The organism is Enterovibrio calviensis DSM 14347, assembly GCF_000621165.1.
GTDB classification, from domain to species: Bacteria; Pseudomonadota; Gammaproteobacteria; order Enterobacterales; family Vibrionaceae; genus Enterovibrio; species Enterovibrio calviensis.
In genome coordinates this window covers 1-115343 of record NZ_JHZA01000007.1, presented here as the reverse complement: position 1 = coordinate 115343, position 115343 = coordinate 1, and the positions used below count along the sequence as shown (strand labels likewise).

The 115343-nt window shown below is 46.8% G+C and carries 87 protein-coding genes and 2 pseudogenes (1 of these 89 running past the window's edge); 40 read left to right on the top strand and 49 right to left on the bottom strand.

Annotation, left to right across the window (positions count from 1 at the left end; translation table 11 throughout):
• The 8 genes from Q365_RS0105285 to Q365_RS0105250 all read right to left on the bottom strand — a co-directional run.
• Positions 1–695, bottom strand: the 5' portion of a protein-coding gene (locus Q365_RS0105285; protein ID WP_028022354.1) for a sugar ABC transporter substrate-binding protein. Its footprint begins 346 nt before the window's first position; only the first 695 of its 1041 coding nucleotides appear in the window; the start codon lies at positions 693–695; its stop codon lies beyond the left edge, outside the window.
• A gap of 15 nt (positions 696–710) precedes the next feature.
• Positions 711–1583 carry an SMP-30/gluconolactonase/LRE family protein gene (locus Q365_RS0105280; RefSeq protein ID WP_028022353.1) on the bottom strand — a complete coding sequence of 291 codons (873 nt, stop codon included), beginning with the start codon at positions 1581–1583 and terminating at the stop codon, positions 711–713.
• Between the two features lie 14 nt (positions 1584–1597).
• A complete protein-coding gene (locus Q365_RS0105275) occupies positions 1598–2413 on the bottom strand; it encodes an NAD-dependent epimerase/dehydratase family protein (RefSeq protein ID WP_028022352.1) in 816 nt (271 codons plus the stop codon).
• A gap of 25 nt (positions 2414–2438) precedes the next feature.
• On the bottom strand, positions 2439–3353 hold the full coding sequence (locus Q365_RS25480; protein WP_051563750.1) for a hypothetical protein: 915 nt from the start codon (positions 3351–3353) through the stop codon (positions 2439–2441).
• A 63-nt stretch (positions 3354–3416) separates the two neighbouring features.
• Positions 3417–4409: a substrate-binding domain-containing protein gene (locus Q365_RS0105265; protein ID WP_028022351.1), complete on the bottom strand. Its 993-nt coding sequence runs from the start codon at positions 4407–4409 to the stop codon at positions 3417–3419.
• Between the two features lie 38 nt (positions 4410–4447).
• Positions 4448–5446: an ABC transporter permease gene (locus tag Q365_RS0105260; protein WP_035024539.1), complete on the bottom strand. Its 999-nt coding sequence runs from the start codon at positions 5444–5446 to the stop codon at positions 4448–4450.
• Between the two features lie 26 nt (positions 5447–5472).
• Entirely contained in the window at positions 5473–6978 is a 1506-nt protein-coding gene (locus Q365_RS0105255; RefSeq protein ID WP_028022349.1) for a sugar ABC transporter ATP-binding protein, read from the bottom strand.
• Between the two features lie 357 nt (positions 6979–7335).
• On the bottom strand, positions 7336–8001 hold the full coding sequence (locus tag Q365_RS0105250; RefSeq protein ID WP_028022348.1) for a GntR family transcriptional regulator: 666 nt from the start codon (positions 7999–8001) through the stop codon (positions 7336–7338).
• Positions 8002–8357: 356 nt separating this feature from the next.
• On the opposite strand from Q365_RS0105250, the gene Q365_RS0105240 reads away from it, so the two are divergent.
• Genes Q365_RS0105240 through Q365_RS0105225 form a run of 4 tightly spaced genes read left to right on the top strand, consistent with a single transcriptional unit; the run spans position 8358 to position 11748 of the window.
• Positions 8358–9377, top strand: a complete 1020-nt coding sequence (locus Q365_RS0105240) for a C-terminal binding protein (RefSeq protein WP_028022347.1) — start codon at positions 8358–8360, stop codon at positions 9375–9377.
• Positions 9374–10027 (top strand): bifunctional 4-hydroxy-2-oxoglutarate aldolase/2-dehydro-3-deoxy-phosphogluconate aldolase, encoded by a 654-nt coding sequence (locus Q365_RS0105235; RefSeq protein WP_051563749.1) that lies wholly within the window; start codon positions 9374–9376, stop codon positions 10025–10027. The genes Q365_RS0105240 and Q365_RS0105235 overlap by 4 nt, the downstream gene beginning before the upstream one ends.
• Before the next feature lie 17 nt (positions 10028–10044).
• On the top strand, positions 10045–10731 hold the full coding sequence (locus Q365_RS0105230; protein ID WP_035024537.1) for an RraA family protein: 687 nt from the start codon (positions 10045–10047) through the stop codon (positions 10729–10731).
• Positions 10732–10755: 24 nt separating this feature from the next.
• Entirely contained in the window at positions 10756–11748 is a 993-nt protein-coding gene (locus Q365_RS0105225; RefSeq protein ID WP_028022344.1) for a 2-dehydro-3-deoxygalactonokinase, read from the top strand.
• A 68-nt stretch (positions 11749–11816) separates the two neighbouring features.
• Here Q365_RS0105225 and Q365_RS0105220 read toward each other — a convergent pair whose 3' ends face one another.
• On the bottom strand, positions 11817–13031 hold the full coding sequence (locus Q365_RS0105220; RefSeq protein WP_028022343.1) for a multidrug effflux MFS transporter: 1215 nt from the start codon (positions 13029–13031) through the stop codon (positions 11817–11819).
• 620 nt (positions 13032–13651) lie between these two features.
• Here Q365_RS0105220 and Q365_RS0105215 point away from each other — a divergent pair.
• The 8 genes from Q365_RS0105215 to Q365_RS0105175 all read left to right on the top strand — a co-directional run bounded on the left by Q365_RS0105215 (position 13652) and on the right by Q365_RS0105175 (position 24674).
• Complete coding sequence (locus Q365_RS0105215; RefSeq protein ID WP_028022342.1) at positions 13652–15106, top strand: TolC family protein; 1455 nt, start codon at positions 13652–13654, stop codon at positions 15104–15106.
• Between the two features lie 6 nt (positions 15107–15112).
• Positions 15113–16105: an HlyD family secretion protein gene (locus Q365_RS0105210; protein WP_028022341.1), complete on the top strand. Its 993-nt coding sequence runs from the start codon at positions 15113–15115 to the stop codon at positions 16103–16105.
• 23 nt (positions 16106–16128) lie between these two features.
• Complete coding sequence (locus Q365_RS0105205) at positions 16129–17319, top strand: ABC transporter permease (protein ID WP_028022340.1); 1191 nt, start codon at positions 16129–16131, stop codon at positions 17317–17319.
• Complete coding sequence (locus Q365_RS0105200; protein WP_028022339.1) at positions 17316–18479, top strand: ABC transporter permease; 1164 nt, start codon at positions 17316–17318, stop codon at positions 18477–18479. Before Q365_RS0105205 ends, Q365_RS0105200 begins: the two co-directional genes overlap by 4 nt.
• A gap of 592 nt (positions 18480–19071) precedes the next feature.
• The gene (locus Q365_RS27315; protein WP_281173690.1) at positions 19072–19197 is read left to right on the top strand and encodes a hypothetical protein; all 126 of its coding nucleotides are present in this window, start codon (positions 19072–19074) and stop codon (positions 19195–19197) included.
• 803 nt (positions 19198–20000) lie between these two features.
• Positions 20001–20930, top strand: coding sequence for a hypothetical protein (locus tag Q365_RS0105185; protein WP_028022338.1), 930 nt, complete (start codon positions 20001–20003; stop codon positions 20928–20930).
• A gap of 1211 nt (positions 20931–22141) precedes the next feature.
• A complete protein-coding gene (locus Q365_RS0105180; protein WP_028022337.1) occupies positions 22142–23284 on the top strand; it encodes an ABC transporter substrate-binding protein in 1143 nt (380 codons plus the stop codon).
• Between the two features lie 4 nt (positions 23285–23288).
• On the top strand, positions 23289–24674 hold the full coding sequence (locus tag Q365_RS0105175; protein ID WP_028022336.1) for a methyl-accepting chemotaxis protein: 1386 nt from the start codon (positions 23289–23291) through the stop codon (positions 24672–24674).
• 706 nt (positions 24675–25380) lie between these two features.
• Here the strand turns inward: Q365_RS0105175 and Q365_RS0105170 are convergent.
• Positions 25381–26250 (bottom strand): DUF4231 domain-containing protein, encoded by an 870-nt coding sequence (locus tag Q365_RS0105170; protein WP_035024534.1) that lies wholly within the window; start codon positions 26248–26250, stop codon positions 25381–25383.
• A 662-nt stretch (positions 26251–26912) separates the two neighbouring features.
• Here Q365_RS0105170 and Q365_RS27115 point away from each other — a divergent pair.
• Positions 26913–27516, top strand: a pseudogene (locus Q365_RS27115) (alpha-amylase family glycosyl hydrolase); the annotation flags it as partial.
• Between the two features lie 104 nt (positions 27517–27620).
• On the opposite strand, the gene Q365_RS25470 reads toward Q365_RS27115, so the two are convergent.
• Positions 27621–28823: a M24 family metallopeptidase gene (locus tag Q365_RS25470; RefSeq protein ID WP_035024532.1), complete on the bottom strand. Its 1203-nt coding sequence runs from the start codon at positions 28821–28823 to the stop codon at positions 27621–27623.
• A 126-nt stretch (positions 28824–28949) separates the two neighbouring features.
• Here Q365_RS25470 and Q365_RS26950 point away from each other — a divergent pair, with 126 nt between their 5' ends.
• The gene (locus Q365_RS26950; protein ID WP_245621499.1) at positions 28950–29093 is read left to right on the top strand and encodes a hypothetical protein; all 144 of its coding nucleotides are present in this window, start codon (positions 28950–28952) and stop codon (positions 29091–29093) included.
• A gap of 266 nt (positions 29094–29359) precedes the next feature.
• Here Q365_RS26950 and Q365_RS0105150 read toward each other — a convergent pair whose 3' ends face one another.
• The 12 genes from Q365_RS0105150 to Q365_RS0105095 all read right to left on the bottom strand — a co-directional run bounded on the left by Q365_RS0105150 (position 29360) and on the right by Q365_RS0105095 (position 42584).
• Positions 29360–29878, bottom strand: coding sequence for a GNAT family N-acetyltransferase (locus tag Q365_RS0105150; protein WP_028022334.1), 519 nt, complete (start codon positions 29876–29878; stop codon positions 29360–29362).
• Between the two features lie 190 nt (positions 29879–30068).
• Positions 30069–30536: an ASCH domain-containing protein gene (locus Q365_RS25465; protein WP_051563747.1), complete on the bottom strand. Its 468-nt coding sequence runs from the start codon at positions 30534–30536 to the stop codon at positions 30069–30071.
• Between the two features lie 117 nt (positions 30537–30653).
• Positions 30654–31505 carry an ImmA/IrrE family metallo-endopeptidase gene (locus Q365_RS0105140; protein WP_028022333.1) on the bottom strand — a complete coding sequence of 284 codons (852 nt, stop codon included), beginning with the start codon at positions 31503–31505 and terminating at the stop codon, positions 30654–30656.
• A gap of 366 nt (positions 31506–31871) precedes the next feature.
• Positions 31872–32828: an AEC family transporter gene (locus Q365_RS0105135; RefSeq protein WP_028022332.1), complete on the bottom strand. Its 957-nt coding sequence runs from the start codon at positions 32826–32828 to the stop codon at positions 31872–31874.
• Between the two features lie 302 nt (positions 32829–33130).
• A complete protein-coding gene (locus tag Q365_RS0105130; RefSeq protein WP_028022331.1) occupies positions 33131–33505 on the bottom strand; it encodes a VOC family protein in 375 nt (124 codons plus the stop codon).
• Positions 33506–33865: 360 nt separating this feature from the next.
• Complete coding sequence (locus Q365_RS0105125) at positions 33866–34819, bottom strand: Hpt domain-containing protein (RefSeq protein ID WP_028022330.1); 954 nt, start codon at positions 34817–34819, stop codon at positions 33866–33868.
• A gap of 68 nt (positions 34820–34887) precedes the next feature.
• On the bottom strand, positions 34888–36675 hold the full coding sequence (locus Q365_RS0105120; protein ID WP_028022329.1) for a chemotaxis protein CheA: 1788 nt from the start codon (positions 36673–36675) through the stop codon (positions 34888–34890).
• A complete protein-coding gene (locus tag Q365_RS0105115) occupies positions 36675–38285 on the bottom strand; it encodes a chemotaxis protein CheB (protein WP_028022328.1) in 1611 nt (536 codons plus the stop codon). Before Q365_RS0105115 ends, Q365_RS0105120 begins: the two co-directional genes overlap by 1 nt.
• On the bottom strand, positions 38278–39171 hold the full coding sequence (locus Q365_RS0105110; protein ID WP_028022327.1) for a CheR family methyltransferase: 894 nt from the start codon (positions 39169–39171) through the stop codon (positions 38278–38280). The genes Q365_RS0105115 and Q365_RS0105110 overlap by 8 nt, the downstream gene beginning before the upstream one ends.
• A gap of 23 nt (positions 39172–39194) precedes the next feature.
• Positions 39195–41357 carry a CHASE3 domain-containing protein gene (locus Q365_RS0105105; RefSeq protein WP_028022326.1) on the bottom strand — a complete coding sequence of 721 codons (2163 nt, stop codon included), beginning with the start codon at positions 41355–41357 and terminating at the stop codon, positions 39195–39197.
• A 4-nt stretch (positions 41358–41361) separates the two neighbouring features.
• Positions 41362–41931: a chemotaxis protein CheW gene (locus Q365_RS0105100; RefSeq protein WP_028022325.1), complete on the bottom strand. Its 570-nt coding sequence runs from the start codon at positions 41929–41931 to the stop codon at positions 41362–41364.
• 98 nt (positions 41932–42029) lie between these two features.
• Positions 42030–42584: a response regulator transcription factor gene (locus Q365_RS0105095; RefSeq protein WP_028022324.1), complete on the bottom strand. Its 555-nt coding sequence runs from the start codon at positions 42582–42584 to the stop codon at positions 42030–42032.
• A 512-nt stretch (positions 42585–43096) separates the two neighbouring features.
• Between Q365_RS0105095 and Q365_RS0105085 the strand changes: the two genes are divergently transcribed.
• From Q365_RS0105085 to Q365_RS0105070, 4 genes are all read left to right on the top strand, one after another.
• The gene (locus Q365_RS0105085) at positions 43097–45235 is read left to right on the top strand and encodes an LruC domain-containing protein (RefSeq protein ID WP_028022323.1); all 2139 of its coding nucleotides are present in this window, start codon (positions 43097–43099) and stop codon (positions 45233–45235) included.
• Positions 45236–45240: 5 nt separating this feature from the next.
• Positions 45241–45840 carry a hypothetical protein gene (locus tag Q365_RS0105080; protein ID WP_028022322.1) on the top strand — a complete coding sequence of 200 codons (600 nt, stop codon included), beginning with the start codon at positions 45241–45243 and terminating at the stop codon, positions 45838–45840.
• A gap of 263 nt (positions 45841–46103) precedes the next feature.
• Complete coding sequence (locus Q365_RS0105075; protein WP_028022321.1) at positions 46104–48251, top strand: LruC domain-containing protein; 2148 nt, start codon at positions 46104–46106, stop codon at positions 48249–48251.
• A 2-nt stretch (positions 48252–48253) separates the two neighbouring features.
• Positions 48254–48823, top strand: coding sequence for a hypothetical protein (locus tag Q365_RS0105070; RefSeq protein ID WP_028022320.1), 570 nt, complete (start codon positions 48254–48256; stop codon positions 48821–48823).
• A gap of 90 nt (positions 48824–48913) precedes the next feature.
• Here the strand turns inward: Q365_RS0105070 and Q365_RS0105065 are convergent, their stop codons facing one another.
• The gene (locus Q365_RS0105065; protein ID WP_028022319.1) at positions 48914–49969 is read right to left on the bottom strand and encodes a LacI family DNA-binding transcriptional regulator; all 1056 of its coding nucleotides are present in this window, start codon (positions 49967–49969) and stop codon (positions 48914–48916) included.
• Positions 49970–50192: 223 nt separating this feature from the next.
• Here Q365_RS0105065 and Q365_RS0105060 point away from each other — a divergent pair, with 223 nt between their 5' ends.
• From Q365_RS0105060 to Q365_RS0105000, 12 genes are all read left to right on the top strand, one after another.
• The gene (locus Q365_RS0105060; RefSeq protein WP_028022318.1) at positions 50193–50411 is read left to right on the top strand and encodes a hypothetical protein; all 219 of its coding nucleotides are present in this window, start codon (positions 50193–50195) and stop codon (positions 50409–50411) included.
• 69 nt (positions 50412–50480) lie between these two features.
• A complete protein-coding gene (locus tag Q365_RS0105055; RefSeq protein WP_028022317.1) occupies positions 50481–51635 on the top strand; it encodes a TRAP transporter substrate-binding protein in 1155 nt (384 codons plus the stop codon).
• Positions 51636–51714: 79 nt separating this feature from the next.
• Positions 51715–52230, top strand: coding sequence for a TRAP transporter small permease (locus tag Q365_RS0105050; protein ID WP_028022316.1), 516 nt, complete (start codon positions 51715–51717; stop codon positions 52228–52230).
• A 9-nt stretch (positions 52231–52239) separates the two neighbouring features.
• Entirely contained in the window at positions 52240–53550 is a 1311-nt protein-coding gene (locus Q365_RS0105045) for a TRAP transporter large permease (protein WP_028022315.1), read from the top strand.
• Between the two features lie 120 nt (positions 53551–53670).
• A complete protein-coding gene (gene hisD, locus Q365_RS0105040) occupies positions 53671–54975 on the top strand; it encodes a histidinol dehydrogenase (RefSeq protein WP_028022314.1) in 1305 nt (434 codons plus the stop codon).
• Between the two features lie 107 nt (positions 54976–55082).
• On the top strand, positions 55083–55859 hold the full coding sequence (locus tag Q365_RS0105035; protein ID WP_028022313.1) for an SDR family NAD(P)-dependent oxidoreductase: 777 nt from the start codon (positions 55083–55085) through the stop codon (positions 55857–55859).
• 79 nt (positions 55860–55938) lie between these two features.
• Complete coding sequence (locus Q365_RS0105030) at positions 55939–56961, top strand: alcohol dehydrogenase catalytic domain-containing protein (protein ID WP_028022312.1); 1023 nt, start codon at positions 55939–55941, stop codon at positions 56959–56961.
• Positions 56962–57002: 41 nt separating this feature from the next.
• Positions 57003–57290, top strand: coding sequence for a UxaA family hydrolase (locus tag Q365_RS0105025; protein ID WP_028022311.1), 288 nt, complete (start codon positions 57003–57005; stop codon positions 57288–57290).
• A 3-nt stretch (positions 57291–57293) separates the two neighbouring features.
• On the top strand, positions 57294–58463 hold the full coding sequence (locus Q365_RS0105020) for a UxaA family hydrolase (RefSeq protein ID WP_028022310.1): 1170 nt from the start codon (positions 57294–57296) through the stop codon (positions 58461–58463).
• A 146-nt stretch (positions 58464–58609) separates the two neighbouring features.
• Entirely contained in the window at positions 58610–59635 is a 1026-nt protein-coding gene (locus Q365_RS0105015; protein WP_028022309.1) for an Ldh family oxidoreductase, read from the top strand.
• A gap of 34 nt (positions 59636–59669) precedes the next feature.
• The gene (locus tag Q365_RS0105010; RefSeq protein WP_028022308.1) at positions 59670–60701 is read left to right on the top strand and encodes a YeiH family protein; all 1032 of its coding nucleotides are present in this window, start codon (positions 59670–59672) and stop codon (positions 60699–60701) included.
• Positions 60702–60995: 294 nt separating this feature from the next.
• The gene (locus Q365_RS0105000) at positions 60996–61481 is read left to right on the top strand and encodes a VOC family protein (RefSeq protein WP_028022307.1); all 486 of its coding nucleotides are present in this window, start codon (positions 60996–60998) and stop codon (positions 61479–61481) included.
• A gap of 85 nt (positions 61482–61566) precedes the next feature.
• On the opposite strand, the gene Q365_RS0104995 is transcribed toward Q365_RS0105000, so the two are convergent.
• The 6 genes from Q365_RS0104995 to Q365_RS0104970 all read right to left on the bottom strand — a co-directional run bounded on the left by Q365_RS0104995 (position 61567) and on the right by Q365_RS0104970 (position 72008).
• Positions 61567–62448: a transglutaminase family protein gene (locus Q365_RS0104995; RefSeq protein WP_028022306.1), complete on the bottom strand. Its 882-nt coding sequence runs from the start codon at positions 62446–62448 to the stop codon at positions 61567–61569.
• Positions 62445–65021, bottom strand: coding sequence for a circularly permuted type 2 ATP-grasp protein (locus Q365_RS0104990; protein WP_245621498.1), 2577 nt, complete (start codon positions 65019–65021; stop codon positions 62445–62447). The genes Q365_RS0104995 and Q365_RS0104990 overlap by 4 nt, the downstream gene beginning before the upstream one ends.
• Before the next feature lie 83 nt (positions 65022–65104).
• Positions 65105–68467 (bottom strand): transglutaminase family protein, encoded by a 3363-nt coding sequence (locus Q365_RS0104985; RefSeq protein ID WP_028022304.1) that lies wholly within the window; start codon positions 68465–68467, stop codon positions 65105–65107.
• Entirely contained in the window at positions 68464–69408 is a 945-nt protein-coding gene (locus Q365_RS0104980; protein ID WP_028022303.1) for an alpha-E domain-containing protein, read from the bottom strand. Before Q365_RS0104980 ends, Q365_RS0104985 begins: the two co-directional genes overlap by 4 nt.
• The gene (locus Q365_RS0104975; RefSeq protein WP_028022302.1) at positions 69408–70865 is read right to left on the bottom strand and encodes a circularly permuted type 2 ATP-grasp protein; all 1458 of its coding nucleotides are present in this window, start codon (positions 70863–70865) and stop codon (positions 69408–69410) included. The genes Q365_RS0104980 and Q365_RS0104975 overlap by 1 nt, the downstream gene beginning before the upstream one ends.
• A 723-nt stretch (positions 70866–71588) precedes the next feature.
• Complete coding sequence (locus Q365_RS0104970) at positions 71589–72008, bottom strand: hypothetical protein (RefSeq protein ID WP_211254241.1); 420 nt, start codon at positions 72006–72008, stop codon at positions 71589–71591.
• A gap of 298 nt (positions 72009–72306) precedes the next feature.
• Here Q365_RS0104970 and Q365_RS0104960 point away from each other — a divergent pair, with 298 nt between their 5' ends.
• Positions 72307–75318, top strand: coding sequence for a methyl-accepting chemotaxis protein (locus Q365_RS0104960; protein WP_245621497.1), 3012 nt, complete (start codon positions 72307–72309; stop codon positions 75316–75318).
• A 24-nt stretch (positions 75319–75342) separates the two neighbouring features.
• Here the strand turns inward: Q365_RS0104960 and Q365_RS0104955 are convergent, their stop codons facing one another.
• The 5 genes from Q365_RS0104955 to Q365_RS0104930 all read right to left on the bottom strand — a co-directional run bounded on the left by Q365_RS0104955 (position 75343) and on the right by Q365_RS0104930 (position 80804).
• Positions 75343–76671: a sensor histidine kinase gene (locus Q365_RS0104955; protein ID WP_028022298.1), complete on the bottom strand. Its 1329-nt coding sequence runs from the start codon at positions 76669–76671 to the stop codon at positions 75343–75345.
• Between the two features lie 47 nt (positions 76672–76718).
• A complete protein-coding gene (locus tag Q365_RS0104950) occupies positions 76719–77390 on the bottom strand; it encodes a response regulator transcription factor (protein ID WP_028022297.1) in 672 nt (223 codons plus the stop codon).
• Between the two features lie 151 nt (positions 77391–77541).
• On the bottom strand, positions 77542–78909 hold the full coding sequence (gene nagE, locus Q365_RS0104945) for an N-acetylglucosamine-specific PTS transporter subunit IIBC (protein ID WP_028022296.1): 1368 nt from the start codon (positions 78907–78909) through the stop codon (positions 77542–77544).
• A gap of 323 nt (positions 78910–79232) precedes the next feature.
• A complete protein-coding gene (locus tag Q365_RS0104935; RefSeq protein WP_028022295.1) occupies positions 79233–80048 on the bottom strand; it encodes an alpha/beta fold hydrolase in 816 nt (271 codons plus the stop codon).
• A 300-nt stretch (positions 80049–80348) separates the two neighbouring features.
• Positions 80349–80804, bottom strand: a complete 456-nt coding sequence (locus Q365_RS0104930; protein WP_028022294.1) for an Lrp/AsnC family transcriptional regulator — start codon at positions 80802–80804, stop codon at positions 80349–80351.
• Between the two features lie 200 nt (positions 80805–81004).
• Here Q365_RS0104930 and Q365_RS0104925 point away from each other — a divergent pair, with 200 nt between their 5' ends.
• Positions 81005–81982 (top strand): DMT family transporter, encoded by a 978-nt coding sequence (locus Q365_RS0104925; protein ID WP_051563764.1) that lies wholly within the window; start codon positions 81005–81007, stop codon positions 81980–81982.
• Positions 81983–82010: 28 nt separating this feature from the next.
• On the opposite strand, the gene Q365_RS0104920 is transcribed toward Q365_RS0104925, so the two are convergent.
• On the bottom strand, positions 82011–82667 hold the full coding sequence (locus Q365_RS0104920; RefSeq protein WP_028022292.1) for a glutathione S-transferase: 657 nt from the start codon (positions 82665–82667) through the stop codon (positions 82011–82013).
• 179 nt (positions 82668–82846) lie between these two features.
• Between Q365_RS0104920 and Q365_RS0104915 the strand changes: the two genes are divergently transcribed.
• Both Q365_RS0104915 and Q365_RS0104910 read left to right on the top strand, forming a co-directional pair.
• The gene (locus Q365_RS0104915; protein ID WP_028022291.1) at positions 82847–85099 is read left to right on the top strand and encodes a peptidase U32 family protein; all 2253 of its coding nucleotides are present in this window, start codon (positions 82847–82849) and stop codon (positions 85097–85099) included.
• Positions 85100–85872: 773 nt separating this feature from the next.
• Positions 85873–87447: a calcium-binding protein gene (locus tag Q365_RS0104910; RefSeq protein ID WP_028022290.1), complete on the top strand. Its 1575-nt coding sequence runs from the start codon at positions 85873–85875 to the stop codon at positions 87445–87447.
• A gap of 462 nt (positions 87448–87909) precedes the next feature.
• On the opposite strand, the gene Q365_RS0104905 is transcribed toward Q365_RS0104910, so the two are convergent.
• From Q365_RS0104905 to Q365_RS0104895, 3 genes are all read right to left on the bottom strand, one after another.
• A complete protein-coding gene (locus tag Q365_RS0104905) occupies positions 87910–88545 on the bottom strand; it encodes a YdcF family protein (RefSeq protein ID WP_028022289.1) in 636 nt (211 codons plus the stop codon).
• A gap of 144 nt (positions 88546–88689) precedes the next feature.
• Positions 88690–89985, bottom strand: coding sequence for an ABC1 kinase family protein (locus tag Q365_RS0104900; RefSeq protein WP_407637569.1), 1296 nt, complete (start codon positions 89983–89985; stop codon positions 88690–88692).
• A 238-nt stretch (positions 89986–90223) separates the two neighbouring features.
• Entirely contained in the window at positions 90224–90556 is a 333-nt protein-coding gene (locus Q365_RS0104895; RefSeq protein WP_035024523.1) for a zinc ribbon domain-containing protein YjdM, read from the bottom strand.
• A gap of 461 nt (positions 90557–91017) precedes the next feature.
• Between Q365_RS0104895 and Q365_RS0104885 the strand changes: the two genes are divergently transcribed.
• Positions 91018–92652, top strand: coding sequence for a methyl-accepting chemotaxis protein (locus Q365_RS0104885; protein ID WP_028022286.1), 1635 nt, complete (start codon positions 91018–91020; stop codon positions 92650–92652).
• Between the two features lie 143 nt (positions 92653–92795).
• On the opposite strand, the gene Q365_RS0104880 is transcribed toward Q365_RS0104885, so the two are convergent.
• Positions 92796–93947: a patatin-like phospholipase family protein gene (locus Q365_RS0104880; RefSeq protein WP_028022285.1), complete on the bottom strand. Its 1152-nt coding sequence runs from the start codon at positions 93945–93947 to the stop codon at positions 92796–92798.
• A 307-nt stretch (positions 93948–94254) separates the two neighbouring features.
• On the opposite strand from Q365_RS0104880, the gene speB reads away from it, so the two are divergent.
• Positions 94255–95172, top strand: a complete 918-nt coding sequence (gene speB / locus Q365_RS0104875; RefSeq protein ID WP_028022284.1) for an agmatinase — start codon at positions 94255–94257, stop codon at positions 95170–95172.
• Positions 95173–95302: 130 nt separating this feature from the next.
• On the opposite strand, the gene Q365_RS0104870 is transcribed toward speB, so the two are convergent.
• Entirely contained in the window at positions 95303–96196 is an 894-nt protein-coding gene (locus tag Q365_RS0104870) for an alpha/beta fold hydrolase (RefSeq protein ID WP_028022283.1), read from the bottom strand.
• Positions 96197–96598: 402 nt separating this feature from the next.
• Here Q365_RS0104870 and Q365_RS0104865 point away from each other — a divergent pair, with 402 nt between their 5' ends.
• Positions 96599–97645 carry a LacI family DNA-binding transcriptional regulator gene (locus Q365_RS0104865; RefSeq protein WP_028022282.1) on the top strand — a complete coding sequence of 349 codons (1047 nt, stop codon included), beginning with the start codon at positions 96599–96601 and terminating at the stop codon, positions 97643–97645.
• Positions 97646–97712: 67 nt separating this feature from the next.
• Here Q365_RS0104865 and Q365_RS0104860 read toward each other — a convergent pair whose 3' ends face one another.
• The 6 genes from Q365_RS0104860 to Q365_RS0104835 all read right to left on the bottom strand — a co-directional run bounded on the left by Q365_RS0104860 (position 97713) and on the right by Q365_RS0104835 (position 106849).
• Complete coding sequence (locus Q365_RS0104860) at positions 97713–101168, bottom strand: hypothetical protein (RefSeq protein ID WP_028022281.1); 3456 nt, start codon at positions 101166–101168, stop codon at positions 97713–97715.
• A gap of 102 nt (positions 101169–101270) precedes the next feature.
• Entirely contained in the window at positions 101271–102200 is a 930-nt protein-coding gene (locus Q365_RS0104855; protein WP_211254240.1) for an ABC transporter ATP-binding protein, read from the bottom strand.
• A 57-nt stretch (positions 102201–102257) separates the two neighbouring features.
• Positions 102258–103211, bottom strand: coding sequence for an ABC transporter ATP-binding protein (locus tag Q365_RS0104850; RefSeq protein ID WP_028022279.1), 954 nt, complete (start codon positions 103209–103211; stop codon positions 102258–102260).
• Entirely contained in the window at positions 103211–104182 is a 972-nt protein-coding gene (locus tag Q365_RS0104845) for an ABC transporter permease (RefSeq protein ID WP_028022278.1), read from the bottom strand. The genes Q365_RS0104850 and Q365_RS0104845 overlap by 1 nt, the downstream gene beginning before the upstream one ends.
• A gap of 3 nt (positions 104183–104185) precedes the next feature.
• A complete protein-coding gene (locus Q365_RS0104840; protein ID WP_028022277.1) occupies positions 104186–105166 on the bottom strand; it encodes an ABC transporter permease in 981 nt (326 codons plus the stop codon).
• A 48-nt stretch (positions 105167–105214) separates the two neighbouring features.
• Complete coding sequence (locus tag Q365_RS0104835) at positions 105215–106849, bottom strand: ABC transporter substrate-binding protein (protein WP_028022276.1); 1635 nt, start codon at positions 106847–106849, stop codon at positions 105215–105217.
• A gap of 1275 nt (positions 106850–108124) precedes the next feature.
• Between Q365_RS0104835 and Q365_RS0104825 the strand changes: the two genes are divergently transcribed.
• From Q365_RS0104825 to Q365_RS0104815, 3 genes are all read left to right on the top strand, one after another.
• On the top strand, positions 108125–109066 hold the full coding sequence (locus tag Q365_RS0104825; RefSeq protein WP_028022275.1) for a glycosyltransferase: 942 nt from the start codon (positions 108125–108127) through the stop codon (positions 109064–109066).
• Positions 109067–109080: 14 nt separating this feature from the next.
• Entirely contained in the window at positions 109081–109812 is a 732-nt protein-coding gene (locus tag Q365_RS25460) for an acyltransferase (RefSeq protein WP_051563746.1), read from the top strand.
• 99 nt (positions 109813–109911) lie between these two features.
• Positions 109912–111303 (top strand): MATE family efflux transporter, encoded by a 1392-nt coding sequence (locus Q365_RS0104815; protein ID WP_028022274.1) that lies wholly within the window; start codon positions 109912–109914, stop codon positions 111301–111303.
• 137 nt (positions 111304–111440) lie between these two features.
• Here Q365_RS0104815 and Q365_RS0104810 read toward each other — a convergent pair whose 3' ends face one another.
• Positions 111441–113459: an alkyl/aryl-sulfatase gene (locus tag Q365_RS0104810; protein WP_028022273.1), complete on the bottom strand. Its 2019-nt coding sequence runs from the start codon at positions 113457–113459 to the stop codon at positions 111441–111443.
• A gap of 474 nt (positions 113460–113933) precedes the next feature.
• Positions 113934–115343, bottom strand: a pseudogene (locus Q365_RS27055) (hypothetical protein); the annotation flags it as partial.

The window sequence follows — 115343 nt, the reverse complement described above, 5'->3', positions numbered from 1 at the left end:
AACATGTCCATGGCAGCAGTATTCCCGCCCTCAACATTCCATTTTCCATCAATGGAAGAAACGACGTTTATGTTATTAGCACCTTTAATTCCTTCAAGAAAACCACCAACGCGTTCCGTGGAGTGGTATCCCGGTTGCCCTTCGATAATGCCCACACTCACCTCGCCTTCACCGACCTGCTTTTCAACCCACTTGGCCAGATTCTGAGTTCCATTGCGCTGCGCATATCCCACCACACCGTGAATGGGCGTTGGAAAATCAGGAATATCCGAATTAATCATAATGACGGCGATCCCCTTATCCACCGCTCGCTTAATGAGTGGCTCGGCAGCGTGCTCGTCGTGTGTACTGAAAACAATGGCATCAATATCTTGAGTGAGGACATCCTGAATCATGCCCATTTGCGCATTGATGTCAGCGCCGCTCTGGGGGGCAAGCATGAACACATCAGTCTTGGTTGAGTCTGCTACTTGGTTAATCCCCTCGCCAATGGCGAGATAGTAGGCAAATTCGGTTGCCGGCGGCATGTAGGCTACGCGATAGCTATCATCGTTTGGTTTTACCGTTGTCATCGCCGCCTGAGCACCACTTTTCAATGGGACGGGCGAAGGGTAGTCTCCCGCCACGGCATAGCCCGTGACCATTAAGCCGAGAAGCCCGAGGTAGTTAATCGCTTTGTTAATACATCCGTTCATTTCGTTTACTTCCTTCTATCCACGAAACACGCTATCAACCACACCTGTGAATCCGGGCTTGATGGCAAAAAGACCGCCCGTACCAGGTTCAGATTGAATCACGTGGTCAGAACTCAACAACCGAGAGGTTGTGATGAACAATGTGTCCAAGTTCTCTCCACCAAATGCGCAGCACGTTGGCTTGCAGACGGGAACTTGAACAATGAAATCGACCTCGCCTTTTGAATTAATACGCACGACACGCCCGCCTTCCCATTCGGCATTCCAAACACCACCCTCGCTGTCCACACAAGAGCCGTCAGGGATACCGGGTTCATCATTGAAAGACATCAGTTGGCGAGATTTAACTAATGATGGGGAACAGGGTTGATAGGCGTATTCAATGATTTCGCCACTTGGCGTATCAGCAAAATACATGCTGTCACCCTTGGGACTGAAACAAATCGAGTTGGCGCATGCCACGTTATCAATCAGGGTTTCAACTGAATGATCATGCCCCACCCTAATCACACTAGAGTCGGCTTCAAACGTCACATCGTTCATCCCGCCAGCAATGAAATTACCATCGCGGTCAGTTCGACCATCATTCAAACGGGTATTGGGATTACTAGGTTCAAACTGATGAATACATTCCAATTCACCTTTGTCTAAATCAAATAACGACACTCGATCATTGAACGCGATAATAAACCCGCCCCGCGCTCGTGGTGCAAAACAACAAACAGGGCTCGGCATATCAAAAGATGCTGTACTGGCTGTTTCAGGATCGAAAGACCATATTTTTTTGGCAAAAATATCTGTCCACCAAATCTTCTTATTCATCGCATCCCAAAAGACACCTTCACCATGTTCGTTATTACAATCAACGATAAGTTCTGCCACGTTCATCTGAAGTACTTCCATTACCAGCCATACAGTCGTTTTTCTAAAAACTGAGGAATTTTTCGAACAAAAATAGAATAAACAAGTGATTTAAACTTTGATTTAAAAGACATGTTCGGGTGCGATTTGTCATTGGGCACGTATCCAATCTTATTCGTGGTCTCACTGATATCCCAACGCATCCCTTCGTTTTCAGACATTAAGTTCAACACTTCAAACTGAATATTTTCCGCTTCAATGGCACACTGCATTCCATTAAGAAAGTCGGTGTCACTCAGCCACATTTCCTGCCCCCAGCGCCCCATCGCCATGTGATCACCAGGCTGATTATCATGCGTCCATTGTGTCCAACCGATTCGCATGCAAACGACAGACAAGCCGCCGAAACGCGAAAAATACTCGCCCACTCTTTCACCAAACAGCTTTGCAACACCGTAGGCGTTAACTGGGAATGGACACAGATCAGAACGAAGAACGTCATCTGTGAAGCGATATCCGCCATGCAGCCAATTGGAACTAGCAAACACGACACGTTTAACTCCAGATTCTTTACATGCCTGATATAAATTCATCGTTCCATTGATATTATTTTTAATTGCAGATTCCCATGAAGCATCGGGCTCCCTGTCCGCAGCCAAATGAACAAGAACATCAGCCCCATCAAGTAAATCAATCCATTGCTTGTTGTATTCGGTAAAATCCGAAAAATATATTCCCTCAGCTTCATTCGGCCTGATATCCAAACCAATGACACTGAAACCCTCTTGATTTTTCAGGTGGTCGAATAACTTCTTACCCAAATGCCCAGAGGCTCCGGTTATTACTACTCTTTTCATTTGGCCACTCCATGGTAAAAAAGCATCATTTAAATATATTTAGGAACTCTGACTTAGAACATTCTCGAATATCAAAGATCATCGACATTTCAATACTTTCATCAGGTAATAATGTATTTAGAGGCCCATGCCACTCTAATTCACAATATGGGTAATGTGCTGAGTTATAAATCTCCAAGGCATGGCCATGGGCGTAATTTTCAGCACTGAATAATCGGTCAATGGTCGCGCACAGGAGAATGCCCTCAGATGCATATTCTGTCTCTTCTGCCTCTTCTTCAGGAAGAAATGCATATGCTTTGTTGGAATCCGGATGCACGCCAACCTTGAATTCGTTGTTTTTTGTGCATGAAACAACACCTCCCGTGTCATTTTTCGATACACAAGACATCGGATTGCCAAAAACCGTTTTGACGTCTGCAACCCCTGCTGTGTGGCAAAAGGAGAGCATGGCGCTTTTTTTCAACATCATTACAGACCATAGCCCTGCATCTAAGGGGCGAGTGCCGCCGTTAACCAGCTTATGGTGAATTTCAAATCTATTTGACACAGATTGTGACAGTGTCACATGCCTATAAAGAGATAAACCATCTGGATTGGCTTTGCTCGACATCATCGCAGACAGAGAGCTTACACTGTCGAATTCGTAGGGAGCAGAATCCAACATCGGATCTGGTACTCCATTCTTCCAGCCATCTTCAGGGGCTAACCATGTTTTTTCGCCTCCCCATAAAGGGAATGGAATATGCGCAGCGCGACTGGGAAACCGATTCAACTCACCCGTTTCAGGGCTCGGGGTTAACCCAAGCAGGTCCTCATTAATGAATAGTAGAGACCGCCCTTTATAGATTACGTCCATGACTCTGCCACCAATTCCCGGAGCGAGAATGACAGTCATATCACCGTGAATCAGTTCTTTCTGTTCCCAAGCACGCTTCACACTACTTACCTCTTTTAAGTTCGGCCTGAAGAAAAAACCAACAGGCCTTTTATAATGTAGTCGTTATACGTGCTTAAATTGATTGACATTTCCTTTGGTAATTGTCATTACACCGGTGTCCACATAATTAGGTAATGGATCGATACCTGCTTGTAGCGGATCCGGCAACACCTTCATTCCGTCGGTGTTTTGCCAATGCATTAAGTGCACGGCTAGAAAAGCTTCAAGGTAAGATTTTTGTGCGACTGAGCCATAAATAGTGCCGTCCTCTATATAGGGAAGCATGTCATCGTTGCGGTCCATAGCGACGATTTTAATCTGTCCTTTCTTGCCCGCTTCTGTCACCGCAATTGCGGCTCCCTTACCGCTATCACCATCGGTGCCGCCAAGACCGACAACATCAGGATTCGCGAGAATGGCCTGCAAATAAGCGGTGGGCGCATAGGAAGGGTCGGCCTTATCGTTGATCACATCGACAACTTCGATATCTGGATACTTCTCGGCAAAAACAGCTTTGTAACCTTCAACCCTTGCGAGCGTTGCCGGCGCTGGGAATGTCCCGAGCAATACCTTCCCTTTTCCGCCGATGGCTTGGGCAAGCAATTCGCCGCCCACTTTGCCCGCGCTAAAACCGTCGATACCGAGAAACGTAGAGCGCTCACTGTCAGGAATATCACCGGTTAGTGTCATGACGGGGATACCCGCTTCAACGGCCCTTTCTACACCCGGCTTAAGCGCCGCTGGGTCTCCTGGGAAAATCATGATGCCAGCTGGGCGTCTAGCGATCAGCTCATCCAATTGTCTGGCTTGCGCTGCCGTATCGAAATCCAACGGGCCCGTAAACGTTGTTTTGACTCCCAACGCAGACTCGACATCTTTCAACGCGGCGCGATGATCGACCCAAAATGGTACTTGTGTGACTACCGACAGAAATACATACTCTTTTCCCGCACCGGCAGCCAAAGCTTCTGGCGAGAGTTGTGGCAATGCCATGCCAGCCAAACCTAGCCCACTTGCCATCAAGAACTTTCTTCTGCTTGCTGTTATATCTTTCATACTACTTCTCCAAACAACGTCATTGTATGTAATAAGAGTTATGCGACTTTTCTTCTTACCAGCATGTCCAAAGCCACCGCCGATACCAGTACCGCGCCCGTCACTATTACCTGCCAATAAATCGATACCGCGAGCATCGTCATGGCGTTATTTATTAATGCGACAAAGACAACGCCAAGAAACGCACCTAGGATTGTGCCTTCACCACCGCGCAAAGATGCGCCACCGATAACCGCCGCCGCCAAAACTTGTAATTCCAAAGCATTCCCCGCCGTCGGCGTCCCACTCATTAATCTCGACGCCAGTAAAACCCCAGCCAGAGCAGCGAGAGTGCCAGTCAACACGTATGCGATAATTCGAACCCTATCGACAGGAATACCTGAAAGCATTGCGGCTTTCTCATTGGCACCGATAAAGTAAATTTGGCGGAAAAATAGGGTATGCCTAACCAGCAGATCAAAGGTCACCACGAGCACAAGAACCAGCACAAAAAGCATAGGAATACCGAGCACTGCCGTTTTACCAACAATGCCAAATTCTGTTGGAAGGTTTGAAACTGAAAATCCTTCTGTCAGGACCAGCGCTGCTCCTCGTGCAATTGACATGGTGCCCAACGTTGCGACAAGCGGGTTTATTCCGACTTTTGTCACAAGCACGCCGTTCACAAGCCCGCACACAGCGCCCAAAACTAACCCCAACCCCACTGCGACAGGGATTGATAGGCCCGCCAATAGCAACATCGCCACGACAGTACTTGAAAGGGCCATGACAGAGCCAACAGATAAGTCGAACCCACCAGATGTTAATAGAATCGCCATGCCAATAACGATGATCGCCGTTGGCACCATTCCCACCGCAATAGCACGGAAATTTCCAGCACTAAAGAAGTAAGGAGACACGAAAGACATCGTGACAACTATCGAAAAAATAAGGACTAAGAGCGTCACTTCGCGGGTTTTTACGATCTTTGAAACAATCCGAGAAAAAGGACTTTCTGGTTTTTGTTCCGAGCATGTTGTTGGCGTTTGAGAAACCATGGTTATCACTCCCTGTGTTTTGTTCTTTACGACTGAGATACGCCAGCGGCCAGTTCTAGAATGGTATTTTCTGACGCGTCAGTGGCTTTGACTTCGCCTGTAATTCGCCCTTCCCTAACCACGACAATGCGGTCTGCCAGTATCGTTAGCTCTGGAAAATCGGAGGACACAACCAAAATTGACATCCCTTTTTCTGCGCATTTTCGAAGCTCAGCATGAATTTGAAATTTGGCCCCGATATCAACGCCCTTGGTGGGTTCATCGATCACGAGAACATCAGGATTTCGCTCCAACCATTTAGCAAGCATGACTTTTTGTTGATTGCCCCCAGAAAGAGAGGCGAGAGGAATATCCTGATCTTCGGTTTTTATCCTGAAGCGTTTAATGGCTTCTTCAGTGACTTTTGATGCGGATTTTTCTGACAGAAAACCAAAGGGATTCGCGTGGCTTTTCAAGCTGGATACCGTCAGGTTGTCCCGAACGGAGAAATCCAAAAACAGCCCCTCGGTTTTCCGCTCTTCGGGTACATACCCAATACCGGCTTCCATAGCTTCTGGGAGGGAATGAAAATCCACACTCTCACCGTTCACTTTCATGTCTCCATCACTGTAGGGATGCAACCCGACTAACGCTTTGGCGATAACGCTCCGGTTCGAACCCATCAATCCAGCAAGACCTACAATTTCTCCAGCTTGCAGAGAAAAAGAGACGTCATCGAAAAGCCCCGGAAAAGAGAGGTTATTCACGCTGAGTCTTTCAGTTCCCAACTCACTGGTTTTCTCTCGCTCTCTCTTTGGAATCTCGCCGCCAACCATGTCTGTAATGACGCGATCGACACTCGTTTCCGATACCACTGCAGTGCTTACTCGACGTCCATCTCTGAGAGCCGTAATACGATCGGCTATCTCAAAAATCTCTGACATGTGGTGGCTGACATAAACAATACCGATGCCTTTTTGCGCAAGTTTCCGCAAGACAACGAAAAGTGATTGAACCTCGTCAGGGGTTAACGCTGATGTTGGCTCGTCGAGAAGAAGGACTTGGGAGTTGAGTGATAGCGCTTTGGCAATTTCTACCAGTTGACGGGTACTGATAGGCAACGAATCCACAGGCATCGTCACATCGATGTATACACCGAACTCGGCGAGAAGACTTTCTGCCTTTTGAATGAGTACCGGCCGATCGATCACTCCGAATTTTGTCGGCATACGCCCTACGAAAATATTTTCGGCAACAGAAAGCGCGCCTGCGAGACTTAGCTCTTGGAACACACAACCAATACCTAGCTCTTGAGCGTGTGAAGGACTTTCAATACGTTCTGATCTGCCAAGGACTTTTACCTCACCGACATCAGGCTGAATCAATCCATACATCAAACCTAATGTCGTCGATTTACCTGCACCGTTCTCACCGACCAGTGCGTGTACCTCGCCGGATAGCAACTCAAAATTCATGTCGATAAGTACTTTGTTCGCGCCAAAGCTCTTTTCGGCATGACAAACTTCGATAAGTGTCCTGTTTAAACTCGCCATGTCTGTTCCCTAGAAACTTCACTTCATCAACTGGAATATCAATGTTTCTTTTGGCTATATCTTGTTGCTAAAAACCCACTGACATATCAATTTATTTAACTATTAATATTTTTAGCATGTTAGATATGACGTATAAAAGTAACAAAAGTGAGAATAGTGAAATTGCAAATTCAATCCATTGAATTAATTAAACTTAATTGATTTCAAAAAAACGCAGAACCCAACAAAAAAGGGAACCAAACGTCGCCCCATTAAAATATACCTACATTTTTAGTTTTAAGTTTATGTTTTTTATAACTAAAAAAGCCGCTTTAAAAGCGGCTTTTTCCATATTCCCTTGCTGGAAATAAAATGTAGTCAGCTAACCGTTACTAGAAAATCTTTCTTTATATCAACAATATGTCTTTTCAATAGGGCAATAGCTTCTTCAATTTTCCCGTCGTTCAGTAACTCCAAAATTTCAATATGCTGAAGGTTTGACATATCAGCCTTCGACTTGTTCATTGACATATGACTTCTCAATGCAGCGGCCTTCGTCGAGATAAGCGCATATGATGCTTTGAGGTATGGATTAGCACAGTAGTCAAAGAAAGTTTGATGGAATTGGGTATCCATCCTGAGGTATCCAACGAGATCATCACGTTGGAGAAGCCGCCGCATCTTGGTAACACACACTTCAAGATCATCTAAAAAGTCGAGTCCACCTTCTTGGAACGCCTCTGCAAGACCCAATGGCTCGATATATGCTCTAAATTCACATAAGTCATTGACCTGATGAGGATCAGGCAAGAATACAAAGCTCCCCTTCTGGGGGATAATGTCGACAACGCCTTCCTGTTTTAACCGGAAAAGCGCCTCTCTGACGGGGGTTTTGCTAACACCAAACTTTGTCGCCAGCATGGTTTCTGATAACGCCTGCCCTAGTTTTAAATCCCCTTCCATAATGGCGGTTTGCAGCCGCTCTATAACCATTTCGGTTAGCGACTTAGGTCGTTCTATTCGTTCATTGTCGTGTGTATTCATCCCGCCAAACCCTATTCTTCTGGAGTCATCATCACGATGCAGTCTGCAAAACCAGCCTCATCACCTGCAATATTAGCGTGAGTCATTTGAATATTCAGCATTCACTCTTAAAACCAAACTTTACCGCCAAATGAACCAGATAAAACCATAATATTTAAAACTCATATAAATCAAGATCTAATAATTAACTCCTGATAAATACTCATTTTTGAAACACAGCCTCTATTGATCAATAGATTCTTCGATTGCTATAAATATCTAACATATCAGATGTTAGATGCCATATGACATTAAGTAAATGTAGGAATGGCAGTCATGAAAGCCCAAAGATAAACATCGCAATCAGGATGATGCTAATGAGCGACCCGAAATTTAAAGTGTATATCACCGACTACGACTACCCAGATTTAGAGATTGAAAAGGCCGTTCTCGAACCTATCGGTGCAGAAGTCATTGGCCTTCAATGCAAAAGCGGAGAAGGTCTTGCGGAATTAGCGGGGGATGCCGATGCCTTGCTCCAGCAATATGCAAAAATCCCGCGAAGCACCATTACCCAATTGAAGCAATGCAAAGTCATTTGTCGCTATGGCATTGGGGTGGATATTTTAGATGTAGAGGCATGCCGTGACTTCGGCATACAAGTGACTAATGTTCCGGACTATTGTCTTGATGAAGTCGCCGACCACTCTATTTCAATGGCTTTGTCTCTCGCTAGACGCCTTCCTGCATACAACGACTTCACCCATCAAGGCAATTGGCATTGGAACATGGACGGTATTTTGCCCATCCGATTTCGAGACAGTGTTTGGGGGCTCGTTGGCTACGGCCGAATCGCACAAAATATTGCACACAAAGTTCAAAGTCTCGGTTTCAAGGTAGTGGCCTACGACCCGCACGTATCTCGCAGTTTCATGAAAAGCACTGGGGTGGAAAAAGTCGATCTCAACTCACTCCTTCAAACGTCGGACATCGTCAATCTAATGTGCCCTCATACCCCGGAAACCGACCGTATGATTGGCGAAAATGAACTTCGGATGATGAAAAAATCGGCGGTTATTATCAACGGAGCACGAGGAAAGCTCATTGATAATCGCGCGCTCTATGTGGCACTGACAGAGAAATGGATTGCGTCAGCCGGCCTAGATGATCCCGAAGAGGAACCCGCAAAGCTGACACATTGGGACCCAGTTCAAAACCCACTTTTCAGCCTGCCAAACTGCATTATCACGCCTCATGTCGCTTATGTATCTTCTGATGCGTTTAACGAGTGTCGCCGAATCGCTGCGGAAAACGCGAGAGAAGTCCTGCTTGGCAATCCTCCCCTAAACCCACTGACACAACACAGTCAATCACCGTTGTCGAGGAGTGGATCGTGATAGTGGATAAGGCAAATGTGGTCAGTGCCATTAAAGACGAGAAGGTGTTCGCCATCATCAGAGGCATTCCCGCACACAATATGATCCCCCTCGTTGATGCTCTGATAGAGGGAGGCATTAAAGTGCTCGAAGTGACGTTTCCTCATGACGGTTCACCATCAGAAACATTACGTTCAGTCTCAATGATTGCCGACACCTATGGAGAACAAGTTTATTGCGGTGTTGGCACCGTCACCCAACCAGAACAAGTTTATGCAGCCAAAGAGGCAGGAGCATGTTTCGTTGTATCACCCAATACGGATTCTGCCGTTATTCAAGCATCTAACGACCAAGGCTTAGTCTCTATCCCAGGTGCGCTAACCCCAACCGAAGTGATTGAGGCTCACCAAGCTGGTGCCGATTTTGTCAAATTATTTCCCGGTGGCATTTTTGGGGCTAGCTACCTAAAAGCCATCACTGGCGTGCTGAAAAATATCCCCATCATCGCTGTTGGTGGTGTCACTGAAGCCAACGCAGCTTCCTTTTTCGGTGCGGGTGCTTGCGGTATCGGTATTGGCGGAGAACTCGTCAATCCTCGAATCGTCGAAGACAAACAATTTTCTCTTATTACGGAAAAAGCCAAAGCGCTAATCGCCGCTTCAAATCGCTAAATTGCAGGAGATTTAACATGGAATATGAAAAGAAAATCATCAACAACTCACCAGAAAACAATCAGGCATTGGTAGAAAAGTGTCGCGAAATGACAAATGTTTTAAGTGTATCTGCCGTGTTTAGCGATTCACAAAACCGCGAAGGTGTCATGGACTGTGAAATCAAATTTCGCACGGTCAATCAACCGTTTATTGGCACCGCATTGACGGTCAAACTCACACCCGGAGACATTGTTGATTGCCTTCCAATTTTTGATGTCGCTCGCCCCGGTGACGTTATCGTTATCGATGCAAACGGCACACCGAATACCTCGGTTTGGGGTGGCCTTATGTCTGGGCTTGCTCGTGCAGCAGGTGTAGTAGGCACTGTGGTTGATGGCTCAGTAAGAGATACAGATGAATCAAAATTGCTGGAATACCCCATCGCATCTCGTTCTGTGTCTCCCCGGGCGGCGCACTCTGCCTATACAAGCCGCACTGCTCCGATTGAAATCAATGTCCCTATTTCTTGCGCTGGGATCATTGTCCACCCCGGTGATTTGGTTGTTGCCGACGAGTTGGGCGTCACGGTGGTTGCATCTGACATTCTGGAAGAAGTTTACGAGGGAGCCAAAAAGCTCGCAGCAAACGAAGAAATGGTCCGCAACGAAATCTTAGCGGGCGCAACCGTAGAACAGTTACTCGCCAAGTTTGGACGTATTTAACTCAAACAGGATTAGAGGCAGGCTATGCTGATTCTTACGATAGATACGGGAACGACCAACACCCGAGTCAGGCTTTGGCGAGGCGAACAACTTGTCGATATTGAAAAGGCCCCTGTCGGGGTCAAAAACACCAGTATCGACGGTAATACCACAGCAATTACCGATGCAATTCGACACGCGATAGAAGCAATACTTCAAAGGCACCAATTATCCGAATCAGACATTGGGTTAACGCTGGCATCAGGCATGATTAGTTCCAAACTCGGCCTCGTTGATGTTGCTCATGTTCCTGCGCCAGTTAATCGAGAAAAACTCGCTAGAAACGTGGTCAAGAGAGTAATACCCGAGATAAACCCGCTTCTCATTTACTTTATTCCCGGCGTTAAGAATACGGTGTCGGAGGACGCGGGAAGCTGGGCGCAGATGGACATGATGCGCGGTGAAGAGGTAGAAGCGTTTGCGGCAATGCGCTTTATTCCAAAAGGACAATCGGCAGTGATCGCATTGCCAGGTAGCCACACCAAATTCGTGTTCATTGATAGTGACCAAAATATCACAGGCTGCTCAACAACACTGACCGGAGAGCTTACTGCTGCTGTCACCTTTCACACTATTTTGTCGACAAGCCTCCAAGCGCGCTTTACTGAGACAATCGACACCCAGTGCCTTTTCGACGGTGCAAAGAGTGCGCAAAAAGTCGGTATCACAAAGACGCTGTTTTCCCTGCGTATTCGCGAGCAATTTTACGGTCTATCACAGGAAGAATTAGCCAGTTTTTTGATGGGGGCAATCGCTGCCAGCGATATTAAATCACTGTTAACCTCAACGTATTTCTCTGAAGAACTACCACCATCGATTTATGTTGTTGGTCAAACGCCAGCCGCTAATGCGCTCTTTTTTCTGCTGAAGGAATTACATCCCGAGCGGACAACTAAACAACTGACCCATTCAGAGGTCAGTCATTTATCAGGTTTAGGTTGTATTGAGATCGCGCAGGCCGGAAAGCTAATCGAGTAAAACTGGCACAAAAAAGCCTGCATCATATGCAGGCTTTAATCGTTATTGAAAATCTGACAGCCAGACCATCAAACCGTGAGGCTAGCCTTGTGACGCCTAGCTCGCAGGTTATCACCAAGATAGATGATCACACTCAGTAGAATACACACGCTGATGAGATTGATGACAGATGTCATGGTGCCATCAAACAAAGCGCCACTGATATCGATCACCAATGCCACCAGCGCGAGGCGAATCGCGGTAACCAACGAGGCACTCACGCCGGTTTGATTGGGTACGGCTTCCATTGAACGCGCAAAGAAAATACCAATGCACACGCCTGCGCCCAAGGAATAAAGCACCATGAGTGAGGTAACCAACAACGGTTGCTGCTGCCAAGTCGTCGGTAACACAAACAGCGTCAACGTCATCAATACAATGGTCAGAAAACCATATCGACGTAGGCTATTCACGCCAAACCATTTGATCAAACGGCCGTTATTGATGCTCGCAATCACGAATGCCACCAATAAGCTCACTTGATAGAAAGGAAACACGGCGGTATCAATGCCCAAGTGGTTCACGAAGATCAGTGGCATGTTGGAAATGAACACCATGTAGCCTGAAAAAATAGCCGTGGTGATCAGCGTATTCGCCCAGAACTCGCCGTTCTTAAGCACGGTCACGTAATCACGGCCGATGCCACTTAGGGAAAGCGGTTTACGTTTTTCGACAGGCAATGATTCGGGCAACTTAATGAAGCAAATCAAACCCGTGACTATGGTCAATGCCGCGATAAACACAAAGTTATAGGTATAACCAAACTGGTAGTTAATCCACCCGCCTAGCATGGGCGCAAACGCAATAATGCTCACTACCAAGCTGTTGAGATCAGACACAATCTCCGTGGCTTTTTCTGCTTTGTACAAATCGAACACCATGGCTGCGCCAATGATCATACATGCCGCACTGCCAAAGCCCTGAACAAATCGCCAGAAAATCAACATGTCGATATTGCTTGAAAACACACAACCCAAACTACCAATGATGAAAAAGGCATAGCCGACATTAAGTACATTGCGACGCCCTAATGAATCGGACAATGGCCCATAAATTAACGACGCAAGGCAAATACCGAGGAAGTTAAAACTCAGCACTCGTTGAATCATGGTTTCATTGGTGTTGAAGGCCGTCATCATGTCTGGAAAAGCGGGAAGATAGATGTCCGTTTCCATCGCGGCGGCGAGGAAAATCATCAGAATCAAAAAGCGAATCATACGTTCACTCAACGTATTGGTTGGCATGTCAGCCCCTATTGTTTCAAAGAAAACCACTAGCTATAAAAAATGCGAATCGCAGACGCTCACACCCAAACCTATCGTTTATTACTCGCTGGCAACACCCTTTATTCGGCAGAAAACCGAAATAGCATTGTTTGAACCGCAAGAATGAATTTTCCAAGCGCAGCGGGGCATAAATCAATAAAGGAAATGACGTAGCGTCGAATTCGTTGCCTAGGACGGGATCACGGCGTTAGGCGGAAAGGTCATGAATGAGTCCAGCTCGAAGAATACTGCGGAGGATAAGTGCAGTATTCCCACAGTGTAACCTGACGTTCGTTACTCTGTGTTGCCTGATTAGGCGAGTTTCTAGCACTGATTAGCCTAGATTGGTGAATGAAGCGCTGGTATAAGCCAGTGTCCAAATTCGTCGGCAATATTACCCCTATCCCCCAACAACCGCAATATGTGCAAATCGTTTCGGCCAGTTTGAGAATAGACACCACAGCAATGGCCAATTTGTCGCTAATCTCATGGCCGTTTCGACCCACTTCTCCCTGAACTTTTCCTTACACTGTTCAACTTGCTGGCCTTTTTAGAGTATAAACTCTAAACTAGCGCATCTTTTACAAACGGTAAGTGCTATGTCGAACAGAAAAATGTCATTTAACCGCCTCTCTCGTCTCGTAAAACTCGGTATTGCACTCATGCTTTTTTCCTCGTTTTCATCGGCGGAAACCTTATCTTTTGAGCAAGCATGGCAAGCGGTACAAGAACGCAATGACAGCATTGCCGCGCAACGCGCCAATGTTGAACGCGCCGAACACATGCGCAATGCGGCATCAGCCCATCACCTACCGAGTGTTTCACTCAGCGGTAACTACACGCGCCTAGACCAAAACGTCGAACTGAAGCCGTCACAATTAGCGCATCATATGAATGGCGGAGACGCGCTAGGCCAAATCGCGGGGTCGGTTCCGGGAATGAGCGGGTTAGTCAGCAATCTCGATAATCTCCTTACCACCACCCTTGCCGATCGCGATGTTTACACCAGTTCAATTCGCGCAATATGGCCGATTTTCACGGGTGGCCGTATTCTCGCCGCCGAAGACATTGCCAACGCACAACGCAATGAAGCGACCTATTTGATGCAAATGGCGCAACAGGCCAAGTTTGAAGATCTTGCTAAGGTGTACTTTTCAACCGTCCTTGCTGAACAAGTCGTACAAACGCGCATTGACGTAGAGCAAGGGCTAGAGAAGCACTTTGATCACGCGAAGAAGTTAGAAGAACAAGGTCAAATTGCCCGGGGCGAGCGCTTGCAAGCGGAAGTGGCCTACGACAAAGCGAAAACTGAGCGTAAGAAAGCCGAACGTGATTTGGATATCGCGCAAGCGGCATTGAAAACCCTCGTAAAAAGCCCAAGCGAGGTTTCCCCTTCTAGTGAACTGTTTACCCAGCAACAAGCGCCAGCCATGACGCCGTTTATGCAAAAAACACTGGCCGATTATCCTGGGCTAAAAGTGCTGGATGCGAAACGCAGCCAAGCCAATGGGCTAGTCGACATGGAGAAAGGGAAATACTTTCCTCAGGTTTATTTGTACGGCAACTACAACCTGTTTGAAGGTGATTCTTTGACCGCAGAATTGACGCCAGACTGGGCGGTGGGTGTAGGTGTTAGCATTCCATTGATTGATAACGGCGGACGCTCAGACAAACTCAAAGCAGCACACAGCACAGCGGTTCAAGTGAACTACTTGCGCGCACAAGCCGAACAAGATCTCTCCTTGCTGGTAGAGAAAACATGGCGCGAAGCCAACCAAGCATTAGAAGAATATCAAGGCTTAGCATCTAGCGTGTTATTGGCAGATGAAAACCTACGTCTGCGCGAAAAAGCGTTTGTCCAAGGGTTATCAACCTCGTTGGATGTGGTGGATGCAGAGTTGTATCTCGCCAGTATCAAAACGCAACAACTCGCCGCGTCTTATCAATATGTGTTGTCACTGTCACGCTTGTTAGCCGTGAGCGGAGACATGAACCGTTTCCCAGAGTTTCAAGCCGCCGCCATTAGCCATTCTCTTTCATCCAAACAGGGATAATCCACCATGAGTAACATCAAATCTGCACTGATCGCAGTGCCAGCCGCCGCCCTGATTGGATGGGTCGGATACAGCTTTTACCATGCGTATCAGCCACAACCTGAGCGTTTCCAAGGTCAAATTGAAGCCCAGCAATACACGGTTTCTTCTAAAGTGGCGGGTCGCATCGATCAGGTTTTGGTCAAAAAGGGAGAAGCCATTGAAAAAGGCGACTTAATCTTCACCCTATTCAGCCCAGAGATCGACGCCAAACTAGAACAAGCCAAAGCTGGCCAAGAAGCGGCAGGCGCGATGGCTGAACAAGCTGAAAGTGGCGCTCGTTCCCAAGAAATTAACGCCGCTCGTGACCAATGGCAAAAAGCCCGCGCCGCGGCACAGTTGGCGAACAAAACGTTCCAGCGCGTCGATGCCCTTTATCGAGAAGGCGTAACTGCTGAGCAAAAACGTGATGAAGCCTTTACCCAGTGGCAGGCATCGAAATACACCGAAAACGCCGCACGCCAAATGTACGAAATGGCCAAAGAAGGTGCGCGTTCTGAAACCAAGCGTGCAGCCCAAGAGCAAGTTCGTATGGCAGCCGGCGCGGTTGCCGAAGTGGAAGCTTATGCCAAAGATACCCGCATTCGCAGCTGGTATCGTGGCGAAGTCAGCCAAATATTGCTTCAACCGGGTGAGTTGTCACCGCAAGGTTTCCCCGTTGTTACTGTCATTGACATGAACGACGCTTGGGCGGTATTTAACATTCGCGAAGACAAGCTGCGCCAATTCCAAAAAGGCACGCAGTTTGATGCCAGCATTCCTGCCTTGGGGGAAAACGCGTATCGCTTTGAAGTGACGCACGTCGCGCCGATGGGTGATTTTGCCACATGGCGTGCCACCAATAGCCAGCAAGGTTATGACATGCGTACCTTTGAAATTGAAGCGCGTCCTGTTGAACCTATCCGCGATCTGCGCGCTGGCATGAGCGTGTTGGTCACAGAAACCGCTACCCAAGGGTAAGTGGCATGACAAAGGTAAGCAGAATGAATAACGCCTCATTCTTATCTTTACTCTGGCAAGAGTGGCGACTCATCGCCTCTGACCGTTGGCTCGCTGCCCTTTTAGGTGGCATACCGCTGGCGCTTTTCTTGTTGGTATGGGCGATATTTTCATCCGGCACAGGGCGTGATCTGCCCATTGGCGTCGTCGATCTGGATAATAGCGCCCTGTCTCGCTCGCTAGTGCGCTATTACGATGCCACACCAACGCTCGCGGTTCGCAGCTTCAATCAGGTTGAGTCTGCATCGGCGTCGTTAGATAGCGCCCAGACCTATGCCACCGTGGTGATCCCTCACGACTTCGAACGGGCAACCCGACGTGGCGAAAACCCCAATGTGACGGCGTTTTACAATAGCCAGTACATCTTGATCGGTAAGCTTGTGAATTCCGCCATCAACCAAGCGCAGAGTACCTTTTCTGCACGGGTCGCAACGCAAAGTGAAATGCTCCATGGCACCACAGTGTCTGCACAAGCCGCGGGGTTATCGGTTCCGGTTCGATTTCAAATCGTCCCCTTGTTCAATGCAGGCACCAACTACGCACAGTTCTTGGTATCCGCCATTATTCCTGCCCTTTGGCAAATCACCCTAGTCGCCAGTGGCATGCTTTCTATGGCGCTGACAGACAAACGCATTGGGCTTGAAACCTACTTCCGTGGCGCGGTAGCGAAAAAGCTAGGCGTAAAGGTACTGGGCACAGCGATCCCACTGTGGCTATTGGGCGTCGTCTTTGCTACCGGAATGCACTGGGGATTGGGCTGGCCAATGAACGGAGATTGGACGATTCTACTCACCGCGCAATGGCTCATGGTATTGGCGTGTTTAGCGGTCGGCGCTTTGCTGTATGTCGGCTCTCGTAATGCCGTGCGAGCGATGAGTTTAGTCGCGGGATTTACCGCCCCTGCGTTTGCGTTTATGGGGGTGAGTTTTCCTGCTGGTGAAATGCCGTTCTTCGCGCAATGCTGGCGTGCCATGCTGCCTGTCAGCCATTACATCACCCTGCAAATTGGTCAGTTCAATTACGCTGCAACCCTGCAACAAGCCATGCCTGCCCTTCTTGCGCTGGCATCGTTTAGCGTGATCTGGCTGTTGGTTGCGCTAAAGGTGAAGCGCCTATGCGCAAATTCTGAGGTTGTTCCTTCAGATAATGCAAAGCCCTTAGAGGTGACATCATGAATTGGCGCGATGCATTCATCAGTGAGCTTCGTCGGCTGTTCTCTAACCCTGCCGTCGTGTTTACGGTATTCGGCGGGGTCATTATCTACTCCTTGCTTTACCCGCTGCCGTACGCAAACCAATTGCCACGGGAGCTAAGTATCGCCATTGTGGATCACGACCAGAGCCAGCAAAGCCGCACCTTCATCCGTATGTTGGATGCGACACCGCAAGTGCGGGTTGTGAAACAACTCGGAAGCGAAACGGAATCCAGCCCGTATTTTGCCTCTGCGGAAATTGAAGGTGTTGTCACTATTCCCCAGCATTTCTATCGCGATCTTCTGCTTGGAAAAAGTCCTGTCGTGTCAGTGGGTGGTGATGCATCGTTCTTCTTGACCTACGGCACGATAGTGGAAGGTGTGGTTGCGACAGGCAGCACCTTGGGCGCTAAAGTGAAAGTGCAACGCGCCTTAATGCATGACACGCCAATGTCGCTGGCTACTCAGCAGTACGCGCCGTTTTCACTCAACGCAGTGCCCGTGTTTAACCCTACCACAGGTTATGGCGACTATGTTGTGCCCGGCGTATTTATGCTTATCTTGCAGCAAACCTTGCTCATAGCCTCTGGCATGCTTGGGGTTTCTACAGGCAGTGCTCACTCTGCCGCCGCATCAAATCCAGCATCAGCAAGAGATCTAGCGCCCGCTAGAAACAGTAAAAGCCTGTGGGCGCGAACTGCAATTCTGACCGGGATTTACTGCATCATGTCGATGTATTACTTGGGAGCGAGCTTAGATATTAATGGCGTGAATAGAATGGCTGAACCGCTGCAATTAGCCGCAGTGATCTTGCCCTTCCTTCTGGCCACCATTGGCCTAGGCACCTTGGTTGGCATTGCCATTAAACGCGCAGAAATCATCACGCTGGTTGTGCTGTTGAGCTCGATGCCGTTGCTCTTCATAGCAGGATTTGTGTGGCCCAGCAGCGCTTTGCCAACATGGTTGAATGTCATTGCGCAATTCGCGCCGTCTACCGTGGTAATACAAGCGACGTTGCAATTAAACCAGATGGGCGCTGATTTCCATAGTCAGCTTGGACATCTCACACAGCTTTGGCTTCAGGCAGCAGCTTATTTGGGCTTGGCGTTTTATCTCAAAGGAAATACCAACCGCACAGCGTAGACAATCCGCTATGCTGCGACTAGTAATAAAAACCAGAAAACCTCATATCAAGGGTTTCTGACTTTTTACATTTGGTCACCATCGATTCATTTGTCTATGCAGCTAAACTTACAGTGAGACTCACTGATTAACAAAAAACCATTGACTTATATCTTGCCCATACGGATCGCAAGCTTAAATCTAAAATTTTGAAGTTATTTGTTAATACACTTCATAAAGAACAAACCGTGGGTGAAATGTCTCAATTGACCATCAATCCAAATCGCTATGAAGCCTTGATTCTAAAATCTACAAACCCGAGTTATCAGGCAGTCACCATACCTTGCGTTATTTCACTTGTGAACAGTTGGTAATTTTCAATAAGCTCAAAACCATTCGCCATAAGTTTCATTCAGCAACAGACTAATATTTATGTTATGCAACGCTATAAATATATAATCTTTGAAGTTCTTGATGGTACTACATTATCTGATGGCGAGTCGTTCAGTGCAGAAGATATTACCTTTATCTTTACCTTGGAAAAAACACTTATCAAACACTGCACAAGTATCGGAGTAGCGTTTATCACTTTAAATTGCAGAAAGGCGTAATCATGCAGCCCTTTGCAATGCACCTTTGGAACGATAAGAAGCTCGATACCTTGTTGGATAATTGCTACAAAACCGATAAGCGCGATAAGAAACTCAAAATCACCAATGCAATCCATGAATATGGATAACCAAGCCACGATACCAGTTATTTCTGGTTAAACTCTTACCAATAAACACCCTATGCTTAAAGGGCGGGTGGAACGCAGACAACCCAGTAGACCATCCAGTAGACCATCCAGTAGACCATCCAGTAGACCATCCAGTAGACCATCCATGTTTTAGGAAGGCACACCAGAACGTGTTCTAAACATGTTGGATTTGAAGCTTGCAATCTAAGTTAACAATGTAAGACCCAACCAGAGCAACAAGGTGACATGCTATGACTATTCGACTTTGCCAGCACATATTTCAGTTTATTATAACATTCTACCATTAACAACCCCAATCCATAGTCAATTGAAATAAAAGAAATTCAGATTAAATTTAAAACACAAAAAAAGAAATAATTAAAATTTACTTACACCAACCTTCTCAAAATCAAAAAAATACACCAAATAAACCCAAAACATAAAATATTAAACTAGATTAAAAGTAGCACCAAGCCCTATACACTCACACTTAACCAAATTATCACACAATTAAAATCAGGATGTAAAATGCAAAATAAAACACAAGAAGGTAATAGCCACATCATTGAACAGAATGAATTATTCGTAAATTCATCCAAAAGCATCAGAAATATAATGTTAGCAGCAAACACTTCCCCCTCACTTGAACTTGTTAGCTCTAAGCCTCAGCATCCAGAACAATGATTCAACCTAGAGAATTATATTCCCTTTACCTTTCAGATAAATAGAGAATATGGCACCAATTTCTTTAAAAATTATTGAATTCACTAATCCCTTCAATTTTTAAGCAGGAAGGTTTACACATGATAAATCAAAAACATACAGAGTCCACTCACTTCATTATTGAGCATGCGATTTTTTTGTGTCGATGCATCGGTAAAACTCTATTTATGGTTTTTGTAGGTTCTATTATTTTCCCAACCTCAACAATAGGTAGGTTCAAATCTAGATTTCCTCACACATATAGAAAGAGGTTGTTAGACAGCATCATAAATCAATCCGGTAGCATCCCTAGTTATTCTTTGTATTTAAGAGACTTTGATATAGATGAATCAGACCGACAAAAACCCGGAGAGCCTACAGAGTTTTTCATTGAACCAGACGACAAATGCTTAGAAAAAACCATAGCTATAGCTTTGGATTCAAAAATGCCAGTAATAACACTCGGTGAAAAAGACGATGTGACAATTAATCATATATCACATATTGGATATCACGAAAACTGGAAAGCCTTAGTGTCAAAATTAATCGAGAACGCCTCACTCATCCTTATAAGCCCATCATACTCTCGAGGGGTAACATGGGAAATAAATGAAATAATAAATCAAAAAAAATTAGAACAAACCATATTCTTAAAGTACAACAATTACACTCGCGTTGAAATAAATAAAAACAATTTCAAGAGAGAAATAAACTACAGCAACTACTGGGAGATGACCACAAAAAATCTAGCCAAAGAGTGCAATATCGATATAGGTGAAACTTCAAACTGTAAAGGTGATTTGATTTTCACTATAAACGAAAGTATGACTACAGACCTAACTCTTGATTTCGACCCCCGTTCACCACTAGATTTTTCAAAAAAAATAGTCAGCTTGGGATTGAAAACAAATGGATGTAGAATACTAAACTATTCTATAAATGACTACCCCCTATCTTTAGATAGAGCACTATTTATTACCACTTTAATAATTATCTCCTCAGCATTTATAATCTTAGTTTCAATTGGTTAGCTCACTAAAAAACCGTTAACTCTATTTAAATTGCATCACCCATTTATAGTATTATTTTATTGTTGTAGCTTCCCGAATAAATGTTGATTTGAATTCACTTTCCATACACTTAGACAGTCTAAACTAGAGTTTTCTTCCACAGCAAAAAGTATGAGATCACAATGAAAAAGTCACTATTTTCTGAACACAGAAAGTCAAGATCCTTGAAAAATCCGATGTGGGCGCGAAAGTCGACGATATTTACGATCAACATCGCATAGGTAGCGAAACCAATTACAACAGAAAAACTAACTATGCTTTGGCGGGCTTGAGGCGTCTGAGCCGAAACGTATAAAGGAGCTAGCGGAAGAAATCCAAAACTCAACAAAATGTTTGCTGACGACAGTTTGGAAAGCCAGACCAAAGTGATTGATAGTAGGAGGTCAACGTAATTTAGTCGTTTCGAGACTCAGTGTTATCAAGGCATGCTGGCTCAGTTTCTTATAACGAGCCAGCTACAACAGAAAGCCGAAGGACTGACGTGTTGCCGAGACTAAGGTCATTCATACCATTAATGGTGTGTTAGAAAAAAACCTAATACTGGATTCTGGAAATACTTCTCTTTAACAAAGCGAAAGCATACATGGTTAACTACAATCGAGTATACCGAGTTCACTTCCGTATCGGATTAGACCTAAACGACGACAACAGCTGGTTCTTCCAATACCAATCGAAATGCAAATGTAAATTACGAAGGATGCCAACAATCAAAGATCAGTCGAGTTTGTGCATGACAGCTTGAACAGAGTTACGGTAAATATTCTCGAGCTATCAACATCCTTGATGAACCCATACGAGAATGTTTAGCCATAGACGTTGATACCAGCTGGCCTAAGGGTCTCGTTGTACGTGCATCGAACAATTGAAACAAAAACTCGATCTTACCAAAAGTTGCATATAGATGACCGACATGAGCTTACATATCCAGCTTAATGCTAGAGAAACTGCTAATCTCCAAGTATGAGCCATCTTATTAAAACGCGCGTCGACAAAAGCAAGTTAATACTGCTTTTGCAAAGATTGCAATTGCCCATACTTCAGTATCATCTTGCCGATTTAAAAGAAAACGCCACTTTATACACCACAGCACACCTCATCAAGAATCATTAATGTGACATATGAATTCTTTTCTATACTCATTGATAACTCAGTTATTAGACGAGGCGTTACGAATGAAAGGTTTGCATTGCACCATCTTGATGCTTTGGCTTTGTTCAACAGCAGCAACCGCCGAAATTGGCGTCACAGACAATACAATCACTTTTGGGATGAGTAACGCCCTTTCAGGGCCGGCATCAGGGCTGGGGAGTGGTGTTAAAGCAGGGACTCTCGCCTACTTCGAAAAGATTAACCAACAAGGTGGTATTCATGGCCGCAAGATCAACGTCGTTTCACTCGACGATGGCTATGAACCCGACCGTGCAGCGAAAAATGCCAAAAGGCTCATTTATACAGACAAGGTTTTTGCCCTCGTAAGCTTTGTCGGCACGCCTACCTCGAAAGCGGTGGTGCCAGAAGTCAACCGCGCGAAAATTCCTTATATTGGCCCCTTTACTGGCGCAGAGTTTTTGCGTAACCCCGCCAACAAAAACATCTTTAATATCCGCGCGAGCTATTTCAGTGAAACCAAAAAGCTAGTCGATCACTTCATCAACGACCTCGGTTACAAGAAAATCGCCGTGTTTATTCAAGATGATGGTTACGGTGCAGCAGGTAAAGCTGGCGTACAAAGAGCGCTTCGTCAACGTGGCCTAAAAATACACGCCGAAGGCAGATATAAGCGCAATACCTTGGATGTTGAGCAAGGCTTAAACACTATCATGGCGCAAAAGCCTGATGCCGTGATTATGGTGGGCGCATATCAAGCGTGTGGCGCATTTATAAAGATGTCCCATGACAAAGGGTTTTACCCGAAATTCGCCAACATTTCCTTTGTCGGCACCAAGAAACTGATCGCTGAACTGGGCACTGCTGGCGACGGCAGCTACATCTCGCAAGTCATGCCAAACCCCGATGAAAGCAAACTTCAAATCATCTCCGACTTTAAAGCCGACATGAATAACTACGGCGTCGACAACCCGTATTACACGCAATTGGAAGGTTACTTAAACGCCATGGTAATCGTTGATGCGCTAGATCAATCGGGTGAATACTTAACACGAGAGCGATTTATTAGTGCCATGGAAGGCATGAAAAACAAAGACTTTGGTGGCCTAAAAATCAACTTTAGTCAGTCCGATCGACAAGGGTTAGACGACGTGTACCTAACACAAATTGAAGACGGAAAAGCCTTACCTATTCAAACGATGAAGTGATTGTATGACTCTATGGTTCAAGATATTTTCAGGGCTGTCACTGCGGTATCGTATTTTATTACCCTTGATTGGTAGCATTACGATATTCCTGATCATTGCCGCCCTGTTTTTCCATCAGATGACGTCGAATGAGCTTTCCAAGATCCAAAAAGGAAAGGTAGAAGCGCTCGCAAGCTTTCTTAAGCAATCGAGCAAATCCTACATTCTCAATTATGACCTCTCTGCATTGGAAGATTTCGTCCGTGTCGGTATGCAAGATGAAGACATCGACCACATAGAGTTTGTCGATGGGAATGCTATTCCCTACACAGAGACTAAACCCAAAGACGTCGACCACGCAGTGAAAACCTATACTGGGGATATCTTGTCGCAAGACGGCACCTTGTTAGGGGTGTTGAACATTACCTATAACGAAAAGAATTCAACAGCTGCGCTACAACAAAACCTTCAGGTCATTTTGGTGTGTTTTTTAACCATCATCGCCCTACTCTGCGCCATCATTTACATCGTTGCGCTGCGCCTATCAAAGCCTCTTATCGAGATTACACAGGATTTAACCTCGGTATCGGATGACGCGCTGGACAACTCACAGCTTGTGTTGAAAGGCGCAGAAAGCCTTGCAGACGGTGTAGAGAAACAACGCGCAGCGCTCGATTCCAACGTGTCTGCCATTTCTGAAATCACGGAAATGGTGAAACAAACAAACCAGAACGTTTTAGGCTGTTTAGACGTCTCAAAAGGCACGCTGGAATTAAGCAATGAAGGCAGCAAAAACATGGGGAAATTGGCACACTCGGTTGTGTTAATTGAAAACTCCAACAAGCACCTCCAAGAAATTAACGACATCATCCAAAAGATTTCGGATTACACCAAAGTGATTCATGACATCGTTTTTCAAACCAAGCTCCTTTCACTGAATGCCTCTATTGAAGCTGAACGTGCTGGCGAACATGGTCGAGGTTTTGCTGTCGTCGCCCAAGAAGTAGGCCAACTTGCGCTCACATCAGGCCAAGCCTCGCAAGACATAGACAAGCTGCTGAAAGATTCGATGGTCACGGTTGGCGAGATAGTTAAAGAAACCGAGCTTCGCGTGCAAGAAAGCAAAGCCCTATCAGAACAAACGCAGGTCAGCTTTTCCGGCATTTCAGATCAAATCAAAGGGCTATCACGAGAAATCGACTCGTTCAGTGAGGCTTTCAACCAGCAAATGAAAGGGATTGTGCAGGTGAACTCCGCTATGGAATCCATGGCGGGAATTGTGAACAGCAACCATCATATTGCCAATGAGACCTCGCAAGTATCCATGAGCTATAAAGAACAAAGCTTAAAGCTCAAGCAAGTCACTGACACCATGAAGGGGCTTATTGAAGGGAATAAAGCAGCGAGTTGAGGTGTTGTTGGACAACGTCGCTTGGTGATCACAATTATTTAGAGTGGCGTCCTTAATCATTTTTGACAGGAATCAGATTCGGAAAATTGAAAATTAGTAATTCACTCATAACTATCATCATGTGAAGTCACTTAATTCAGTGTCCAGTATTGATGGTAAAGATTACAGTGTAAATACCGATGTTATTATTTATTAGAAACTTGAATTAAGACCATGAATCCCATATCTTTAGCATGGAATCAATGTAAAATGAGGATAACATCGAAAAAATCTACAAAATTTTCGTCAACCACTTGTGAGATTACTCTGGTGATTTAACTCAATTAAGAACTCTTCTAAAGCAACGTGGCTATTTCTATGTTGAGTTTAAAGAGGTATCTAAGTTTGAACCAATTAACTCTGAAAACGCCCCAGACATAAAAGTTTCCTCAATGCAAAGATCCTTGGGTCTGATATCGTAATTGGCCTTGCTGATATGTCGCGAGCCACAGTGCTTGGATGGAATGGGAACTAGATGCTGCTCTCGTTAACCTTCTGCCTATTATAGGTGTAATCCCACATGGGAATACCCAAAGTTCAAATATGCTTACTTCACGCTCTAAAGCTGATTTTCGCTGGAATACAGAAAGTATCGCGTCAACTATCAGATACTATGCGCGATAAAGATCCTAACTGATGGAGTGCCAAATGGTTCTCTATCATAATCTTACATATCTTTCCTTGCTACCCATTGCGTATGTTCACGAGAAAAAGCAAGTTCAGCATTGTTTACGAACTCAGACAATTCCTCCTCAGTAGCAACAGATTCAGATTGACTTCGAATAATTCCAATCTCTTGAGCAGTCAACGAATACGCAGAAGATAATTCATTGAATTTCTTTAATTGACTCCAACTAATACAAAAGGAGGCTATCAGCACAAATGTATCTGTTGGCCAATACTGCCAACAAGGATAAGCAATACGAGCAAGTACACACCCTATTGCCGCAGCTTGAGCAATGATGATAGCCGCAAACCAAACACGTTGTTTTTTTTTGTTGTAAGCAGCTTTAGTTGTGTACCAACTACGTTGCTCATCAATTCTATTCGTCAAATAGTAGGCTTTTCTTGCTTCGATAGATAAAGACCTGACCTGATCCATTGTACTAGTAATCTGCTCATTAGTGTCTTGATACTCACCAATAAAATCACCCAACTCACGATTAGTACGTAAAATATTATTAAGTAAATTTCGAAATTCAGACTTAATTGAATTCACAGACTCGGAATTTTTAAAGGGTGCAGCCCTCATTGAATATCGCCAAGTGCTAGTTTTAATCGATTCCGCTACTGCTCTACCATTATACCAATTTTTTTCATATTTCTTGACACCCAAAAACAATGACAAACCAAGTGCAGCGAAGAATACGAATGCGATGAGAAGACTATATTCTCTGGTTGGTAATGATTTAACAGCCATTGCAGTACCTAATACAAGTAAAATGGCGTGTGCTACTGTAAGTCGAAGATGTAACTTCTGCGCTGATAATGAGGCAGCATCGGCGACTTTATACAATGATGGATAAGTTAGACTCATATCAATAAAATTTTCAAAAATGATAATTTATTACATGTTACATAAATATATTAACTGCACAAGTACTGAATCTCAATATATTCATATCGCTTGTGAACGGCAATATGCCGTACTTCGATACCGTCTTTCTTTAATAGCTTGACTTAAAATCAACTGCTTAGTGAAAAGAATGATAGATTAGGTTCTCCTAAGAACCATAACTTCTTGATTTTCTGTATTCGGACAAGTTGAGATAGGGAAAAGCGAAGTTAATGGCTTTGTTGCTCTAGAGCATTGAATGCTAGTACAGCGAAAAGAAGGCTATTACCTATTGACCGGAGAAGAACTCATTGGTGTAAGGTGTTTAACTATTGTATAAATTCCATATTCCACCAACGACTGAATTCTAATTCAGGCAAACTTTTTTCGATGCTGCATCTCCGACAACACTAGATTTTCGCTGTTTAGCCCAAGGATTAACAGCTAGTATGGGCTTGTTGTAGTCAGCACAATCGACAATTTTCTTTCTTGTCCAAACAATTGGACAAACACTTCAAGAAAAGAACAAACCTGTCAGTTTCAACATTCGTTGCCAATAAGCCCACCCTAAATACCTAACGATGAAACGGTTAACTCGCTGCGATACGTTGGCCTCAATATCATCATTCATCAAAGATATCGTCATGGCTCAAGCCCGATCTCCTCTTATCAGTATTGACGCAACACCTTACTACCACTGCGTTTCGCGATGCGTTCGTCGCTCCTTTCTATGCGGCCATGATAATACGACCGACAAGAATTATGAGCATCGTAAGGCATGGATTGAAAAGCGATTATTGGCGCTTTCCCAGGCGTTTTGCATTGATGTTTGTGCCTACGCCATCATGAGCAATCACTATCACGTCGTGCTGCACATCAATACAAACAAAGCCAAGACGTTATCTCCAATCGACGTTGCAGAGCGTTGGTTGACGTTTCATCAAGGTCCTTTGCTTATCCAGCGATTTATACACGGAGATTAGCTATCGGAGCCAGAATCCGAAAGCTGTATGAACATCATTGAGACTTGGCGGGAACGTCTAACGTCAATCAGTTGGTTTATGCTCCTTATCAATAAACGCATCGCTGCAAAAGTGAACCGTGAAGACAGATGCAAGGGGCATTTCTGGGAAGGGAGATTTAGATGAAAAAGCATTGGCGGCTGCAATGGCTTATGTTGACCTAAATCCTGTGAGCGCAGCAATTGCAAATACACCCCAACAGTCACACCATACGTCTGTGTCGTCTGTGTCGTCTGTGTCGTCTTGGTTTGTCTTAGTTTGCTTTTGGGTTTGCTTGTAAAGCGAAAGTGCACAAAAAGCCCGAGGCATGAGGGTGTGGTAAGGGTTGGATTAAGCTAATAACTCTGTTTCGAATGGATAGGTCGACAAGCGCTCAAAACCTGTCGCCGTTATCAAGACCATTTCTTCCAATTTTGCGCCGTCGGGCTCGCCTTCGGCGCCTGAGTAACTTTCTACCGATAAAACCATATTTTCCTGCAGTTCACCGGGGCAATTATTATAGCGTGCATCTTCGGGGTAGTAGATCTTGGGAAATTCATCGCACAACCCGACACCATGAAATGCACAGACATAACGTCTATCTCTGAACTTTTCGGCTCTTTTAAAGGCACGCTCGGTCAGCTCTGCAAACCCCACGCCTGGTTTTAACAAGGACATGTTGTGATGAATTTCGTCGTATGAATGTCGATAAGCTTCTCTTTGCGATTGGCTGCCATTCCCTCCGCCGCATACCCAGGTTCTCGAAATATCAGCAAGATAGCCATTCGGTCCGACCATATCTGAATCGAAAGCAACGGTATCTCCCAGCGCAATTTTGCGGTGCGTTGCCTCCTGAAGCCATGGATTGGTTCTTGGGCCAGATGCGAGCATCCGGCCATCTATCCAATCACCGCCATGCGCAATGTTAACCTGATGCAATATCGACCATACCTGCAATTCAGTGAGGCCCGGTCGAAGATATTCCCGCATTTTATCCATTCCATGCTGTGCAACATTGATGGTATGTCGAAGGCATTGTATTTCCGTCGGGTGCTTTATCATTCGCGCAGATTCGACCAAGGCTTCGCCATCTATTAATGAGTAACCCTTTTCAATCAGTAAGCGGCTAAGTATTGGTGAAGATCTTTCTAGTGCGATATGAAAGCCTGCATCCGAAAGGTTGTTTTGTTTGAGTGTTTGTTCAATGTCTTCAACAATGGCTCGACAGCTTGCGGTAAAATCGAGGCCACCGTCGAAAGGTGTCGCCATTCGAGAAGGCTGATAGATATCGATATTTGGATGATGCCGCTGACTTGCGCCGAAAACTGCAACGGCCCCTTCTATTGGCACAATCATCATGGTTGTGGGAATGTGGGATTGGAACAGCTGATATTCATCGAAATTCGCGGCATAGCGCATGCTGACTGGACTGAACAATACCGTGACTGAGGCTTTTTGCGCTGCCATGGCAGTTCTGATCCGATCCAAACGGTAGGCATACATCTTGTTCAGCGCTGCTTCACTGATATCAGGAAAAGGGATCAGATCTGTCACTCAAGCCTCCTTACTTTTCCGGAAGTGTCGGCTTTGTGTGCATTGATTGTCAACGCAATTTCTTGGAGTCAGATATCAAGTTTTTCGATATATCAGAGTCCCTAGTGTGCCTGTCTTGGTTTGCTTATGGCGGGGATTGAGAACAGCAACTACAACATTGCCAATGAAACCTCGCAAGTGTCGATGAGCTATAAAGAACAAAGCTTAAAGCTCAAGCAAGTCACTGACACCATGAAAGGCCTTGTTGAAGCGAACAAAGCAGCGAGTTGAGGTGTTGTACGACAACGTCGCTTGGTGATCACATGGTTTAGAGTGACGCTCTAAATCATTTTTGGCCAGAAGTCAGTTAGAGTTGGCACTCTAAACTGTTAGATTCGAATAACTAAAACTATGGCGACGCTCGTCCTGACAAAAGTGACGGGCATAGATCCATCTTCTGCTCATCCGAGCAATTTACTCAATAAAGAGGCGTCGGGCTTGCTCAACACCCGAATAAAGTGTCGGCTGCGCGACACTTATTCTTATTTGTTATATCGTTACTCACAGCTGACCCAATACCTAGCTAAAGGATTTGGGAAAACCTTACCAATAATGATTTTTTCAAACTCACCACCGTTAGCTTCGATGACACCACGCGATGCAAAGTTATCTTCATCAGCAGTCAGTAGTGCTCGCTCGATGCCAAGAGAGGCAGCTTTCGAAAGCGCCAACTTCAGCATTAACTTACCGTTGCCCTTTCCACGAGATGAGGGGGCTATATCGTAGCCAATATGCCCAGCTTCTAAAGAGAGGAAATCATTGTCGATATTATGGCGAACCCGAATAGCTCCGAGGATAGAGCTTGTACTATCTATCAGCCAAAAATGACTACATGGCACATAACCTTCACGTAAGTTTATACCCCCAGCTTCGTCACTCAAGCGCTGAACATATTTGGAAAAATCAATTTTACCTTCAAGGTAGTACTCAGCATTTTCAGCATCGTTTTTAGCAAAGTCCTCATAGAAAGATTCGAAAGCAGACTGAAACTCTTGAGATGGTACAACTAACTCCATGTAATTTTCTCCGATAAGGTATAACGCCAAGCTAAGCGGCTAACAAACCTTCCACCAAACTCAATTGACCACCTTAAACACCACACTAAACCGAACCAAAAATGCCAAGCGTTTGTTAGTCCGTTTTTAGCGCCTTGTTAAGCGTACTTACGCATACTCAGACCGATTATATAATCGTAATGCGCTAAACCTACTTCCACACAAGCTCAAAAAACTCAGTAATCACATGGGAATCATTAATATTTAAGAGATTCCATGAAGACAAATGAGGCTCATAGAATTTAGCATGTACTGTTTTCCAGTACTCAAGGCTCAAATCACCTTCACCCTCTGCAATAGCAATGTACTCAGGAACTTCTGGGAACTTATTAATTTCAGTTCTAACAGTTTTTAGTATTATTCTAGGTTCACTATTGCTATCAAGAACTATCCAAAAGTTTCCCACCTTTGGTAATGCATCACCTGCGACTTCATAGTCTTCGACTAACCCACTGCCTGCCGTCTTTGTACCATTCAAGTAAAGAGCTATTAACTTATCAGTAATGCTGAGTACCCCAGCAGGGTTAGCCTCGACGGTATAGTCAAAATGAGGCTCGATTGCTGGTTGCGAATCAAGGTACTTATTCCAAAATGCCAATTCAGATTCTGTTAATTTCAATTGCTCCTCCTGAGCGGCAGTCCGCTTAACGCCAGCTTAAGCGGACGAAAATAGTGGGTTAAAATGTGTAGCGAAGCGAAACGTAACCCACTGTTTTAGTTCCGTTTAAAGCTCTTGTTAGGTTAATTCAGGGATATCAAACCCTTGCTTTTGGGCTAGACTACGACGAATACTCATTTGCATGTTCCTTGAAGCTTCTGTCGATGAGTATGAGGTTCCGATAAAAATTGCAAAAATTGGTTTTACCCCTTTAGTAATTCCGAGGTCTATTCCTTGTATGTTTTTATGGATTTCATCAGACCTTAGAATTAGATTAGGATCCATATTAAACTGCTCGGCTTCAAGTTTAAATATAGTGGGTAGATTGCCTGCAGTATAAATACGAGTGAGTACATCCACTGAGCGTTGAACATTAATACTACTGAATTGTTTATCTAAGAATGACGTTATACCTGCTGAACAATGTCCAACCCTAGTAATACGATTTGAATACAGATCAGAGCTAGTATTGAATAAAGTTTCCGCTAACCTAGAAATAGCACAACCTATACTATTTAATACTTCCCCACTATGAAATCTAAACTCGAGTTCTTCATAGAGTTTAATAAAGCATTGCCCATATGTTAAAAGAGTCATCATCACTCTGGCACCAAAGAAATCAGCAAAAGCCTCTACGCTCTTACTATCGTAATCAGATTCATCTTTATGCTCATTATGAGAATGTAAATAATGTGCAATTTCATGACTAACTACAAATAAAAAGTAATGCAAATCGTCGATACCACTAACTTGTGCAGAACAAAAGTCTCTGGATAATCGAACCCTTAATTTATCACCAATGCCAACAACACTCGCATGTTGTACGGAATTTGAATCGAGCTCTAAATTTAGAGTAAAATTTGCTTCATCTTCGAAAAAACTCTCTAGATCTTTTTTTGCAGCTAGAGAAATATCTTTACCAGTGATCATAAAACCTTCTTTGTAACCTAACAGTGTATTAGAGGACAAAATGTCGGAATTAAACACGACATTTTGTCCTCTAATAACAATGCATTATACCTTAGCCGCTCGTTACCATCTGATTTTAATATCTTTTTTTAATCATTCGAGATGTCGATTTGTGAAAAAGCTCCAAAATTTCATTTTTCATCAACATGCATTGAATCTCTACGATGCTGTTGTTATCAACAGTAAAAATCTCGGTTCAGATTAGAAAGAATAAGGCCAATCGGGGGAGCTATTATCCGAGTAGAGAAAGAGCCTAACTCACTTTGGGGCATAAACGATTTAGAGCACCCCAAAACAGCGATGAGGAAAAGTACAAATATCGCTTCGCTATATCAGTCCATACGCTTTGAGAATCACAATCCCCACGGTGCATGTCACTGCCGATAGCACCGTAGTAAATGCAATGATGTTGGCTGCCAACACTGCATTCCCACCCATTGAGCGCACCATGACGTAGCTGGCTGCTGCGACGGGAGATGCATTCATAAAGAACAAGATCCCTAACTCTATGCCTCTGAAGCCAACCAAATAGGCACCCAAAGTAATAAGCAATGGCGCGACGATAAGCTTGTAGCTACTTGCAAACCACGATGGTCCTTTTTCTTTCTTCATCAAACTAAAATTAAGCGACGCGCCCGTACACAGCAGGGCGAGAGGAAGAGTCATTTTCGCTAAGTAGTTCCCTGCATCAATAGCGACATCTGGCACGGGAATCGACAGGAAGTAAAACACCATCCCAGAGATAATCGAAATGATAAGAGGGTTTTTGGTCAGGGTGCGAAACATCAATTTCGCGGTTTGAGCTCCTGAAGCCGCTCCTTTCGGTGAAAGGCAGATAACTGCCTGAACATTATAAATAAACGTCGTAACTGCCACGTATAACGCCGCCAATGCGACCCCTTGTGAACCATAAGCATTGGCCACAAAAGCGATACCGATGATGCCAGTGTTGGCGCGATAGCTCCCCTGGATAATGACGCCTTGGTGAGGTGAGTCTTTAAAGATCAGTTTGACTGAGATATAGGCAAAGATAAAAAACAGAATACTGGCGATGATGCCGTAATTTACGAACCCACTCGCGGCAGAGAAGTCATGTTCAGAGACGACAATACTCATAAACAGCATGGTCGGAAGGGTCACTTGGAAAACCAGTTTGGAGCCCACTTCGATGAAGTTGTCGTTGATAAGGCCAATGCGTTTGAATACCACCCCGAGGATCAGCATCAAGCAGATGGGGCCAGTAATAGACAATGAGAATTGGAGTTGATGTAAAGCGTCACCCATGAGCGTATCCGTACAAAAGAAAGCGAGCCTTCTCTCATCATACAATGAAATCACACACTCTAGGGAGGCGGTTCATCGGAATCATTTCTTAGTTTAGTGGACTAGGGTCTGGCCTAGCTTTTTGGCTTAGATTTTCTAGATTAGCTTTGTGGCATAGAGATGAGAGTGTTTGGCCTTTCCTGAGTTTCCAACGCGCCACTGCACCACCACACACACTTTGGCCAACTCAACCCACACTGCCCAGACCAAGAACTGTCCACACTGTTCACCTTGAGGTTTAAGCACTGACAGTTTGCAGGAAATTAAGGGTTTACGCGCCAAGGTGGGTTAATTCTGTTTTCTCCCGCCCAGTAGAGCTTAATCTCATTACCTGATGGGTCAGTAAGCATTGCTTCTCTCCACAAGTAGTCCTTGTCCGTAGGCTCTTGTTCAAACTCAATGCCTTGGGATTTCAAATCATCAACCCACGCATCCAACTCTTCATGCTCAAAATAAATCACGCTATTGCTTTGGGAGTTTGGGTCACCCAAATAAAGTGAAAATGTAGAATCACCTTCAGGGCATTTAAAACGGCAATAATGTTCATCCGCCACAATTTGATTAAACCCTAGCGTCTTATAGAATGTAACCGCTTCCTCCATGTTTTTAACGGTCAATGTCACTTGATTCAGGTTCATAGATATTCCTTTAACAGCTGATTACCGTCACTCTCATCCCCTGGATAAGCCCCCATCACTGGGAGAGACTCAACCGGAGTTGCCGTCACGGTAAATTGAATCAGTCAGAACCACATTGAGAGCTGAAGAGTCGCAATTCCTTCGGTGGCTCAGATTCCATATTTGTGTCTAGTGCTTCTGTTGAAGCTACTGACTAAGCTAACAAATATATCACTGATTGAGATAGAGCTTGGAGTAGGAAGTGGTTCGCATTTTTGGTTATGCGCCTGTGTTGTTTGAGTAGCGACTTTCTACTTTATCTAGAAAGTCATATAACTTTTGGTTCATTTTTCAACGCTGATGCATTCCACAAAAGCTTCTTTAAAAGAGATCCTGCACATCTTCAAGATTCACTTCGTAACCTCGATTCTCCAGTTCTTCATTGAGTCGCTTAATGTCTCCGAGTGTCTTTAGGTACTTTTCTCTCGACTCTGTCGCCTGCCAATAGTCCTCTTCTGAACCGGACGAGATCATGCCATTTCTCAAGTTGCTGAGGGCATCCAATACTTTCAAGTTAACGGCGGCAAGCGCAGCAAAATCGGCACTATTGACCTTATGGAGAAATCGTTTGAAGAATGTAAGTAAGTCCTCCGATTCATGAATAAGGTTTTCTGTAAGAGGTGCGCCAACGCTTCGTGCTGTTCCCTTCATGGAATGGTAGTCAGTAAAAAACTGGTTCAACAACTCTTCAGGATCGGCTTCGTTTTTGTCGCTTCCCAACGATTCAATGGCCAGAATAACAAGCTCAAGTTCGATTTCCTTCTCTTCGGAGAAAAGGTCAATATAGTCTGACGGATCGCTGGCCTGAACGTGTGAAAAATCCGGGTCGAATTGGACAAGTGGCGCGCTTTCTTCGGCTTCGCTTTCGTTGAGATCAAGCAGCGTATTCTCGGAAAACAAAGCAAAATCATTGTTATTCTCTGCACGATACGCGTGATATTGCTTGAGAATAGGCAAGAGCACATGTGGCTCGACTAAGCCCTTTTCGACCAGCAAACGTCCCAATGTCGATCTGCGTTTTGCCACTTCTTCATTGATGACGTCAAAGAACTCATTGCGCCAGATATCCAATCTTATACAGGCGGAACAAAGGTCAAGATGTTCGTCGTTTTGCAACGATACGATGGAAAGGAATTGCTCTGGCGTGATCAGCTGCCTTTCGTAGATGATGTCCAAACTGTTCGGGGTTTGACGAATTTGCTCGACCATGACATCAGCCAAATCCTTCGCTGAAATGAGCTCGAAATCTAACAAAAAACTGCCTAAGAGTTTCATTCCACTCACCTACTTTTGTTGATGACATTATTCTTAAGTATAAGAAAAAACGCGTAACCTTGTTTTTGTCAGTGATACGCCTGTGCAAACTGAATCACTTTCTTCAGGTTGATCACTAACGCCAAATCTCCACTTCCTAGCACGGCTGCACCTGCGAATACATCGTTGCCATTCATTGAGCGGTCTAAGGGCTTTATCACTATGTCTAAAAATGCGCGAACATGATCCACGGGCAATCCCCATTGTTGGCCTCGATGTGTAAACACAATCACGCTGTGGCGCATGCCCTCTTTATACGTGCGACGGAAGACACGCTGTTCCGCCAACTCTCCCAAGTACTCATGAGGCTCGATCAATGGGATCACTTTGTCATTCTGGTACAAAAGTGCATGACCACTATCAAACCTGACATTTGAGCCGTCTTTTTGATGGCTAATGGCCACAATGTTCGCGATATCTGAAGATGGAATGGCATACGTCACATTCCCAATATCAAACAACGCGACTTTTAACGTTGCCATCGTCAGCGGGAAGATAAGCGCGATTTCCGTGCCCACGCCTTTTTGTGAATGAATATCAATGGTGCCTTTAATGTCTTCGACTTTTCGTTTCACTGCATCCATACCCACCCCCCTGCCAGAGAGTGCATTAACTTGCTCTGAGGTTGATAAGCCGGGATGAAAGATTAACTCCAGTATTTCCTTGTCGCTGAGCTGCTGCAGGCTTTCCTGCGTGACTAACCCATTTGACATCGCTTTGCTCAAAACCTTTTCTCTGTCGATGCCCTTTCCGTCATCGCAGATGTTAATTACGACCTTACCAGCCTCGTTGTATGCATGAATCACTAGCCGGCCGACCAAGGATTTACCCGAAGATGCCCTCTCGTCTTGGTTCTCAAAACCATGATCCAGGGCATTTCTCACAAGGTGCGTTAGGGGTTCATTGATGGCGTCGATAACGTTGCTGTCGAGTTCGATGTTTTCGCCGAGTATCTCTACGTCGACTTTCTTTCCTAACTCTTTTGAAAGATCCCGCACAATGCGACGATATTTGCTGAGTAAGTTGCCAATCGGCCGCATTTGCGTTTTCAGTAGGTCATTGAGCATGCCATCAGAAACCGTCTTCAACTTGCTCGACAGTTCGGTTAGCGCCAGGCTCTCTTGTTTCTCAGCAAAATCAGCGAGTGTATTTCTGATCTGCACAAGCTCTTCGGAGTAACTCATCAAGTGCTCAAGCAAGTGAGATTTAACTCTGGTTGTAGGCTCGAACTTGTTCTGAGCATCCGCGTCTTTGGCTTCTTTTTCACGCTTTTTGGAACGACGTTGTTTGTCGGCGTCAGGCTCTCCGCCCTCACCGTTGAATTGAGCCAATGAGCCAAGGTAATCAAGCTCGATGGATACATCATCATCAAAAACTGGCGCATCTTCGATTAAGTTAACGTCAATACCTAATGTATCTAGCGCGTAAATAGCCAATACATTGATCTCATTTGCCATGTTTTCTTGGCGCTTCGCTGCTTCCGCACGATCTTCTAGAACGTCGCGGTCTCCCTTTGAATAAGCGGCTGTTTCTGCTCTTGCTGTCTCGATTATCGAATCCAGTAACGCAAGTAAATCTCCGTCGGCATCTTTCGACTCAGCACCTCGCAGATCAAGCAATGTCAGCACTTGTTGAATAAGAAACTGAAGATCATGGAATCGAGAGTCTTCTTCCACCGCTAATTCAAGCTTGTCATTTAGCCCAGAAAAGTCCTGCTGAAGGTGACTGATAGCAATTGGCAGAGATAGCGTGTTCGCTACCTCAGTAAAATCGTTGGCTAATTCCTCTACAAGAGTTCGCAAATCAGTTTGGGACATTAACGAAGCTCCTTACTGAATTGATCCTGACCACCGCGTGGCAAATCAGAGGCGGGAGAGAGGTAGGCGTCGAGTATCGCCCCTGCCATCTCTTGAATAGACACCGTTCGACATACTGCACCAAGCTCTTTCGCTACTCGCCCCATGCCATATACCACACAACTTTTTTCATCTTGCACCAGGGTAAACGCACCATGATGTTTCAACCGGTGAAGCCCTTTGGCACCATCGCTTCCCATTCCAGTAAATAACGCGGCGACAATGCGCCAGTCATTTATCTTGGTCGCTGAATCAAATAAATAATCCACAGAAGGCCTAAAACTATTGATGGGTGGGTCTTGCGTGGCTCGCACAACCACTTGCCCATCCCCTAGCTGCACCAATTTGATGTGATGGTTGCCTGGCGCAAAATATACGTGAGAGCGTGCTAGCACTTCTCCATCTACCGCCTCTTTGACGGTAAGCTGACTTTTCGTATTCAGTCGCTGAACCAACGCGGATGAATAACCTTCTGGGATATGCTGAGCAATGCAAATTGCGGGCATCTTGCCCGGAAGCTGGCTAAGCAAGACTTCCAACGCATCCACTCCACCGGTAGAAGAACCAATAAGCACTACCCCATCCGGTTCGCCGCCTTCTTTTTCTAATGGTTGATTTAGAGACGATGTAACCGCTTGGGTATGCAAAGGCACCGATAACGCATTCAAGCCTATTGCTGAAGCCAATACCCTTTCAAGGTGCTGTGGTGTCGATACCAGAATTCGGTTTCCGACCGTTTGAGCCAACGTTCGATAATGAGTACCAATCAGTGGCGTGACTTCATGAGCAACCACCACGGTGGGTAGACGAAATGATTGTGATGCTTCATCTCGCATAGAAGATTGAAACAATGCCGACGATGAGGAAATCATCGGCAACGGGGCCGATGAGAGATACTCCGAGTCAATAATCAACACTTGTGGTGCTTGATGAGCGAAACAATGGCCAATGCTCTCAATATCATGCACAGCTTGAACGTGGACACTCGGATCATGACAAAGCGCCTGTTCGACCGATGCTTTAAAATTGTCACTTTCAGATATCGCATACACCCACTTCAGATTCGGTGATAATTTTACCTCAGTGTTTTCAGTGCCACTTGTCGCTTCGTCAACAAAGCGAAAATCCACTTCCCCGAATTTGGGGTTAAATCGAATCTGCCGACCAGAACCGCCGCCGACTGATGTTCCAACAATGGGTAATCCATAGTGCGCAAGCGTTTCTAATGCGACGAGAACATTTCGTTCCCCAATTTGTTGGGATTGCATAAATTCACCATCATGCACTTGCCCACCTCCGATAACCCAAGCCATGAGGTTTTTCGGGTTTGACGATGTGTGTTTGAACTTCTTCAACAAGTTAGGAATGGCGCAGTTGCCATAATCATTCACCAGCTCTCCCATTGCGATAGCATTGGGCGCAATAGGCAAACGGTAATGACACATTCCACCGCTTTGATTTTCTTGATCCCAGATACAAACCACCACACACGTACCCACCACAGTGTGAAGCCAAATAGGTTTGCGATAAGCAAATTGAAACTCCCCTGAGCGCACTTGAACTTCATTCATCTCTCGCGTCCCCTAATTCGGGTTTACGATAGACAGACACATCCACTAACTCCAAGCCAACATCCATGTGCTGAAGAGATTCAGTCAGCCCCACAAAAAACAGACCACCGGGTTGCAGTTGGCTCACCAAAGCACGAACCACTTTTTCCCCCGTGCTGGGCGGAAAGTAGAACAGCACATTTCGTAAGAATATATAGTGAAACTGAATACCAAATTTTTCAGGATAGTGAATCAGGTTATGCTGCCGAAACTTGATGTTTTGCTTTAATCGCTCCACCACGGTAAACGTGTCGCTATCGCGCGTAATACGTTGAATGTACTGATGTTGATAAAGTTTGGGGATATCTTCACGTTGTTCATCTGGGTATTCCGCCAGCGCACACATATCTAGCCGTTGAGTATCGACATCAGTCGCGAGAATACGGTAGTCGAAATTAGCCTGCTCACTCTTAATGACTTCGCACTGCATAGCCAAAGAATAAGGTTCTTCCCCGCTGGAGCACGCCGCCGACCAAATAAATGTTTTTTCTGGACGAGTGCGTTTAAGAATATCCTCACGAAGCACATTGAAGTGGCGTTGCTCACGAAAGAAAGAGGTTTTGTTGGTTGTGATGAGATTGGTAAACGCAATCAACTCAATACCACTAGTATCCTGCTTCAGCACTCGCATGTATTCGCCAAAGGATCCTAATTTCAGTGCTCTTAACCGTTTAAGCAGGCGCATTTCAAGCATGCTACGCTTTTCGACTTCCAGTTTTATACCCGCATGCTGGAAGATCAGCGTCGAGAAGTAATCAAACTCCTGTTTAGACATTTCTTCCGCGTCACCAATACACATTGGCTCAACGAAGTAAGGCTCGATTTGGTCAGGGTTTTCAGAATGCATAGTCTGCGACCAAAACCATTAATCTAAAGCCGGTTCCATGCGGCTTGATTATCGCTATCTTCTACCTCCTGAGATGCTTCAGGAGCAGAGTGAGTGGCATTATCTATTTCTCGGCGAATACCCGATAATGATTGGGCTTCGTAATGGTCGCGCAGCTCCGCATCTACTGTGTTGACCGGTTCATCAATCGACGCCGCTTCATGCCCACGAAGAAAGCTATTCAGGTTTGCCACCATACGGTTTAAATCTTCCGCTTGTTTATTCAGTTCGGAGCTGGAGCTTGACGCTTGATCGGCGATAGAAGCAGCGTGCTGAGTCGCTTTGTTGATCGACTCTACCGCATTGCTGATTTCCTGAATCCCTCGCGCCTGTTCATTAGAGGCGTCGAAGATCTTTGAAGCACCTTCAAGCACCAAATTTGATTGTTTTTTGGTTTCAACAACAATGTTCGAGCCTTTCTCTACTCGACAAGTATTCTCTTTCGCGATCTTCTCTGCTTCACAAATACTTTGTTTAACAATGACGGAAATATCTGTAGCGGCTTTGCCACTCATCTGAGCAAGGTTACCCACTTCTTGAGCGACAACAGCAAACCCTCGACCATGCTCACCTGCCCGCTCTGCCTCAACCGATGCATTGAAAGAGAGCAACTTCGTCTGGAATACAATTTCATCGATAATGGCGGTTTTAGCACCAATTTCCCCAATTATTTTCACTAGATCAGCAATTTTATGGTTAGATTCGGAGATCTTCTGCATGGCGTCTTCCAAGCCCGTCATTTTTTCTCCGACTTCTTTTGATAGATCTTTTGACTCTTCCGCATATTGCACATTGATACGAACCATGCCGGAAATTTCTTCGGTGCTTGCCGACGTTTCTTCTACCGAACTCGCTTGGCGATTCGAGATTTGAGACAGGTTCTGTGACACATTATCAATGCTGTTTGATACCGTCGCTAAACGCCCTGCACCCTCTGCCATCCGTTTCACTACGCTATTAAACGCCACACTCAACTCTGATAATTCTTTTGAGCTGAAAGACTGCAAGCCGCGGAAAATAAGCTGGAACGGACCCATAATGGATCGGCTAAGCCAAATAGCGATGGGAATAGAAATAAGTACCGCGAGAGCAACACCCCAAATTATCGCGTTATTTGTCCTCCCTATTGCTGCTTCAAGCGATGCCTGACGTTCACCGAGCAATACTTCTTCTCGCTTAATAAAAGTCTTTATTTGCCCTCTGAACTCATCAAAGAAAACCTTTCCTCTTCCCTGAGCCACCAAATTAGCAACATCTTCCATCGTCTTCGCATCACTGATCTCTCGACGAAGCTCGATATTCCTATCGGATATCTGAGCACGCCATTCTGATATCACCATGGCAATATCATTTAATCTCTGCACCTGTTTGGGGTTGTTGACGACACTCGCTCTGAGATCGTTCAATAGGAAATCAATACGGTTACGCCCTTCGGTATAAGGGATAAGATATGCGTCATTGCCCGTCAGTAAGTAGCCATACATACCGGTTTCCATACCCAAAACCGTTGTTTCTATGAGGGAAATTTGCTCAATCGCCTCAAAAGTATTTTGCATGGATACTGATTCATTCTTAATGTCATCAAGGCCAACAAAACTGTCGAATTCTGCCGTTCTTTCTACAAACTGGGCTTTCTCTTCAGCCTCAAATTCACCAATCAACAAACGAAAGCGGTCAAAATACGCTTTCCCTTTGTCCTTATTCACTTCCGCTGACAGATCATCCATGGTTTGAACGAATCCAATATCACGCCTAAGCGCAATAGCATTCATTGTGACTGAACGCTGCCACTCTGCGATGGTTTCTTGCGCATTTTCGAGCAAAAGAACTTGTGGAGGATTGTCATCCACCGTGGTTTTAAGTTCGTTGATGAGCGTGTTAAAACGAGATTTCCCCTCAGTGTATGGAGCCAGAAACGATTCATCACCGGCTAATAGGTAACCACGCATCCCGGTTTCCATATTGATGGCTGCATTTTCAATTTCTAATGCTCGATTAATCACTCGATGTGTATGATCCACCCAGTTATCAGTTTCTCTTAGCTGTTGGAGACTGGTAACACTTACTACCCCCAATAAGACCAAAAACAACAAGCTTACAGCATTACCGAGAATAATCTTGGCTCGAAGCGAAAGGCTATCAAACATGATGTTATCCCTCACTTCCGTCTTGTTGGGAAGCAACAATAGCGTGGTGACCAATGATGTCTAAGTCATCAGGGTCCAGTACTTTGTTTATATCCAGCAGTAAAACCAAGTTCTCTTTTGCCTTCGCGACGCCAGTAATGTAATCACGCTTAATACTGTGTGATATTTCTAAATCCCGCTCTATTTGTTCCTCGTCAAAACCCACAACTTCATTCACATCATCGACAATGCTCCCAATCATTAGCGCATTGACATCGCTAATCACAATCGATGTTCTTTTGGGGTCATAGTCCTTTTCTTCTAAGCCCAACTTCAGCCTGAGATCAATGACTGAGATAATACGTCCGCGCAGATTAATGAGGCCTTTAAAAAAAGAGGGAACGTGGGGAATAGGCGTCACCTTGACCAAACCAATGACCTCTTTAACCGACGATAACGGAATGCCGTACTGTTCATCAGCAAGTGAAAACACAAGATTTTTTTGGGCGACGCGCTTGGTAGCGGTGTTAGCAGATGTTGTGCTGGCTGCATATTGTGATAAACATGATGCTTGCTTATCTAATACATTACTCATTGATCGCACCTCAAATCAGGAGTTATATGTACGCCTACAAATTAATATCCAGCCTAATGGCAAATAAGCGTGACTTGTTATTAATGGCCCATGTCTAATTATACGAGTCCAATATTGACAAAACCCCGAGATGTCGCCATTTCTTCAAATAGGCTGGCGATCTTTCTCTTTGAAATGGGTTTTCTCATATACCCAGACGCGCCGTAGTATTCGGCCACTTTTATCGGGTCAAGGCGAAGCTTTTCACACCCTGTCAAAATCGAATTTATTTTCCCTTCCACCACTTCGTTATCTATCACTCGATGAGCAATTTTATCCAAGAGGCCCATCTTTTCTTCAATGTCGGCCTCGATTTTTCGTTTTTCTGCCTGACTGATAGAAATAATACTTTCACTCGAAATGACAAAAATCTTTTTTACTTTGACATTGGCTTTGAGATACACCAATGCAGACAGGCCATCCATGGTTGGCATTCGCAAATCCGTCAGCACAAGATCTACGTCTGGGTATCTCTCTACTAAGGTAATGAGTTCCTGCCCGTTTTTTGCCTGACCCAAAATTTCAAACGGCCCAAACTGCTCTTCTACGGCCTCTAGCGAATTAACGATGCTTTCACGCATATCAGCCATGTCATCTGCAAAAATAATTTTCATGTTTACCCTTTTATTTTCAACAAACCCAAAGGGTGTATCAGTTATGAAACACAACTTTCAATATAGCTTGGAATAGCCTGACTTGCTGATGAAAGTCTCAGCAGTGTAAAAACCAAAGAGAGTGAGGGTAATATAAGCAATTTTTCAGCACCTTATGAATAGCGCCTTGTCGATGACGAACGCAGTGGTAACCACTCGAATCAAGGTATACAAAAGCACAAATATAAAACGGAGAAATCCGCCCTTCACTTCTCAATCACCCCTCCATTACTTTCGCCAAGAAATAGCTAACCACCTCAATGAAACCTGTCATAAAATCATATTTACCATACTCCATGTTGTTATTTTCTCATTTTGACAAACCACCAGATCCTTTATTTTTTTGATTGTCATTCTGACCAGTTATCCATTTACAAAAAACACTTGGATTTTTAAATTGGATATAATTCAACACTTTAAAGTTGGCACACTCCTTGAAAGAGTACTCCCAGACTTAATCCAAGGAGATGTCTATGTCTCGCCTTCTAACTGCAGCTCTACTTACAACGGTTTCGCCTCTTGCGTTCGCGTCGCCGTTTGATACATGTCCAAGCAAGGCCTACTTGTTTCAGTCGAATCCAGTGCAAGTGCACAGTGTCAACCTGGTAACGGGTTCAACAACGCTGATCACCAACGATGTGGGTTTGTCGAACAGTGGTATCAATGCTGTTGGTTTTGATAACGGTACGGGAGACGGCGTAGGCTTCGAGCACAAATATATTTACGGTTTTGAGAAAAGCCGTAAGAAAGTGGTTCGACTCGACAAAGACTTTAATGCGCAAGTGATTGAAGTCAATGGCTTGCCTAATTACAGTTTTTACGTCGGTGACGTATACGACCGATACTACTACTTATACGGTCCTAGCCAAGGTTTCTACAAAATCGATTTAACGCCATTGGACAGCGACCCAAATGCGACGCTGGAGGCAGAAACGATTTCTACTAGCGCACCATTAGGTATTACCGATTTTGCTTTTCATCCGGGTAACAACAACCTTTATGCGGTGAAAAACAGCAACGGTAAATTGTACGAAATCAATACAAGCACAGGTGCTACCACTGAAATTGGCAAGACAGGAGAAACAGGCACATTTGGCGCAGGTTACTTTGATGTAGACGGCTACTACTATGTTTCGCGCAATGGTGACGGTGAAATTTTCCGAATCGACCTGTCCGATACCGACAATATCAACAGCGACACTGTCGGTGCTGAAGGCTTTGCTGCCGGTCCAAACTCTAACCAAAACGACGGTGCGCGCTGTGAAGATGCGCCAGTCATTGATGAAGATTCCACCATTGATTTCGGCGACGCACCAGATTCGTACAAAACCAAATTGAGTTCAAATGGCCCTCGCCATGAAATCAACTCGGGTTACTACTTAGGTTCAATCGCACCAGACAGTGAAGGCGATGGTTTCGTATCACCACTAGACGACAACAAAGCGGGTCTCTCGGATGAAGACGGTGTGGGCTTTGTTACCGCACTGGAAGTCGGGAAAACGGCGCTTGTTTCTGTTCAAGCCTCACAAGCGGGTCGCTTATCCGCTTGGATTGACTGGAATGGCGATGGCGATTTTGAAGACAGCAACGAACGTATCGTCAACAACAGCCTCTTGTCTGCGGGTACCAACACTATCTCAGTCGCGGTCCCAGCTGGCGCAACAATCGGTTCAACCTGGTCTCGTTTCCGTTTCTCGGAAGCAGGTGGCCTGAGCTTTGACGGCGGTGCAACGACAGGGGAAGTTGAAGACCACCCAGTCACCATCATGGAAGACGGCTCATCAATGCGTCATTACCCAAACGAAAGTGGTTATGCCACGGTAGCGTTTGAGGATAACTGGCCGAAAGAAGGCGACTACGACATGAATGACGTGGTTATTCGCTTCCGCATCACTGAGACCTTAAACAAAGATGACGAGATCACGCGAGTGCTCATCAAAGGCTACCTAGCAGCTTACGGCGCGGGCTACCACAATGGGTTTGCTTTCCGCCTACCCGGCTTGAACCGCGAAGACATCAATGCAGCCACTACCATGAGCTACAACATGGTTCTGCAAGAAGAAAACGGCCTTGAATCAGACGCCAATGAAGCCATCTTTATTGTGTCAGACGACTTGAAAGGAAAACTGCCTGATGGCTGCATGTACTACCGTACCGCGCAACATTGTCAGGAAGCGATCTCCTTTGAGTTCGAAATTGATGTTTACTTCAATGAAGGTGTTGATACCAATAGCTTAGTTGCGATGCCATACGACCCATTCATGTTTGCAACACCCGGTGCGTACGTTCGCGATGGCCTTTGGTATAACCCAGGCCGCGGCTTAGAAATCCATCTAGCAGACCAAGCACCAACCGAGAAATTCGATACCTACTGGTATGGATGGTGGTCAGATTCGAGTGACCCCGAAAATGACCGTTACTTCAAAACCACTGACAACCACCCATGGGCACTGCTTATCACCGATGAGTGGAGCTGGCCACGCGAACATGTCGACTTAGTCGATGCCTACTCTGAGTTTGCAGGCTATGCAGAGTCAGGTGGCGAAAATAATGCAATGTGGTACCTCTTAGAGAAAGCCACTGCTGACAAAACCTATTCATCTGAGGAGTAATCACCATGAATAAGCATATTTCCATTATCGCTCTGATTACCCTACTTTCTGCCTGTGGTGGCGGTGGTGATGGAGGCGACGTGACCAACGTTACTGCGTCAGACACAGGTTCTAGTGATGCGGTGTTCGAGTCTGGTTCAGACACGACAACGTCTGAAAGCGGTTCAGACACGACAACGACTGAAAGCGGTTCAGCAAGCCCAACCAGCAGTGCGCCAGACATGATTGTAGATACCTCTGGTGGGTTAGCGAATATTCCGGAAACCATTACGAGTTCAGCAACCTCTATGAGTGAGACGGTTGTACCAGATGGTTTTTCCTACAACCCTGTGCTTGAACAGAATTTCGAGGTCGATATCAGTGGCTACTCCGTGTCACCCGCCTACATTTCCATTTATGGTGTATTTTCTGAGAATGACGATGGCTCTTTTACCGCCGACTACAACAGCCGTATCACCGCAGCACCTCTAGATAACGGTGAAGCAACGTTGGATTACGTGTCTTCAGATTCACAATATTATGTGCTCGCAGAGGTTTGGTTCTATGACGGAACAAGCCCAGTGCAAAAGCGCATTCCAAACACGGAATCAAGCTGGATATGGTAATAAGATAACCTCACTAGCAAAATGATGTAAGAACTGACAACAGCAGGCTTCGGCCTGCTTTTTCTTACTTGGTTGAAAAATTAGCTTTCGATATTTCTCATATTGAGAAATAGACACTCCCCTTCCTCATATCGGCTTTCATATTAAGAAACCTCCTCGTCCCCCGAACAACACAAAGACTCTATCTGCATGAATATTAAAATAAATATTCATGGCACAGTTATTGTAATTGCGTATTTATGTCCTGATTAAAGGAAACACTGATGCGCACCTATTTGAAGTTGAAGCTTTTATCGCTCGTGATGTTTTTCCCCGCAACGGCCTATGCCGATGAACCATTCGAAACTTGCCCAAGCAAGGCTTTCTTGTTCCAAAGTTCGCCAAGCAAGGTTTATGGCGTCAACCTTGCCACGGGGGGTTATTCAGAGTTGGCTGCGACCACAGGTCTAAACACGCACATCAACGCATTGGGCTTTAACGATCCAGACCGTTACATTTATGGCTTTGATTACAACAACTTGAACGTCATTCGAATTGGTAGGAATTATACTGGTGAACAGGTAGCTGTTTCAGGGTTGCCAGAAAACACAAAATTCATCAGTGGTGACGTGCAAGACAACACCTATTACCTTCACAGACGTGAATTGGGCTTGTTTAAGATCGACCTGTCGCCGCTTGCCACAGACTCTTCCGCCACATTGACGGCGGAGGCCATCACTTCAAACATGGGGGTGATACGCGCGTCTGATATCGCCATCAACCCCATTGATAACAAGATGTACCTTGTCGACAACAATGACTACGACCTCTACCAAGTGGACTTAACCACAGGTGATACCAATGTGGTCATCAATATGATTGATCAAATTGGCGCTCCGGCGGGTGGCTTCGGGGCGATCTATTTTGACGTGAATGGCAACCTTTACCTTTCTCGAAATTCCGATGGCAGCATTTTCCGCGCAAACCTGTCAGATGCTGACGACATCGCTCAGGGGGATTTCAACATTGAATTCTTCGCGACGGGCCCGGCATCTAATCAAAACGACGGAGCACGCTGTGCAAATGCGCCTGTGATTGATGAAGATTCAACGATTGATTTTGGTGATGCACCAGACAGCTATAAAACCCTTCTCGCTTCAAACGGTCCTCGCCACCAAGTCGGTACAGGCTATTACATGGGCTTAGTCGCACCGGATAGCGAGGGAGATGGCTTGCTTTCCCCACTGGATGACAACAAAGCGGGGCTAGAAGATGAGGATGGCGTAGGTTTTGTCACCGCGCTGGAAGCAGGCAGCACTGCGCTTATCTCGGTACAAGCATCAACCACCGGTTATCTCTCCGCGTGGCTTGATTGGAACCAAGATGGCGATTTCGAAGATGATGGCGAGAAAATTGTCAGCGACACGGTATTGAGTGCCGGTGCGAATACCTTGTCTGTCGCAGTCCCAGCAGATGCTGCTGTGGGCTCAACCTATAGCCGCTTCCGTTTCTCTGAACAATCCGGCTTAGACTACTTCGGGGGCGCAGCCAGTGGGGAGGTCGAAGACCACCCTGTCACTGTGATGAAATCAGGAACAACCTTGGTGCATTACCCGAACGAACGTGGTTATGCCACCTTGGCCTTTGAAGACAATTGGCCAAAAGAAGGCGACTACGACATGAACGATGTCGTCATTCGATTCCGTATCACAGAAACGCTAGACGAAGATAATCACGCAACACGCATCCTTATCACCGGCTACTTGTCTGCCTATGGCGCTGGCTACCACAATGGTTTCGCTATGCGACTTCCCGGCCTAAACCGTGTGGATATCAATAACGCGCAGACAACGATGAAACATAACGGTGTACTACAAGAAAGCAATGGCATGGAATCTGATGCCACTGAAGCTATTTTCATTATCTCTGACGATCTTAAACAGAAAATCCCTGCGGAGTGCAATTTCTACCGCACGGCGCAATATTGTCAGGAAGCGATTTCCTTTGAGTTTGAAATCGACATTTATCCGAATGAAGGCACAAACACCTACGAGCTGGTGAACATGCCTTATGACCCATTCATCTTCGCCACTCCGGGGTCTTATGTGCGCGATGGATTGTGGTACAACCCAGGCCGAGGGTTAGAGATTCATTTAGCCGACCAGGCGCCGACAGAGAAATTCGACACCTACTGGTACGGATGGTGGTCTGACACGGGTAACCCTGCGGACAACCGTTACTTCAAAACATCATCAAACCTGCCATGGGCATTGCTCATCAACGATGCGTGGAAATGGCCTCAAGAACACGTCGACTTGATTGCTGCCTACCCCGAGTTTGCGGGTTATGCTGAGACATCTGGTTTAAACAATACCGATTGGTACATGGACGAAAAAGCCACTGCAGGCACTGTTTTCGAGCCGGAGGAATAAGCATGATTATCTATCCGATTGTGACCGTTTCACTCGTACTCCTTTTATCAGCATGTGGCGGTGGTAGCGATGGTTCGACACCCACCACGTCAACCACAGATTCAGCGAACACTGACTCAATATTGACTGACAGCAGCACAAACACAACGGAGTCGAGCGGCACTGACAGCACTTCACCAGCAGCCACTATCCTGACGGGGGCTAACCCTGAAGTGGTAGACATTCCACCGACAGTATCCAGTGATGCTTCGCAGATGTCAGAAATGGTGGTTGCAGATAACTTCAGCTACGACCCTGTCGTGGCGCAAAGTCTAGAAATCGATATTAGTGCGTATTCAACAAACCAAGCCTTTGTGTCGATTTATGGCGGTTTTATCGAAAATCCTGATGGGTCCTACTCAGCTGACTATAACAGCCGCATTACTGCAAAAACGCTAGAAAATGGATTTGGTGATGTGGATTACTTACTCGCAGATTCGCAATACTACATGTTGGCAGAAGTGTTCTTCTACGACGGAACCACACCGATCCAGATGCGCATTACGAACGAGCAAACCCGCTGGGTTTGGTAAGTAACAAAATGGCAAAACAACAAAGGGGCGGTAAGATACCGCCCCTTTGTTGATTGAATAGAGCTTAGATTCGTTGAATAAAGCCTAGATTCATTTCACCGCAGCAGTCGTTTCTCTCACCACTAGCTTTGCCTCTAGTTCCAACTTATCTGCAACAGGCTCATGACTCAGCTTCGCCAATAGAAAATCCGCGGCTTTTTCACCCATCATTTTTGATGGCACTTGCATGGTGGTCAAAGACGGATGGATATGCGATGCCATCGCAACATCATCAAAACCAACAATCGACACCTCTTCTGGCACTTTCACCCCCATGGATTGGCATTCCAATAATGCCCCCATCGCAATGATGTCGTTACCACACACGATGGCGGTCGGTCTTGGGGTGGTGGCCATCAACTGTCTCAATGCTTGGCGACTTTCAGCCAAATCATAACGACACTCAATCACGCGATGAGCGTCCAATTCAATGCCGTTCGTTCTCAGTGTATCTAAGCATCCCCCAAGACGATCTTTGGTTCTGTCATTCAACTGCGTAATGCCGGGAATAGCGCCAAACTCAGTATGTCCAAGTTCAAGCAAGAACTCGGTTAAACGAGCGGATGCTCGGTAGTTATCAAACCCAATACATGGATGATCCAGAGATGGCTTGTATGACCATGTATACAAATAAGGCAGCTTTTTCTTATCTATTATTTCAAAAAGTTGAGGATGATGCTCTGCGCCCACCAGCATGAGTCCATCGACACCTCGGGTGATCAACCTTTCCGCCTGCGCTAACTCTTCATCAACAGAGTAATCAGAACTCGCAATGAACAGTGTGTATCCCTTTTCCTGAAGCCGACGCTGAAACGCCTGAATGCCTTCAGCAAAAATCGCATTATCCAAGGTGGGCACAATCACGCCCATTGTTTTTGAATGCTGGGAAGCAAGGGCTTGCGCTGCACCGTGAGGAATGTAACCGAGTGATTCGATAGCCGAGCGGATGAGTATGCCACGCTTTTCACTCACTGAACTTGGCTTAGCCAAATACCGAGACACGGTTGCCGTGGAAACGCCCGCGGCAATGGCGACATCTTCCGCTGTGGGCGCGTCGATAGGACGTTTTTGTAAGCGCTTACGCAAAGGGGGGATCTCTTTCGTCATAACTCGTTATTTCTTTGACTCGTTATTGAGATTAGAAAGCCACAATTTAACTGATTATAGCCTCACTGAATTTTTTTGCCGTCAGAAACTTGACAGCCTTCCAATTCGCGCACTACTCTCACAATGTAAGCGCTTACATTTAACATTAACGTTACAAGTGATTATGAGTGCTATAACTATAACACGGCGATGTTTTCGCTATCTGACCCTTGAGAGGCTGACCATGAGCAACATCAAGAAACGCTACATCCTTCCATTGGTGCTTTTCTCGCTGTACATGCTCAACGTGATTGCCACCAAGGTTCAACTTGCTTCAGGGACTAACGACATTATTCGTGTTAATGACGTGTTTGAGTTCATTTTGCTCATTCTTGCTTCATTAACTTTCGTTGTCGCAATGCTACTTGCTGAAAAAGATGCAAGCCAGCGTTCGGCAGAATAAGAGCACCCAACGTTCGCCGACGTATTCGACGTTGATTGGGTAATTAAAACGCAGGAAGGAAGTACATTTATGTCTGTTCACCATAAGGATGACTCCCCACAGAATGCAGAGCGTCGCCGTTTTCTAGAAATCACTAAAAAAGTAGGTTTCACGGCCGCTGTTGTCGCAGGCGCTTCAGGAGCCTTGTTGACTTCAACACATGCGCAGGCTGCAGTAAATGAAGAGAGAGAACGACAGAAAAGAGCAAAATACACCATGACGATCGCCACGGCGTACATCATTGGTGCCTCCCGCAGTTACCCAATCATGCAGCTGGATTTTAAGGAAAACATCCAGAACATGACACGAGGTCAGGTTTACGTGAAACTTGCACCTGGTGGTCAACTCGGTGCAGGCGGTGCATTAGCTCAGAAAGTACAAGCTGGCACCATTCAGGCCGCGCAGCACTCACTTTCTAACTTTGCTCCTTTTGCGCCAGCCGTTGACCTTATCAACATTCCTTACTGGTGTGGTGAAAACCAAAAATTCATCAACCTAGTCACGTCGAACGCATGGAAAGAAGAGATTCACCCTCGCGTAGAAGCGAAAGGCTTTAAGCCGCTTTGGTATGTGGTGATTGATCCACGCGTTGTTGCAATTCGTCGTGGTTTGGAAGGCCCAATTAAAACACCAGACCAACTTGAAGGCGTTAAATTCCGCGTACCAGGTTCAAAAATCCTTCAGCAAATGTATCGTCTACTGGGTGCAAACCCAACGCCAGTGGCATGGGGTGAAACACCGTCAGCCATCAAGCAAGGTGTTGCAGATGCGCTCGACCCATCGGTAGAAGCGTTAAATGTATTTGGCTTTAAAGACGTGCTTTCGTCAGTGACGTTCAACCGCGCCGTGCCAGATTCGCAAGTGTTCTCTTGTAACCTTGAGTGGTTCAACAGCCTGCCGAAAGACATTCAGGAAGGCATTGAGTTCGCGAGTGAAGTGACCTCAATTCAGAACCTTGCAAAAGTACCTGCAGCTCGCGCTTATGCGATGGCTGAACTGGGCGATGCAGGTGTTGAATTCTATGCGCCTAATGCTGATGAAATGCGCCAATGGATTGACAAAGCGGGCCACCAGCGTCCAGAGTGGGATGACTTTAAACTGCAACTTGCAGGGTCAAAAGCCACCTTTAACAAACTGCTAGATGCCGCCAATGGTAATAGCCGTTTCTATGTTCACGATGTGTAACGTCTGAGTCACCTAGCCTCTTGGGACTCTTCCAAGAGGCTACTCTCTCGATTTCCACAACGCACGTTGGACATGGCCTATGAAATCTCTACTTAAGAACATTGATGAGAATGGCGAACGCTGGTTGCTCCTTTTCTTCTACACCACAATCGTTATTACCATTGCAATGGAAGTGCTCCGCCGTTTTGTATTCAGCTACTCCTCCATTTGGGGAGAAGAAGTCGCCCGTTATGCGTTTATTTATCTCGCTTGGATCGGTGCGTCAGCGGCTGTAAAAGAACGCGCCCATATACGTATTGACGTGTTGCTCCACTATTTACCTCAACGCGGTAAAGCCGTCATGTATCTTTTTGGCGATTTGATGACACTTATCGTCGCTGTATTTGCACTCTACTGGTCCATTCACCCGATTGAAGTATCGTTAAAATTCGGCTCAGTCACCCACGGTTTAGGCATCAGCCAAGCGTGGTTCATGGCGGCAGTACCGCTAGGGTTCTCCTTGATGTTGTTCCGACTGGCTCAATCGATCCGTCGCGATACACATAGCCTGATACACGGCACCCCCGTGTTCGAAGGCAACAAGCTGTTCGATTAGGAGAATGTCATGCTGAATTACTATCAAACAGACGTGGTTGTCGACCTCGGCTGGGAATTTTATGGCCCTGTGATTGGCATGCTAGTGTTGATTGGCCTTGCCGTCCCTGTGTGGGTATCACTTGGCTTAGGCTCTATTGCGCTGCTCTTCATTACTGACGTTCTACCTTTATCCTTGTTTGGTGAATCTCTCTTTGATGGCATCGATGCGTTCGCGCTGATTGCCGTTCCACTTTTCATCCTGACAGGGGACGTACTGGTTCGTACTGGCCTATCAAACAAACTCCTCGATGTTGCAGAAGCCAGTGTCGGCGGTGCGCGAGCAGGCTTTGGTAGCGCAACGGTACTCGGTTGTGGTTTTTTTGCTTGTATCTCAGGTTCTGATGCTGCAGGTGCTGCTGCTGTGGGTCGTATGACCATTGATAGACTGGTGAAACAGGGTTACCCGAAACCTTATGCGTGTGCGTTGGTCGCCGCGGGGGCATGTACAGGCATCCTGATCCCACCCTCTATCGCTTACATCATTATTGGCTTAGTGCTGGGTATATCCGCATCGACACTGTTCCTTGCAGCCGCAGTCCCCGGGTTAATGGTGATGGGCGCCATCATGCTGACCAACGTAGTGATGAACCGCATTCATGGCTACGAAAACGCAGGACAAGGCTTCTCATTCAAGCGCTGGATAGCCGTGGTGATTGATGCGCGCTACGCCCTGATGGTGCCGTTCGTCATCTTGGGTGGTATCTACTCAGGTATCTTCACACCAACAGAAGCCGCTGCTATCGCTGTTGTTACCACCATCATCATTGGTCTGTTCCAAGGCACATTGAAGGTGAGTGATTTTCCGAAGATGTTAGAAAGCTCAGCAAAAGTGAATGGCGTTATCTTGCCTATCATCGCGCTAAGCCTTCCATTGGCACAAACACTGGCAGCCCTAGACGTGCCGCAGGCGTTTGTTCAAAGCATGACGTCGATTACCGACAGTCACGTTGCCCTGACACTCATCATGATCGGCATCTTGATTCTGGCTGGTTGTTTTATGGAAACGACGCCGAACATTCTGATCCTCTCCCCTATCCTGTTGCCGCTGGCACGTGAGATAGGCATGGAAGATGTGCAGTTCTGTATCATGATGGTGACGTCTCTCGGTGTGGGTTTCATTACACCACCACTTGGTTTGAACCTCTTTGTGGTATCCGGATTAACGGGAACCTCGGTGCTGAAGATCGCGGCTCGATCCGGACCATATGTAATATCCATGCTGACCGTTGTACTCATGTTGGCATTTATTCCTGAACTATCACTCTGGGCGCTGGATTAACGACGCCACGGAAAAGCTCTTAACACTGGTTTAACTCTACAACCCAATGCCTATTCGGCTTTCTCCTAAAAAAGCCGGACAGGAGAGTTGCACCCAAAATTTAACGGAGAAATTATCAACATGGCTGTTAAGTATCTGAAAAAAGCTGAAAAAACCGCAGCAACAGGTGAAGACGATGTTCGTGAAATTGTCTCAAACATGCTGAAGGAAATCGAAGCGGGCGGTGAAGAAACCTGCATCGCCTACACCCAAAAATTCGATAACTGGCACGGTGACATTGTCGTTTCTCAAGAGGAAATCGACGCCGCTGAAAGCAAAGTGCCAGAGCAGCTAAAAAAAGATATTCAGTTTGCTTACGAGCGAGTTCGTGACTTTGCACAAGCACAGCTTGCGAGCATGAATGAATTTGAAACGGAGCTATCACCGGGTTTGTTCGCAGGTCAGCGCTTAATCCCAATGCAAGCGGCTGGCTGTTATGTACCGGGCGGACGTTACTCACACATCGCGTCAGCCATCATGTCTGTCACCACGGCCAAAGTTGCGGGTGTTGACCATGTCATCGCCTGTTCACCTCCGGGTCGTGAAGGCGGCATGCACCCCGCAATCATGTACACATTAAAACTGTGTGGCGCTGACACCATATTGAGCTTGGGTGGCGTGCAAGGCATCGCTGCCATGGCGTTCGGTCAATTCACCGGTCACCCTGCAGACATTCTTGTTGGCCCAGGTAACCAATTCGTTGCCGAAGCTAAACGTCAGTTATATGGCCGCGTCGGTATCGACATGTTCGCAGGCCCATCCGAAGTGATGGTGATTGCAGACAAAGATGCGGATCCAGAACTTGTGGCGGTCGACCTTCTCGGTCAAGCCGAGCACGGCCCGAACACCCCAGCATGGTTACTGACAGATTCAGAAGAATTGGCAGAAACCGTGATGAAACGCCTACCAGAACTGATTGCTGAACTGCCAGAACTGAACAGCAAATCAGCTGAAGCGGCATGGCGTGATTACGGTGAAGTGATCATCTATGACACACGTGAAGAAGCGGTAAAAGTCAGCGACGAATATGCGTCTGAGCACTTGGAAGTGCATGCAGCAGATCTCGACTGGTGGCTTCAAAACCTTCGCAACTACGGCTCACTCTTCCTTGGTGAAGAAACCAACGTGGCATTTGGCGATAAAACTTCAGGCCCGAACCACATTCTGCCAACCAAAGGCGCCGCTAAGTACACCGGCGGCCTGAGCGTGGGCAAGTTCATCAAAGTCGTGACCTATCAGCGTTCTTCAATCGACGCATGTAAAGACGTGGCTCAGGTGACGGCACGCATTTCCCGCCTTGAAGGTATGGAAGCGCATGCAAAAACCGGTGATGCACGTTTGGCGAAGTACTTCCCTGATGAGCAGTTCAATCTGAAACCGGAATAAGTCGCTATTTAGCTGGGCTATTGATCCAGCTACTTACCGAAGCTATTTATCCAAGCTGTTTACAGATGCTGTTTACACAAACAACGTCATACAAAAAGGAAGATGAAATGACAGGCAACGCGTTAAACCACCTCTTTGACCTAACCGGACACGTCGCTTTGGTGACGGGTGCTGGCTCGGGTATTGGACAGCGCATGGCGTTTGCCCTTTCCCAAGCAGGCGCCAAGGTTTTGCTGGCTGGACGCCACGTAGAAACCTTGTCACAGACCGCGGCATTGATCGCAGGTTCTGGTGGGGATTCAGCGGTGGTGGTTGCGGATTTAACGCGACGCGAGAAGTTGCAAGATTTCATCATCAAAGCCTCTTCGCATTTCGGCGCACCTGACATCTTAGTCAACGCGGCGGGTGTGAATTTGCGTGAACCTGCGGATGACATTTCCATCGAGAGTTGGGACAAGACCCTTCATCTCAATCTCTCGGTGCCTTTTTTTCTCGCTCAGGCTTGTTTACCCGGCATGCTCGAAAAAGGACGCGGAAAAATCATCAACATCGGTTCATTGCAATCCTATCGTGCGTTTGCCAATTCGATCCCTTATGGCGCATCGAAAGGCGGCGTGGCGCAGTTAACCAGAGCAATGGCAGAAGCGTGGTCTCGCCAAGGTGTCACCACTAACGCCATTGCGCCGGGTTTTTTCCAAACGCCCCTGACTCAACGTGTGTTTGCGGACGATGAATTGTCGAAACATCACGCCAGCATGACGGCGATTGGACGAAACGGCGAACTGGAAGATTTTGACGGTCTCACGGTGTTTTTGGCGTCACGCGCCTCCGATTACATCACCGGCCAGATGATCTCTCTTGATGGTGGCTATACCGCCAAATAGCCACTCTCAACATGCGCCAAATCGATACGACAGAAGCGGTAGACAGAAGCAAAAAACAGAAGACCAAAAGGAAGGCACGATGAAAGCACTGGTATATACCGGAGAAAAATCACTGACCTATGTCGATGACGCAGAGATGCCAACCCTTCGTGATGACGAAGTCTTGGTGCAAATCAACGCCGTCGGCATTTGTGGGTCAGATCTTCATGCTTACCTCGGTCATGACTCGCGTCGCCCTGCCCCTCTGATTTTGGGGCATGAAGGCGCAGGCGTTGTTCGCGGTGCGGACAACACAGGCAATCGCGACCTTGACGGTCAAGCCGTGGTGATCAACCCGCTGGTGAGCTGTGGTCATTGCAGCTATTGCCGCACGGGTTTCGAAAACCAATGTGCAAGCCGAGAAATCATTTCCATGCCACCACGACAAGGCGCATTTGCCGAATACGTGGCGATTCCAATACGCAACTTGGTGCCAGTTCCTGAAGGCATGTCGATGGCCACAGCATCATTGGCCGAACCGATTGCAACGGGCTGGCATGCCGTTACCAAAGGCGCGAACTTGATTAACCGTCCGTTGGTGGAAAGTAAAGCTTTGGTGTATGGCGGCGGCGCGGTCGGCCTCGCGGCTGCGCTCTCTTTGTATGCGCAAGGTTGTCGTCAAATCTTCCTTGCCGAAACCAATGAATTGCGCCGTGAAACGGTGAAGACCACCAGCGTTTGCACGGTATTCGACCCACTTTCTAACCCACTCGTTGCCAGTAACAGTATCGATTTGGTGGTGGATTGTGTAGGCAACAAACACACCCGCATGGGTTCATCCGACGCCGTTAAACCTGGCGGCGTGATTGTCCATGTGGGTTTGCAAGACAGCATTGAAGGTCTCGATGTACGCAAATTTACGTTGCAAGAAGTGATCTTCACCGGCAGCTACACCTACACCATGCAAGATTTCCACGCGACGGTGGAAGCCATGCATAACGGCGCGTTAGGCGCGCTGGACTGGATTCAAGAACGCCCGCTCAGTGAAGGTGCGGACGCTTTTGACGACTTACTTAACGGACGTATAGCCGCAGCCAAAGTCGTGCTGCGGCCCGAAAAGTAACCCAAGAAAAGAAAGATCGTTTTATTCAAAAGGAGATGAAAATGCAAAAACCAGATTTTCTCGTCCACGATTCGACCGACTCAGTCGGCGTGATTGTGGTTGAGGGCTTAGAAGCTGGCCAGACGCTTGTTGGATGGGTGATGGACACGGATGCGACCATCGAAATACATGCACTCGATGCTATCCCTCTGGGACACAAAGTCGCGCTGAACGACATCAAGGATGGCGACACCATTCTGAAGTACGACAACGACATCGGCAAAGCAATTGCGGACATCGCCAAAGGCGGACATGTTCACGTTCAAAACGTTAAAACGAAGAGGTGGTAAGCCATGAGCAACTATAAATTTATGGGCTATCGCCGCGAGAATGGCCGTGTCGGTGTACGTAACCATGTGATCATTCTGCCATTAGATGACTTGTCGAACGCCGCTTGTGAAGCCGTAGCCAACAACATTAAAGGCACCATGGCCATTCCACACCCGTACGGTCGCCTTCAATTTGGTGAAGATTTAGAACTTCACTTCCGTACTTTGATTGGTACAGGTTGCAACCCTAACGTCGCCGCTGTGGTGGTTATCGGTATCGAACCTGAGTGGACGGCACGCGTGGTTGAAGGTATTGCCGCTTCTGGTAAGCCTGTGCAAGGTTTTGCTATCGAGCAAAACGGCGACATCAACACCATTGCTTCGGCTTCTCGTGTTGCTAAAGAATATGTTCAAGCGGCAAGCGAAATCACGCGTGAAGAGTGTGATGTTAGCGAGCTATGGATTTCCATGAAGTGTGGTGAGTCTGATACGACATCAGGTCTAGCGGCTAACCCAACCGTGGGTAACCTGTGTGACAAGCTGTCTGCGCAAGGTGCAACTCTGTGTTTCGGTGAAACCTCAGAGCTAACCGGTGCAGAGCAGATTTGTGCGACCCGCGCTGTTTCACCTGAAATCGGTGAGAAGTTCTTGAACACGTGGCAGGCGTACATGGACGAGGTTATCGAGCCACACAAAACCTCTGACTTGTCTGACAGCCAGCCAACCAAAGGCAACATCTTAGGTGGTTTAACCACCATCGAAGAGAAAGCGTTTGGTAACTACCAGAAAATTGGTAAGCACACCCAGTTCGTTGATGTATTGACGCCAGCGGAGCGCCCAGCCGCAGGCCCAGGTCTTTACTTCATGGATACCTCTTCTGCCGCCGCAGAGTGTGTGACCTTGCAAGCCGCAGCGGGTTTTGCCGTTCACCTCTTCCCTACGGGTCAAGGTAACGTTATCGGTAACCCGATTGTGCCTGTTATCAAGATCACTGCGAACCCACGTACCGTGCGTACCATGGGCGAGCACATCGATGTTGATGTATCTGGCATTCTTGCTCGTGAACTGAACATGGACTCAGCGGGTGATGCGCTGATCGACATGACACTTCGCACAGCAAACGGCCGTTACACGGCAGCGGAATCTCTGGGTCACCGCGAGTTTGTACTGACCAAGCTCTACCGCAGTGCGTAAGCTTTACCGAAGTGCGTAAGCTTAACCACAGTGCATAAGGCTTTGGCTCTCAAACTTAAGCTTAGGCCTACTTTGCACCGTGAGTATGACGCTGGGGAAACTCAGCGTCTCTTCTCTTTCCTTCCGTTTTTACACCGGAGACGGACATGCCTGTGTATATCGACCCATCAGACGCAAAAGCGCTCATCGTTCAAGCATTGGAAAATGTCGGAGTCACATCATCCAATGCACACTCAGTCGCCAATGCTCTTATTCAAGCGGAAATTGACGGACAACCCGGTCACGGCTTGGCGCGCCTTGCTGCCTATATTGATCAGGTCACCTGCGGCAAAGTCATTGGAGATGCCGTACCCAAAGTTGAAACCCCAAAACCCAGTGTTTGTCGAATTAACGCAGAGTTAGGCTTTGCCTTTCCAGCCATGGACAAACTGGTCAGCCTGCTACCCGCAATGGCAAAAGCACAAGGCATTGCGCTCGCCACTGTTTATCGTTCTCATCACTTCGGCCAAGCTGGTTATCACGCAGAGCGTATTGCCAAACAAGGCTGCATTGCTCTGATCTTCTCTAACAGCCCAAGCGCTATTGCACCATGGGGTGGTAACACGGCCATTTTTGGGACTAACCCTATTGCGTTTTCTTGCCCAAGAGAGGGGCATCCTCCACTTGTGATCGACATGAGCATGAGCAAAGTGGCGCGAGGGAAAGTGCTGCTTGCGAGAAAAAAAGGCGAGCCTATCCCAGAAGGTTGGGCCATTGATTCGCAAGGTAACCCGACCACAGATGCCGATGCAGCAATCCAAGGATCCATGCTTCCTATTGGTGATGCTAAAGGTGCAGCCTTGACACTCATGGTGGAAATTCTCTCCGCCACGCTCACGGGTGCACTATATGGTTATGAGGCATCCAATTTTTTCGATACCGAAGGTGGGCCACCCGCCATAGGGCATTCAGTGATTGCCATTGATCCTTGTGTTTCCGGAACATTCCTTGCACCACAGTTCGCTGAAAGGCTAGAAGCCCTGTTTTCCGAGATGTGTGCACAAGAAGGTGTGCGATTGCCAGGAGAGCGTCGTTTACGTCAGCGCGAACGCGTGCTTGAGCAAGGATTAACACTAACCGACGCTGCATTCAAAGAGCTCAACGATTTGGCTCGCCCCGATAAATCACAATAAAAACAAATAATATTAATAACATGGAGCGTTATTCATGACATCGACCACCAAACAACGTCTTCCAAGCTGGCAATCCCTGCGTCAGAGCGCGGGTTCACTCGCCCCCGGCTTACTGCTTTCTGTCACCGTTGCTGCTGCAGCGACGTTTCTCTCTGCGCACTATGGTGCACCTCAAATGCTGTTTGCCCTGTTGCTGGGCATCGCTTTTCACTTTCTTTCTAACGATTCAAAATGCCAACCGGGTATTGAGTTTGCGTCTAAAAAAGTCCTCCGCTTTGGCGTCGCTTTATTGGGGCTGCGCATCACCATGGAGGAGATGACTTCACTAGGCTGGGAAATGCTGGTTTGGGTCGCGTGTGGCATCGCTTTAACTATCTCGATTGGTATGTTGATTGCCAAAATTCTCGGGCGACGCATACAATTCGGCGTGTTAACGGGTGGTTCAGTTGCTATTTGCGGTGCATCAGCCGCCCTCGCGATTTCCGCGGTTCTTCCCAAGCACCAATACAGCGAAAGAAACACCCTATTTACCGTTATCGCAGTGACCGCGTTTAGTACCATTGCCATGGTGATTTACCCCATTTTCGTCAACGTATTAGGCTTCGATGATCGTCTTGCCGGTATCTTCATCGGCGGAACCATTCACGATGTCGCGCAAGTAGTTGGCGCAGGGTATTCCATTTCTCCGCAAGCCGGTGAATTTGCCACCATCACCAAGCTGTTACGTGTTGCCCTTTTGGTCCCAGTCATTTTGATCATCTCACTCTATTTTCGTAGCCACCCAGAACAAACGGGCGGGAAATCAGACATTCCATTGCTACCATTTTTCGTGATTGGCTTTTGTATTTGTGTCGCGATCAACAGTGCTCACATCTTGCCTGAAACGGTAACAAGCACATTATCTGGGCTCTCTTCATGGTGTTTGGTTGCTGCGGTTGCTGCATTAGGGATTAAGACTTCGGTGAAGAAACTCTTCACCATCGGCTATGAGCCCATCTTGATGGTAGTGATTGAGACAGTTGCCATTGCAGTTTGGGTATTGATTGGGATCTATTGGTTTGGCTAGTTTCCCACTCTCATCAAAAGATTGCCTGACATGCATGTCGTGTCTGGCAATCTCTAAAAAATGCTCTGATTCACCCTTCCGTTTTAACCGATTTGATCGCCCTATCGACTGCATCCTTACTCCTTCTCAATTGCTTCATATGCCACTCCATAAATTTTCATTATCAATAACATAATTATTGATAATTTTTATCGCCATTACGTTAACCCTATACTCTCTCCATCGAAACAGCGTACTCGCCAGTTCACTGAACAGTACGCGCTCCCAACATCAGAGCTTTCAGAGAGAAAAATCATGAAAATGAATCACGTAGGTATTATGGTTGGCGACATGGACAAAGCGGTTGAGTTTTACACCAACGCATTGGGCCTTAGCATTGTCATGGGAAATACCAAAGTCACTGAGGAGCGCGAAACCGCCATCGGCAGAATGTGTATTGCTGTGTTCGGTGAAGGCTTTAAAGGCTTCAACATCGCGCACCTTGTCACCACCGATGGAATTGGCGTTGAGCTATTCGAAATGAAAGAGCGCCAAGAGCGTCATGTTGTCGATTTCACACGCTTGGGTATTTTCCACTTCTGTTTACAAACAGACGATTTCCACGGCGTGATCAAAAAAGTTGAAGAATTTGGCGGGAAAGTGCGTATGGATATCATGCGTTACCACCCAGAGGACGACAGCAAGCAAGCGAAGATGGTGTATTTGGAAGACCCGTTTGGCAACTTGTTCGAGCTTTACTCGCACACCTACAAAGAAACTTACGCGACAGATTACGAGTAATCGTTGAGTAGCAAAAAGCCCCAAGACATCGTCTAGGGGCTTTTCTTTTGGTTTACAAAACCGATAGCCGCGCCGCTTTTCGCGACTAGATGCGCAATACATCGACAGCGACACTAAGGCTGTGCGTGTCTCCGCCTTCAAAGACTACGCCCTGCAACGGGGTAATGTCGGCGTAATCTCTTCCCCACCCTGTCACAATGTGTTGATCGCTCGCCACGATGTTATTGGTTGGGTCAAACTCAACCCACCCCAAGTCCGGAATAAAAATCGCAAACCAAGCGTGAGAAGCATCCGCCCCAACCAGTCGCTCTTGCCCTTCAGGTGGAAGCGTTTCTATGTAACCACTCATATAGCGCGCAGCCAATCCCACTGATCGCAAGCAACCAATCGCCAACTGCGCATAGTCCTGACATACTCCGCGTTTTTGCTTGAGCACATGCTCTGGCGGCGTCGTTACATCGGTCGCTGTCGGATCAAAGGTAAAATCGGTGAAGATCTTGCTCGTTAGCTCACTGGCAGATTGCAGCACGGGTTTGTCGTCCACAAACAGTTCACTCACAAACGCTTTTAATGTCTCTGAACGCTGAATTTGCAGAGAATCAAGGCTATATTCCACCGCCATTCTGGCCTCTTCCGTTGCACCCTCTGCAAAGAAACGCCTCAACTCACCACAGGTCAATGTGTGGCTGCTGATCAAGGACTGCCATTGCGTTGGCTGAACATCAAGGTAGCTCACCACATCAATCGTCAGTGTTCGGTGAGGTTGCTGAATAGAGAAATAGAGCGTTTTGTTGCCGTAGTAATCTTCACTTTCTCGCTGGTATACCGGCGTGGGAGACACCTTCACCAAACGGTTGAAACAGCGCTGATTGTCCGTATCCCGCGGCACTAAGTGCGCCATGTTATAGCAAAGCGTCACGGGCGAATTGTAGGAGTAAGTCGTCGTGTGTTGGACTTTATACTTCATACATCCATTTTCCATTTTGGCTTGATAAGTTGCTGTGGCCCTGCGGTGTGGTCAAAGTATTTATCGGCAATGATGGAGGTAAATTGCTCCAACTGTTCGCCTACTTGAGCCATCAAGGTGGAGAAAGCATCTCGTGAATTCGTCTCTGGGTTAGCCGTTGATAGCGCTTCAAGATCCGTCAATTGAATATCATTGAGTGTTTTCAACACCAATCGAACTTCATTGCTTAACCCACCGGGGACATACGAAGAATTTTTCGGCAGAAACTCAAGATACTCTCGCAATCGTTGTACTTGGAAAACCAGCGAACGAGGGTTAGTGCTGTCGACCATCAACAAGTCCAAACCAAACGGCACTTTGGCCTTGGTGCGATAGCGACGGCGATACGAAATAAGCGCTTCGACACTCAATAACACCGATTCCAGCACTTGCTGTTGGGCCACACCGCCAAGACGCGGTGCTAAGGTCGATTGCAGTAATTTGGCCGTTTGAATCGCGCACTCGGTGCTGTGACCCATTTGCAAAAACAGCCAGTCTTGTCCGCGCAGCATGCTTTCATTGCTCAAACCAGACAGGGCAAGCAAGGAAGTCACGAGGTTATCAAGAGATTCTTCTGGTGCTTCGGGTAAGCCACCCACATACGCTCTGTCCAACTCGTTTAAGTTGTCACGTAGCTTGTTAAGAATGATGCGGGTATCGGCAGACAAACGCTCTCTGACTTGCTCGCCACAAGCCAGCATTGCAAGTAAATTCGATTTGATTGAGCCCACGCGATTGCCATTGACCACAAGATCGGCAAGTTCTGCGTCTGGGTAATCAAACAAGGTGTGATCGCCCTCAGTGAAGCCCGGTAGGCACGTGGTTTGAAATGACACGGCTTTTAACAACACTTCACGGCTTTCCGGTGCAAGCAATTCAAGGCCATTGAGTTGTTTAAACACCACACGAAGCAATCGAATGCTCATTTCTGCCCGTTCAGCGTAGCGGCCAAACCAGAAGAAATTGTCCACGACACGACTTGGTATATTGATGTCTTGCACATCATGCAGGGCTTCTTTGTCGAGCAAAGAGACATGGGTTAAATCGGGCTTGTCGGCGGTCACCCAAAAGTCTTTACTCAGTGAACCCGATAAGCGAGTCACCATGTAATCTTGCTTGGACTCCGCCACTCGGCTCAAACCACCCGGCATAACCGCATAACCATCGCCGTCTGCCACCACAAATGCTTTAAGAAGACTCGGTCTCGCCTCCAATCTCGCATTCGACCAAACCGGCACCATAGAACCAGGCACATAACTTTGCGCAACGTATTCCGAAGGGTTGGCCCTTAGCTTTTTCAATGTGTCCTGTTTTTGCTCCGGCGTTAAACAGTGCCCATAAATAGAGCGTCCTTGCGAGCGCCCATAAGCAGGTTTAACAATGAGCGTGTCGAGGTTATTTGCTACGTAATCTAGCGCTTGCGCGTCGCCACACCAGCGCGTTTCTACGTTCTCAAGTATCAAATCTTCGTTGAGAAAGAATTGGCTAATACGTGGTAAATACGCCATGAGAGCGGGTGATTCCAACACGGCACTGCCGAGTGGATTCGCCAATACCACGTTGCCGTTACGCACCACTTCGAGTAACCCCGGCACACCTGAAATGGAATTAGCATTCAGTTCAACCTGATCACAATCTCTGTCATCTGTGCGGCGCAAAATCACATCGACTGGCGTTAAGCCATTAAGCGATTTTAGCCACACCTTGCCATTTCGAACCGTTAAATCCGCGGCTTGCACTAACGGATAACCGAGATAGTTGGCGAGGTAGGCATGTTCGTAATAGGTGCTGCTCGATGACCCAACGGTCAACAGCACGATTTTTGGATCGTCCGTTTTATGCGCGGCCAATTGGTTCAGCGTATCTCGCAGCGTATGGAAGAATCCGGATAACCGACGAACATGGCTTTGGCGGAACACGGCGGGTAACACGCGCGAAATCACGGTGCGATTCTCAAGCGCATACCCCGCGCCCACAGGCGCTTGGGTTTGATCGCCAATCACGATGAACTGGCCATTGACGTCGCGCACCATGTCACAGGCATGCAAGATCAAGCTTTTCAATCCAGGCAATTCAAGGCCGTGGCACTGTCGAATGAAATCAGGGTGATTGAAGATAATTTCAGCAGGAACAATGCCTTCTTTGATAAGACGCTGCTCACCGTAAATGTCTTTGAGGATGAGATTGAACATTTCGGAGCGTTGTGCCAGCCCCTTCTCAGCAAGCCGCCACTGTTCCACATCCAGCACGTTGGGGATGATGTCCAACGACCACACATCAGGCGATAAGGGATCGTTTTTTAAATCATACGTTGCACCGTCATCACGCAGAATACGTTGAGCCCGTTGGTGCAACTCTTGCACTCTCCCATTTTGTAGCTGAGAGAGATGAGAAAGCACTGGCAACCAATGCTTTTTGGTGTGGAAGTTCTCATCATAAACCTCATCAAACGCGTCTCCATGCGTGAGATGGGGATATAGCAAGGGCGCGTTAACCGTCGCCCTTTTATTTTCAGAATCTGACTGATTCATCATTATTATTTTAACTACCTTTGCTGCACGTCTCCGGCTACGTTACCTGATTTGGCAGAGAAAAGTGACACTCTGCCGTCTCAGGTTTACGCAATCCGCCCACTTTGCTTTCGTAGATCTAGCGTGTTGGGGTACTCGATGCTGAGCTCTTCTTTCGGCGGTGCCATTGGTTTCGGCGGCTCTTGGTGCTGATAGAACTCCCGCAACGCACTGAACTCTGGAGGCGGCGTCAGCGGCCCCTGAGTAAATCCATAATCTGTGAAGCGACTAACACGACGTGCTTCAGCCGTATTGGCATTAACAGGGAGATCGTCGTAGCTTCTGCCACCCGGATGGCTGACATGATAGGTGCAACCGCCCACCGACATTCCATTCCACGTATCAATCAAGTCAAACACCAAAGGCGCATCAACGCCCAATGTTGGGTGCAATGCCGACGGTGGTGACCAAGCGCGATAGCGGATGGCGGCGATGTATTCGCCCTGTCTGCCCGTCGATTTAAGTGGCACACCGCGTCCATTACATGACAGCACGTAGCGGTTCTCGGTAAAGCCACTCAATCGCACTTGCAAACGCTCTACGGACGAATCCACATAGCGACTGGTACCCGATTGGGTAATTTCTTCGCCCAACACGTGCCAAGGTTCTATCGCCCAACGTAGCTCCAATTCGATACCGTCGATTTGGTGTCGGCCGTAATGTGGAAATCGGAACTCCTCAAACGGCGCTAACCATTCAAGCTTAAACGGCAAACCATGACGTTGCAGATCATCCACCACTTCTTTGATGTCTTCCCACACGTAGTGCGGCAGCATGAATTTGTCGTGAAGTGTCGTGCCCCAGTGGATCAACGGCTTGTGATACGGGTCTTTCCAAAAACGCGCCACCAAACAACGGACAAGCAGGATTTGCACTAGGGACATGCGCGCATGAGGCGGCATTTCGAAACCACGGAACTCCAATAGTCCTTGGCGACCGCTGCTCGAGCCGGCTGCGTACAGCTTGTCGATACAGAACTCAGAGCGGTGGGTATTGCCCGTGATATCCACCAGCATGTTCCGCATAAGCCTATCAACCAACCAAGGTTGATCGATCTCGCCTTCAGGGAAGTTTTGGAACGCGATTTCCATTTCGTAGAGCATTTCTTCACGGCCTTCATCAGGACGTGGCGCCTGACTCGTCGGGCCGATGAACATGCCTGAAAACAGATAAGACAAACCCGGATGGTGCTGCCAGTAGTTGACGAAACTGCGCAATAAATCAGGGCGACGTAAGAATGGGCTGTCGGCGGCGGTTTTACCCCCCAGCGTGATGTGATTCCCGCCCCCTGTTCCCGTATGGCGACCGTCTAGCATGAACTTTTCCGTTCCTAAACGGCATTCATGGGCAGCGTCATAGAGGATTTCAGTGTTGTCTATCAACTCACCCCAGTCGGTTGATGGGTGAATGTTGACTTCGATAACGCCAGGATCTGGCGTGATCAGGAACTTCTGCAGACGCGGGTCTTTTGGCGGCTCATAGCCTTCAATGACCACAGGCGTCGACAAGGTGCTTGCCGCTTTTTCGATGTGGTGAATCAAGGCAACGTAATCTTCGAGTTGTTCAAGCGGCGGCAAGAACACATGAATGCGCCCTTCTCTTGGCTCGATGCACAAAGACGTACGAATAACATTCACGGTCTGTGTTTGTGGCTGGCTCTGAGACTTCGATGTTTCTACTTCTGCTTCTGCTTCTGCTTCTGACGATGCTGAATCTTTCTCATCAAGATCATAAACCGCTAACGGCCCTCTTGGCTCAAACGGGTCACGCTCTGGAATGATTTCTTCTTCACTCACTGGCGGTAACGAACCGAGAGGAAGACGCAGACCCATTGGGCTATCACCCGGAATCAGCGTGATCACATCTGATCGCATCGGCCATAGCGAACTGCGCCAGCCTTGACCTGTAAACTCGATAGGCAGCACATAACCCGTCACCGTTTCTAAACCGCGACTTAACAGGTTCGCCAAACGGCGTCTGTCTAAGTCATCACTCAGTGTGGCTTTGCGCGGGTCAACAGACTCAGGCAATGAGCGCTCCATCCACATGTAGTAGAGCGAGTCTTCATAGGCAGGTTGTAAATATCGCGAATTTAGCCCGAGTGAGTCACATAACTGGGCACCAATTTTTTGAGCGTCATCAAGTGTATGTTTGTAGTCTTTATCCACTCGCGCCAGCAAGTCTGGGTTCTGCCACAGTGCTTCGCCATCCGTGCGCCAGAAACATCCCAATGCCCAACGCGGTAGCTCTTCACCCGGATACCATTTGCCTTGCCCATAGTGCAGCAACGCGTGTGTGCCGAATTTGTCTTTCAGTTTAATCAGCAAATCTTTGGCTAGGCGCAGTTTGTCTTCGCCCAAGGCTTGGGTATTCCACTGATCCGAGTCCATATCTTCCGCGGAAACAAATGTTGGCTCACCCCCCATGGTCAGTCGAACATCGCCTTCGGCTAATTCGGCATCCACCGCGTAGCCCAAGGCTTTAATATTTTCCCACTCGTCGTCGCTGTAGGGCTTGGTCACGCGTGGATCTTCATGAATACGAATTACTTGATTGCTGTATTCAAATTCCACTTCGGTTTTTTCTGTGCTGCCCGTGATTGGGGCAGCGGAAATGGGATCTGGCGTACACGCCAGCGGAATATGTCCTTCGCCCGCAAAAAGCCCGCTGGTTGGGTCTAACCCCACCCAGCCTGCACCCGGCAAATACACTTCACACCAAGCATGCAGATCAGTGAAATCTTCTTCTGGCCCCGATGGCCCATCCAAGGCTTTCACGTCCGATGTCAGTTGCACGAGGTAGCCCGACGCAAAACGGGCTGCCAAACCTATACGACGTAACAATTGTACGAGTAGCCAAGAGGTATCTCGGCAAGACCCTTTTTTCAACGTAAGTGTTTCTTGGCAGGTTTGCACGCCCGGCTCCATACGAATACCGTATGAAATATCGTTTGCTAACTTACTGTTAAACGCGACGAGGAAATCATTAATGGGTGTTTCGCCCAAATCCACCCCCGTGAGCCACTCATCCAGCTCGTCACACTGCTCAGTGACTTCAAGGTAAGCCCCTAGCTCGCTTTTAAGCTGCGCGTCGTAATCAAACGGGAATGTTTCCGCGTATTCCTCGATGAAGAAATCAAAGGGATTAAGCACCGTCATGTCGGCAATCACTTCCACTTCAAACTCAAGCTTGCGCGTTTTCTCTGGGAACACTAAGCGCGCTTGGTAGTTTCCAAACGGGTCTTGTTGCCAGTTGACGAAATGATCATCCGGCGTCACTTTCAACGAGTACGCATGAATGTGAGTGCGGGAATGTGGCGCGGGTCGTAATCGCAGAATATGCGGCAGGACATTGATTTCCTTATCAAACTGATAAGAGGTTTTATGCAGTATCGCTACACGGATGGTCATGAAGCTTCTCCTTCAGAGAAGTGGAACCACGTTTCGCGAATATCGTTTTGCAACGCGATCAGTGCTAGCTGAATATCGTTGAGGTAATCACTCAGTGCTTGGCTAATATCGCCTTCCTGTTCAATACCGTAAGTATTGTCTTCCAGTTTCGTCACTTCAGATACCACTCGTTTATGTCGCGGCAAATATGCCGCTGCGTGTTTGATCTGCTTGAGGCAGAACGCTTGTGATCGGGGAAAGTCTTCGTCAGTCAGCAAGAACAATGCGGTGTTCATACCGTCAATGCCGATGCGCATGGTTCTTAGATAATTAAGGTAGGCACTTTGAGATTTGAGCACTTTCGCCCAAATCACTTGGTCGAGAAGCACATGCTCTTCGGGAGGCGATTGCACTTTAAGCTTAACCGCAGAATCCAAAATACGGGTATTCATATCAGCGCGTTCCACGTAACGACCCATGGAAATGAAACTCCATGCCTCATTGCGGCTCATTACGCTTCCAAGCAAACCGTTAATCTTCTGACAGCCTTCGATAACGGTGTTGAGGTATGCATGGCGATCAGAACGATTAATACCACTCTGAATATTCTTTTTCGCATGCAAGCACACTTCGTTAATCAGCTCCCACATTTCTTCTGGGACCACATCTCGCGTGGTGCGGATGTTTTCTCTCACCATAAAAAGTGAAGACAATAATGAGCTCGGATTTTCTTTATCACTCAGCAAAAAGCGCATCACGCTTTTTTCGCCATGATCGGAATAATTCTCTGAGTACTCCGCGGGATTACCGTTAATCTCAATCAAGTTATACCAAGACACGCGCACATCGCGTGGCAAATCATAAAGCAGCTCGTCATACACACTGACCAAGCGAGCTATGTTTTCTACACGCTCTAAATAGCGCGCACTCCAAAACAAACGTTCAGCAACTCTCGATAACATCACTTCGCTCCCTTTGTCTTAACAATCCATGTGTCTTTACTGCCGCCGCCTTGGGAGGAATTCACCACAAGAGACCCTTTTTTCATGGCAACGCGGGTTAACCCACCCGTTGTCACATAGGTTTTCTTGCTTTGTAAAATGAAGGGGCGTAAATCGAGGTGGCGCGGTTCGAGCGTGCCTGGCGCGACCAAGGTCGGCGCGGTCGAAAGTTTCAATGTGGGCTGAGCGATGTAGTTACGCGGGTTTTCTGAGATCAACGTTGCGAACTGATCTTGCTCTTCTTTGGTGGAATGTGGCCCTACTAACATGCCATACCCCCCCGATTCATTGGCGGGCTTAACCACTAACTTATCAAGATTAGCTAACACGTATTCGCGTTGTTCTTCGTCTTCACAAAGGAAGGTTTCTACGTTCGGGATAATCGGTTCTTCGTCGAGGTAATAACGAATCAATGCAGGCACGTAGGCATACACGACTTTGTCATCCGCGACGCCTGCGCCGGGCGCATTGGCGAGTGCCACGTTGCCAGCTTTCCATGCACGCATTAATCCGGGCACACCCAGCATGGAGTCTTTGTCGAACACTTCTGGGTCGAGGAATGAGTCATCAATTCGGCGATAAATGACATCAACACGCTCAGGGCCAAAGATTGTTTTCATGTAGACGCATTCATCGTCGCCCACATACAAGTCATTGCCTTCCACTAACTCCGCACCCATTTGCTGCGCTAAATAGGCGTGCTCAAAATAGGCAGAGTTATAGATGCCCGGCGTCAGCACCACAATTTCAGGGCGGCGTACGGCACGAGGCGATAAAGCTTTCAGGGTGTTAAACAGCTCAGAGGTATAAGAATCGACGGGCAGAATGTCGTCATTCTCAAACAGCTCAGGCAATACACGCTTAGTGATAGCTCGGTTTTCTAGCATGTATGACACGCCAGATGGCACACGCAGGTTATCTTCAAGCACATAGAACTCGCCATCACCCGCTCGAACCAAATCGGTTCCACAGATATGCGCCCACACGCCAAACGGCGGTGACACTCCGACACATTCAGGACGAAAGTTCTTTGAATCTTTTATGATGTGAGCGGGAATGATGCCGTCTTTAATGCAGTTTTGATCGTGGTAGAGATCGTCAATAAAACGATTCAATGCAGTGAGTCGCTGCTTTAGTCCTTTTTCGGCAACGGACCAGTCTTTAGCGTCGATCGTTCGTGGAACAATATCGAAAGGCCAAGCTCGGTCGATATTGCCGTCATCGGTATAGACGGTAAAGCTAATACCCATGTCTTGTATCGTCGCTTCAGCGGCTTGCCTACGCTTTTCAAGCTCATCAGATGGCAAACTTTCGAGGTAGCGTATAAGTCGACCCGACGAAACGCGACATTGACCTTCAGCGTCAACGAGTTCATCAAAGAACTCCCCAGTGTCATAGTTATCCATTAAATCACTCATGGAGGGTCCTTCCTTATTTTTGCGATCCACTTGGCAAATGTTACCTGCAAAATCCACGCTCTAATGTGACGGAAAGTGTGGTTTTACGCTGATTTTATGCACTATTTCCACTCCTTATGCATTCGTTCGTTGACGTTAAACGCAACAGAAAGACACCGAGAGCATTAATAAGACAACCTGCAAAGAAAATATAGTCTACGTCTTAAAGAGAGGAGTGATTATTTGCCACTCTTTTACAAACCCTCGCCAACACCATGCCATCGACAATATCCGACCCGGATAAAGTGAATATTTATTCAAATTGAGCTTTTGATTCTGGACGCGCAACAAACAGATTTCATTGGCTTTTAACTATCATAACTGTCCATTTATGACGTTTGTTGAAGTGCACCTTCACTGAATAGGAAGATTGTCTATTTACTGTTCAATTCTTCGGTTCGTGTTTTGGTTGATAAATGTCAGCAATGCGGTCTGCCATTCGCTGACCACGGATAGCCGTTCGATAGCAAAAACAACAAACACCGCGATGACCAATGGCGATAAAGCGAGATTGGAACGAAGGATATTTAACGAATGAAATGAACGGAGAAACAAAGGAAGAAGGAAACGCGAAGTGACAAGTAGCGAGACGAGAGATGAGAAACGAGAGATGGAGAGTGAAAATGAAAATGAAGGTGAGAGATGAAAGATGAGCCCAGAATATTGGGCTCAACATAAATGTCGTTATTGAAGCGCTGAAGATTGCTTCACCAACTTCTTAATCGTTGTCATCAAATCTTCAGGATTCGCATAAGCGTAGTAGTTCACCACAACCTTTTGAGCACCTGCGGTGATCACTATCGAAAAGTCATTTGATTTCCATTCCGTCACGTCTACCCAATGAATCTTGGTTTTCCCTTTCGAAATAAACGTATCGTTCACCACCGTGTTCTTTGAATCAAAGACCCAAAACAGCACCACGAATATGGCGATAAAGGCCATCACACCGTAGAGCAGAGCTTTCAATGGGCTAATTTGCTCGTCAGCGAACACAAGTTGCAAGTTAAACACCGCAAAAGCGACACCGACCATCAGAATGACAAATGACAGTGGCTTGTTCAGCACTGCCACATTTTTTGTTTCATTAGCCACTTTTTCGCGCACTTCCAATGTTCACTCCTTAAAACGTCAACGCGTTGTACAAAACATCATCACCCAAAGCACAGGTATCGAGCAACGGCTTAGAAAAATTCACCCAAGCACCAAAACATGCGGGGTGCAGCAGCCATCACTAGTGCCTTTGAGTATGAAGTGAGACTAAACGGAATTATATCGCTAGGCAACGCCTTCCTGATACAGAGTGTGTTAGCAAGTATGTTGCTTACAATTCATCAGCCTATCGTGCCTAACGAACTACACAGCATAGCGATTCCTTTCTACACTCTTAACAATGATACAGACAATGCTAGGGCGGACTAACACTGTGCTTGAAACATGGATGCAGAAATTTGAAAACTTTGCGCTGGTAAAAAAACTTACCGTCATTCTTTGCCTCATTGGCCTTGTGCCCACCGTCATCACCGCTGCCATCGGCTTATACAGTTCTTGGTCATCCATGGAGGCCGAGAAAAGCGACGCGCTTCAAGCCATCGCACATTTAAAAGGTGACGCGCTAAAAGGCTACTTCGAAAACAGCAATCGCGTGATTGAAAGCATTGCCCGCAGCCCGATGACGAGAGCTGCCGCCCCTGCACTCAACAATTCCTATGAACTGTATAGGGAGTTGAAGCCAGAGCAACTCCCCGACATACAGAAATATTACAAAGAAGCGTTTCTCGCGAACTACGAATCGCGGACGGGCGAGACGTTTGATATCGACAGCGTGATTAACAACCTTGATGCGAAAACACTGGCGTTTCAATACAACTATATCGTGAAGAACCCAAACCCATTGGGCGAAAAGGATGGATTACGCCAAGGCGGAAAACAAGAATACGATTATGCACACCGCCGTTTTCACGCTGACTTTCGCGACTATGCCAAAGGCTTTGGTTTCTACGATATTTTCTTAGTCGATTTATCCACGGCAAATGTGGTCTATTCGGTCTTTAAAGAGGTGGATTACGCCACCAATTTAGACACAGGTCCTTTTGCCGATTCAGGGCTGGGGCAGGCATTCTCCATGGTACGCGATCAACTCGCAGACGGACAAACCAATACAACAGCATTTGTGGATTACCAGCAATTCGCCCCTTCTTACAACGCCCCCGCCAGTTTCATTGCCGCTCCCGTTTACAGCAACGGTGTTCCCGTTTCTGTCGTGATTGTTCAACTTCCCATCAGCCAAGTTTCTGCAGTGATGAGCGCAGACTATGGGCTGGGCACAACGGGCGAATCTTTCGTGATTGGCCCTGATAAACGTTTACGATCCAATACTTTTCATAATGACTCGCTTACCGTCGAGAGTTCATTCAGTGACAACCTCACTCTGGACACCGACGCTATTAATGCGGCATTGCTCAGTCAAACCAGCGAGCCTATCGCAGCTCTTCACGGTGACAACTACCAAGGTGAATCTACCCTCACCCTTTATCAAAAGGTCAAAATAAGCCCAGATGTTGAATGGATTGTGCTGGTAGAGCAAAGCGCAAGTGAAGCCCTATCGGCCGTTTATACCTTGCAAGTGATCTACCTTTTTGTGGTCATCATCATGGTGTCTTTGGTGCTGTATACGGCCAAGACCTTTGGTCTACGGATCTCTCGCCCCATACAAGATTTGTCGGCCTTTATCCTTTCGTTGCGCCAACATTGGAACTTCTCAAGCCGCGCCGATGTGCATAGCAAAGATGAAACCGGACAAGCGGCCGAAGCGCTCAACACTATGCTTGCCTCGCTCAATGGTGCTGTAGGGTGTATTTCCAACACCATGACTGGTTTATCTCAGGGAGATTTTTCACAGCGTGTCGATACCGACATGGCAGGCGACCTCTTGGTGTTGAAGAAAAGTATCAATGAATTTGCCCACAAAATTGAAATCACCGTCGAAGACATCGGAAACGTCATGGCGAAAATCGAGCAAGGTAATTTTGAAAGCCGCGTCGTGACCGATGCTCAAGGCCAATTGGCGACGCTGAAGCATCAAGTCAACAGCTCCGCAAGCACCACAGCTGCGTTTATCGCTGACGCCAAAACCGTCATGGGGGCGCTGGAAGTGGGCGACTATAACCGTCGCATGACCGCACCTGCTGCAGGTGATTTGGCTTCTCTGAAAGAGTCCATTAACCAGTCCATCGACAACACTGAAGGGATTATCGTCAATATCTGTGACGTAATGGCATCGATGAGTGAAGGTCAGTTTGGACAAACCGTAGCGCTCAACGCGCAAGGGAAAATGAATGAAATGAAACTGGCCGTCAACGGCGCATCCACGTCTACTGGCGCAGTGTTCAACAATATCGTTTCTGTTATGGAGCAAGTATCAAACGGCAATCTATCGGCACGCTGTAGCACTGACAATGTCTCGGGAGACTTGCTGCAATTGGCCACATCGGTGAACCAATCCGCTGAAAACATTGAGCATGTTCTCACTCATACCCGAGAAGTGCTCGACCAGTTAGCTCAGGGGAACTTAACAGACAATTTCTCATTGGAAGTCAAAGGTGACTACCAAACATTGAAGTCTGGCATCAACCAAACCATCTTAAGTTTGGCTGACATGGTTCACGAAATCCAAGGAACGGCGTCCACTGTCACCCATCAATCAGAAGAAACCTCTGCCGAAGTGCTTGGGCTCAATCAACAAATAGATACTCAGGTCAAACACCTCAAGGATGTATCCACACTCATGCGTGCCATGCGCAGTAACATTGATGAAGCTCTCGACCATGCCAACGTATCAGTTACGGTGTCACAAAAAGCACTGAGTCATGCGAAAGAAAGTGAAGCGTTGGTCAAACAAATTGACGCCGCCATGGTGTCGATTACTGACTCTAGCCGGAAGATGCAGCAAATCATCAGCACCATTGAAGGCATCGCTTTCCAAACCAACTTGTTGGCACTGAATGCCAGCGTGGAAGCCGCTCGCGCCGGTGAACAAGGGCGAGGATTCTCAGTGGTAGCCGCCGAGGTGCGTAACCTTGCTCAACGAAGCGCTGACGCAGCAAAGGAAATCTCCGCGCTAATCACTGAGTCCGATGAACGTATTGTTGTGGGTGTCGAGCAAGTGAATTTGTCTGGTGACTTGCTAAAAAAAATCACCGATTCAAACAACGAGGTGTGCGCCAACTTCGACCGAGTGAACATCTCCATCAAAGCGCAATTTGAAAGGGTTAATGACGCCTCTCAGGGGGTAGAGGGTGTTGGCGATAGCATTCAACAAAGTGCAAAAACGCTCCATCGAATTAACGACAACATGGATGGCGTTAGCGGACAGGCTGAAAACCTCAATACGATGATTGGGCGGTTTAAGTATTAAATAGGCATCTTAGTGGCGTTTGATTTACGTTTGCACTTGCCTAAGGAGCAAACGGGCTCTTAGACCCGGCGCATTGTCGGATAAAACAATGCGCCCGCCATGCAGTGTCGCCACCGAATTGACAAATGCGAGCCCCAAACCGAAACCGGTACTTGTTCGGCTAGGATCTAAGCGCACCAATTGATCAAGCACACGAATTTTATCTTTATCAGCAATGCCTGGGCCATTGTCCGCAACCACGATGCCAAAGCAATCTGAAACGATCTCAATCTCTCCCCCATCAGGCGTGTATTTATTGGCATTGTCGAGCAAATTACATATCGCCCTAAATAACAAATTACGGTTACCCTCGACCAAACAAGGTATGTCACAGCGATAGCTCAATCGCTGGTTTTTCTCCTTCACGCATGGCTCCAAAAAATCGATAACATCTAAAATGATAGGTTTTATATCAACGGGTTCGAGAGCTACGCTATGTCGTCCATGACCGAGATTGTATAATTCCATCATGCCGCTGAACGTATCGATTAGATGGTTGAAATCCTGCTGCACATAATGCAACTCACTTTCCACTGCTGGCGCTAAATTGTCTTGTCCCAACAAGGTTTCAATCCTGAGTTTCAACCGTGACATAGGCGTTCGCAGATCATGGGCAATATCTACCGTGAGCGAACGTAAGCGCGATTCGTTTTTCTCCATTTGATCTAGCATGGTGTTTAAGTGAATAGCCAGTAAATCAAACTCATCAGTCGCGGCGCTGACTTTCAAACGAACGCCTCGCTCGCCGCACATCACTTTATTCATGTTCTGATTAACGTTGTTCAGCCGGTTTAATATATTCAGCGCAAACCAAACCGCCGCAACAAAAACACCCATAAATGGCAAGAATGTCGCCCATAGAAAGCGAACATTTAAGTTATTCTGGAATTGCTGATAAACCCCATCACTGATCCCGATCACTAGCGGCGTACCGTCTTTTAATACGACTTTCGTTGCTCGCATACCTAAGGGTTGCCGGACCGATTTAATATTGGCAATCCGAGGGTAATCAGGAATAGGAGCCACCTCATTGCTTGGGTCGGGTTGAGACAAGTGATAGTAATACAGACTGCTTTGTTGTCGAGTTTCGATGCTTTCAATGATGGTATTGGTATCAGTGACGGCGGCCAACTGAGCAATCAGTTCACTTTCTTGCCGCAACAAATCGTCCAAACTTTGTTGATACGTTTGCAATGAATTTTGGTAAAGCTGTTGCATCAATAGGCTCATCACCAAAAACAGCCCACCACCAAACCAAAGCAAAAGCTTTAATATGCTGGAACGATAGAGCACATCGCTACTAATGACGGCCATTGTTCACCTTTCTATGAACAATCAAGGCCAATACAGTGAGGCTCAAGTTAGCGAATAACATAGCCCGCTCCTCGCACCGTCTCTATTAAGTCATTGGCACCCGCTGCTTCCAGTTTTTTTCGAAGATTAGCAATATGTACATCTATCACATTCGTTTTAGGGTCAAAGTGATAATCCCATACCGCCTCAAACAAACGCATTCGCGATACCACTTCGCCCGCATGGTCCATTAAGTAGTGCAACAAAATGAACTCCTTGTTTTGCAACTTTAATGGTTCTCCCTTCACATCCACCTTATGACTGCGTAGATTCAAACGCAGCGAGCGGATAATCAATTCATGCTGTAATGGCGATGCTTGATTCTGGCGGCGTAAAATACTGTTTACCCTCGCCAATAGCTCCACCAATGCAAACGGTTTGGTTAGATAGTCATCACTGCCGGCGCTTAAACCCGCTACTTTATCTTCAATGCTGTCCATGGCGCTGAGAATGATTACGGGCGTCGAGATACATGCTGCGCGTAATGCGGAGAGGATTTGCATACCATTAAGTTCCGGCAGCATGCGGTCAAGAATGATGAGTTGATATTCAGAACTGGTCGCCATCATTAATCCTTCACGACCTTGAGCTGCTTCATCCACAACAAAGCCCTCTTGTGTAAGCGCAGTAGCAATGAATGTCCGGGTGGTGACATCATCCTCGATCACCAATATTTTCATGTTTGCCGCCTTTCGAAATTCGATCCCAACCTGTTCGTAACCATATCATTTAAAATAAAAAAATGGCCAGAGTGTGGCCATTTGACTTAGGGGGGGAACATTTGGCTACTGCAAATGACTTTCGCGATAGCCAAAATTTTGTGACGATGATTCAGGTGTGAATCGTTTTCATTTCTCCAGCAACTATCTCAGCCATCGGCCCAAGAATAACTTGGAGATTCTTATCACCAACATGAACCACGGCCTTTGCACCCAGAGCTTTGAGTTGTGGCTCATCAATGATGTTTTTATCATTAACGGTTAAGCGTAAGCGCGTAATACACGCATCAATGTGAGTGAGATTGGTCTTTCCGCCTAAGGCCTTGATGTAGTCGTGCGCCAATTGTGAACTATCAACATCGCTATTCGCCATCACCATCGTTGTGTCTTCTCGACCGGGCGTTTGAATATCGAATAGACGGATAGCCAGCATAAACAAGCTGTAATATGCCAATGAAAACGCCAAACCAAGAGGAACCAACATCCATGCATTTTTCGCTGACGGCGCGTTAAAGAACAACACGTAATCAATCAAGCCTGCGGAGAAACCAAACGACATATGAATATCGAGCGCCGCTGCGATAACCAGAGATACCCCCGTTAAAACGGCATGGATAAAGTACAACACTGGTGCCAAGAACATGAAGGTGTATTCAATCGGTTCAGTGATACCCGTTAAGAATGCCGTGAAGGCTATACTTAGCAGCATCCCACCGACCGCAGGACGGTTTTCTTTGCGAGCACTGTGGTAAATCGCCAAACACGATGCAGGTAAGGCAAACATGAGGATAGGATAGAAGCCAGATAGCATTAGCCCTGCACTCGGATCGCCAGCAGCAAAGCGCAGCATTTCACCCGTCACACCGTTGTATTCCCCCATCACGGTCCAAACGATGCTATTGATAATGTGGTGCAGCCCCACGGGAATCAGCATGCGGTTAATAAATCCGTAGCCAAATTTCCCACCTATTTCACTGTCGAGCATCCAATAACTAAATGCATCTATACCAGCACTAATCGGTGGCCAAATAACACTCATCAGCACGGCCAATAAGAGTGCACATACGCCAGTCACTATCGGTACGAAACGTTTTCCACCAAAAAATCCGAGGAATTCGGGTAATCGAATGTTGTGATATTTATTAAATAGCTCGCCAGCAAGCACCCCGACGATCACCCCACCAAACACTCCAAGGTTCAGCTCAGGATTTAGCACCTGAAGTGCTTCCGTTAAAATGTAGTAACCCACCATGCCAGCAATAGCCGCTGCCGCATCAGTGTTTTTGCTTAACCCTGCTGCAATTGCTGCTGCAAACAAGATTGGCATGTGTGAGAAAATGGCACTACCGGCCGCCTCTATAAATGGCATGCCAAATACATCGGGTTGCCCCAGCCTTAACAGCAATCCCGCGACAGGTAGCGTGGCAATAGGCAGCATGAGCGCCTTGCCAAGCCGTTGTAAATATCCCATTACATTCATTATGTTGCTCCTTTATGCTATGTCGGTATCAAGCATAAAAAAGTCCGGATTAAGCCATGCTTTCGTGAAGATTAACTCTACTTAATGTTCGAGTTTTAAGTGAATTTTTGCGATGTATGCAACGGAGTCCAAGCGTAAAGAGACTCGAATTGGGCTTGGGGGCTTGGGGGCTTGGGGGCTTGGGGGCTTGGGGGCTTGGGAGTTTGCCTGATACAAAAAAGCACTGGGTGATTACTCTCACACAGTGCTTTTTGTTATGCGCCGAGCGTATTGACCTAGCGCAGTCTTAGCGATTCTGAAGCAAGAAGGAACATAGTCAGCATTTAGCCAATAATCTTCGCAAGGAAACGCATCAAAGCCTCATTCACACGCTCAGGCTGTTCAAGATTACTGATGTGCCCCGCTTTGGGGATCAACACAAACTCGCTGCCATCAATTGCATCATGCAGGAGCATCGATTCTAGCGGCGGGCGGGGTTTGTCTTCAGCGCCAACCATGATCAAGGTAGGAAGCGTCAGCTGTTCGATATCATCAAAGGTATCGCGACGGTCAAATTCCATGCGCGCGACGTGTACCATCTGTTTCGCTCTCTCACCAGATACGCCCGCCAACATGGCTTTGAAATCAGACACGAGAGAAGGGTTATCTTGCTGTGCATGGCTAGAAAAGAATAAAGCGCTGAAGGTATCAATCATCTCTGACGGCACACATTCTTGCTGTTCGATGTTATCAAGCATGGCGACGTACCTTGCCTTGGCAACTTCAGGTTCGTATCCAACGAATGTGTCCATCAACACCAACGCGTTCACACGAGTCGGAGCTGTCAGCACTAATTCTGTTCCCCACATTCCGCCCACCGCCAAGCCCACCAGCGCAAATTGATCGATGTCCAGCTTGTCCATCAAGCAAAGCACATCGTTAGCATAATCAATCAGGGACGTTGTCGTATCAGGCGCAGCGTCAGATTGCCCGTGCGCCCAAAGCTCAGGCACAATGCAGCGATACTGTTTGCTGAGTGCATCAACCTGAGGCTGCCACATGCTGCTATCCATCAAATAGCTATGGCCGAACAATACAACAGGGCCTTCACCCACGTCTAAATACGACATGTTTCTGCCGTTTATCTGAATCTTTTGCATTTTAAATCCCTGTTCGTTTCTTTCGTGTACGCCAGCGGCATGAAAGCTACCAAAAAAGGATTGGTAGAAACGTCATACAACTTGCACAACAGCCATCACAATGGCCGCTAGAGTACAGAATATCTAACGCTAAAACATCTTTATCCATTGAGATTGGCGAGCTTTGTATCGATAAAACCGCTGCCTTCTATGATACGGAGCCTGTTGCCAAGAATGGTGTGACATCCGTTAAACACAGATGCGTCGTTAAACATAGATGTGTAGTTGAACGTAGATGTGTAGTTAGGCATAGATGTGTAGTTAAACGTAAATAGGCAGCGTGCCGCGATCTTTGACCTTCCGTATCGCTAACTGAGTGTGAATATCCTTCACGTTTTCCAGACATTGCAGCTTGCGAGTAAATTGTTCATAGCCAATCAAATCTTTGGCGACCACCTCAAGCAAATAATCATACGTGCCGGATACCACATGGCAGCTCACCACCTCTGGCATGTCACCAATGGCTTGCTCAAAATCATCAACCGACGTGACTTGATGATTGTTCAATCTCACTTCAACAAACATGGTCATCGCAATACCAATTTTGTCGCGAGACAGCGAAGCGTGGTATCCCGCGACAATGTTGTCTTTCTCCAGACGTTTTATTCGCCTCGCGCAGGGTGAAGCAGAAAGCCCAACAAGATCTGCCAGCTCTGCAGTTGTCAGCCTCGCGTCTTTTTGCATGAGAGCCAGAAGTTGCTTATCAATACGGTCCATAATGATTGCGCCGATTTTTATCAAAATAGGATTAAACATTAGCGGAATTAGTCAATCTGAACTGATAAATGGCTCAAACTTGCCTCCTAACACCACAAAATCTGCCAGATAATAGTGTCTTCGGATCACCTGCAGCAATGGATCGCTTAATGGCAACACAATCTCATGATTCTGATACGCCTCACTCGGGCAAGATCAACATGCCCACCAACGACACGTTATCAAGCGCCCACGTTTCGAAAAACCGCGTGATGGGCTATCTCGCCATGTTTGCCACACTGCTGGTTTGGGCCAGCTTCTTTCTATCGCTCAAAGGCGGCGCGAATGCTGAACTATTCCCCGCAGATCTCGCGTTGATGCGCTTTCTTGTCCCCGCCATGCTGCTGCTTCCATTTGTCTACAAAGCCCGTCGCCAGATCGCAATCATTCCACGTCGGTATTTGCTTGGCATGTTTATCGGTAGTGGGTTGCCCTATTTACTGGTAGCGAGTTCCGCCATGCAATATGTGCCCGTTTCTCATGGCAGCGCGCTGGTTCCGGGCACGTTGCCCCTGTTTGTTACGGCGATTGCTGTGGTGTTGTTTAAACAACCGCTAAGTTCACATCGCATTACGGGTTTAGCGGCCATCGCTATTGGAACCGCATTGTTTTTGGCAACAAACATCGGTGAGACCTACGATTGGTCACAATCTAAAGGTCATGCTTTGTTTTTGATGGGAAGTGCAATGTGGGCGACGTTTACCATTTGCGCTCGCGTCGCCAACCTTGATGCATTGGCGTGTTCGGGCATATTGGCCATCTTTTCTTGTCTGATACTCGTCGTTGCTATCAGTGCTGACTGGTTACCCAGCGCGCTAAGTAACACGCCGCTCGTCGATTGGCCGTGGAAAGAGGTGTTGGTTCATACGTTACTGCAAGGCGTGGGAGCAGGAATTGTTGCGTCCTGTACCTACTTATATGCTGTGAAACGTTTAGGGGCAGAGCGAAGCGCGGCGTTTGGCAGTGCGACTCCCGTCATTGCTACCCTACTTGCTATCCCCATCTTTGGCGAACAGCCTGATGCGATGACGATGCTGGCGCTGATCTTTGTCTGCTTAGGGAGTGTGGTCGCGAGTAATATCTTTTTGAAGCAAGATGCATCTATGGGCTATCAGCCGCCTTGTCATCAAAATAGATAAAGGGGAAAGACACCAAAGCTAAGGCCTACTAAACTAGCGCACCAAAAAAAATAGGCTCATCATTCTTGTTCCACTTGGGGTAACTCACCATTGCTTTCGAGAACGTAGGATCATCGTAGTGTTTAACCAGCCAAGCGCGTAGATAAGGTAACGGCGCTTGCGCGTACCAACGTTTGTCGACCCGAGAGAACTGGCGAATGAGCGGGAGAATTGCGTAATCGACCAAGCTGGGCTGTTCGCCCATGATGTAGGCATGCTGGGACAGCCTTTGCTCTATAGGCCCCAGCCATTTACAGCACTCATCGCGAAACGCTATTTTGTTGTCATCACGATAGCGAGAAGCCGCGCGGTACTTTTGCAAAGCGCCAACAAATTCGACGTCATGACGTTCAATCAACTCACGCATGATAGGCAGTTGAGTGCTGTCGTGAGAATACAGCAAGTTGTTTGGATCAGATTGTTTTAGCGCCCAGACCATCACATCAAGGCTTTCATCTATCACGCTTCCATCAGCCAGCTCTAACACGGGTACTGTGCCTTTGGGCGAGATGGCGAGCATCTCTTCGGGCTTATTGTTCATATCAATATCGCGCAGAATCACGGTCTGGCCTGCATGCAAAATGGCTAAACGGCTGCGCATCGCGTACGGGCATTGTCTCAGTGAATAAAGGATAGGTACGGTCATGATGATAGGCTTAACAACGAACGAATAAATCCATAATAACTGAAGGAAAAACGGGATTCACCCCAATTCATATATGATCTGAATCAACAAAACCCTAATGAGTGGCAATGAAAGCGTGAGGCGAGTAGAATGCCTGCTCGAAAAAATGATCAACAAGAATCGAAGTGAGCAGTTTCACAATGAGTAGAAAAATTGAATTATTGGCACCTGGTGGTGATGTAGAAGCGATCAAAGCGGCCATCGTAGCTGGGGCAAATGCCGTTTATTGTGGCCTAGATATTTTTAACGCCCGTAACCGTGCATCCAATCTTTCATTTGATGAGTTGAATGGCGTTCTGCGACTCGCTCATGAATACGGTTGTGAAGTCTTTCTGACGCTGAACGTGGTTATTCTTGAGCACGAAATCCGCTCACTCGTGAAGTTACTCAATCAACTCGTTAATACGACGCTTGATGGTATTATTGTTCAAGATCTCGGTGTCTTTAACCTGATCAAAAAGCATTTCCCAACGCTAGATGTTCACGCCTCCACGCAGTTAACCACGCATAACGAAGGTCAGCTCAAATTCCTGTCCCAAATCGGGGCTTCTCGCGTAAACCTTTCTCGCGAACTCAACATTGATGAAATCAAAGAAATGACCGCAGTGGCGCATGAACATAACATGCTCACTGAAGTATTTGTTCACGGTTCGCTGTGTATTGCTTTCTCTGGTCAATGTTATTCAAGCTCCGTCAGTGTGGGTAACTCTGGCAACCGTGGTCGTTGTAGCCAAGCCTGTCGTGATGAGTACGAAGTGACCAACGTTGGCACCAAGTACCCTCTGAATTTGAAAGATAACTCCGCATACTTTGACCTCCCAGAATTGGTCGACGCGAAAGTTGATTCTTTAAAAATCGAAGGCCGTATTAAGGGTGCTCACTACGTCTATACCGTGGTTGAAAACTGGCGCAAGAACATCAACAAATTCGTTGAAACTGGCGAGCTATATGAAGATGACTCCAACCTTCACAAAGTGTTTAACCGCGGTTTAACCAACAAGTTTTTGAAAGGCAATTTGACCCGAGATATGTTCATCGACAATCCTCGTGATAACAGCGTGAACCACGCTGTTGAACAGAGAAATGCGATTGACGTGGTTCAAATTCAAGATGTGAGAACAGATCTCTATAACGACAAGAATGCGATAGGCGAAACACTACGAGAGAAAGTAGAAACGCTGAGCATTGATAAAATTGCCGTCACCATCTCGTTCAAAGCGGCATTGGGTGAACCTCTCGTTGTTGTCGTCACGCCAAGTAACAACGTGCACGATACCTTTTCAGTGCAATCAACCGCTCTATTGAGAGAGGCTGGCGAAAAGGCAATCACGTCAGCAGAACTCGAAAAGCGCTTCAAAGGTGTGATCAACCCTAACTACGAATTACTTGGTTATGATTTCTCTGAGTTGGCTGACAACTTAGTGGTTCCTTTCCGTGAAATCACAGAAATGAAAGATCGCATCGCGTTCCTATTAAATGGCTCACGAGATCTCATTAAACACGTAGAAGTGCCAGCCTTCCCGCAACACGCGAAAATGGAAGAAAAGCCCAAGCTATCAATGCTTATCGCTGACACTGCCGATTTGAACGTGTGCGATGTCACTGACGCTGACATCTACTTTAAGTTGCCAGAGAGCTTTAAGAAGCGTGATAGAAAATACATCAATATCTTCTTAGAAAACCCGCGCTTGATCCCTTGGTTCCCAGCCGTTCTTATCGGTAAAGATTACGATGAAGCAGTAAAAGTCCTCGAAGAGGTCAAACCGGCGCGCATCGTGACCAACAATACTGGTATTGCTTACAAGGCCTTTGAAATGGGTATTGAATGGGTGGCTGGCCCATTCCTCAACACCACAAACTCACATGCCCTAGTGACCCTGAAAGAGTCACTGAACTGTGCTGGCGCGTTTATTTCGAACGAGATAAACAAAGTGCAAATGAAGCAAATCCGTCGTCCTGAAAACTTCAAATTGGCGTACAGCATTTATCACCCAATTTTGATGATGACGAGCCGCCAGTGCTTCTTCCAACAAACGGTAGGATGTAACAAGCCAGCGATTGAAGCGGGCTGTATGTTGCGATGTGAGAAAGCGACGACCATTACCAATGTGAAAGGTATTTCGTTTGCGGTTGATAAACAAAAAGGTGGCTACCCGAGCATCTACAACCACGAGCAATTCTTGAACATGGATGCCGTCACTGATCTTTCTTACCTGTTTGATGAGTTCTTTATCGATTTAACCAACATCGGTGGTGGCTCTAAAGAACAAGCAGACAAGATTGAGCTCGTTAAGCACTTCGAGAAACTGGTCAACGGTGACATCAGCGTTCGCGAAGAATTGTTTACCATGGTGCCAATCAACACAAACGACCAATACCAGCAAGGTTTGTAAGCGGAACGCTTAGCTAACATTGCTGATAGAAAACACAAAGCCGCGATGATAAATCGCGGCTTTTTTTGTTTCTGATGAATCGCCTTAGGATAAATTGCCTCCTGGCGCTCAATCCAACCCCCTTCCCACCTAGAACAACCCATTAGGGCCATATCTTTATATTTCAGTGCCAAGCTGCGTCAAAAGAGTTTTCATAGACTCGGTGTTCATGGTATCTGCCAGAGGATGAAGAGTGCCTAGATTCTCCTCATCAACAACATTCGCGATCACAATTTAATGCACAATTAACCATGCATTTGGGTGTCAGTTATTCATACAACCCATAAAGCCAACAAGGGACAACCTCGAACTCCATACACACTAAACTCTAGTTTTCTTGGCTCCCAAACAAGCAGAATAATGGCGATTAACAAGGAAGTGAGCCCTTTTAACATATTGTCTTTCCCCCTCTTTATTGGCACTTACATTAAACCGTACTACATGCTTTAAGAAGAATATGCTCACACTTAAATAAGACTATTTTCCATATTCCACTTAATTAACAGCCTATCCCTTGTCATAGAAAATTGTACATTTACATTCTGCCTATGTACTTGACCAGAATGTCGTCGGTCTTCTCAGTACATTCTCACTCAACACAACATAAAACATCGGCCACACGGCGAATAACCGCATCACGATCTTATCGTGGTGGCGAACATAAAAGGTGTTGGGAATTTTAATGAATGTCAGTTGCAGAGCTTCGACTCTATCTATACACAGGGCAATGAAAAATGGCTTCTATTATTGGTACCGACCAAAACGATACACTGAATGGCACCTCTACCGACGACACCATCTATGGTTTAGCGGGTAACGATGTTCTCAATGGTGGTGATGGCAATGATGTCATTATTGGGGGGGAGCTAGCCAACGGCGCCTCGCCAAGCTCAAGAAACACTGATGGCACATATGATGTAAGCAATGGCGACACATTCAATATCAGCCTATCGAATTTCACTAACGACACTGAATTCAATAACTCAATCGGATATTTTCTCCTCGATAGCAGCGGAAACATCCTCAAAGCGGAAGTGCTGGCGTCGAATGCACAAACCGCGACCATCGCCAATGATTATGACGTGGATACTCAAGGTGCAACGTCTCTGAGTCTGTTCCTTATTCCGGATGGCGCCTCACAGGGCTTTGTTGATGGCGAAGTCACCTTGGATATTTCTGGTCAGGTTCCTATTGTTGCTCAAGGTCCGATTGAATCGATCGTTTACGTTTCTCAAGCAAACGAAAACGGCGATGGGCAAGACCATGAGCTAATCGATGGAGATACTAGTATCTGGGATGATCGCTGGAATCTAGGCAGCGGGGATTTCGTCGATACAACGTTTGATATTTACGTCAATCAATTCCTTCCAAACCAACCTGATGACGATACTATTTCAGCTGAAGGCGGTGATGACATTGTCTATGGTGGACTTGGCGAAGACACGATCTCAGGTGGCGAAGGAAATGACCTTATCTTCGGCGGACGTGGTGACGACCAACTAAGCGGTGATGCCGGTGACGACGACCTTCGAGGTGGTCTTGGTAATGACAGCTTAGATGGCGGAGATGGTAACGATATTTTGCACGGCAAAGCCGGAAATGACACCTTAGACGGCGGTGCTGGCGATGACCAGTTGTTCGGCAGTGCTGGCAGCAATACATTACTGGGGGGAGCAGGTAACGACTATCTGTTTGCCGGCAACGGACACAACAACACACTCGATGGTGGCACAGGTGTTGACAGTTATCGTGGCGGAATTGGTAGTGATACGCTTATCTTCGATGTGAATGACTTCGATGGCAGCACATCTACCAGTTCAACTGGCCGTGAAGTCAATACGAAGGTTTACGCTGCGACAACCAGCTTTGACATTGTCAAAGTAAATGGTGATGTTCATGCCGATTTTACAGGTGAAGCATATCAATCAGACGCCAGCATCAAGGGCAATGTCATTTCTGGTGTTGAAGCCGTCATTGGTGACACAGGAGATCAAACCGTTACCGTTAATGAACATGCTATCTTTGCACAATCTGATGACATCGATCGTAGCAATTGGGATGGCTTTGTTGCGTATTTTGGAGAGGGTGACGACACACTCAACCTTGTTGGCACAAACTGGAGCTATGAGGCTGCAGGCACCTCCAACGCCGACATTTCTCCAGAGATGCTGCTACAAATGGGATTAACGTCGGTTGAAGCCGCCGATCTACAAGCGTACGTTTTTACTAAAGACTCAGATAGTAGTGCTCAAATTACCGTCTGGACCGATGCTGAGCATGTGACGCAATCTGGTATTGATATCGTTTAATCAACAACGTTTGGTTATAGCTTTAATAAAAAATGAAAACGGCCCTTCGAGGGTCGTTTTTTGTCATGATTGAATAAAACGGAAAACTGTTAAGGTACTCAAATAAAATTTAATATCGAAGTTCAAACTTGACGCCACAATGTTCGATAATTGCTGGGTAATCAATATCAAAAAATCCATCCACTAAACAATGAGCAGCCATATCAATGGGCTATGATCGAATATCAAAGACTTGCACATACGGTAGGGCTGGGCGAATTATGAAGGGATCCTTCAGACTTCGATTAAGCCCGCTTCTTTCGCTCATATTTTCTTAAGCGCTAACAAAGCTTCCCTTAAGAAGCTTTGTTAGCGCTTAAGAAGCTTTCAGGTTGAACATTCGCCTGCTCGCAAATTTTTTCATACTCGATAGAGTTTATAGCGCCGTTTTATATGGATATTACAGAGTATCCCCCGCAGCATTCACCACAAACCCTGCTTTTTGATTTCGTTATACGCTGCGGTCACGTGTGCAGGAATGGTTTGTTCGATTTGAAAGCCTTGGGCTGGGTAATCACGTACGCGCTCGAAATCAGAAACCGTGGCTTCTGCCACCATATCAAACGGAATATCTTCGGTTGGGTATTCCACCAGCGAGATCGGTGGGGACGTCACCAAAATAGAGTCGCATTCGCTCGGCCATTGCTTGACGAAAGTCGCGTAGGCGCGGCGTTCCATGAACGGTTTTTGTACAAGCAGCATCTTTTTAAAATCTAGCCCTTTTTCTCGCATCAACTTATGAGAAAAGGTCACGTTTTCACCCGTGTTAGTGGCTTGCGTTTCCAATATCAAAGCCGACTCAGGCACGCCTTCATCAATCAGTACCTCGGCAAAGGTTTCAGCCTCGGTTTTCTCAAACTGATCTTGCGTGAATCGTCCAAATCCACCTGACACCATGATGTATTGGGCAAAGCCTTGTCGATATAGAGCAGCAGCATATTCTGCAACGCGTACATCGTTACTGCCCAAAACGAAAATACAATCTGAGGGCTGTGGAGCATGACCAAGTTGATGATAATCCCATAGGGTTTCGAGGTGATGATAGATGCGACTTGGCATAAATGAATTCCATATGTTGAGGTAACTTCACTTTGGCCTCTCCTCTGTATTTTTTCAAAACAGGGAAACCAAAAGTTTGAGGCTAAGCCTATATTCTACCTGCTACACCCATATGACAAGATGAAAAATATCAAAGAGATGAGGCTAGCCAACCTGCTTGGGTATATGTGTCGGAGGTGTTTGCCATTGATAGGGTTTGAAGGCAGCTCTTATATCCACCTGCGCATTAAGCCTTGCTGCTAGCAAAAATAAACCTCCTATCTTACGGTGCAAAAACAATGCATCGGCTGGAGGAGTGTGCCAATAACCTTGCTCCATGCTGAGCGCCATGCCTGCATCATGAATCCGGCTACCAAGGTCAGTGTTACCGAAGTCATACGCCCCGTCATATTGCATGGGTTCACATGCTGTCATCACCATATTGACCACGGCGTCTTTCTGGGCAGGGAAAATATGGTCACTGAAGAAGCCAATTTGTGCCATAGCATCACTTACGCCTTGACGGTCATTGCGAATCGCGAAGGTCAGCAACTTTTGATAACCCCGACTGATGATGTCGTTGTATCGACGGGTTGCGCCGAAATCAAGCAAGACAAGCTTTTGCGTCTCTTTTTGGTATAGGTAGTTAGCAAAGTTAGGGTCAGTTTGCACCAGCTTAAATTCAAAGACTTCTTTGAACAAAAGCTCAAACAAGTCCGTTACCAGTTTGTTTCTCTGATCTTGTGGAATGTCGTGCAGGGTTTCAATGGGGTCACCTTTCTCGAAGCTCATGGTCAGGATCGACGGCGTGGTGAGCGCTTTGTATACCTTAGGTACGATGAACCGCTTATCCCCCTGAAGATGGTGATAAAACGCGTCAGCCATCTCGGCTTCTAATTCATAATTGGCTTCGTCGTGCAGTTGTTTCTTCGCCTCTTCGAGCAGGCTTTTGTAGTCCACTTCCTTAGGAACGAGCCCTGTCAGCCGCAGCAAGGTAACAACATTGTCCACATCGCTACTGATACTCTTTTTGATACCAGGATATTGCACTTTAACCGCCAGTTCTGACGCGTCGTCACCATAGGCAAAATGCACTTGCCCGATGGATGCGGCGGCAAGGGGCTTGAAAGTGAATGAGATAAAGTGCTTTTGCCAATCTTTCCCCCACTCCGTTTCCAAAACATTGGCGAGCTGTTTTGCCGGCATAGGAGCAGCATCAGAACGCAGCTTTGCAAGTATGTCTGTTAGCTCTTTGGGCAGCGCGTCTCCCGTGTCCATACTCAGCAATTGGCCGACTTTCATGGCTGCACCGCGAAGTTGCGCGAGCTGGTCGGTAACACTGGCGATGTTCTTTGGCGTTAACAGAAGCTGTTTGGCGGAAGGTCGTTTCCCAGACAGGAGTTGTTTTGCACCTTCTGCCGCCATATTGGTCGCGACCTTGGTAACAACAGAGCCAAACATGCCGACACGACTGAGTCGGTGGCTCGGGATTTTCTTTCCATCATTGCTGCTATCGTTGTTCGCCACACGGCCTCCAGTTTGTTAGATCGGTATGATTCATTCTCCAATACGAGTTCGAGTGAGAATCGTTCACTCTCACGCCATTCTATACCCAAGTAACCTTTCGTTTTCTAAACCGCAGGCATAAAAAAACCGCGCATGCATCGCAGCGCGGTTTTTTCAGTTCAGTTTGTGTCAATTACACTTTTTTCACGAACTCAGATTTCAGCTTCATTGCGCCGACACCGTCGATTTTACAATCGATATCGTGATCGCCATCTACTAGACGGATATTCTTAACTTTTGTACCCACTTTAACCACCAGTGAAGAACCCTTCACTTTCAGGTCTTTGATAACAGTAACAGTGTCACCGTCTTGCAGGACATTGCCGTTCGAATCTTTGATGATTTTTACATCTTCATCTGCAGAAGCATCTTGTGACCACTCGTGACCACACTCAGGACATACATATAGTGCGCCATCTTCGTAGGTGTATTCAGAGTTGCACTGCGGGCAATTTGGTAAAGACATGATGATTACCTCGGTTCACATGGGTAAAGAGGGCGGTAGTCTAAACCAATCGGTCAAGGACGGGTAGCGCCAAACATGATAAGCACCCACTTTTTATGGGATTATAAATTCAATCATCAAATTTGGTTACCAAGCCGATTTCTAAAGCCTACATTTCATCGACATTTTCCCACATTACACCAACAAAGATCCCCCATCAAGTCGCCTTAGTTCACATTTATCAAATGACATAATTTGCAATAAAAAATTCACAGGCCGAATCAATGACAACTGTATCAGCCTGCAGCCCTTTCGCTGCCTGATTGTCCATTAATTCACACATTCATTCTTCAATTCATTACCGCATTCACCGATTCAAGTGTTCGTTTTAATTCCTAGCAAGACGATGCGCGAGTGCTACATTCAATACAGATAATTTCCATTTTATTTAGTGAGTTAACTATCACTTAAGGACGACGATTATGAATGCCCTGTCGATTAGGCAACGGTTATCGCTCATCATTGCCATTGCTGTGCTGTCTTTGGTTTCAGTCACCACCATCTCCCTTGTTCTAAAAAGGGACAACATGATGGATGAACGCAAGAACCAAATTCAAGTATTAGTCGAAACCGCACAAAGTTTGGTCTCACGCTATTATCAACAAGCGCAAAATGGCGAGATCTCGATGGAGCAAGCCAAGCAGCAATCCATCAATGCGCTCGACGCAATGCGTTATGGCGAAAATGGCTACTTCATGATTTATAGTCTGAACTCAGACATGATCCATCACCCAATCTCAGCCAATCTGATCGGCAGAAATTTAGTTGATTTGAAAGATGTGAATGGTGTCTACATCATTCGTGATCAAGTAGACATGGCCAAGAACGGCGGCGGATTCGTCACCTACCATTGGAAAAAGACTGGCCAAGACGATACACCTTATCCAAAAGTGGCTTACTCACTGCCCTTCTCTCCTTGGGGCTGGGTATTGAATACGGGATTGTATGTGGATGACGTCGACGCAGTGTTCTACCAAGACGTGCAACGACTGCTGCTGCTCGTCGGTGCGATTGCCTTGGTTCTGATCGCCATCTCAGTCACCATAGCGACAAGTATCACCACACCAATGAGTCGCCTGCAAGGCTTGTTGCAAGATGCTGAACGAAACCTCGACTTAACTGTACGCTTCCGCCCTCAAGGTAAGAACGAGATTGCCGATTTAGGCCGCGCGTTTAATAACCTGATGAATGCCTTTGAAGAGACGTTGACCAGCATTGCGTCTGGAGCCAACCACCTCAATAACGAAGTCGCAAAGCTCGAAAACCTGTCTGACCACATTGTGGGCGCGTCGACACGTCAATCAGAAGACACAGGCAGTATTGCTGCTTTGGTTGAAGAGTTTGCTGCCAGTATTAACACCATATCCCATGACGCAGACACCATGAAATCGCTCTCCAACGCCAGTGGGATTCAAGCACAGGCTGGCGCCAGCAGTATGCAGCGCACCATTGCCAACATGGACCAAATGTCGGAAAAATCCCAGCGTTCCAGTACCGCAGTGTCCGAACTTGATCAGCATTCTAAGGAGATTGAGGGCATTATCAGTGTGATCAATGACGTCGCGGAACAAACCAACTTGCTTGCACTGAATGCTGCCATTGAAGCTGCTCGAGCAGGCGACCAAGGCCGAGGCTTTGCGGTAGTTGCTGACGAAGTACGAAACCTCGCGGTACGAACATCTGATTCTACCAAGCAGATTGCATCGACCATTCAAGAGCTTCGCTCGGGTATCGAAACCACTGTCAGCCATATCGAAGACAGCGTGCTAGTGGTGAATGACAACATGTCGCAAACCCACTCAGCGGAACAAACGGTTCGAGAGATGCATCAGAAATCCCAAGATCTGATTAATATCATCGAAGAGGTGTCACGCTCGCTGCACGAACAATCCCAAGCCAATCAAGAGCTCGCACATCGTATTCAAGATATTGCAGACATGGCCAATAACAACCACCAATCCGCGTCTGATGTACAAGGATCGGCGCGTGAAGTGAATGGTCTTGTCAGTCAGTTCCAACGCTCTGTAGGACGCTTTAAGTTGTCGAAGGCGATATAGCAAAGATTCTCCACATTATCGCGATTGATCCTCGCGATATACCACTGCCCTGTGAGAGAAAGTGAAAAGCCCCATTTCTGGGGCTTTTTGCGTTAGTCATCAGCGTGTTTTGGTTATACCCAAACACGCTGAGGGTGTTCAATTTAAGAGGCTTTGTCCAACGCCTTTCCTTGTGGCTTATCTTGCGTATTGTTCTCTAACCAACTTCCATCACGATGGCGACGGTAGAAATGCGCCGGTAATCCTTCGTTGTCTTGTGTCCAAGGTGATTCAGCAATGGCTTGCTTCATGTCTGCGTAGCCACTGTCACGACGCAAACGAATAGAACGGCGAGAGAACTCTGCATCGCTGAGCGGAATATGGCCTTGAAGCGGATCAAACGTGATATGTACGATATCGATCTTCTTACCGACATTCAGCGATGTTTTGTCAGGAACTTGCTGGCTCGCAACAATATCGGGTGACGTTGCCAAGATCTGGTCAAGGTTACGTTTAGCCACCAAGGCTTCGATATGCTCGCAGGAACGGCTGGCATATTGAATTTCCTTCTCACGCCACAGCACTTCACTCATGGTTTGTGGTAACTCTCCATTGGCATTCCACAAATCCACCATGAAGATCAATAAGTCTTCGTCGTCAGCCAGATCCAAAATGCCGTTCAGGGGCGTATTCGATACCACGCCGCCATCCCAGTAATGGTCTTCACCAATTTGGGTCGCGGGGAAGCCAGGTGGCAATGAACCACTCGCCACTGCATGAGCAGGCTCAATAGTGTCAGTTTTGCTATCAAAAAAGACCAACTCGCCGTCGGTGACGCGTGTCGCCCCGACGGTTAAACGCGCTTCGCCTTTATTGATCATGTCAAAATCAGCGAGATCACTGAGTGTTGAAAACAGCGGCGTTGTGTCATAGAAGCTGGTCGCGCCTTCGCCTGCAGGCGCAAGCCATGGGTTGACTGGACGCGGGGTAAAAAAGTCAGGCTGACCAAACATCAGCGCTTGCTGTGCGCTGGCACTGTTGAATGCTTGTGCAAAGAACGGAGGGATCTCAATATCTGTGCCTGGGCGAGAAATACGTTCCCAGAATGTCTCAAGCTGACCAAGTCGTTTATCCGGCGTATTCCCCGCGAGTATCGCCGCGTTGAGCGCACCAATCGAAATACCAGCAAACCAGTCAGGCGTGAAACCTGCTTCCGTCAGTGCTTGATAAGCACCAATGTGATAAGCCCCTAGCGCCCCACCACCTTGCAATACCAAGCATACCGTTGGTTTTTTCTTTTTACGTGTCGTCGCCATGTTGTTTCCTTAATCGTATAAAGGGAAATTCTCAAAGTCTGATTTCATCGTTAGCGGTTTTTCGTCTGATGTTGTTATAGACCAATAAACCAGACATCATGGTTAAGATTTCCATTCACCCAGCAACAAGCTAGCCAGTCTCACATTTTGGGACTTGCCCTTTCAAACATTGCAGCCATTTGTCCACTGCCGCAGAAAATAGACAGAGCATTTTTTTCATCCTGCTACTTTGAAAAAGAAAGCTGCCAGCTCACTGACTCTATCTACTTGCCAACACGCAAAGACTCAAACATTTAAAGAGGTTGTTATGGAAAATGTATTTGAGAGAAAAGATGATTCCCTTTATTCCAACGCCTATTCATTTCTTCGTCTTCCGATGGTGCAAGACCCTACCGCTACAGACGCTGATGTTGTGGTGCTCGGTATGCCCTACGACATGGCGACAACGGGCCGTCCGGGAACACGATTGGGACCTGATGCTATACGACGCGCATCGGTCAATTTGGCGTGGGAAGCGTTTCGTTATCCGTGGCCATTTGATCTCAGAGATCGCTGCAATATTGTCGATGCGGGTGATCTGGTGTTTAGTTGTGGAGACAGTGAGAATTTCGTCGATATGGCGGCGTCCGCAGCAGGTCAGATATTAGCGTCAGACAAAGCTTTACTTACACTGGGGGGCGATCACTTTGTCACACTCCCCTTACTTCGCGCCCATCATACAAAGTTTGGGCTGATGGCATTGATACATTTCGACGCTCACACCGATACATACAGCCAAGGCAGTCGATACGATCATGGCACCATGTTCTATCACGCCCCCAAAGAAGGGCTCATTGACCCATCATCGTCAGTGCAAATTGGCATTCGCACCGACTATGACCGAGATAACCATGATTTCAATGTCATTTGCGCAGAAGCAGCAAACGACATGACACCTGAGGATATCGCTAACCATATCAAAGCATTAGTTGGCGCATTGCCGGTTTATGTGACCTTTGATATCGACTGTTTAGATCCCGCCTTCGCGCCAGGAACTGGCACCCCCGTTATTGGCGGCATTACGTCAGACAAAGCACTACGCATATTGCGATCTCTTCGCGGCATAAACCTAGTAGGAATGGATGTTGTTGAAGTGAGCCCGCCCTTCGACAGTGCTGATATCACCGCGTTAGCTGGGGCAACCATTGCCACCGAACTCTTGCACCTTTGGGCATCAAAGGAATAGCGGCACGTCAACGCCATATTGAGGCATCGAAGCCATAGCCAGACATCAAAGCCATCAACGAACATCCGTATGGCACTTTCGGGGAAGTTAACTTAGCGCGAGTTAACGCTTTGACTTTCGTGGCACGAAACTAGCTCGCGTCCCTATTGGGTTCTCTCATCATGCCATCCCCTAAAGAATGACTTTCAATGAAGTGAACCACATCTTTTCGGTATGACTGATAAAAGAGATTAGGCGCGTGGCCACAGCCTAAGTAGTAATTGACCGCCATATGCGGTTGGACTTCGCGCATACGCTTAACAATGTCTTTGGTGAGCACGTCAGAATGCAAGCCGTGCATGAGCATTGTTGGTTGCGCCAATTTTGCAAATTGTCGCCACAAGTTCAGCACTGGGGCATTGGCGTCGTAGCCAGCAAGAATTTCGGGATCATAATGCGTCGTGTAGCCGCCGCCATCTAAGCGTCTTATGGACGCTGAAATCATCAACTGCCACTCTTGGGAGGTATGCGGGCCAAATGGTTGATAAAGTGTCTGTAGATATTGGTTTATCTCACTGTAGCGCTGAAAAACCATGGATTCCTTTACATAGCTAACAATGCGTTTTAGCGCATCAGTTGGCACTTCAGGGCCGATATCATTGAGAACCAATGATCCTATCCGCTCACTCTCTTCCTCACTAGCGGCCAGCAGCATACCAATCAAGCCACCCATGCTGGTGCCTACCCAGTGCACACGTTCACAGCGATAGAAATCCATAATCGCCGTGGCCATTTCAAGATAATTGGCATAACTGTATTCACGTTTTGGAGAGTCAGCCCATTGAGACAGCCCGCGCCCCAAGGTGTCCGGTGCGATAACGCGGTAGCCCTTAGCCGCAAGCTCATCACCAATCGCGACGAAATCAATGCTATTGCGCGCCAAACCATGCCAACAGATCACCGTTTCCCCGCCTTCAGGGTTCCACGTTCTCACATGGATCTCTTTTCCATTAATGATTGGATACTGTTGCAACATTTCGGACATACTCATCACTCCCTATGAGTCTTAAATTATTTGACCTAATTCACAATTTCTCAACATCAAATGAAAAAAAAATTATTTTCCTCTCAAAATGCCCTCTGGCTATGACACTTTATAAAGACGTCAGTATCAAAAATGTAAACAACTTCATTTAGGTCACGTGCAAGCGCTTTCAAACTAGAAATCAGGCGTCATTCATGTCAAAAGTATCGGTTGCATACCTAAAGACGCGTAATTCAAACGGGCGAGGATGCTTTTTCTGAGGCTGTACCTTAAATGGCAATTCAAATTCAAACGCCAAAGAATGGTACTGAATCGTTATTTGGCGGTTGAACACAGGTTTTAGGGTTTGTCTCATACCACTGGCACACTGAGACGCATATAGGTACGAAAAGGAACATACTTTTGATCACCATAAAAGAGGTGGCTGAGCTCGCGAACGTTTCTCAGTCAACCGTGTCACGAGCACTCAATGGCCACGCTTCCGTCAAGGAGAAGAACCGCGTTAAGGTTTTTGAAGCCATCGAAACGCTAGGGTATCAACCCAATGCATTCGCACAAGCTCTGGCGTCCAACCGTTCACATAGCATTGGTATGCTTGTCGGCACATTTGATGGTCCCTATTTCGGTCCTCTGATGCACCATGTCGAAAAAGTAGTAAGACAACAAAACTACCATTTGATCATCACCAGCGGCCATGAGCAATATGAAGAAGAACAAGAGTCTATTCATTTCCTCAATGCGAAAAAAATTGATGGTTTGGTATTAACCTCAGACATGCTGAGTGATGCTGACATCCTGAAGATCGTCGATAAAACGCCGGCCACCATGCTGATGAACCGCTACATTCCCGAGATTTCAGATCAATGCATCTGCATGGACAACGAATGGGGTGGGTACATTGCGACCGAGTATTTGATCAAAAACGGTCACCGTCGCATTGGCTGTATTACGGGTCAGTTGAGTAAAATAGATAGCCGAGAGCGCCTTCAAGGTTATCGTAATGCACTGACAAAATATGGCATTACCTATGATCAGAATTTGGTGATTGAAGGTCGTTTTGATCATGACGGCAATGACACGGCCATTCGTCGTTTGATGGACAGAGACGATGACATCACCGCAATCTTCTGCCTCAATGACAGCATCGCCCTTGCCGCATATGGTGTTTGCCACGATCGCGGCTTGCAAGTGGGCAAAGACATTTCCATTGTTGGCTTTGATAACCATGCCTACAGCCAATACATGACACCAAGCCTCTCTACCATCAACTTCCCACTAGAAGAAATGGCCTGTGAAGCAGCCAGAGGCGTACTCAACATCCTCAATGGCAAACCGCTCACAAACGTAACAAAGCGATTGTTCCCCACACTGATGGAACGCGGTTCGGTAAATAATATCAGTACAGAAGTAAATGAGCCCGTTGACGCTTTGCGTCAAGCAAACTCATAAACGCTAAATAAACATAAAAAAACAGCCGCATTTGCGGCTGTTTTTATTTGTGTGAGAATCACACCGTTTAGCTTGCGTAAAGCACGCTTTCAGGTACATCAACCGTCACACTCTCCACGTCACCCGAACGCGTAAAGATGTGTTTGCAAATTGCAGCAGAAAGGGTCGTCCCATCAACGACGATGACCTCACCTGATGTCATTTTAACCACGATTTGCGTTTGCTGCTTATCCGTCAAGCGATACAAGAAAGGCACCTGACAGTAGGTAAACGCAAGTTCACCGGCGTTTAGTGCGAGGTTTTCCGACGTTCCATCTGGGCGAACAAAGCCGAACGTAGCAGGCTTCACGCTGAACTCATGTTTCTTCAACAGTGATGGAGCGATACGAATTGCGCCTTGTTCAACAAGCACACCCAACTCGCCAAAACGTGTGATCACTTCTTCTTTCACCTGCCCTGTCATACCAGGCTGCTGAGCGCCTGCATGTTTTGGCGTGTGGGAATAAGGGTCTGCAGGGAACGCACCGTATTCACTCGGCGTTTTATTGAAGCTAATGCCGTCACGTACACGATAGTAATGTGCTGCCAAGGCTTTAGTCTCATCGCTATCTGGCTTTTCATTGAAGCTCGCGAAGTACACTTCTTGCACAGCAAGCAACAGCTTAGACACCATGTGCCAGTAGATGCACCCAAGGCCTTCATAACCAAACATAGTGCCTGAGCGACCCGTAAACTCCTTGTGATTGAACACCGTTTCGTAAAGCGCTAATACATCGTCAAATTGGGCATCCACGATATGCGGGTATTCGCCGCGCAGTACCGTGAGCGCTTGATTCAGCGAGCCTGAGTTTTCAAAATCTGCTCGGAAGTGGAACACACCATTTTGGTCAGATTTGATAATGCGCTTATCGCCTTTTGCATGCATTTCGGACAAAAGTTCATGCTCTTTCACTGCATCTGACGAAATGCAGTTACGGTTCATAAAGGTTGGCAATTCACGATCTGGATACAACATGAATGACTTCTGATCCGCGCGATACATATCGCTGCTAAACAAGTGGTCAAGCAGAGAGACCGCCTGAGCACTGCTCAATGCCCCAGAACTCAACGCCGCCACTTGCCCTTCAAGCATCGGGTACAACGGCAATGATTCAACCGATTCATTGCTGTATTGAACCACGTTGTACGCATTGAATAGGCCGTCTTCACGAACATTCGCCAATGTACTGCTGTGCAGAAGATCTAGGCTCGTTGATAGCAATGCAGAGATATCAGAGAGATTGACATGCTCTTTGCCTGAGAAGCCATTTTGATGATAAACCTGATGACGATAGTTGCTTGCAGCTTCAACCAACTCAGTCAGCAATTTGTGTTTGGTTTGACGCGTCACAGCTTTTTTCTTCACATCACGCAATGCGCGATTCAAGATGTCAGTTGTTTCTTTAAGCCATGTTGCCACTTCAGAGGACAGGCGAATCTTCTCAGGCGCATTCTCAAAAACACCCTGCAAGAACTCAACATAACGACGCATGTAGTACAGAGTCACCATCGACAAACCATTACCAACAATGGCGTTGTTCGCATCATTCCACTCTGGGCGCTGGGTATTCAGCCACACACCGCCGTCAACAACCCAGTTGCTCAGTTTTGATAGCAACGGAACGAGCAGCTTTTCGGACAAGTTAACCAGATACACTTCACGGTCTGAATCCAATAACAATTTGCCATCGCTACCAATCATGGCTGCCAGTTTTTCAGTTTTTGTCTGAAGCTCAGTATCAAACGATACCGTGTCTTTTGGCGTATCAAACAGCGTGTGAGTATCACCAATTACATAAGGTACGTTCGCGTAGCTATAGATTTCACGCGTTAAGTTCGCCGAGAGTTGTGAAGGCTCGAAACGCTCTGACCATTCTAGGAACTTCAGCAAGTAGATGATTTGGTGATCGCCCCAATAACCAATGTTGCTCCATGGGTCGTCAGGCTCAAGAACTTCCCAATCAATGCCGTCTTTGGTGATGCGGTATGGGTTATAGCCATCCACCGTTGAAGCATTCACAAATTTAGCAATGAATGAGCGCAAGTAGCTAGGGTAGCTCAATGCGAGCGCTTCCCAGTTTTGGAAGATGTCACGCCAGTTACCTTGATAGGCCAGTAAAGGGTTGCCCTCTTTGTCCTTCACTTTGATGTCATAGTGGTTCCAAGGTCGGCTTGGATCGCCATGGCGACGACCAAATGTGAGCGGCAGATATTCGTAGCACAAGCGTACCAACTGAATGTCATCCGCCTGTTCCGCCAATTTAATCAGCTCACTTTGCGTAAAGCGCTCAGGTAACGCACTGTAGAACGCGTGATTGCGCTGATACACATATTGGTTGGTCTGCTCAGCAGTAGTCATGACGTCTTCTTTACGCAGCGTGTAGCCTTGCTCAAATACACCGCCACGCATGGCGTTAAACAACACGTTGGCATAATGGTGGTTGCTGGTTGCTTCATCGGCCGAGAACTGCCAACCATCAACAGCGCTGATTAACTCGACCAGCTCTTTACGGTTTTCTTCAATATCTTGTTCAATGTGATCCAGTAACGCTGCTTTATCAGTCAGTTGCTCACGCAGCGCCACAATATCGGCGTGATCTTTACCGGTATCCAGAACCAAAAGCCATTGGTTGGACTCGCCGCCTTTGAGTGTCACGACCTTGTGAATAAAGTAAGAACCACGAACACCACGGGTAAGTGTTTCATCGACGAGCACGTCACCGCGTTTAAATGCAGAAAGCTGCTGGCTGCACAGTAAGATTTCCGAATCATCACTATCAATGCTGAATATCGTATTGGTCAGCAAGGCTTCGGCAGGGTCTGCTCGGTCACTCAGTTTGGCATACATGCTATAGAGCGCCAGAGATGAGCCTTGCTCTCTCTCATTCCATTTATACGCGTCAACCAAGGCGCTGCGTGTTTGCAACGCTGCCATTGGCGCGCTGTTTGGCAACACGTTTTGCACGCCATCGAGTATTTCAACAACACGGTGTTCACCCGAGAAATCGGTTAACTCACTGCGACGAACAAACCCAACACTGTTGCCACTTTCCCAGCTGTACTGGAACGTTAAGCGTAAGCTTTGGTTAATTTCTTCGAAGATCACTTTGTCACCCGTAATGTTCTTATAGAGATTACGGCTAACGGAGAATTTTCCATCGTGTTGCGGATTGAACGGTTCCCATGTCACTACGTCACCGCCGTCGTCTTCGAGGCGTATGAACGTTTTAGGGCCGGTGTTATCCGCACTCTCATGAATTAAATCGACCGAACGGTACGGGAAAATCGCATTTTCTGGATTACCACGTCCGGCGGACAGACTGCCTGTTGATGATGCAAATAGCCAATGATCATTGGCCGAGACTACGCTCATGAAAAACGCAGGCATGTGATCAACATTCTCGATGCGATAGAAGCGCTCGCCCTTACTATCTACGAATTGCCCTTTCACGGGCGCAGTTGTCAACTTAAAACACTTGTCCATATTTCTTGGTTCCTACAAAAAGAAAGCGCTTTCTTTTCTAGTCAAATAATATCCCGATGCAGACGTCAATCTCCCATCGGGACATGTCTAGTTTAAAGCGATTTAGAGGTGGTGACACCTAACATAATGTCCAGGACGAACAACCGTCGCCTCTGGCATGGATTGCGTACATGCTTCAGTTGCTATTGGGCAACGTGAAGCAAACGGACAACCGACACTGCTAGGCTTCCATAACGGAATATCACCTTTTTTAACCGACAAATCGCGACGCCCCGCTTTACCCACTTCCGGCACTGCTGAAAGCAGTAGCTTTGAGTAAGGATGTTGCGGGTTTTGAGTCACGCTGTCACTTTCACCCCATTCCACCATATGACCCACATACATAACTGCGGTCTTCTCGGCAAAATAGCGCGCTGTTGCAATATCGTGTGTGATATACATGAAGGCGATCCCATGTTTCTCTTTGAGATCGGCCATCAAATTCAAAATGCCAAGGCGCACAGAGACGTCCAGCATTGAAATCGGTTCATCTGCCAAAATCACTTCAGGATCGACAGCGATTGCACGCGCAATGGCAACACGTTGGCGCTGCCCTCCACTCAGCTCGTGCGGAAATTTTTGCGCCGTTTCGACGGCTGGCGTTAAGCCCACAAGCTCTAGCAGGGCATAGACTTTTTCTGCCAAGTTTTGCTTGTTCGCACGCTTATGAATCAATAACGGGCGAGCAATATGGTGATAGATATTGTGTACCGGATTCAGCGAACTGAACGGGTCTTGGAATATCATTTGCACCTGTCGCGCATATTCCAGCTCGCCATGTTCAGACACATAGTCAGCCAGTGATTTACCTTTGAAGGTAATGCTGCCGCCCGTTTCTTTATAAATACGGCTGAGAATACGCGCGCCCGTGCTCTTACCCGACCCCGACTCGCCTACTATGGCAAGGGCTTCGCCTTTGTTGAGGTCAAAGGACACATCGTTAACGGCGCGCATTAGATTGGACTTTGAATGCCCAATGCGAAAATCCATCATCAAGTTTTTGATAGAGAGAATCGGCTCATTAATATCAATCACTATGCTTAAGCCTCCCTATACCAAATGACACGAAACATGATGCTCAGGCGCAATCGTTTTTAGCACGGGTTCATCTTCGGTACATGGCGCAAAGCAATGGCTGCAGCGTGCTTGGAAATTGCAGCCTTGCGGAATTTGAAGCAAATTCACAGGGTTTCCCGGAATGCCATACAGGCGCTCTTTTGGTCCATGAATCGTCGGGAAAGAGGAAATTAACCCCTGCGTGTAGGGGTGCTGCGGCTCTTTAAACACGGTTTTGGCATCGCCCAACTCAATCATGTTGCCCGCGTACATCACGCCGATACGATCGGCAATTTCACCCATCAAGCTCAAATCATGGCTAATGAACAGGATTGAAAATCCAAATTTGGCTTTAAGATCATAAAGCTCATTCAAGATTTCTCTCTCGACCACCACATCCAACGCCGTCGTTGGCTCATCCATGATGATCAGTTTTGGCTCCAGCGCGAGTGCAACCGCAATCACCACACGTTGACGCATGCCACCGCTCAACTGATGCGGAAACGCCGACAAGCGATCAGGGTGAATACCCACGGTTTGCAGCAATTCAGCGGCTTTTTCATAAGCCTGTTTAGGAGTGACCTTCTTGTGAGCCAGCATCACGTCGGTCAATTGCTCACCAATGGTGATAACAGGATTCAGCGAGTTCATCGCACTTTGAAACACCACAGACACTTCATTCCAACGGAATTCACGCAGTGCTTTATCGCTCATCTTCAACACGTCTTGACCTTTGTAGAGGATTTCCCCTTCAGAGATCAGCGCTGGCGCTTTATGTAGACGTGAAATGGCAAAGGCCAACGTGCTTTTCCCGCACCCTGACTCACCCGCGATACCCAGTGTTTCGCCTTCCGCAATCGAAATGCTTACATTGTTGACGGCTCTCGCGATGCCGTTCGGTGATACGTAGTCGACACAGAGGTTATTGATTTCTAATAATTTTGACATTACAAACCCCTCTTCTTGTCGGCGATTTTTTTCAATTTATGCCACAGCTTCATGTGAGGACCCGTTTTCAGTTTCGGATTGCTCACCTGATCAATAGACATATTGATTAGCGCTAGCCCACCGCCAGTGATGGCCAGTGCCAATGCAGGCACCATCATTTCCCACCACGCGCCGGTATATAGCGCCGAGGACGTCTGCGCCCAATAGAGCATGGAACCCCAGCTCACTTCGGTTGCGTCGCCCAAGCCTAAAATACCCAACCCTGCCTCGGAGCCCATCGCATAAATGACAGCACCCAAGAAGCCGCCAAACACAATGGAGACAAGGTTAGGCAAAATCTCGACCATTATAATTCGGAACTTGGACTCACCCATTACCTCGGCGGCAAGGATGAATTCTTTGTTACGAATCGCCATGGTTTGCGCACGAATAACGCGCGCCCCCCACGGCCAGGAGGTCAACCCCAGTAAAATCGTTATCACCACAGACCCCACCTGCCCCAAAAAGGCAGCGAGCACAATGAGCAAGGGGAGCTGCGGAAACACCAAGAAAACGTTAGTCAGAAAATTGAGTCGCTCATCAATCTTGCCGCCAAAATACCCCGCGGATACGCCCACACCGACAGCGATGCTCATCGCAATCAAGCCAGCAAACAGAGATACGGTCAGCGTTTTTCGCCCGCCATGTAACACTTGGCTGTATACGTCACGCCCACTTCGCGTTGTGCCCATCACGTATTTTGCACTTGGCTCTTGGTGCGGCCTCGCAACACGTTTCTCTGGTGAATATGGCGCTAACACATTGGCAAAAATCGCCCCCACCAACACAATAGAGAGCAACAGTGTCCCAATAATCGCAGGCGGATTACCGTAGAAAAACGTATAGATAGAACCAAAAACTCGCTTCAGCTTTGGCAAACCACCATTAGGGGTTTTCGCTTGGTTTTGGCCGACGTCGACAGTTTTATCCATCACTCAACCCTCACTCGCAATGCGTGGATCAAGCCAGACATATAACAAGTCAGCCACGAAATTCGCCAACAAGACGGCGGTCACTAAAATCAACAGAATGGCCTGAATGAGCGGATAGTCACGCGCCACAATGCCTTTCAATAGAATGTTGCCAAGCCCCTGATAGTTGAACACCACTTCGGTCATGATTGATCCAGCGAACGAAAAACCAATCGCCATCGCAATCGCGGTAGCAACGGGCAAAATCGCATTGCGGCCTGCATAGCGACTCATGACACGATAACTGCTCAACCCTTTGGCTTCCGCCATGGTCACGTAATCTTCGCCCAAGACGTTGATCATGGCGTTACGCATGTTGAATACCCATGAGGCGATGCCCACCAAAACCATAGAACCAACAGGCAAGATTGCATGTTCAAGCACACTGCCAATGAATTCGAACGTAAAGCCCGGATCCAATGAAGGGTCGTAGGTATACGCAAGGGGCAACATGTCTAACTTCAGGCCAAAAATGTAGAACAGGAACAGTGCTGTCACGACATACGGGAAGTTACTGATAAACGCCAATACAGGCGGTACAACTTGGCCGAACAACCCGGTACGGCGATAAGACGCATACGTGCCGATGCTCACGCCAATGATCAACGAAACAATCAACGAGCCTAGCGCCAGAAACAGTGTCCACGGCAGCGCATTGGCTATCACGTCGGATACACTCACGGGAAACATCAAAACCGATGGCCCGAGGTCGAGCGTGAATACGCTCTTTATGTACGCCAAATATTGCTCGAAGATATTGCCATCAAGGAAGCCGTACATTTCACGTACTGCATCCATTTGAGCAGGGTCCATCCTTCCTTGCGACGCCGCAAACAGTGCTTCTACCGGATCACCGGGCATCATACGTGGCAACATAAAGTTGAACGTAATCGCTATCAAAAAGGCGGAAAAATAAAACATAAACCGCCGCAACAGGAATGGCATCGCAGTGCTCCTTGCTCGTCTTCTATTTAAAGAGGATTGGCAGTTTCGTTATTTAAGGTGCAAATTATTCAAAATAATCACTCGCTTCCCACCGTCATACCAAACAGGCTGTACATACGGATTTTCTTTGGTTGGCCAGCCGTCTACCTTTTTGGTGCTGTACTGGAACCACGTCGGGTTTGAGAACAATGGAATAAACGGAAGTTGCTCAGCGGTGAAGGTTTGCAACTTATCAAGAATGGCTTTTTGCTCTTCCGGTGAACCTGTCTGGCCGAAGCTATCAATCAGCGCATCAATTTTTGGGTCATTCACACCGTGACCCGCATGCCAGCCCTTACCGACACGGGATGTGGAAAAATACTCTTGATAAGCAATAATCGGATTGGTCGCGACCATCGACCAGTTAATCGCCACATCGTAGTTACTTTCTTTAAGGTTTTTGTCGTAAACCGCCCAGTCGACAGTTTTCACTTCTGACTCAATACCAATTTCGTCATAGAACTCGGTGACCATCTGCACTACCTGGATCCAGTCTGTCCAACCATTAACGACTTCAATATTGAATGAAAGCTTTGAACCGTCCGCTTTTTCACGGTATCCATCGCCATCCACATCTTTTAGACCCGCTTCATCCAGCAAGGCTTTTGCTTGGTCTGGATTAAATTCTGTCAAATGACGGAATTTTTTAGTGATGTCTTTATTGATGTTGGTTTCATAAAGCTCGCCGATACCGCCCGCGTTAAAGTTGGCAGTGGGGTAACCATAAGCAGCGATATCGACAATCAGGTCGCGATCAAGCGCCATTGATAACGCCTGACGCACACGAATGTCGTCAAATGGCGCTTTCTTAGTATTTAAGTAAAGGTGAATAGCGTCATTCGCTGGGTACCAGAAATGGTTATTCTCTTTGTCACGCGCTACGAATGTTGATTCGATGTCTGCGATAAAATTTGAACCCCAGTCCAATTCACCTTTCATTAGAGCAGGCTGGATCTGGGAGTTGTCGTTATAAGAGCGAAAACTCACACAATCCAAATAAGGGCGGCCTTCAAGGTAATAATGCGGGTTACGGCAAAGCTCCATTTGCTGAGACTTAAGGAACTTCACGGTGGTCATTGGGCCACTACCCACTGGCTCTGGGTTGGTGAAAGTGGTGAGGTTTTCAACGCCTGACCATTTGTGCTCAGGCACAATGTGATATTTTTCTAGATTCCACATAAACGTAGAGTCTGGGTCAGCCAGCGTGAACACCACAGTGCGCGGATCAGTCGCTTCTACAGATTGAAGGTTCCCTCCTGACCAGATGCCTTTCAAATCGAACGCTGGGAATTTTTGTGTCAGCACAAAGCTAAATACCACATCACTCGCATCCAACGGCTCGCCATCAGACCATGCCAATCCTTCGCGGAGCTTCAGCGTGATAACTTTCAAATCATCTGAATACGTTGCTGATTCGGCCAAACGGAAGTTCGTCTCTCCCGTCATATTGTTGAACACCATGAGAGGTTCAAACATGGTGCCGTGGAAAACATCTTTGGACGTGTAAGGGTTAAAATTTTCGACAAAACCCGTGGTAATGATAGGCACATTGAGCGTTCCGCCCTGCTTAACATCAGACGCATGCACGCCAGCACTAAGCAGCGCGCCACAAACCAGAGAAGCGAGTAGTGTCTTATTTTGCATCTTACCGTCCTTTGTTTTTATTAACGCTCAACCTGCTGACTTTGCTATTTAAAGCACACGTTACAGGTTCAAATGTGTCTTTCTTTTTTAGAGTGTAGCCAACCCAAAAACAGCTGCATGATGCAATAAAACAAAAAGAAAGCGCTTTCTTGATGCTTGATATTAGAAAATTGCTCGCTATCAACAAGCCGAGTTTTACCTTTTTGTAACATTGATCACAAATGTGCTTGAACTGAATCGCAGCCGTTATCGACAATGAGACAAATTACATACTTGCAGCGCGATATGTGGCTCGAATAACAGATTATTATGGATGGATAGCGAGATTGGAGCCTCACGAGGGATCAGCATTGTGCTCGTCATTCTCCGCGGCGTTAACAGACAAGCCAACACGCTGAGAGCCCCTACGAGCATCTATACCCAAGTAACTTGAAGATGCTCGATTTCAGAGGCAATCAGAGTGTTCAATTCAAGGCAAATTCTTGTACGAATAGTCATTCTATTTTACAGGGATTTAACGATGAAGTGGACGCTCTGAGGGCCTCCCTTCGGGCGAGTTTACTGACGCCATGCTCGGTGTTGTCCCTTTTTGATGGAGCTCACTCCATCGGCAAAGTGACGCCTTGATCATAACGTCAGTCAAGCTCGCTGAATCCTGCATCTTCAGGTTGCTTGGGTATATACACGTTTTTCTTTCATTTTGATGTTAAGTACGCTTGCTAAGGAACACGTTAATCATGAGATGAGCAATATTCAATGAAGCCTGTATCTTCAGGTTATGTGGGTACAGCATTCACTTTCATCATTGCAAGACAACCTATCGCATTGCTAATTCATTAGGCACTTTAATCCATTCACTGCATACGCACTCGTCAATACCTTAACAAAACAACTAACAAATATATTCACATCTAACATGGAAGCATTTATTACATTCACCGATAACATTTATACGAGATAAATATGGTTAGAAATCGATTGCATTTCTCGTATTTAAATTTAATGAAAAACGCATCGTTTACTATTTGACCAATTAAAAGCATTTAGTGCCCTAATTATCAATTACACCAAAAATACATAAATAGTGAGATTCTAGTCGCAAAATAACAACAAGACCAAAAACCTAGGCACACATGCAAGTTATTGTTTATAAAGAAGATAAATATCTTTTTACACTCAATTCAAACCAAATTCTTAAAAATGTGACATTGAACAAACTTCGAGTCCTACGTAACATTCCCTACCAGTTGAGCATTTAAACATAGGGTTCTAAGCATGATCGAAATAAGCATTGTCATTCCAACATACAACCGTTCTAAATTACTTTCGCACACATTAACTTCTTTAATCGCACAAACACTTCCGTCTGAGTCTTTTGAAGTAATAGTGATTGATGATGGCGGTTCCGATGATTCCGAGATCGTTGCAAAGTCCTTTTCAGATCGTTTAAACATCAAGTATTTCTGGCAGGAAGATAAAGGATTTAGAGCGGGTAAAGCACGAAATGTTGGCACGGCTATCGCTGAAGGCAAATATGTTGTTTACCTAGATACAGGCGTCCTTCTCGCTTCGGGAACTCTCGAAGAGCATTTGTTCCGCCATAAAGTCTCAACACACCCTATTTCAATTGTTGGATACGTCTACGGCTTTGACCTTGACGAAGAAGGCGTCAAGAAGATGGAATCTGTTATTAGCCCTAACAATGTCGACGCGATTCTCTCTGAGCTAGACCAGCAAGGCGCTTACGATATTCGTCAGTCGCAATACGACGAACTGGGCACCAATATCTGTGACTGGCCAGCGCCATTTGATCTTTTTTGGACATGCCACGTCTCTGCCGAACGTGAGCAACTCATCAAAGCGGGGATGTTTGACGAGCGCTTTAACAGCTGGGGAGGAGAGGATGTCGATTTAGGCGTTCGCTTGTTTCTAAACAATAATATGTTCATCGTAGACAAATCGATGGCTTCATTCCACTGGCCTCACCCAAAAGAAGTGAATGACACCGGCGAAAGTTCAAAGAGCGCCGCACAGCTGATTCATGATAAATACAACATTTGGCAAACCAGCTACTACAACCTAGACCATGAAATTAATGATTTACCGTTGAACAAACTGATTAAGGTATTGAAAGAAAGCCCCAACCACCCAATGGCTGACAGCTCTCTCTATTTGAGTCGCCCAAAAAAACCGACCCATTTAGCACCAGCAGAATAATTGGGGATCATTTAATGCCTTGTGTTTACGAAAACATTTTTCCCGTTGCTGCTGGAAACACATTTGATGACGTCAAAGATCAGTACCGCGACCAAATCAATGTGCAAGACGATACTCATATCATTGGCGCACCACACTTTGCGTTTACTTTGGTGCGCGATTCAGACAATTACCAACGTGATGCGCAGTATTCACTGATTCAACAAGAAGACTTTAACAACAGCATCACCATTGGCCGTGGCACTGTCTTATATTCTGAAGACAACTTAGCATTCGAAAACCGTCCAGTGAGATTGACTGCAATCAAAGTGAACAACCAACAGGCAGGCAAGATATCCATTGGCAACGGTTGTGTGATGCAGGGAACCGTGATTGTTGCCTACGAACACGTAGACATTGGTGATTTAGTGTTGTTTGGCCCTAGCGTGACCATTATGGATAGCAGCGGACACCCTGTTACCCAACGCTGGCAAGACGATGATGCCGCACGCACTCGCTCTGCGAAAGTCACGATAAAAGACAATGCCTGGATTGGCATGGGCGTCACCATTCTAAAAGGCGTCACCATTGGTGAAAATGCCGTTGTCGGTGCGAACAGTGTGGTTTATCAAGATGTGCCAGACAACTGCATTGCGATGGGCAACCCTGCAAGAATCGTCAAGCAACTTGATGAAAACCGACCTCGCGAAGAATCGATGCAACAGTTAGAACAACAATTAGAGCCAGAACTCGACATCGCTTCTTAATTCACGAGGCAGACCCTTCGCGCTATCACAATGAAGCGTTTACCCTTCGATGCCTTCGAAGGGTCTGCCCGCTCCCACCTTGTAAACATGGACGACACCATGGCATTTCTGACACGTTATTTCTCTCGCCTGAGCCAATATAAAACGCTGCTGGCGCTGGCTGTACCCGTCGCACTTCAAACGGCAATATTTTCCAGCAAAAGTACCGTCGACATGCTGATGCTTGGCACCCTCAGTGAATTGGACATTGCTGCCATCGGTTTGGCTGCCAAAGCGCAAATGATCATCAGTTTCTTCATCATCGGGCTGAGTATCGGCGGTGGCCAAATTGCCGCTCAGTGTTTTGGAATTAAATCTAAAGACGGAGAAAGAAAGCTCCACAATACTGTTTTCATCACCTTGATTTTAAGTGTGGTAGTCTCTCTTTTCTTCTTTCTTATCCTCTTCTTTGCGCCCAATTTACTGATGGCGCTCGGCACTCAATCTGCTGATATCATCAGTAAAGGCAGCGATTATCTGCAAATCATTGCCTTAAGCTTGTTTTGTTTTGCTTATGCTTCGAGCATTGCTTGCGGACTGAGGGCCATGCATCAGCCCGGCATTGCTACCAAAGTCAGTTTCATCGGGGTGACGCTAAACCTCGGCTTGAACTGGGTGTTCATTTTCGGCCATTTGGGCATGCCCGCAATGGGCATTAAAGGCGCAGCATTGGGTACATTACTCAGTGCCCTGATTGAATGCGTGATTCTCTATTTCTATCTCAAATCCAAAAACCATCTCCTCACGCACTTCCCTGCTTCACTGTTAAAGCAACTTACGTGGCGCGATTTCAAACTTGTCACCAAGCTGTCTGCAACAGCCGCGATAAACAGTGTGGTTTGGGCGGCTGGCCTGTTCGCCTTCCATGCTATTTTGGGGTATAGCGACCCTAACCTACTCGTGGCACTTTCGGTGTTGGCTCCTATTGAAGCATTGGCCATGTCTCTGCTCATTGGCTTAGCCACTGCAGGTTCCGTCTTGGTGGGCAATATAGTGGGCGCCAATCAACATGAAAAACTGCCGACAGCCATTCGACAACATCTCGTGTTGAGTGTCGGTGTTGGCGTGATCAGTGCTGCGCTATTAATGGCACTCAAATCGCTCGTGCTATCGATGTTTTTCCACAATGATCTGCCGTCCGCTGCCGAACAACTGACGACAGGGCTGTACGACATCATGGCGGCTTCGCTGATCGTTAAGAGCCTATCAATGATGTTGATTGTCGGCATACTCCGCGCCGGTGGTGACGCGCGTTTTTGCTTAATCACGGACGTGCTTGCACAGTGGGTTTTCCTCTTGCCTTGCGCTTATTGGCTAACGCACGTTCTTCACGTCGATCCTATCTATCTGTTTGGGCTTGTGTTGCTTGAAGAAGGGATCAAAGTGTTGATTTGTTTCTGGCGACTAAACAGTAACCGTTGGGTAAGGAACTTAGCTGAAAGCATGAACTAAGGCACCAAAGGATCTTTGCTCAAACGCAATACATAACCTTTTTCAGTGACCCGCTTTGAATGCAAACAAAAGCGTTCACTACTAACAAAAATCCCTCAGCCTTGGCTGAGGGATTTTGCTATCACTATGCTATTCGTTTACTTTTGTGGCATTGGAAGAATTTCAAACATGCCATCAAACTCGTCCAAACATCCTGCCAGTGATTGAATGAGGCCTGCGTCTCCTTTCAGTGTCGCTTTGCCCTCTTTCACCAATGTATCTAAGGTTGTTTTACCCAATACAATTTTGGTGAAATCATCTTTGCTGACAGACAAGGCGACATCTGTTTTTGGTAAAGATTCGACCTGAATGTTCGCCATGTTTGCGTTAGACACTTCACCGTAGTAATGCTCTTCTAGCTCAGGGTGCGACACAGCAAAACGGAAGTCCAAATCAGCCAGTTCTGCTTTTTCTGCGTTGAGTTTCACCGCGACAAAATCGAGGAACATGCCAGTTGGTGTGTTTGCAATCACGTCAGCCGACGCCAATTTCACTGATGGCTGAATCTCACCAGTACGCAGTTCCACTGCCCCTTGTAGATAAGAGTTTCGCCATGCCATGGTTTCCGACTGGTAGCCTTGCTGTTCAAAGCTGTCTGCCAATGCAAAGCGATAGTCAATATTGCTCGGGTCGCATTGAACCAAATCATTGAAGAGTTGCGATGCTTCTTGATATTGCCCTTTCACAAGGTGCGCTTTGCCCGCTTGGTAGAGAGCATCAGCGCCCGCAGCCTCCACGTATACGCACGACTTTTCAGTGGTTTGCAGTGGATTAGTATTCACCGGATTCATGTCATGATAACCAAGATAAAGGTTCACTACTGCTCTGGCATTGTGGCTGTAGGAACCATGGTAACCGTTGGTGTGCCACGTGTCTTTTTGTGCTTGCGGCACAATTTTTTCGATCTCACGACCCACATCGTGAATGGTGACGCCGTGGTTGGCTAAACGCATAGATTGGTTATGAATGAAGCCATAGTTGTCTCTTTGCAGAGCCATGTACTCCGAGATTTCATTCACATTTGTGTCAGCATCATTCCACACAGGTGCCGAGTGCGCAGCGTGAATGTTGTCCACCAAACCACTATCGACAAACCGCAGCTTCAATTCCGTCAGATATTTAGTCCACACCAAGGCATCACGCACCTTGGCACCGCGGAAGGTATAGATGTTATGCATGCCATCATATGTTAGCTCTGCAGTATTCAATGAACGATACTCGGGCACATAAAGCACAATCTCGGCAGGTGCTTCTGCACCAGGCATATTGATCGCGTGGAATGTTAGCCCATCAATGGTGATTTCTTTTTCACGCGGTTGAATTTCTTGTGTCGGCGCAACCAAAGTCACTTCTCCACGCGACGTGCCCAAGCCAAGTGCATTATCAACAATACCCTGCGGGTTGTTATCTAACGTTGTGCCATATTGATAGTTTGCACGACGGCCCATGGCGGTTCCCGCTATCACATTTTCATCAGCAAGCTCTTTAATAAAATCTTTCGGCGCATATATCTGTGCGTTCTCTACCATGTCTCCTGAATCAAGAATGCCACGTGATCCGCCAAAGTGGTCAGCATGCATGTGCGAATAGATCATGCCTGTGATTTTGTGTTCGCCGTTTATTTTAGGCAGGTGCTCTTTGGCAAATTCCCACGAAGCGGCAGCGGCTTCTCGCGACAACAAAGGATCGTGAATCACATACCCATTATCGGTTCGATAAATAGTCATATTCGACAAGTCTGCCCCACGAATTTGATACACACCGTCAGTCACTTCATATAGACCACCCGCCGTGTAATTAAGCATGCCTTGACGCCAAATCGATGGGTTCACTGTGTCTGGCAACTCGTTAAGGTTCATGGTGTTCATGTAATCAAAACGCTGCTTTAACTCTCCGGCTTGGTGAGCACCAAATTCTGCAACCAAACCACGCTGTGTACGATCAAAAGCAGAAGTGTCTTGCCAAGGCAGTTGCTTCGCGAGTTCTGCATTGGTTTGTTTTGTTTGCTCTGTAGCAGGCTTTCCTTGGTACGCTTCTAAACTGGCGTAATCTGCTGAAGCGCCGAAGGAAACCATAAGTGCTAGTGCTAGGGTAGAAGGTGCAAAACGCGTATTCATAGACTGTCTCTCTCAGTTGTTTTTTGCTATGAACACAATTTAAGGCAATCACTCATCGCGAAACATGCATGGAAGTTTAGTCAATGCATAGCTGATGGTTATGTGTGGTTTATGAAGAAGAGGAAGAATAAATATCCGATGTGATAATCTGAGCGGTGGTAATGCAAAAGTAGATGGCGAGTTTTTACTGCACTAAATGTCGTTGAAAAAAATGCAGGTATCAGTAAGACTAACAGCAGGATAACTTGCTTGTGGTGGCCATTATTCCCTCGAGTGCCTTTACCCAACTGTTACCTAAACTAACCCAGAAAACTTACCTTTTTACAAATAGGTCGATGATACATCTTTAGGAACATGGTTTCTCATCCATTTGATGGCTCACTTTAATCATTCAAGTATCACAACAAAAAAAAGGGAGCCTTTCGGCTCCCTTTCATCATTTCAAAAACTCAGTGGTTTTGATAAATCATCACATTAATTTGCATTAAACGTGATGTTGTCAAAATACATGGTTGTGTCAGCATCTCGCATTGTATTTCCATCAACAAAGTCAGGGAATACAACAACTTCAGTAATTACACCATCATATTCCGCAAGACGTGACGTGAAATCGAATGTTAACTCTTCCCACTCTCCGACAGTAGTATTCTCAGCGAGAATTTCAATACCAAATTGGCTTGCTGTCGCCAGCTTCAGTCGAACGGTACTGATTTTGTCTTTATAAACCATCATTTTAACAACGCTGTTGCTGCTGTCTAAAGTGAAGGTCTGAACTGACGTAGTAATAGTACCAGCCCACGGAGCGCCATCAGCGCGTGCGATGATTTTAGCAACGGTCGCTGAGTCATTTACACCTGAGGTGTCTGGGTTAGCAACAAATTCAAGCGGTGTTGAGCTTTCGCCATTCTCGAATACTTCCCAAGAGAGTGTATTAGTCTCAAAATCAATACCATCAGCGGCTGTGGTTGTACCACCAGTGTCACCGCCGTCAGTACCGCCATCCGTGCCACTATCCGCTCCAGTTGGAGATACAATCACATTGTCTACAACATACTCGGAGCCGATCCCTGTATTCCACGCTGGGAATACCATGATGAGGTCGATTGCAGTAAGGTCTAGCCCATCGTTAGATAGGTCACTCAGGTTAAACGTATATCGCTTCCATGTGTTCAACTCTGGGATTGTACCTAAGCTCAATTCTACGAACTGGTCACCACCATTTGACTCAACTTTAAACACCCAATCAGTCGCTGGTGTATCACCTGCAGCAAGTAGCTTGATGTCGAACGAGATCACACCTTCAACCATCCATGCATTCACATTGATAGGCTGAGGATCCGTCGCAACACCTTCGCGTGAGCTGAAGCCATTCACTGTTGCGCCAGTGACTTCGAAAGACGTCACTGCCCCATACTCGGCATCGGTATCAGTAATAACTGGTGGCGTGGTTCCACCACAACAATCCCATGCTACCCATTGAGGGTTAGCTGCATCGTTGAAGATAACGATTGGCGTGCTGCCGGAGCCGCCGTCTGTTCCACCATCGGTGCCGCCGTCAGTGCCGCCGTCAGTGCCGCCGTCAGTGCCACCATCGGTGCCGCCGTCAGTGCCGCCGTCAGTGCCGCCGTCAGTTCCACCATCAGTGCCGCCGTCAGTTCCACCATCAGTGCCGCCGTCAGTTCCACCATCAGTGCCGCCGTCAGTGCCACCATCAGTGCCACCATCAGTGCCGCCGTCAGTGCCTTCTGGATTGAAGGTGATGTTATCAAAATACATGGTTGTATCAGCACTACGCGTCGTATTTCCATCCACAAAGTCTGGGAATACAACAACCTCGGTGACCACTCCGTCATATTCGGCAAGACGTGACGTGAAATCGAACGT

What these genes read in the sequence shown, in the direction of transcription:
- Q365_RS0105280 (WP_028022353.1), bottom strand. Translation starts at nt 1,583, where the DNA reads ATGAACGTGGCAGAACTTATCGTTGATTGTAATAACGAACATGGTGAA.
- Q365_RS0105275 (WP_028022352.1), bottom strand. Translation starts at nt 2,413, where the DNA reads ATGAAAAGAGTAGTAATAACCGGAGCCTCTGGGCATTTGGGTAAGAAG.
- Q365_RS0105265 (WP_028022351.1), bottom strand. Translation starts at nt 4,409, where the DNA reads ATGAAAGATATAACAGCAAGCAGAAGAAAGTTCTTGATGGCAAGTGGG.
- Q365_RS0105260 (WP_035024539.1), bottom strand. Translation starts at nt 5,446, where the DNA reads ATGGTTTCTCAAACGCCAACAACATGCTCGGAACAAAAACCAGAAAGT.
- Q365_RS0105255 (WP_028022349.1), bottom strand. Translation starts at nt 6,978, where the DNA reads ATGGCGAGTTTAAACAGGACACTTATCGAAGTTTGTCATGCCGAAAAG.
- Q365_RS0105250 (WP_028022348.1), bottom strand. Translation starts at nt 8,001, where the DNA reads ATGAATACACACGACAATGAACGAATAGAACGACCTAAGTCGCTAACC.
- Q365_RS0105240 (WP_028022347.1), top strand. Translation starts at nt 8,358, where the DNA reads ATGAGCGACCCGAAATTTAAAGTGTATATCACCGACTACGACTACCCA.
- Q365_RS0105230 (WP_035024537.1), top strand. Translation starts at nt 10,045, where the DNA reads ATGGAATATGAAAAGAAAATCATCAACAACTCACCAGAAAACAATCAG.
- Q365_RS0105225 (WP_028022344.1), top strand. Translation starts at nt 10,756, where the DNA reads ATGCTGATTCTTACGATAGATACGGGAACGACCAACACCCGAGTCAGG.
- Q365_RS0105220 (WP_028022343.1), bottom strand. Translation starts at nt 13,031, where the DNA reads ATGCCAACCAATACGTTGAGTGAACGTATGATTCGCTTTTTGATTCTG.
- Q365_RS0105215 (WP_028022342.1), top strand. Translation starts at nt 13,652, where the DNA reads ATGTCGAACAGAAAAATGTCATTTAACCGCCTCTCTCGTCTCGTAAAA.
- Q365_RS0105210 (WP_028022341.1), top strand. Translation starts at nt 15,113, where the DNA reads ATGAGTAACATCAAATCTGCACTGATCGCAGTGCCAGCCGCCGCCCTG.
- Q365_RS0105205 (WP_028022340.1), top strand. Translation starts at nt 16,129, where the DNA reads ATGAATAACGCCTCATTCTTATCTTTACTCTGGCAAGAGTGGCGACTC.
- Q365_RS0105200 (WP_028022339.1), top strand. Translation starts at nt 17,316, where the DNA reads ATGAATTGGCGCGATGCATTCATCAGTGAGCTTCGTCGGCTGTTCTCT.
- Q365_RS27315 (WP_281173690.1), top strand. Translation starts at nt 19,072, where the DNA reads ATGCAGCCCTTTGCAATGCACCTTTGGAACGATAAGAAGCTCGATACC.
- Q365_RS0105185 (WP_028022338.1), top strand. Translation starts at nt 20,001, where the DNA reads ATGATAAATCAAAAACATACAGAGTCCACTCACTTCATTATTGAGCAT.
- Q365_RS0105180 (WP_028022337.1), top strand. Translation starts at nt 22,142, where the DNA reads ATGAAAGGTTTGCATTGCACCATCTTGATGCTTTGGCTTTGTTCAACA.
- Q365_RS0105175 (WP_028022336.1), top strand. Translation starts at nt 23,289, where the DNA reads ATGACTCTATGGTTCAAGATATTTTCAGGGCTGTCACTGCGGTATCGT.
- Q365_RS0105170 (WP_035024534.1), bottom strand. Translation starts at nt 26,250, where the DNA reads ATGAGTCTAACTTATCCATCATTGTATAAAGTCGCCGATGCTGCCTCA.
- Q365_RS26950 (WP_245621499.1), top strand. Translation starts at nt 28,950, where the DNA reads ATGGCGGGGATTGAGAACAGCAACTACAACATTGCCAATGAAACCTCG.
- Q365_RS0105150 (WP_028022334.1), bottom strand. Translation starts at nt 29,878, where the DNA reads ATGGAGTTAGTTGTACCATCTCAAGAGTTTCAGTCTGCTTTCGAATCT.
- Q365_RS0105140 (WP_028022333.1), bottom strand. Translation starts at nt 31,505, where the DNA reads ATGATCACTGGTAAAGATATTTCTCTAGCTGCAAAAAAAGATCTAGAG.
- Q365_RS0105135 (WP_028022332.1), bottom strand. Translation starts at nt 32,828, where the DNA reads ATGGGTGACGCTTTACATCAACTCCAATTCTCATTGTCTATTACTGGC.
- Q365_RS0105130 (WP_028022331.1), bottom strand. Translation starts at nt 33,505, where the DNA reads ATGAACCTGAATCAAGTGACATTGACCGTTAAAAACATGGAGGAAGCG.
- Q365_RS0105125 (WP_028022330.1), bottom strand. Translation starts at nt 34,819, where the DNA reads ATGAAACTCTTAGGCAGTTTTTTGTTAGATTTCGAGCTCATTTCAGCG.
- Q365_RS0105120 (WP_028022329.1), bottom strand. Translation starts at nt 36,675, where the DNA reads ATGTCCCAAACTGATTTGCGAACTCTTGTAGAGGAATTAGCCAACGAT.
- Q365_RS0105115 (WP_028022328.1), bottom strand. Translation starts at nt 38,285, where the DNA reads ATGAATGAAGTTCAAGTGCGCTCAGGGGAGTTTCAATTTGCTTATCGC.
- Q365_RS0105110 (WP_028022327.1), bottom strand. Translation starts at nt 39,171, where the DNA reads ATGCATTCTGAAAACCCTGACCAAATCGAGCCTTACTTCGTTGAGCCA.
- Q365_RS0105105 (WP_028022326.1), bottom strand. Translation starts at nt 41,357, where the DNA reads ATGTTTGATAGCCTTTCGCTTCGAGCCAAGATTATTCTCGGTAATGCT.
- Q365_RS0105100 (WP_028022325.1), bottom strand. Translation starts at nt 41,931, where the DNA reads ATGAGTAATGTATTAGATAAGCAAGCATCATGTTTATCACAATATGCA.
- Q365_RS0105095 (WP_028022324.1), bottom strand. Translation starts at nt 42,584, where the DNA reads ATGAAAATTATTTTTGCAGATGACATGGCTGATATGCGTGAAAGCATC.
- Q365_RS0105085 (WP_028022323.1), top strand. Translation starts at nt 43,097, where the DNA reads ATGTCTCGCCTTCTAACTGCAGCTCTACTTACAACGGTTTCGCCTCTT.
- Q365_RS0105080 (WP_028022322.1), top strand. Translation starts at nt 45,241, where the DNA reads ATGAATAAGCATATTTCCATTATCGCTCTGATTACCCTACTTTCTGCC.
- Q365_RS0105075 (WP_028022321.1), top strand. Translation starts at nt 46,104, where the DNA reads ATGCGCACCTATTTGAAGTTGAAGCTTTTATCGCTCGTGATGTTTTTC.
- Q365_RS0105070 (WP_028022320.1), top strand. Translation starts at nt 48,254, where the DNA reads ATGATTATCTATCCGATTGTGACCGTTTCACTCGTACTCCTTTTATCA.
- Q365_RS0105065 (WP_028022319.1), bottom strand. Translation starts at nt 49,969, where the DNA reads ATGACGAAAGAGATCCCCCCTTTGCGTAAGCGCTTACAAAAACGTCCT.
- Q365_RS0105060 (WP_028022318.1), top strand. Translation starts at nt 50,193, where the DNA reads ATGAGCAACATCAAGAAACGCTACATCCTTCCATTGGTGCTTTTCTCG.
- Q365_RS0105055 (WP_028022317.1), top strand. Translation starts at nt 50,481, where the DNA reads ATGTCTGTTCACCATAAGGATGACTCCCCACAGAATGCAGAGCGTCGC.
- Q365_RS0105050 (WP_028022316.1), top strand. Translation starts at nt 51,715, where the DNA reads ATGAAATCTCTACTTAAGAACATTGATGAGAATGGCGAACGCTGGTTG.
- Q365_RS0105045 (WP_028022315.1), top strand. Translation starts at nt 52,240, where the DNA reads ATGCTGAATTACTATCAAACAGACGTGGTTGTCGACCTCGGCTGGGAA.
- hisD (WP_028022314.1), top strand. Translation starts at nt 53,671, where the DNA reads ATGGCTGTTAAGTATCTGAAAAAAGCTGAAAAAACCGCAGCAACAGGT.
- Q365_RS0105035 (WP_028022313.1), top strand. Translation starts at nt 55,083, where the DNA reads ATGACAGGCAACGCGTTAAACCACCTCTTTGACCTAACCGGACACGTC.
- Q365_RS0105030 (WP_028022312.1), top strand. Translation starts at nt 55,939, where the DNA reads ATGAAAGCACTGGTATATACCGGAGAAAAATCACTGACCTATGTCGAT.
- Q365_RS0105025 (WP_028022311.1), top strand. Translation starts at nt 57,003, where the DNA reads ATGCAAAAACCAGATTTTCTCGTCCACGATTCGACCGACTCAGTCGGC.
- Q365_RS0105020 (WP_028022310.1), top strand. Translation starts at nt 57,294, where the DNA reads ATGAGCAACTATAAATTTATGGGCTATCGCCGCGAGAATGGCCGTGTC.
- Q365_RS0105015 (WP_028022309.1), top strand. Translation starts at nt 58,610, where the DNA reads ATGCCTGTGTATATCGACCCATCAGACGCAAAAGCGCTCATCGTTCAA.
- Q365_RS0105010 (WP_028022308.1), top strand. Translation starts at nt 59,670, where the DNA reads ATGACATCGACCACCAAACAACGTCTTCCAAGCTGGCAATCCCTGCGT.
- Q365_RS0105000 (WP_028022307.1), top strand. Translation starts at nt 60,996, where the DNA reads ATGAAAATGAATCACGTAGGTATTATGGTTGGCGACATGGACAAAGCG.
- Q365_RS0104995 (WP_028022306.1), bottom strand. Translation starts at nt 62,448, where the DNA reads ATGAAGTATAAAGTCCAACACACGACGACTTACTCCTACAATTCGCCC.
- Q365_RS0104990 (WP_245621498.1), bottom strand. Translation starts at nt 65,021, where the DNA reads ATGATGAATCAGTCAGATTCTGAAAATAAAAGGGCGACGGTTAACGCG.
- Q365_RS0104985 (WP_028022304.1), bottom strand. Translation starts at nt 68,467, where the DNA reads ATGACCATCCGTGTAGCGATACTGCATAAAACCTCTTATCAGTTTGAT.
- Q365_RS0104980 (WP_028022303.1), bottom strand. Translation starts at nt 69,408, where the DNA reads ATGTTATCGAGAGTTGCTGAACGTTTGTTTTGGAGTGCGCGCTATTTA.
- Q365_RS0104975 (WP_028022302.1), bottom strand. Translation starts at nt 70,865, where the DNA reads ATGAGTGATTTAATGGATAACTATGACACTGGGGAGTTCTTTGATGAA.
- Q365_RS0104960 (WP_245621497.1), top strand. Translation starts at nt 72,307, where the DNA reads ATGCTAGGGCGGACTAACACTGTGCTTGAAACATGGATGCAGAAATTT.
- Q365_RS0104955 (WP_028022298.1), bottom strand. Translation starts at nt 76,671, where the DNA reads ATGGCCGTCATTAGTAGCGATGTGCTCTATCGTTCCAGCATATTAAAG.
- Q365_RS0104950 (WP_028022297.1), bottom strand. Translation starts at nt 77,390, where the DNA reads ATGAAAATATTGGTGATCGAGGATGATGTCACCACCCGGACATTCATT.
- nagE (WP_028022296.1), bottom strand. Translation starts at nt 78,909, where the DNA reads ATGAATGTAATGGGATATTTACAACGGCTTGGCAAGGCGCTCATGCTG.
- Q365_RS0104935 (WP_028022295.1), bottom strand. Translation starts at nt 80,048, where the DNA reads ATGCAAAAGATTCAGATAAACGGCAGAAACATGTCGTATTTAGACGTG.
- Q365_RS0104930 (WP_028022294.1), bottom strand. Translation starts at nt 80,804, where the DNA reads ATGGACCGTATTGATAAGCAACTTCTGGCTCTCATGCAAAAAGACGCG.
- Q365_RS0104925 (WP_051563764.1), top strand. Translation starts at nt 81,005, where the DNA reads ATGCCCACCAACGACACGTTATCAAGCGCCCACGTTTCGAAAAACCGC.
- Q365_RS0104920 (WP_028022292.1), bottom strand. Translation starts at nt 82,667, where the DNA reads ATGACCGTACCTATCCTTTATTCACTGAGACAATGCCCGTACGCGATG.
- Q365_RS0104915 (WP_028022291.1), top strand. Translation starts at nt 82,847, where the DNA reads ATGAGTAGAAAAATTGAATTATTGGCACCTGGTGGTGATGTAGAAGCG.
- Q365_RS0104910 (WP_028022290.1), top strand. Translation starts at nt 85,873, where the DNA reads ATGGCTTCTATTATTGGTACCGACCAAAACGATACACTGAATGGCACC.
- Q365_RS0104905 (WP_028022289.1), bottom strand. Translation starts at nt 88,545, where the DNA reads ATGCCAAGTCGCATCTATCATCACCTCGAAACCCTATGGGATTATCAT.
- Q365_RS0104900 (WP_407637569.1), bottom strand. Translation starts at nt 89,985, where the DNA reads ATGTTTGGCTCTGTTGTTACCAAGGTCGCGACCAATATGGCGGCAGAA.
- Q365_RS0104895 (WP_035024523.1), bottom strand. Translation starts at nt 90,556, where the DNA reads ATGTCTTTACCAAATTGCCCGCAGTGCAACTCTGAATACACCTACGAA.
- Q365_RS0104885 (WP_028022286.1), top strand. Translation starts at nt 91,018, where the DNA reads ATGAATGCCCTGTCGATTAGGCAACGGTTATCGCTCATCATTGCCATT.
- Q365_RS0104880 (WP_028022285.1), bottom strand. Translation starts at nt 93,947, where the DNA reads ATGGCGACGACACGTAAAAAGAAAAAACCAACGGTATGCTTGGTATTG.
- speB (WP_028022284.1), top strand. Translation starts at nt 94,255, where the DNA reads ATGGAAAATGTATTTGAGAGAAAAGATGATTCCCTTTATTCCAACGCC.
- Q365_RS0104870 (WP_028022283.1), bottom strand. Translation starts at nt 96,196, where the DNA reads ATGTCCGAAATGTTGCAACAGTATCCAATCATTAATGGAAAAGAGATC.
- Q365_RS0104860 (WP_028022281.1), bottom strand. Translation starts at nt 101,168, where the DNA reads ATGGACAAGTGTTTTAAGTTGACAACTGCGCCCGTGAAAGGGCAATTC.
- Q365_RS0104855 (WP_211254240.1), bottom strand. Translation starts at nt 102,200, where the DNA reads ATGATGGATTTTCGCATTGGGCATTCAAAGTCCAATCTAATGCGCGCC.
- Q365_RS0104850 (WP_028022279.1), bottom strand. Translation starts at nt 103,211, where the DNA reads ATGTCAAAATTATTAGAAATCAATAACCTCTGTGTCGACTACGTATCA.
- Q365_RS0104845 (WP_028022278.1), bottom strand. Translation starts at nt 104,182, where the DNA reads ATGGATAAAACTGTCGACGTCGGCCAAAACCAAGCGAAAACCCCTAAT.
- Q365_RS0104840 (WP_028022277.1), bottom strand. Translation starts at nt 105,166, where the DNA reads ATGCCATTCCTGTTGCGGCGGTTTATGTTTTATTTTTCCGCCTTTTTG.
- Q365_RS0104835 (WP_028022276.1), bottom strand. Translation starts at nt 106,849, where the DNA reads ATGCAAAATAAGACACTACTCGCTTCTCTGGTTTGTGGCGCGCTGCTT.
- Q365_RS0104825 (WP_028022275.1), top strand. Translation starts at nt 108,125, where the DNA reads ATGATCGAAATAAGCATTGTCATTCCAACATACAACCGTTCTAAATTA.
- Q365_RS25460 (WP_051563746.1), top strand. Translation starts at nt 109,081, where the DNA reads ATGCCTTGTGTTTACGAAAACATTTTTCCCGTTGCTGCTGGAAACACA.
- Q365_RS0104815 (WP_028022274.1), top strand. Translation starts at nt 109,912, where the DNA reads ATGGCATTTCTGACACGTTATTTCTCTCGCCTGAGCCAATATAAAACG.
- Q365_RS0104810 (WP_028022273.1), bottom strand. Translation starts at nt 113,459, where the DNA reads ATGAATACGCGTTTTGCACCTTCTACCCTAGCACTAGCACTTATGGTT.